This window comes from Paenibacillus radicis (ex Xue et al. 2023), from assembly GCF_024722015.1.
Classification (GTDB): Bacteria; Bacillota; Bacilli; order Paenibacillales; family NBRC-103111; genus Paenibacillus_S.
Map to the genome: position 1 here is coordinate 1 of NZ_JANQBD010000033.1, position 97,612 is coordinate 97,612.

Genomic DNA, 97,612 nt, shown 5'->3' on the forward strand with positions numbered 1-97,612 from the left:
ACTTGTAAAAGGTCAAGAGTGTGGGCAATTGGTCTTCCCATGATTTGATTTCCTTTGGATACTTCTTGCCCCATTTTGCCTTTACCGTATCGAAGGCAGCCATAGCAAGATCATGATCGAGTGCATGATAGATCGTCTTCAAATCATCAATAAAATCTGCCTTATCCTGTACGCGAATCTTAGGAAAGGTAGAACGAACTTTGTGAACAATACAGTGTTGTACGTCAGCCTTCGGATACGCTTCCCGGAAAGCATCATCAAGTCCTGGAAGGCCGTCAAACACACCCAGCAACACTTCTTGGACACCACGCTTATACAGGTCTTTGAGGACATCCCGCCAGCCGTTGGCACTCTCTTGGCCACCTACGTAAAAGCCAAGAATCTGACGGTGGCCGTCTTCATCGATACCCATGGCAAAGTAAATAGCTTCGCTGCTAACCGTACTGCGTTTGAGTTTGACGTACAGGCCATCGAGGTAGATGACAGAGTAACGCTTCTTTAGTGGTCTGGACTGCCATTGGTGTATATCCTCAAGCACCGTAGCCGTAATGTTACTAACGGTAGTGGGAGAGTAGTGGCTACCAAACATACTTTCAATGAAACGAGCAACGTCTCGGGTACCCATACCGCTTTTATACATCTGGATAACTGCCTCCTCAAGCCAGCCATCTCGACGCTGGTAGGGTTGAAACACCTGCGTCTGGAAATCTCCATTGCGATCCCGTGGGACTTGTAGATCCTCGATGTGGCCAAACTTGGTGTGAAGTGTTCGCTTGTAATAACCGTTGCGGTTATTATTCGCTTGTTCACTGTCCTCCATAAAGTTTTTAATTTCAGCTTTCATGATGTTCTCAAGATTTTCTTGAACAAATGAAGTGACAAGATTTTCAAATAGATCTGAGAGCTTTGCTTCGTGTATAGTTGACATGAGTAGGGTTCCTTTCTTGGTGACTTTGATCATCCCGAGAATACCCTACTTTTTTGTTGCCTGACTAGGCTCCAAATTGTGGTACACAAACTATTTTACACCGTCTGATTTCATCTATATCACCTATATTAGCGTGAGTTTTTCCAGTTATATTGGTTTCAAACGATATCCTGGCTAGATTAGCGGGAGGATTTCCATCTATTACCTTTCTTTCGGTGGATTAAGTATTGGCCTCGCCTGCACATGCCCCTAAACAGCCCGCCAGTACTAGAATCACGGAAGTGAACGGTAATGCGGAAGTCATTGTTCCTCTATCAGCTGGAAAACTCAAAAAACAGAGGTATAACGGAAGTGCTAGTTCCGTTATACCTCTATTTTCATGAACAAATGCCCAGTACTTCCAACATAACGGAATTCCCACTTCCGCTATCTCCTTAGATTAGAACCGGCTGATGGAATAACGGAACTTTTAGTTCCGAATGGCCTTAAATGGAATAACTCAGCTCGGGTCGAATCCGCGCGAGGAATTGCTTGGTACGCTCCTCCTTCGGATCATTGAACAGCTCGTACGGGTTGCCTTCCTCCACAATTACGCCCTCGTCCATAAAGACGACATGATTGGCGACATCCTGCGCGAAGCTCATCTCATGGGTAACTATAATCATCGTAATCCCTTCCTTGGCAATTTTGCGAATCACCGACAGCACCTCACCCACAAGCTCCGGGTCCAGTGCCGAGGTCGGCTCGTCGAATAAAATCACCTCGGGATTAAGCGCCAGCGCCCGAGCGATGCCAACGCGCTGCTGCTGACCGCCGGATAACTGAGACGGATAGGCGTCCAGCTTGCTGCCAAGCCCCACCTTTTCCAACAGCTCTACGCTCCTTTGCTTCGCCTCTTCCTTAGGGATCTTCTTAACCACCACAAGACCTTCCATCACATTTTCCAGTGCAGTCTTATGCTTGAACAGATTATACTGCTGAAACACCATCGCCGATCTTTGCCGGAGCTGATGAATTTCCTTCTTGCCCGCACGTTTGCAATCGACAGAGAACCCGCCGATCGCAATGCTTCCTTCATCCGGCTTTTCAAGGTAGTTCAGGCAGCGCAGCAGCGTGGTTTTGCCCGAACCGCTCGGCCCAAGAATAGCGACGACCTCTCCCTTGCGTACGGTCAGATCGATACCCTTCAGCACCTGATTGCGGCCAAATGATTTTTTAATCTTAGACATTTTTATCATACTGTCTCACCTCAAGTTTAAGAGTCGCTATATCGCTTCGCTTGCCCATTATTACGCGGCAATCCTTCTTTCATGACGGCTGTACCTCGTCTCAAGCCATGCGAAGAGCCTCTCGCAACTCCAGCAAATGACCCAATAAATAAGCGAAGCGTCAAGATACATCTCCAGATATTGATAACCGTCACCTGCCACAATTTTGGCTTGGGCCATGATCTCGATAACTTTGATGGCGAATGCGAGTGAGGTTCCTTTAATCAAATTAATAAAAATATTGCCCAAATTCGGGAGAGCGACGACTAGTGCCTGGGGAGCTATAATTCTTAGCAATCCCTGGGATGTGGACATCCCGATAGAAAGCGCAGCCTCCATTTGCCCCGAATCCGTTGTGCCGATCGCCCCCCGAATGACCTCCGACTGATAGGCAGCCGAATTGATCGTAAACGCCAGCAAAGCGAAACCTAGAGGAGATATTTCCGAAAAAGGCAGATGCCAGCCCCATTCCTTGTTCAAAATATCGATGAGCAGCGGCGTGCCGTAGAACACGACATAAATTTGCACCAGCAGAGGGGTCCCACGGACGAAGGAAACGTACAAGGCGCCCAGCTTATTGAGTACCGGCACCTTATAGATTCTACATAATGCGATGATAAGTCCAATAACCGTACCCAATACCATCGAGATGACTGCCACCAACAAGGTTAAAGGCACGCCTTTCAGAACCTCCGGGAATTTCTCGATGGCAAATGCCAAGCTGAAGTTAGCCAATGGGGTTCCCTTCCTTTCTTCCTTTATCTCGCAATGCTGACATGCCCCTTTTTATAAATCTTCTCCAACCGTCCAAGTCCCTTCTCAATAACTATACTCAGCCCCCAGTAAATCAACGATACCAGGAAATAAACTTGAAACGTATTGGCGCCGTAATTATTGCCGAGGATGATCTGCACTTGACCCATAATATCAGTGATCCCGATGGAAAAGGCTAACGAGGTTTCCTTTAATAAAATAATGACATTGTTGCCCAAGCTCGGGATCGCAATGCCGAAGGCTTGCGGCAAAATGATTCTTCTGAGCGATTGACTGTAGCTCATCCCGACACTGTATGCAGCTTCCTGCTGTCCGCTTCCTACCGCCAGATAGGAGGATCGGATGACCTCGGAAAAGAAGGCTGCGCTGTGCAGCGAGAAGGTGATCACGGCAAAAATAATTTTGTCCCAGTTGTTCACATCGATCCCAAACAGGATAAGCAGCTGCGGCAGCCCATAATAGATCAGGAAGAGCTGGACGATGGTCGGAGTGCACCGCATGAAGGACAGATAGAACGTTGCAATGGCATAAGGAATTGCTTTTTTTTGAATTCTGACAATGGCTATGACCAATCCCAGCAATAGACCAAACAAGAGAGATAAAAGCAAAATCGTCAACGTGACAGGCAGTCTCTCAGCTATTCGCAGAATCAGATTCAGAGTCGTGTCCATTCCGGCGAAGCTCCTCTTCGTTAATTTTCCTTCCGGAATTTATAGCCCTGCTGTACGTACTCCAGGCTTTTAAACACATCCACCTTGAACCATTTCTCCGAAAGCTTGGGCAGCGTTCCGTCTTTGATCAGTTCTACAGTGGCTGCATCAATCTTTTGAGCAAGCTCCGGCTGGTTCTTGTTGAATATAAAATAGACCGACTCTTTCGAGATAACGCCACCGATCTTCAAGTTCAGGTTTAATTTCTTTACCGCATCTTCAAAATGATTGATATTAAGCAAATGGGCATCGTACTTGCCGGATTCAACGAGCTTCAAATCATCTGCTGGTGTTGTCTTCTCCACGTCCTCGATTTTGATCTCCTTGCCCGGATGCAAAAGATTATAGTCTTTAAGAATGTAACGGAAGCCGGAAACCGGAGTCATCGGCACCAATTTCTTGCCTACCAAATCATCCAGAGTCTTGATATCATTACGGTCCGGCTTGATGGCCAAGCCTGTAATCGAATAGCCAAACTCTTGCTTGGGGTATAAATATTTTTTCTCCCGCTCCGGATTTTTGAACCAAAAGTTGGCTGCGAAGGCGTATTTGCCAGTATCGGTACCGATCAGCTGACCTTCGTTATCTACAGCTTCGTATTCAAATTTATATTCCGGCAGCTTTTTCTCAAGCTCCCTCAAGTAGTCAATCATATAACCAGCCGGCTGATTTTTCTCGTCCAGGTAACTGAATAACGGCACAGGCACCGTATTTAGTGCCGCCTTGATGACTTTAGGCGCCGCTTTGGCGGCTGGTGATGCCGTATTTGGTGCAGAAGCATTGGCCGAGCTGTCTCCCACAGCTGGTGCGGTTTTTCCGCAGCCTGCCAAGATCGCAAGCAGCATCACAGCAAAAATAAGATAAAGACCTTTAGTTTTCATAAAAGGGTTCCTCCTGATTTTTTTATTTAGTATGGATCGCCGACCAGCGATTCGCTGGATTCGCTAACCCCAGATGGTCACGAAGCGTGCTTCCTGTATATTCAGTCCTGTAGCGGCCTCTTTGCTGCAAAATTGGAACAACATGGTCAACAAACTCTTCAAGCCCGCGAAGATAGTGGGATGGCATGATATTAAAGCCGTCACACGCTCCATGATCCAGCCATTCCTCCATCAGGTCCGCCAGCTGTTCCGGCGTTCCCGCGAATGTGTGATGTCCGCCTGCAGATATGACATGCCTGCTCATCTGCCTAACGGTCAGCTTCTCGCGTTTCCCCAAATCCTTCAGCAGCTGCAGGCGGCTCTTCTTGCTATTGTTGGCCTCCGCATCGATTTCCCAGTATGGAAAAGGACCGTCCAGTGGATATGCAGATAAATCCACATCAATTGTACCGGACAAGGTTCTCACTGCGACCTCCGGAAGAACAAGCTCGTTAAAGTACTCCTCTCTTTCCTTCGCCTCTCGCTCTGTCGATCCGAGAATGGGAGCGAGACCCGGTAAAATATGCAGCTGATCCGGCCTTCGTCCATACTGCTCCAGCATCCCTTTCAGATTCGCATAGTAAGCCTGCGCATCCAGAAGATTATCTTGAGCAGTGAAGACGACCTCCGCTTTCTGGGCTGCAAACTTCAGACCGCTTCCCGAAGACCCTGCTTGAAACAGCACGGGATACCCCTGCAGCGGGTGAGGTACATAAGAGCTGCCACTTATTGCGAAATAATCGCCTGAATGATTGATATCGTGCACTTTGGCCGGATTGAAGTAATGACCCGAGCTTCGATCCGCGAGCAGTGCATCTTCCTCCAAGCTGTCCCAAAGCTTCATAGCTACATCGACGAATTCATTCGCGCGATCATACCGCAAGGCATGGTCCATGTGGGCCTCCTTGCTGAATTGGGAAGCGAGCCGCGGATCCTGGGAGGTCACCATATTCCAGCCAGCCCGGCCTCGGCTCAAGTGATCCAGCGTTGCAAACCTTGCTGCAACATAGAAGGGGTCGTTATACGTCGTAGACAGCGTAGCCGTCAAGCCGATCTTCTCCGTAGCCGATGCCATAATGGACAGCAAGGTCAGCGTATCCGGTGTCGGTATCGAACGTTCCTCCGCTACCTTGCCATTCTGCTCGCCGATGGCGATTTGCTCCAGTATCAGGATCGTATCGAATTTCCCTCTCTCCGACAGCCTCGCAAAATCTTGATAGAAAGCCAGATCGAGCAGGCGATCGGCCTGGGTTTCTGGATGCCGCCACCCTCCGGTATGCTGTCCGGTATTTAATAGAAAAACACCGAGATGCAGCTGTTTTTTTGCATGTCCCATCGTTATCCCTCCCTGCTTATTGGGCCGTAAGCCGCCGGAGCCTTGAGCCCTAGATGATCCCTCAGCGTATTTCCCGTATATGCAGTACGAAAAAGGCCTTTGCGCTGCAGCAGAGGAATGACCTGTTCGACAAATTCGTCGAGTCCGTTCGGCAGCAGTGATGGCTGAAGATGAAAGCCATCGCTTCCATAAGCGAGATACCATTCTTCCATCCAATCGGCAAGCTGCTCCGATGTCCCTACGAACACTTTAGTTCCTTTTAGCTCCAATGCCCGGAGGCTGAGTTGACGGAGGGTCAAACCCTCCAGTCCCGCTGTTATGACCGCTTCCTTTAAGAAAGGAATAACAGGCAGTGGACCGTCGAGAGGGTATTCTGTCAGATCTGTATCAAACAGATCGGATAACAAGGCGATACCTGCCTCCGGATCGATCAGCTTTTGAAGCTCCGCGGCTTTGTTCCGGGCATCCTCTTCAGTCGCCCCTATAATCGGCGTCAAGACCGTCAGCACTTTTACGCCATTAGGGAAACGTCCTCTCAGGGCGTTTCGCTGCTTAAGCTGCGCATAAAAATCAGCTGCTTCTCTTACTGAAGGCCGTGAGCTTAAAATGAGCTCTGCCGAATCACTATCCTCCACATTCCCATTCCGGTTTCCCAGAACTGAACTCGACCCGATGCGAACCGGATATCCCTGAGGAGGTCGGGGAATGCTCAAGGGACCCCGCACGGTAAAATGCTTCCCTGCATGATGGATCAAATGCACCTTGTCGGAATCGGTATAACGTCCCTGCTCCCTGTCGACAATGACCGCCCCTTCTTCCCAGCTGTCCCAGAGGCGTTGCGCTACTTCAACAAATTCCTGCTGGCGCTCGGTCCGCTCAGATCGGGACAGCTCAGGCAATCCGCCATGGCGCTTCGGCTCGCGATGATCTGACACACTCGCCAGCCATGCCGTTCTTCCTCCGCTGAGATGATCCAGCGCCGCCAACTGCCGCGCTACGGCGAACGGCTCAATGACGGATGTCGATACCGCTGCGCCTAGCCCAATATGCTTCGTGACAGAAGCCAAAGCTCCCAACAAAGTGAAAGGCTCAAGAAGCAGCCCCGGCTCTTTTCCTGTAGCTCCTAGGCGATCGCCGACAGAAGTATGATCCAGAAACAGCAGATCGAATTTGCCACGCTCAGCGGTTTGCGCCATTCTGTAGAAATAGGACGGATCATGCAAGTTCTCTGCGCGGGCATTGGGATGCCGCCAGCTCCCGGGGTGGTATCCTGTGCTCTGCAAGGATAACGTAATATGAAGCTGGCCTTTTCTTTTGCTCATATTCAGTCATCATTCCTCTCCTTTTTATTCCTTGTTCCTTGTATTTTGAACTCCAGCACTCCGACGAAAAAAGGCCAAGACCTCCATTGCGCTGTATGCAATGATAATCTTAGCCTCCGGTCATCCGGTCAGCTGCCTATTTAACTATTTACTTCCTGTGGCAATCGGATTGTCTGAATAAGTAATCCAATCACTCCAGCTTCCGCCATACAGCTTGACATTAGTGAACCCGGCTTCCGTTAAAGCGAGGATGTTAGGACACGCTGTAACCCCCGACCCACAGTACACGATGATCTCTTTTGACCCATCCACTTCATTAAACAATTCTTTCAATTCACCAGTCTCTTTCAACGATCCTTCAGCAGTGAAAGCATTTTTCCAAAAATAGTTTACAGCCCCAGGTATATGTCCAGCCATTTTATCTATCGGCTCTTCGAGACCGAGATATCTTTTCTCTTCACGCGAATCGATGAGGATCGTATCCGCTTGCTCCAGTCTTTGCCTGATTTGTTCGGCGTTCAGCAGCCATCCTTCCTGCAGACGAGGAATGAATTCACTCGAGCTGTAAGCGGGAAGCTCCGTCGTAACCTCATAACCAAGGCTCTTCCAATGCGTAAAGCCGCCATCCAGCACATAAACACGGTCGTGACCGTAATACTTCAAAATCCACCACAGCCGGGAAGCCATTGCGCCACCTTGATCGTCATAAGCGACTACGATTTTTGTTTCATCAATCCCTGCATTCCCAAGCTTTATAGCCAAATCATTCACCTTAGGAAGAGGATGTCTTCCGCCATGTGCTTCAATTGTACCTGACAGATCATGCTCCAGATCGAAATATACGGCTCCCGGCAAATGGCCGCTCTCATAGGCTTCTTTTCCTGCAAAAGGATTCCCGAGAATAAACCGACAATCTGCAACTACAAGCTCCTTATTGTTTAAGTTTTCACTGAGCCATCTCGCGCTAACTGTGTTCGACAAACGATTCTCCCCTTTACTTTACAAATAATGATTGAAATAACATAATTCATATCGTTATACTAGGATTAATTAAAATTAGCACGCCCCTATTCCTAAGTCAACAAAATGATAAATATAAACGACCAATGACCAAAATAGACGAAAATGTCCTTAATTTTACATTTCGGAGGTGCTTCCTAATGCTCAAGGATCAATTCAATTTAATACATATCCGGGAAGTCATGGATCAATTGGATGTGAGCCGCTCCACTATTGACCGCTGGCGCAAAAATAAACAGCTGCCAAGCGTTAAAATAGGCAAGGAAATCTACTTCGATAAGAACGAGGTAATGCGTTGGTATCGAGAGTTTGGCCAAGTACGGCGCACTCCCTCAGCCTCCTCCAGCGACGAGACCCTAATCATCGGATATACAACTGTGTCGACCCATATGTGGAGCCCGTTAATTATTAAAGAGTTCGGATTACTTGAAGAAGAGCTGAAACGCATCCGCTCCAAGGACAAGATCGAGGTCAAGTGGCATAAAGCCAAAGACGGCATGGAGCTGATTAATTGGATGATCGCCGGCAACATTCATATTGCCACTTTTGGAGACTACGCCCTGTCCGTCAGTCATTTGGTTGGCACGCTGTTGCCTGATTTCCGACCCATTCTGCTTGCCGCCGCAGGCAAATCGACTAATGGAGATGGATTTGGGATGGTAGTACCCACTGATTTGACACTGGGGAGCATATCCGAGCTCGCAACTTTGCCCATTGCCACTACTTTTCGTACTAACGCCGAGTACCGGTTAAGAAAGATGCTGGAATCGCATAACATGCCTGAGTTGAATATAATTCACCGCTCCATTGAGGAAAGTATGGAAAGCTTGCGTCAAGGCAGGCTAAGCGCATCGATCATGTGGGAACCATTCCTTAGTCTTGTCCATCACCAAAAAATCGGAAAATCGATTTTCAATCAGGAGTTAGGTTTAGGTTTCATGGCTGGGATAGTGGCGGATGAACGTTGGGTTTTGGCCCATGAGGATTTGGCCGTCGCCTACTTGAAGGCGAATCTGCTCGCCAACCGTCTAATCCGGGACCAGCCCAATCGGGTTGCAAAAATATTTTCTGCGGAAACCGGGTTTGCAGTAGAGGTAACCAGCCTATCCATTTCAAAAATCCGTTGGGATGCAGCCCTGTACTACAAGGATTTGAAGATGCTGAATTATTTTGAGCCCGTCCAGCATTTGGGACAAATCTCACCTTCCAAAGAACAAATGGAGATTCGTTTCAATACCCGCTATCTCCGCATTGCCGCGCAGGAATTGAAGCTCCCCGCTTTGCCGCTAACACCGCTTGATGGAGCATGGCAGAAGGAACTCTATTATTGAGGGTTATGGACATCAGCCTAATCCTTACCTCATCTATTTGAAATAGTGAAGCTCTGTTTAATCATACATATTTCCATGGTATTTAATGCAAACTATGGAAGAGGTGATTTTAATGTACGATTCCATTAAATTGGATTGGGAGCAGCAGCTTATTGATCAAATGAAAGACAATGCCGATTTTACAATAACAACCGTATCCTTCTCAGGCCAATTAATGACCTTGTACTATTTAAAGTCACTGGTCGATCTGTCAGAAACGCTTTCCATCATGGAACAAAATCCGGAAGAGTCTTTGCAGGCAGCTCCATTCTCCATTGAACTGGTCACTTCTATGCTCTCCGGAGAAATAATCATACGCCAAATGGATTCTGACAAGCCGATTTCCTTAACACCAGTGGGATCAAAGCTCAGCCGCCCGATCATGCCGCCTCAGAATGAGCATCCGCTTCAAGTAGCGTTCGATTCTTTCACTGAGGATCTTAATACCAATATTGGTTTACTCCGTAAAAAAGTAAAAAGAAAAGACATGGTTGTCGAATCCCATACAACAGGCACTAATTCGCCTAGGGACATTGCCTTTATTTACGTAAAGGGAGAGGCTAACATTAAAGTAGTTGAATTTATTAAACAAAAGCTTCAAAATAACAAATCCAACGATATAAAAAATGTAGCCGATTTACTGAAAATGCTCGAACAGCCTCAGCTTTCCCTTGTTCCGACCTATTTATCTACGGAGATTGCTGAAGAAACCGCCCAAAACCTGCTTGACGGCAAAGTGATTATCATTATGGACCAATTCCCCTTTGCATTGGCATTCCCGGCCATTATCAAGGACTTGTGGTCACTTAAATCCGACTTGAACTATCCGGCTTTGGTTACGTTTTTTTATCGCTTTTTTAGGATCGTAGGGATCCTGTTTGCTATCGTTACGCCCGGTTTATATGTCATCTTGAATTCCGTAAATCCTGAGCTTCTCCGGATTCAATTGGCTATTTCTGTTGCGCAGAGTAGAGAGGGTGTTCCTTACCCAGCCATTGTTGAGGTATGCCTCATGCTGGTCCTGCTGGAAATGGTCATTGAGGCTACTACACGTCTACCGAAAAGTATCGGTCCTACTATTACGATGATCGGTGGCATTATACTGGGTCAAGCCATTGTCCAAGCCCAACTGGTCAGCAACTTGCTGATCATTATTTTGGCTACCTCCACTATTGCTAATTTTGCGATTGCGGGGTACATGAATACGGTTGGAATCCGAATTTTCAAATATTTCACTTTATTGCTTAGTACGATGTTCGGCATATTCGGGTTGGAAGCATCTATTATTGGGTTATGCATTTATTTGTCAGGCCTCAATACGACCTCCGTTCCCTATATGAGCCTTAGTGTAAAAGGACAAACTTCCTATGAGTAAATGGATGATTTACATCTTACTTCTGCAAGTGCACCTTGCGGCTGCCCTTTCCTTCTACGCTGTCAAAATTTTTGATTCAACAACTAAAGCCCATTGGGAGCCCGTATTGGCCAGCTGTCTGTTGGAGGTTGTTCTTGTATGGATCTATCTGAAAGGATTATCCCTCTCCAAGGGAAAAAACCTGGTGGAAATCATCAGAGGAGCAGTGGGAAAATGGGGGGCTATTCTGATTCTCCTGCCCTTTGTTTTGTTTATTTTTTTTCATTTAATCCTGCTGGCACGTAATCAAATTACCGATATCAACATCACTTTGCTTCCCCAGACCCCTCTATGGGCCACTACTTTGGTCTATGTGATTTTGCTATTTTACGCGGCTAGCAAAGGAATTGCCGTGATCGCTCGTATGAGCGTAGCTTTATTTTTCCTTTTTATGCCATTTGTTCTTTTTTCGTTGCTGATCAGCTATAAAAACTTTGACCTGTTAAATGCATTCCCTTTATGGGACCCTACTATGTCCTTCGTGACAAAACCGTCCTACTACGTAAGCATGTATGCCCATACTGGCTTTTTGTTCCTGGGAATGCTGTCCTTAAAGAAATCGGTTACTATGCGAAAGATGTGGTCTGTATTCGCTTTAATTGCCTTTTTTTACATAGCCAGCGTCTATGTCCCCCTCTTCATATTTGGACAAGAAACATTGATCCTTTTGGAACATCCTACCCTAATTGCAACTGATACGATTGATCTGGAATGGGTTGTATTCGATTGGCTGCCCACCTTTTTCATCGTCTCGTCCAGTGCCCTAAGCATCCTAGAGGGTGCAGTTTCAACCTGGATGTTCATCCTTCTGATAAGGAAACTGATCTTGCCTGTTCAAGAATTATGGCTCTTGCTCATCTTCGGATTCGCCGTATATGTGCTAAGTTTAATGATTCCCAATGTGCATCGCCTGAATCACTTTGACTCCGTAAATACATTATTTGCCCTTTACAGCATCATCATTATACCTGTTGTGACGGTTCTGTCCAGTTTAAAGCAAAGGAGGCATCCTTCTTGATATCCCGTTCTATGATTCGTCTTCTAATCCTGAGTATGTTTGTTCCATTATTGAGCGGCTGTTGGGATGTCAAGGACATAAATAAGCGTTATTTGCCCGTCGTTATGGGGATTAATATGAACGATGATGGCCTTTATAAGATCATCCTTCAAGTTCCTAATATTAAGGGGGGAACGCTTTTTTTGGAAGGAGAGTCCCGCTCCATAAGCAAAGCTGTGGACACAATCCGTACGAAAGCGGAGAAAAGCGTGGATTTGGTACACTTGAGGTTATTTTTGGTAAGCCAGAAAATCGCCGAGAAAGGGATGAAGGATATCGTGGATTACGCCATGCGAGCCAGCGATATTTCCATTAAAGGTATGGTAGCTATCGTAGCTGGCGATTTTGAAAAAACACTTCATCATAATATCAAGCCAACCCCAGAGGTGTCCTCGTATGACTATTTCAGCGAAGAAGCCGGCTGGACCCCGAGTGTATCAATCAATCGGGTATGGGAAGCATACCGCGGCGCTTATTCGTATACGGAGGACTTCGCCATTCCATTGGTTGAAAGAGGTACGACTACCTTATTTGTATTCAAAGGCTCCGCCATCATGAGACGGGATCGGATGGTTGGAATACTCTCCCCCGATGAGACCCTACTAAATAATATTTTCCAGGAAAAGTATACAGGCGGAACGATCGAATTAGCCGAGGATGCAAGTATTCTCATAAAAAAAGCTTCCGTTCACAACCATACCAAATGGCCTTCCACAGGACCTGAATTAGTGAGCCGTATCCGTTTGGATGTTGAAATTACCGAGAATAAAAAAGATAAGAAAGATGGCGAAATCGCTAATGATCTCAAGAAATTACTTGAAAAGCAAGCCAAGAATATTTCCGAGAAACTTCGATCATTAAAAGCAGACGTGCTTGGAAACGGTCAGCTTTTTCGACATCTAATGTCTAACCAGCAGTTGAAGGACTGGAAGGACAAGCTGTACCCGCAGTTGAAACATGAAATTATCGTCGAGGTCAATATTCTCGATAGTATTGACTTTAAGGAGAAATAGCATCGGAGCAATTTGCTGATTCTAGTAGGTCGTGCTAATCTCTTCGACCGCCATGTAACGCCGCAACGCGCGCCCAGGATTCGCTCGCATTACAGGTATCGGTATCAGGGGGGGCGATTACAGTAATGTAAAGCAGCCTGGCAGACCTAAGGAAATATCAGGAAATTTTCAGGTTAATTGCTCCGAAAAATAGCATGTTAAGCCCAATATCTGGAGTTTCTCATTCTAAATCTACGTATTTTGGCTCATATCATCCATATATTAGAGTTAGTTTTTCCAGCTAAATTGATTTCAAATGATATCCAGGCTGGATTAACGTGAGGATTTCCATCTATTACCTTTCTTTCGACAACCGCTCGAAAATCATAGTCTCCTCTGGAATGAAAGTGCACCTTTGAACATCTATTTTCGCAACATCACTTAAGTAACACATCCAAAAAGGGGTGTCCCAAGAAGTCATAAAATGACAAGGGGCTGCCCCTAGGCTAAAGCTACTTTTGATATGCCCCCTCACAGCAGCAGGCTTTATTCTTTCACCTGTCTACCGTATGGGGAGCATATCAAGTAGCTAAAGCTTGGGGACAGCCCTCATCAAAATATCATTTAATACAATGGAAACGGAACGTACTTAAATCAGTCCTGATTTCTGTAATAATTTCTGGATAATAGATGCTACTTCCGCGCGAGTCATATTATCGGCAGGAGCCATAAGACTGCTGCTTCTTCCTGATACAAGTCCCGCTTTCAAGCTTGCTGCTATGCCTGACTTCGCATAGTCAGCTACAAGAACAGAGTCCTTAAAGCCTGCGAGCAATTGCTCCGTTTCTCCCGCGGCAAGTGCTGCATCCATACCTGCAATCTTCATAGCTCTTGCGATGATCGTCATAGACTGCTCACGGGTAATCTTGTCCATGGCTCCAAAGCTGCCATTGTCATACCCGGAAATAATTCCATATTCATGAGCTGCTTGAATGTAAGGGGCGTACCAGTCCGATGCTTTTATATCACCGAACTGATGGGTACCGACTACTTCAGCCTTAAGGCCCAATGCCTTGACCACGATAGCGGCAAACTCGCCGCGGGTAATGTCACGGTTAGGCTCATACAGCCCTTCGCCTACCCCGCCTACAACCATTCGTGATCCCATATCATTGATGGCATCCTTCGCCCAGTGATTCTCAGCATCCTTAAACTCCATTGGATGCGCGATCAACGAATACGTAATACCGTTCGTTAAACTATTGATTGCAGCATAGGCTTTGCCGTCCACAAATCTGATTTTCGTAGGCACATGGCTAACTGCACCATTCGCTTCTACTACAACTCCCGTTGTTACCTTATTGGCAGTTGCTTCATCCGTTATGGCCAGCATCCTTTCCACGTAGGTGTTGAACTTATCGAGTTCTCCCGTTATGTCACCATACATGTAGGAAGCCTTAAAGCTTATAGGCGGCATGAGGACGGTGAAATTACCATTGACTGCCGCGGTAGCCAGCTGTTTAACCTGTTCTTGCCCAGACGTACGTATTTCGATTCGTATCTTGATATCCTTTAAAGCCGCTTGCTTGCCCAGCTTCTCGGAGATCGCGTTCACATGGAGCTGCTGCGCCGGTATGGTGTAGGTCGCCGTGCCTGTATTCACTTTCAATACAGCGTTCTTGTTTTCCATAGATTTGACAAACTCGGCACTCATCTCTCCAATCGATATATCCGATGATTTATTGAACATGATGGTAATTTCCGCTTTGTCGCCTTGCTGCTCCAGGATTTTCCCCATTACAGGCTCATTCACTGCGATTGTGGTTGTGACGGTCGAGCCATTGACCAATGTCGTTTCCGAACCCGCCGTTTCCGGCTTGCCATTAACAAGAACATCAACGGTTGAACCAGTCGTAGGCATAAAACCGCCTCCGCCTCCCCCGCCACTACCGCCGGAAACGTTCTCCCTTTTCGTATACACAGCCTGAACAGCTTCACTGTCGTTTTTACCTCCAGCTACAACAATCGCCTTCACGGTTGTAGTCTGTGTTAAAGCTAAAGGCTTGTTATACCGTAATGACTCCTCAGTAGGTGAGCTGCCGTCCAAGGTGTAATAAATGATTCCCTTTGGCTCATCAGCAGATAAGGTGATATTAACCGTTCCATCAAAGGTGGTAGTCGACAATCCTGTCGGCTTCTGTGCCGTATCGGCATACATCAGAGCCTGCTTATTCACGGTAATGGTTTTGCTCTCCTGCTGCAAAGATGCGACAAGCTGCACCTCGCCCTCTTTGTTCACAGTCTTCCACACAATGGAAGGGTCGTTAGTTAAAGTATAACTGGATTTCACACGATAAGCTGTATCATATTCATTCAGCACAACTGCCGCTGCCGCCAGTTTGGCCGTATCTAAGCCGTCAAACTGGGCCAACCGAGGATACAACCCAGCGGAAGCCTTCCAGATCGTCGCGTCCAATCCTGCGTACAGCGTACCCTTTACAAGAGCGCCGGTTTTCAGATTCTCTGCCTTGCCTGGTACGGATTTGACGATTTGACCGCTGCTATCGCTGTAAACAATATCTTCCTTGAGCATCTGCCTGTCGCCGAACGCATTCGCAATGGACGCTTGATCCGCGACCTGTCCGGCTATTCCGCCGTAGAAGGTCTTGTTGTAGATCATCAATCCGTTTATTGCTCCTTCGACCTGTCCATAGCTCAGGACGTTATTGATGCTGCCCGCGAGCGCATATCCGGTTATTCCTCCTGCCCGGGTAATGCTTTGGCCCGAGACATGAATATTCCCGGCGTTCAAGACGCCGTTCAGAGATCCTTCGTTTTCGCCGACAATTCCTCCGGCGCTTACAACATCGGCTTCTGCATGAAGCTCTGCAGCCGAAAAGCTTTTTTCAATGACAGCAGCCGGGCTGCTTGTTCCGGCGAGCCCGCCAATCTTCACCAGAGCGGCATCCTTTTTAATGTCGATGCTCCCTACAGCATAAGAGGCTTCAATGCGAGCCATATTTTCGCCGGCCAATCCTCCTGCGATATGCCCTTTGCCGGATATCGCCCCCTTAAAGTGGGAACGGTCTATGCTGCCTTCATTCCTGCCGACAATCCCTCCGGCCACGCCATCCTTAATCGATAGCTCTCCTTGGACAGAAGCTTGGATGATCGCGGCTGTCGTCTTGCCGGCTATACCGCCGATATAGCCGGAGCCTTTAATGTTTATACCGCTTAGCTCCACATCCTTGATTTCGTTGTCCGTTTCCGATACAACGCCTGCCGCTGTCCCGCTTGCCGCTTCCACAGTCACGCTTGTCGCCCGAATGCCGCTGATAGGTCCCGTCACCGCTCCGGCCATACCGCCAAGCGCGCCTTCGCCCTTGACCGTCACATTCCCGGCAGCCACGTTTGAAATGCCTGCAGCCTCTCCTGCTATGCCTCCGGCATGATGCACGGCTGTTACTGAGATGTCTCCTGTCCGGATATTCGCTACCTGCTTTGCCGATCCAGCTATTGCTCCGGCAAAGTTTCCTGTCGCCACAATCTGCGTCTTCCCGGTCACGGTGATACCGCTGATCGCCGCCGTCGTCTTGCCGGCTATGCCTCCTATATAGTCAGAGCCTTTAATGTCTACACCGCTTAGCTCCACATCCTTGATTTCGTAGCCCGTCTCCGACACAACGCCTGCCGCCGTCCCATTAGACGCTTCCACAGTCACGCTTGTCGCCCGGATGCCGCTGATAGGTCCCGTCACCGCTCCGGCCATGCCGCCAAGCGCGCCTTCGCCCTTGACCGTCACATTCCCGGCAGCCACGTTCGAAATGCCTGCCGCCTCTCCTGCTATGCCTCCGGCATTATGCGCGGCTGTTACGGAGATGTCGCCTGTCCGGATATTCGCTACCTGCTTCGCCGATCCGGCTATCGCTCCGGCAAAGTTTCCTGTCGCCACAATCTGCGTCTTCCCGGTCACGGTGATGCCGCTGATCGCCGCCGTCGTCTTGCCGGCTATACCGCCGATATAGCCGGAGCCTTTAACGTTTACACCGCTTAGCTCCACATCCTTGATTTCGTTGTCCGTTTCCGGTACAACGCCTGCCGCTGTCCCGCTTGCCGCTTCCACAGTCACGCTTGTCGCCCGGATGCCGCTGACTGGCCCTGTCACCGCTCCCGCCACGCCGCCAATCATCCCTTCGCCCTTGACTGTCACGTTCCCGGCAGTCACATTCGAAATGCCTGCAGCCTCTCCTGCTATGCCTCCGGCATGATGCGCGGCTGTAACGGTGATGTCGCCTGTTTGGATATTGGACAGCTGCTTTGCCGATCCGGTAATCCCTGCCACATAATCCCGACCGCTTATTTCGAGATTCCCTGCCGAGACGCCACTGAGGACGCCGATGCTTTTACCTACTGCACCGCCTACATAATCCCCGCTTCCGGACACTTTGCCGCTTACGGTGATGCTCGAGATAACGCCGTTCTCCGCATTCGTTCCTGCGACAATCCCTACATTCGATCCGGCTGCAATACGTGCGTCAGCGAAGACCGTGTTCCGGATTGTCCCCTTATTAATTCTCACAAAGCCGAAGTTCTCAATGCCCTTTCCGCCATAGCTGATGCCGGCGATCTTTTTGCCTCCGCCGTCCCATTCTCCTGTGAACTCTTCGAAAGGAATCCATAGTGCGCCGGAAAGGTTCACATCCCGTCCCAGCGTCACTTTCGATAGCGTTGGCTTCTGTGCTGCGTTTTTATGATACAGACGATAGAAGCTGAGATCTGAATCATTTAGCAGCGCTACCACAGCTCCAAGCTGTTGCTCGCTGGTAATGACAAGACTGCCAGCGGACGACGGCTCCATCATAAACGACATATCCGGTGCAAATGTCCAGCTGGAAACGTTTCTAAGCACAGGCTTGCCGCCATTGCTTCCATCCAGATATGCCCAGAAAGCATGATCTGTGGCAGAATCCCAACCGGCAAGGCTTTCCTGCACAGAGAGATCAGCACGAGTAAGGCCCTGCACCGCCGTTCCATGGCCGATCCCCGTATCTCCCTCATAATAGGAATTGTTCACCTGGCCGTCTCTGAAGTTATAGCCGATGAAAGAGCCGACATAGGAGTTGGATCCATTGGCCAGAGAAGCCATGTGCCCCACAGCGGCGTACGTCTCCGTCAGAGTGCCGTTGTTATACCCGGCAAAGCCGCCCGCGTACGCCCGCGTTGCTCCGTGTGCACCAATAGCCTCCACGCTGCTTTGGGCAGCATAGGCTTTAGCAATAACTGCGCCCTGATCGATCATACCGGCAAAGCCGCCGCTTCTGGCATCAAAGGCCGTGTTGGAAACTGTTCCCGAGGCATAAGCTTCCTGAATCGTATAGTGATCGATATCCCCGGCAAAGCCGCCGGCGTATGAGCCCGCCTTCCCGGATACAGTAACGGAGCCTTTCGCGTAAGAACGCTCAATCGATCCGTTGCCAATACCGCCGGATTCCAGAAGTCCGGCAAAACTTCCCGTGTATAGCGTCGTGTATGGATTATCACTGGCAACCCGTACGATCGAATCGGAAACCGAGTTTCGGATGATCGTATCCGCCACCCTGCCGACAAAGCCTCCCGTATGAGCGGCAGTAGTGACACCCGAGTTCCCCACCGTGCCGCTAATATTCACGGTACTGCCGGCATTTGCCTGTGAATAGAAAATCCGGCCGCCTGTCGAAAGTCCGGCGATACCTCCCGCATTGTAAATGCTGGAGTTCGAAGCCGTAATAGCGGAGGTTGAAACCCCGTTTACGATGTCCCCTTGGTTCCTGCCGGCGATACCTCCGATACTGGCCGTTTTCACGCCTGAAGCCTCGATACCCGAAGCAGCGCTTGCGTAATAAAGGGAGGACGACTTGTTCAATCCGACAACACCCCCGACCGAAACGTCGGCCTGATTGCCTGTCCCCACGATTCGGACTGTTCCGCCTTCCGCCTTGGATAGCGTGATCCCCCTGTACAAAGGAAGTATCTTGCCAAAATCGAAAGCCGTATCCACCGTCGTCTCAGCGATCCCCGCAATGCTTCCCACGTTGCTTGCTCCCAATGACGTGGACAGGGTAATATCCGGGACTGTCGTTGCTTTATAAATAATCGAATCAAGGCTTCTGCCGGCGATGCCTCCCACGTTTGCGCCATCCGCGCTCAACTTGATGATCCCCTTGAAAACGCCGTTCAGAAGAGCCGATTTTTCCAGACTACCGGCAACGCCCCCTGCATTGCCGCCGGTTCCTGCGGAAATAACCGCTTGCTCAATGGTCACATCAGAGACGTCCCATACGGCTGATTCTTTACCCGTTTTGGTTCCGATAATGCCCCCTACATTGCCGCTGCCCGTAATATTCATCGGATTGGCAATGCCTTCATTATGAGCAAGGAGGCGGATTCCGCTCACGGTATGATCCCTACTTGAGATGCCCGCAGCGCCTCCCGTACTGCTGTCGGAGCCTGAGCCTTTGATCATTCCGCCATTCATCTTGATGGTCGTGTCGGCGAGGCTGCCAGTAGAACCATAACCGATTACACCTCCAACGGCTGCGCCGCTAGTGAAGGAGCGGATTTCCCCGGTAGCATCCACGGCAACAGCAGCTTGCCGTATCGTTCCCTGGCTCTCCCCGGCAACACCGCCTGTATACATTCCTCCGGTCACATAACCTCCGGCCGGTACGTTAATATTTACGTTGGAGATTTGTCCCTTGTTCCACGCAACCAGCGCGCCGACACGGCTTGCCCCTGTCACCGCAACTGGCTCCAGCTTGACTTGGCTGATAACTGCGCTGCTTCCTGCTACTCCGAATAAGCCGGAAAAATCAGGCTTATCCACTCTCAAACCGCTGATCAAGTAGTTTTTGCCGTTAAAGCTTCCCTCAAAAGCATGCTGCTCGCTATTGCCGATCGGTATCCACTGAGCGGACTGAATACGGATGGGAGCAGTGAGTTCCACCACTCTTCCGGCAAAATCGAACCGCGGAAGCCCTGTCACACGGCCGTTAACGATTGCCGCAAGTCCCGCCAGCTCTGCTTCCGTGCCGATGGAGAAACGAAGATCCTCTTTATGCTGCGTATACCAGCTGATATTGACGTTGATCTCAGGCTGGGTGGGGCCTCCCCCGCTGCCGGCTTCCAGCACCAGCTCGGGATAAATGTAAGCCGCATGGGTCGTACCGTACGTCCATAATTTATTCTGGCTGCTGAAATCCCAGCCGGACAAAACTTTGAAGGCCTCTCTATCCGCCAGACTGCTGGACAGAATAGGGGACAGGCGCCTATAGAGCTTCAGCTCGTAATAGTTTCCTGCTGCAAAGTCTAGCAGACCGCTGTTGATCCCTAAAGTTTCATCTTTCACATAATAGTTGTTTTCCAGCAGTTCCTTATTGGCCGTATCGTACCTGCCGGCGAAGGCGCCCGCATAAGCGCCATTTTCTCCGGAAATTTGCCCTGCCGAATAGCTGTCTTTGGCGGTACCGCCTGTTATTCTGCCGAAGAAGCCTCCTGCAAAGGAATTGGCACCTTGCGCCAGCACATTTTTCGCCGTGTAGCTGCTGTCTACACTACCGCTGTCCTGCCAGCCCACAAGACCGCCTACGTTGGCATAGGCCCCGTTGGAAGAAACAACGGAGGAGGTGTACGACCGATCAACCGTGCCGCTGTTTTTGCCGATCAATCCGCCCAGGTAACCGTATCCGTCCCCGGTTCCACTAATGTCGGCCGATATATCGTTATTAATGTAAGAGGAAGCGACAAGTCCGGTGTTCTCACCGACAAGGCCGCCTGCCGTCGTCCGGCTGCCTCCCAAGGTCAAGCCCGCACTTGAGAACGAGTAGTATACCGCCTTGGCATTCAGTCCGACAAGGCCGCCTACCGTGTTCTGACTGCCCTGGGAGACGACGCGGAAGCCGTCGGAAATGCTTGTATTGGCGATCACAGAGCGGTTCTCTCCTACAAGACCGCCCACTTTGGAATCAGAGGAGTTCACCGTCAAACTGCCGAGACTCCTGTTATTTTGAACGGAGCTTGCTATCGCCCTTGGGTCGCCGTCGTCCATACCTCCAGCTCTGGTATCGTTCAAGCCGACAAGGCCGCCCAAAACGGAATTGCCGGACGAGGCGTTTGCCGTTATGTTGATCGCCGACATGTAGTTATCCGCAATGAGAGCGCTGCTTGATCCTTTGTGGTAACCGACCAATCCGCCTACTGTAGAGTGCGGAGCGTTGTCTGTGATCTTCACATTAACGGCATACAAGCTGCGTATCGGGGTCGTTTCATTCCAGCCAACAGCCCCTCCAGCCGTTGTTCCATCTGCAGCTTCCAGGAGATGGATGAGCACGTTCTCCACATTGCGGCCTTGGGCATTCCCGCTGATGGAGGCGCCTGCCGCCTTGCCGGTTATACCGCCGACAAGGGAATTCGCCCCGCCGACCTTGAGAATGGCGTACTCCCCTTCCTCAGCAGATATGGAAGAGTTTATTATTTCATTTTCCGTATATCCTGCAATGCCTCCCACCTTGGAAGTAGCACCGGTTGCAGTAATTAGAGGCTTCTGGACAATGCTGCTTTGAATATGATAACCGGCTCCCTTAGATTCCCCGGCGATACCGCCTGCCGTAGAACCGGCGCCGCTGATCGTAATGACAGGGCTGCCACTGACGACAGAATCCAGATTGGAGAGGATGCTTTGACCGGCGATGCCTCCCGCGATACTGCCATCCCCGGTGGCGTTGATAAGAGCATTGGCAACTGCCGCGTCTACACCATTGCCGGTTATGGCCGCATTCTCCAGTATTCCCGCAATGCCTCCGGCCACGGATTGCGGTCCGTTTACCGTCAGCTTCGGATTCAGGTCATCCTCGCTAATGACTTTAGGCAGGACGATGCTGCCGCTGCTGCGGCCTGCAAGAAGGCCTGCGATACTGCTCTGCCCTTCGGCGGAAATATCCGGATTCAGAATCGCTATACTGTTAAGCGTTCCCGCGTTCTGACCGATGATGCCGCCCGCTTGTGCGCGCGCGCCGCTGGAAGTGAGCTTGATATTGCGAATGTTTGGCAGATTAGCAGCGGCAAGCGAAGCGCTGTTTTTGCCGAATACACCGCCGATGATGGAGTCAGCCCCGCTGGATTGCAGCGTTAGCTCGCTAGTCTCCGTCAAAGGCATCGAGATATAAACATTGCCCGAACGGTTTTCACCGACTGCTCCTCCGAGCATGGTCTTGTCTGCGGCGGAAGTCACACTCACATTCTTAACCGTGATGGGTGACGCCCCGCTTCCAATGAACGCCGTCGGGGCGGTCTCCCCGGCTATTGCTCCCACTCTCCCGGCAAGCCCGTTCTGGCCTTGGGCACGAATGGTTATATACTCAGGAGCAGAGGTCAAGATGCTTCCGGCTGAATAGCCGGCGATGCCTCCCGTATCCCCTGTAGAGTCAATAGCCGCCTGACTTGCAGCGGTGTTTCCCGCCTTGGCGCCTGAGATCGTTCCAGCCCCCAAATAGCCGACAATCCCCCCTGTATAGGTGTATTCTCCTCCTGCTACTGTGAGCGTCCCTGTAAAGGAGGCGCCATCTATGGTTCCGGCCTGCTCAACAAGCCCGACAATGCCGCCGGTAAAAATGCCTGCAGCCAAATCCGTATTTTGCGTGGCAGTTCCATTGACACGAATCGTTTTGGCGTACTGCTCGCCCGAGAGATTGGCCCCGGCTGCCGCGATTTTGCCGATGTAGCCGCCGGTGTACAAAGCTTTGTCTCCCGTTACTGTAATATTGCCTGTATTCGATACGTTGTTTGCCGCCTGCGTGTAAGCCTGACTGGAAATGATTCCTCCCGTATAAATGTCCGACTTGCCGGTTACCGTAATGTCTCCACTGTTGACATACGCTCCCTGCTGCGTGCTGCCGAAGGCGACCTGTCCGCCGGCTGCACCAAGGAAGCCCCCTGTATAAATTTGGGAAGCACTGCCGGACACAGTTACTTTCCCTTGATTTTTAATCTTACTGCCGGGCGCTGCGGTAAGATTGCCGTCCACATAACCTGCAACAGAGCCTGTGTATACTCCTCCCGTACCGGAAGCCGCAGCTTCGACATCCCCGCTATTATCGAGGCTGCTGCTCAGGGTCAGGTTTCCTTTTACCCGACCTACCAGGCCTCCCGTATACACCCGATCCTTCGCCTGATTGCGGACCAATCCCGAACTTGCATAATTGAAGCCAAGAGGCAAATCCTTTTCGAACAAGCCCGCCAGCGAGCCTGCATAGGCCTCCGTGGAATTGCTCGCGTCTACCTGCACATTACCCGAGTTGGCCGTCTGGTCGGAGAAGGTGACCGAATCCGCCGAGGCTACCAAACGGCCAATGATTCCGCCGCTATAAGCGGTTGTCCCGCCCGATTTGACGTTGCCGCTGTTTGTGATGGTCGAGTTGCCTTCTGCCATCGACAAACCGGTATTCACCTGACCGATGATCCCGCCTGCCGCTGCAGCCCCGGTGTTCACTACGGAAATTGCCCCCGTGTTTTTATTAGAGATCGTATTCAGCGTAAGCGCACCCTCGGTAACACCCGTGATGCCCCCGGCGCCTGCAAGGTAGGTAACACCGGTAACGGTAACGGGAGCGCTGTTTGCCACATTGTAGATTCTCCCGCTTGCCGACCCGGCGATGCCACCCGCATAGCCAGCATAGGTATTGCCGGTCACCGTGACGTCCAGGCTGACTTTCGTGGATACATCGTAGATATAGCTGCCGCCGCTACCGGTGCTCTTAACGCGTCCGGCAAGGCCTCCCGCATACATCTCTCCCGAAGAGTTGACCTCTACTGTTCCGGACAGTATTAAGCCTCCTCCCACCGTGGCATTTTCCATGTTGCCGATAAAGCCCGCATAACTGTAGTTGCCTTTTACTTTTATCCCGGAGATGGTAATAGGTCCGCCGATCTTGGCAATGAGAGTGCCTCTGAACGGATGATCCTTCGTACCGATCGGAGTCCAGGTGTATGTCGACAAATCCATTTCCCTTCCATTAAAGCTGTCCGCGTTCATTTCCAGAATCTTCCCTTGAAAATTCGTCGTTCCATTATTTACAAGCTTGGCAATTCCCGCCAGCTTGCTAGGACTGTCGATCGTAAACGTCGGATAATTGGGATTATTCAAATACCAGTCTACTTCGGCATGATTTCCATCCGTCCAACTCTCGCTGTCCGCTTGCACCAGCAGTGCTCCCCACGTGAGCAATAGTAGCATCAAAAGAATGCCGATCTTAAAGCTTTTTCTCGAAAAAGCTTTACTCATGAAATGTCCTCCCTAGTCTCTATGCATACCATATCCAGCCCAAAAGCCGTTCAAGACAGGCTTCGGGGCTGGACCATGATATTACAATTTGCACATTATCTTGGCGCCAAAAGCTTCTCCAGCCGGATCGCAATGGCTGCTGATTGCGCTCTTGTCAGCACGCCCGCCGCGTCCAGTCCCGCATCCGTTCCCAGAATAACGTCATTTTTGACGCTTATGGCCACGTCTCTTGCGGCCCATTCCGGCAATGCAGAACCATCGGCAAACGAACTTAAAATTTCTTTAACTTCTTCATCGCTAATGCGGTTTGCTACTCCCGCATAATCCATTAATCTTCCTGCCATGACCATAGCTTGAAGTCTGGATAACTCTTGGCCCGGCCTAAAGGTATTGTCCTCATAGCCATTAACAATTCCTTTTTCCGCAGCGATAGCCACACTCCGCGAGAACCAATCCCCGCTTACTACATCGTTGAATTGTGCGGATGCTTCCTTGTTCATGAGCCCTGCCGTGCGGAGCAATACTGTAGCGAACTCCGCTCTTGTCACCTGGTTGTCCGGAGCAAAAATTCCCTTATCTCTGCCAACCATAAGAAGCTTGGATGCCGCTTCATCAATACTGTTCTTGCCCCAGAAGTTATCGTCAACATCGTGGAAGGATGTCTCACTTCCAATAAACGCAATGCTTCCGTTGCCTGTCAGATTGGCCTCCACATAAGCTTTGTCACCTGACATATTCAGCTTCCACGGGATGGTCGTCCAGTTGCCGTTGCTTTCCTTGAGAACTACTGCCCTAATCTCCCCTGCCGCTACATCACTAGGAACCGGTATTTTGACAGTCACATAGCGGTCAAACTTGGAAGGAAGTTTGAAGGCCACTCCCTGTCCCAGCATCCGGGCACTCATTCCGGCTGCAAGGTCTTTGAGGCTTTGAACCTCAGACTCGCTGTTTTTGGCGATTTTCACCTGATAACCATCGGCGCCTGACAGAAGCGAATTCGCACTCAGCAGAACAGAGGCCAGAGATGTGTCAATTAGGATCGCCTGATCTTCTTTCAGATTTTTATCCAAATTAAAGATAAAGGTATGAGCGGATGTGTCGTTCGCCACGATCCGGTTCTCTCCAGCATTCAGCTCTTTGCCAGTGAGGGCTATCGTCAACACGCCATCCGATTGCTGTCCGGCAACCTGTTTTCCGTTCACTGTCGAAGTCGCCGGTGTGGAACCACCGCCGAAGCCGCCGCCGCCACCACCGGTATTGCCTCCAGTGCCGCCACTGTTAACTGGAGTCCAGACCTGAGCAGTGATTCTTGAACTTGTCCCCAGAGCTCGCTTATCTTCGACGCTTCTCTTCGCGACAACTACATAATCTCCGCTCAAAGCCGAGATGATCATATTCGAAGGCAGAACAGTCCAGCCCGACAAGTCGTCGTACATTTTAGGCGCATTGGCGCCTACTTTGTACACAAGCTCCGCTCCATTCATATTCCCCGTGTTCGTCACACTGAGTCTGGTTTTGCCGGTTGTATTGTCGATTGGATTCGATACCGCCGACAAGGCTTCCAGCAAGTCAGGCACCTTCACGACCGTCATGGAGCTTATCGCCGTATCTTCCGATACGTTATAGCTGGCGCTAACGATGCTGGAACCCGATTTCAACGCCTTCAGCGTTCCATCTTCCCCGACTTCAACCGCCTCTCCCAAATAGCTTGAGAAGCTCAGCTTGTTCAGATCCTCGCGAGGGACAAGCACCTCACGGTAGCTTACCTTGCCGGCTGCATCCTTCCCGTTCGGATATCTCAGTAAAGCCTCTACCTTTTTACTTTCTCCCACCGCCATGTTCGACGGCTTTCTTAAAACGAGGGCGACCGGCGCCTTGAAACCGTCATTGGTCACATCGACAACCGCCTCGTTTCGATTCCCCGCTCCATCCACAACGACAAAATTCAGCTTGACCCTGGGCTCCTTGCTCGCTACTGGCACGGTTCCCGCGAATGTGCCGTCAGGCTGCACCGTGATACGGGTGCCATTGACGGTAAGTTCAGCATCATTGCTGGTCGTTCCCGATACGGCAATGCTTCCGTTCGAAGTTCTGTCTCCTGTGCCAGGAGAAGAAATATAGATGACAGGAGCGATGGTATCCACCGTCAAATACAGCATCGTAACGGAAAAGTCGCCCGTATGCTTGTTTTTGGCCCACAGCTCGACGCCGTAGGTGCCGTCTGTAGTAAAGCCGCTCAAATTCAATACGCCCGAGCTGCCGCTTCCTTGGCCCGAAAGCTCCACGGATGCGATGCTTCCCTCCGAGTAAATGGCTTCCACCTCTACATCCTGCTGATCGGACACAAGCTCGATGCGTTGGGCGGTATTCGCGGTGAGCACCGTCATCGATTTACCCTCGGCTCCCATCTTGCCCGTAGGAGACGAAAGCTTCGGTTTACTCGGTACAGGCAACAATGTTTTAACGGAATCCACCCTGTCCGACCTATGCCAATTCTCGTGTTGATCCATGCTTTTCGGAGGCTTGACAGCCGCCGTGACGCCAATTACATATTCATTTCCGGTTTCAAGACCCGTATATTTCAGCGGCATCCCTGCGGAATTTTCCGAGAGAGAGTCATGATTCACTTGGCTGGAGCTGGAAACGGCATTCCATCCACCAACACGGATATGCTCATATTGCCCGGAAGCTTCATTCCAATACTTCTGAAGCTCTTCCCCTTCAAGCGTAATGCCGCCGAATTTAGGATAGGCTGAAAGCTTTCCTCCGGCTGATTCCTGAAGCGCGTCGATATAATAGCTCTGCGGGTATCCCTTTTGTTCTGGTTTTCCATTGCCAGGCTTAAAGGATAGATCAAAATATCCATTGCCAACCGGAACGATCTTCACCTGACTAACCTGTTCAGGCGCCAGCGGGTCGACGATGCGAAACTTCTCCGCGGAGGTTTTGGTCGAGAAGCCCGCTACGGAGTGCAGCTCCGCTCTCAAATAATAATCTCCCTGGCTGATCAATCCGCGTATATCTTCCATACCGCCCAGCAGCGGTACCTGGCTGACATCAATGACCTTGCTGCCGGTACCCGTTGAATCGACCGGCACATCTTTGGCTATCAGCACTCCCGGGTTTCCGACAGCCGGCACTTGTACCGTTTGGCCGTTGCTGTCTTTTGCCGTAGCCATCTCCCCGGTAATCGCATCCTTGGAGAGATAGAGGCTAACAGTATCCCCGTTTTTGGCGTTGCCAACATTCCAGGAAGCTTTAAACAACTTGGAATCGGAGGTATCCGCAGTCAGCTTGATTTCTTCCAAAGTAGACGGAAGAGGCACGTTCAGCAGCTTGGTCTCCACAGTCTGATTGGCATACAGAGTCCAGTTTCCTCCCTTGATCACCTCTTTGGGAATAGCGACATACGCTTTTCTCCGGCCCGTTGTGCCTTCTGACGGAGAACCTTGAATAAACTGGGTATACCCCGGCAAATGTCCTTTTTCAGCGACGGTCCCCGACGATGCGGACGCAGCACCGGCCTCATAAAAGACAACCGGATATTGGGTTCCGCGCGTATTGTCCCGCAAAGTCAGCTCAGGAGCTTTTTGGTCGAAATACTCCACCTCCAGCAAGCCGTTTCCGGTCACGCTTCCCATCGGAAGCACGTGATTTTTGCCGCCGTTCGAAACGGTAATTCCGCCGATGCCGACATCCATCGAACCGTTATCCAGGATACTGACGCCATCTCCCGCGCTGCGATATTGGATCTCATGCAGTTGATTTTCGGCCCACACCTTGGACGTAGCCACAGGCTGAATGCCTTCCCCGATCACGACTAGCTTCGGTCTGTCATCCTGACTCTGCAATTGGAGGTATGCAAGACCTTCCGGCAATCCTTCTCCCGAAGTGCCGAATTCCAGGTCACCGCTCCAGTAATAGGTGATGCCCACTTGGATCATGATGAAGCCGATGCCGATACCGACGCCGCCCCATATTTTATCGTTGTCCAATCCCATGAACACGCTGCCTACAGGAATGCCTCCAACAATAGGAACTTTCGACGGAATTTGCACCTTCGCACCGACAAATCCTTTGAAATCGATCCGGTTCTTCTCCAGATTCTGACCGATGAAGATTTGGGCGTTGCCGATTATGACATTCCAGCCGAATACATCGAGCTCGGCCTCGGCCATTACAAACCACGGTGTCGACCATTGCGCCTCGATCAGCGCCATAGTCAGCATCTCGACTCTTTTGGACGTAGGGCTCGGAGAATAGTCAAGCTTTCCTTCAAGCCTGATTCCCGTCATCTTCAGCAGCAGATCAATGGAGCCGTAGAATGTGGCGGGAGGCAATCCGAACTTGATATCCACCCCGGCTCCTATGGTCAGAGGCACACTACTGCTGCCTCCGGCGATCGTATCCGCCAGTTCCCGGATGGAACCTCTTACGCCCGTCAAATACGTCGCACCGGTGATGAGAATGCCCGGGTCCATATCCTCTGCGCCAAAAGCAATGACGTCGGGCAGCACTCTGCCGTCGGTGACTTGCTTGAACCCAAGTTCTGCGCTTATAGTGGCGATGTTTTTGAGCTCTGCCTGAAATTTCATTCCATACTTGTTGGAGATGCCTGGCATCTTCTGTGTATAGTGGGTGACATTAAACTCTCCCGACACGTCCCCCGTCGTTCCCGCACCCTTGATGACCTTCTCTTTCCCTTTGTCGTCTTTCTCCCCTGTTTTCTTGTTCTGGGACGACAACAAGCCCATATCCTTGTCCAGATTGAATTTCAAGGCAGCGTCCACGCCTACAAAACCCTTCTGGTTAAAGAGCACATCCTTAACCTCCGGCTCAAGCACCTTCAGGTTCAAGGTACCGGCAAACGAAACCCCATCCTCGCGAAGCAGAAAATCGCTCAAAGCCAAGGAAAGGCCGCTGATAGAAAATCCTGGAGTCGCATACATGCTGTATTTGTTGAAGTAAACTTTATCGATCGCAATTTGCCGCAGCGGATTCATTCTTTCCCTTGCCGCGCCAGCCGCCCATTTCAACGCGCCGTTCAAGGTGCTGTCTTCGGGATTATCCTTAGCTTTCTTGGCCTTCTCTTCGGCCAACTTCTGCCGGGCTCTTTCATCCTTCGCATCCTGTTCCTCTTGGCTCAGTCTGAAAGTCTTTTTGAAGCTGTTATAGAAGTCCAAAGTCCACTCACCACGGTAGAAGAGGAAGCCGCTGTTGTAGATGGTAAGTTCGCCGTCTCCTTTGACAAACAAAGTGCTTAAAAACGGAAGATCGCTGCTCATGCCTAGAGCCTCAAGCTTTCCTTTGGAAAAAACGATGTCCTTACCCTTGTATGCTACCGTTTTATTGATAATGGCCGGTTCCGTCTTCGTATCGACCACGTATTCCGCTTTGTCGCCAATGCCGATCTGCTTGATCATGCCGCGAATTTCGACCAGCATCTCGTCGCCGCCGCTCTTGCTTCGTTTCAGATCATCTTCGCTTTGGAAGGTCTCGATCCGATAAGCGGACACATTTTGAAAGTCGACCAGCCCAGCCTCGTCATAAGTAGGGTCTATCGCCTTGCTGGCGGCCACCAGCCCGGTTTTGAAAGCTGCAAATTTCGTTACATCCGCAGTCAGTTGGCCGATATTGGCCACGTTATAACCTGGGTATGCCCGGTTTACTTCGGCCAGCTTGGCGCTCGGATTCACCACGTCGCCAAGAGCGTTCACCCTCAGATCAAGGGTCGTTTTGGTGACCGTCAAAATTTTCGCCTCGCGGATTCTTGCTTTATCGTTATCTGTAACCCGGAATGATTTCGGGGTTTTGACGCTGTACATAGCAGACATTTCCTCGTCTGCTCCGCCCTTAAAATCAATTTCCACCCGGTACTCGCCAAGAGGAAGCTCCGGTCCGAGACCCGCAGTCAGCACCTTGCCATAGTCATCCACCAGATCGCCGGTACGATATGTAATCCGCATATCACCCGTAAGGCCTTCGTCCGTAGCTTGGATGATGACCGAATCCTTGACCGGGATCTTGTATCGTTTTCCCGTCAGCACCTCTCTAAAGAACAGGTCGAAGTTGGGAGCTACATTTTGATTCCCCGGGTTATACGCTTCGATATTGGACATATTGAGCGTGATATATTTTTCATCCTTGCTGTAAGCCTCCTCCGGAGACATGGCGTACACGTAAGTAGGCGCTGCCTTTCCTACCGGAGGCAAGAAGACGAACCCTCCTTTGGAGGACGTATATTCCGCTTTTATTCCCTCATCTTGAATCGTTTCCACCTTTTGGCTTGTCTCGGGACTTTTGGCCGTAAGCAAGTATTGCTTCACCGTTGGCCAGGCCCTGCCCTTGGCTTTCACCTTGAAGGATACGGAGACGGTTTCCCCGGGCTTGTATTTGGGCTGGATGCCTTGGCTCGCCTCCTCCGGCGTTGCTTCTTTCCGGAGGGTCAAGTTGGTCGACCTGTAGGGAGTCGTCATGGCGTTCCCCTTAGCGTCTCTGACTATACTGCCCCTTTCATCCAGCTGTACAAAATCAAGGCCGCCATCGAGCGTGAGCTCCAGATCGATGTAGGAATGCTGCATCTGAAATGCCTGAAGATTTTCCACCTCAGCTGTGATGTTGAAAATGCCCTCGTCCTGATAGGCGCTTCCGTCATCGAGAGTGGCAAGCTGCTCCACAGGGTCCATATACCGGATGGAGAACACCTTGTCCGGCTGGATAATTTCCCCTAGACCATACACGGTTTCAAAGCTTTTGGCGCCGCCTGAGGCGACTATTTTAGGATTCCAGTAGAGGGCCACCGCAGCATCAGCGGTTCCGTAATCATTGGTATCCCGGGTAAAGTCCAGGCTCGGGTTTACCGTGTAATCCCATTTCGTATTGGCGAGGCCGGCCCAATGTCCGACGATCATATCGTCTACGATGTTGACATTTTTTTCGGAGAAATTGTTGAACCCGTAAGCAATCACATTGGTGGCCAAAGGATTGGTTAAATCCAGGCTGTCCCTCATCACCCAGTAAGGGGGGAGCTTATACAGCGCCCGCTCCCTCTCCGATATGTTAGGGTCATCCTCGGGATTATGAACCAGTTTTCTTTCCACTGTGAGAGGCGATTTAAAGGAGGTGCCGATCTGGAAGGCCGGACCGTCATTCCCCCCCACCATCGTATCCAGCAGCATTCTGCTGCCGACCTGAACATCGGCGCCTGTGCTGTTCAGAACCTCGTATCTTACATTCACGTTGCCGGCATTTTGTTTGTCCGACGAATTTGTGTAGAGCATCAGAATCTGCTTGATTTTAACTCCCTTGATTGTCCACACCGTTTCAATCTGCTTGGTTCCATCGGTGTTGACCACAATCTGGGGCTGAGTCACCTCGGAAAAGAAATCGACCGCAAATTTATAAGGATTACCGAAAATATAGTCCGTTCCGTCGATCCGAAAGGTGGTGAAGGACGTCTGCGGATCATCCCCGCCGAACAGCATATTGACGCCCTTGTCTTTTTTCCTTACAGGCTGTCCTCCCTCCGTACGCATCCCAAAGCGCCCCGATTTATTGTCGACGGTAACTTTGATGAAGTCGTTGGAAATCGTCGTTACCCCGGACTTCTGTATTTCCTCAGCCAGTGCAGCCACAGGAGCCACGTTCATAAGCAATGATATAAGCATGATATAAACCATCCATGCAAAGAGCCTTTTTCTCAAGCTTTTCATAATTGTTGTTACTGCCTCCTTAGCCTATCCTAGGATTTATCGACCCATGTTTCCTATGAAGAATGTGGTATACTCCCTCTCTCTTTCCTGCGTTCTGACAATGAGGGTATACCAGCCCGTTTTAGGAAACTCGACGGTGAAGGATTTCTTTAGAAGCTCCTCCAGGGATAGACCCTGCGCGACATATTTCATCTGACCTTCCCGGTAAAGTCCGCTTTGGTAGTACACATCGTAGGTTCCCCGCTCGTTCACCAGCGTCTCTCCGGCTACATTCATCAGATTGTACCTGGATATTTTGAAGTTCACGACATTCGTGTCAAACAGCACCTTCTCCGATTGGCTTGCGGAAATCAGAAGATCATTCCCCATAATCATGAGGCCGTCGCCAGGCAACACGTATACTTTCTGCTCGGCCGTGGATACGTTGCCCGCTTCATCCCTGGCCGTATAAGTCACGGTTTGTCCGCCGATCTTGAGTAAATCCAAAGCGCTGACCTCCACGGCAATGTTGCCCGGCTTGGACCGGTCATCAGTCACAGTGAAGCCTCCAAGGTCGGTTAAAGCGTTGAAATTTGGTTTATTCCGCTCGACAAAAGCAATCGGCTTGTTCAGAGTAATGACGGGAGGCTTGTTGTCAAGTCCTTGTACAACGATTGGCAGCTTGTTGACGTTGCCTAGAGAATCGCTGATCGCCAGGGTAGTCTCACCATTCGCCGCGTAAATTTTGGAATAGCTGTAGTTTCCGTTTGCATCGCTAAGCAGGTTGGTGTAATCTCCGTTGCCGTCCTTTGCCGGAGCGCTTCCCAGGAACACCTGGTTAGGAGCTTGCACACGCCCGGATAAGGTGATCTTCATCTTGCCTTTGGCAACTTTAACGCCATCGATAACTACGATGCGATCGCTCTGCAGTAGATTTCCGTCATCATCCACAAACTCGTACTTGATGCTGTCGGGATCGGGCAAGTAAGGAATAATGGTAGAAACTTCATCACTTAAGACTGCCGAATTGCCTGCATCGTCGGCTATCGTAAATTTCGCTGCTCCGTTTTGATAAAGAACCGTGCCGTTTGTGCCTCTTACAATCTGGAAATTTTTAGCCGCAGGATCCGGCTTCTCGACAATCAGCACAACCCCCTGGGACAACAGAATTTGGCCGTTTCCGTCTTGAATCGTTTTGAACGTTTTGCCTCCGTTTTCTCCGTAGGCAAAAGTACGTACGATTCTCGCTTCCGGCGGGGTTTTATCTATGTTGTAAACCGATGCCGTGACGGATCCCGCGTTGCCTGCCTCATCCTCAAACATAAATGTAAAACTTCCGTTCTCGTTAAAGGTGTAAGCGAATCTTCCTTCATTGTTTAGCACTTTTACATGCTTGGATGTTTCCAGCCTTGCAATGACATGGCTATTGGTACTTGCTGTCATAGAATATTCAATGCTTCCTTCAGGAGGCAAAGAGTCCAGATTGTCCACTACCACCAAGAGCGTATCCGCTCTTTTGCTGTCTGTCAGGTCCGACAGATCGAAGGAGTAAACTCCGTTCTGGGCGATGCTGAATTTGTTGCCCTTGATCCGGGTAGGGTCAGCCGGGTTGAGTCCTGCTGACGGCACCGCTTTTATGCCTGCCGGAACCTTCAACTCCAGAACAAAATTTTCCGGCTTCACAGGACGTAATGTGCTGTGTGATGCAATTGCATATATCGGCTCATCGATGGAAACGGAACCCGCATTCAAGCTTACAGCCGGGCTTTCCGCGCCTCCCGGGCTTATGAACTTGGCTTTGAGGAGGAAATGGTCGGGATTTCGGTCCTTAAGCCCCCCTACTTCGATAAAATTGGAGTAAGGAAGCCATCTGCCCCAGGAGTTCCCTCCGTCTGTAGAGATGGAGTATCTGTAGCCTGCCTTCATGGGATTTTCCAGGTTCAGCCTTACGACCGCCGTATACCCATTGCCGACATCCTCGTACATATAAAGCAGATCCGAATTCGAAGCAACAGGAACATCCGCTGCCGGTTTTCGAGATACCTTGAATGCTCCCGTATGAGCTACGGCGCTGTTGCCTACTGCATCCTCGCCAAGCACGTAAAGCACAAAGTCGGCTGTTTCGCCCGGAGACAAGCGCGAAGAATCAATCGTCACCGCTCCATCCCCCGGAAGCTCCACCCAGCCGCCGGAGTCCTTCGTTGGCGCCTGAATATCCGATCTTAACCATTGGTATTTCTTTAACGCCACGCCGCTTAGCCGATCGCTTACGGTCACGACAACACTTTGCTGTTCCAAGGGATAAGAGACGCCGTTTTTGCTAAACGTGATTTGCGGAGCTTCGTTGTCCGCCAGGTATTGTTTGGAATACGTATAGTACCTTTCTACGCCCGCTTCCTTGACCTTAACATAAACGCCATAAGTCCCGTTGATTCTGGGATCGGCGGCTATTACATACATGCCGTTCCCGCCCCCGTAGACGGCATTGCTCACAGTGCCGTAAACGGAACCGCTCACCGTACCGTAAACGGACTGGGCGACGGAAGGATAATCGGCGGGAGGAGTCGAAGATCCCGTCACGGCGTACCTGACGCTCTCTACATTGATTCCGTTAATCGTGAAGCGGACCTCAGGGCTCTTCATGTATTTGCCGTTCGTTTCCGGATAGAAGGCAGTGGTAACCTTCACCGAGGAATCTACAGTTACAGAGACGCTCATCTTTTCAATGGTCTGATTGCCCGCCTTGTCCACTGCCTTCACAGCCAATTGATAGGTTCCATCCTCCGGTACATGATTGAAGGTCGTGATTTCACCGCTTGCCGGGAAATCCAGCCAGTCTATTTCTTGCGGTTCCGTCCCCTGCTTGACCCATTGGAATTGCTTGGTTCCGACGCCGCTGTGCTCATCGGTAACGGTCACCTGCACCTTAACCTCCGGCGTGTTATTCCCGCTGAGCGCTCCAAAGTCGACTTTCGGCTTTTTGTTGTCCAAAAGCAGCGTCGCTTTTTCATACGTCCAGTTGGAATCGTCTTTCTTGAAGTCGTCAATCGGCCATTCCGAATAATTTCCTACCTGTACCAGCGCCTTGTCCTCGGCATATTTTTCGGCATCCGCATCGGAAGCGCCAGAATTATTCGCTTTGTATTCGGCAATCCAGCCGTTGAAAACCGATACGTTAGCCGTCTTGAATGTTTTCATTTTGCTGTATTGCATCAGCTCTCTTGCCGCATCCCAGGTCATGTCCGCCGTCCAGGTATGAAGATACCAGGCTCCGCTGTTCTCTGCTGCTATTGCGGCTGCCGGAGGATCGATAATGTTCGTTTTATTGTTGGCCACTTTCAACGTTACGGAATTGCCGGGGTACAATTCTTCCCCGGGTTGATTGGCCGTCAAGGAATACCGCTTGATTGCCGCGTAGTGGTCCCCTTCCTTCCCTGTGAACGGATCGGCTGAGCTCTGATTCCACGTATAGTACACCAACCCCACCTCCGGTGATTGCCCAGGCTGTGCTCCTGTCATGTTGCCGGGACGGTAAATGCCTTTGCTGGGCCGTTTAGCGACACTTTGATCCGGATCAAGGGCAGGCACCTTAATGTCCGGGTCCGTGGCATCGATGGTTACTTTTCCGGATTTTCCATATACGGCATTGGTAGCTCCTCCCGAAGCATACTGGAAGCTAGTCACGGGCAGCGTATTGTCAATGGATAGTTTTGACAAGTCGATCTTGGTAAGAGGTATCGCCTTGGACGGGTCCGGGGAAGGAGCTTTGTCCATGTTGGCCTTATCCATCAGCAGGTTGCCCGCGTAATCCTGAATGACCCCTGTATCTGTCCCTTTTGCTTCATGGGTCAACGCGATCACTTTTAACAGCGGGGTTTCCACATTCAGACCGGGAGGAATGGTCATTTTAAATTTCCATAGTTTCGTGTTCGGTCCCGTATTTTCCTGAGCGGCGTATTTGGCCTTCATTCCATTATTGAATAAAAGATACAGTCCGTTCTCGTCTGACAAATCCTCATTAAGTATGGTCTCTTTGGTAAGCTCTACGGTAAATTCGATCTCTTTCCCTTCATTTAAAACAAGTCCCGTAGGAATTTCCGGTGTGATGCCGTTACCGGTCAAATTATATTGGGGAGGCACGGCGTCCGGGATAATAGCGTAGCCTTTGTTGCCAGCAGCGGCATAATCAAACGGATTGACCACTTTATTGCTTAGTAAATCCGCACTTTCAGCGCTCGCTTTCATGAAGCCCGATATATCGAGCGGATTTCCCGCCGCATCGTAATAACCTGCTCCCTGCAGCCTTTCCTTCATGCTGTATTGGTTCTGCGATTTGGTTTCCAGCTCTCCGCCGTTACCAATCGGAATATTGCCGGAATGATGATAATCCGCGACCTTGTATGTATAGGGAATCTTCTCGATAAATTTTAATTTGCTAATATTCCTCTCACTCGGGTCGTTCTTGATAGAATTATCATAGAAGCCCACGGGCAAGCTCATACCCTGCGGTGTGTTGTCGGTAGGCAGACCGATGCCGGGCGGTACCGTGTACAGCAAGTGCTTATCAAATAGATTTTCAATATTGAAGCCGGTTGCTCTTACGGGCTTGCTGAAGTTGTATTGAAGCTGAATGGACTTGTCCTTTTTCAAAAACAACTGCTTCTGCCCTGCCTTGTTAACTCTTTCCACACCGTCGGACGTAAACGTATAATTCGTAATTGTAGGCGGCTCGATATCGGCAAAATACAAGCGAAGACCGTCTACGGTTGTACTGTTGCCCCTCGTCTCCGTTTCAATCGAAATCTCATCGTTTGGCCCGAAGCTTATCCAATCGGAATCTAAATCATATTTGTCAGATTCGCTTGGCGTAGAGTGCTCATACCAAATATCTTTACCGTTAAGATAGAGATGAATATAAGCGCCATGATCGCTTGAGCTGTTCAATCTCTGGACTTTAAGCAGAAATTTTGCTTTGCGGCCTTCCGCCAGCCGTTTCAGTTCCGGATTTTGGGCAATTTTTATTGTCCCCTTGAAGGTGCTCGTATGATTAATATCTTTAGTCGTAAATCCGGAATCCTGACAGTCAGTGATTTTGTCGCCACCAACCTCAACGGTTACACCCGGATTATCTCTACATAGAAAAAACATATAAAAAAAATTCGGGTCGTTCTCACTTAAATCAAAACTCCTCTTCCATGTAGGCATATCACCGCGGTTAACAATTTTGAACATTTGGTTCACGCGAACGTCTACATATTGCGGTTGCGGGTCCGCTTTCGCCACATTAATGGATACATGCGAAAGCAGCGTCGTCATCAACATACACGCCACCAGCAAGATTGAAATTCGTTTTCCGATCCGTTGATTCACGCTTTAACCTCCTGATTGTATTGGGCTGACCCGGAATGAATGATCCGTTATCACCCGATGGATTGCGTATTGACAACAAGATGAACTGCTTGCGAAAGGAGACTGAAAAGGTCCCCGCAGCGCTCTCTTATGTTTCGGTGTCACCCGTCCGTTGCCATCAGCTTCGCCATTTTCCCCAAATCTTTACCGAGTTTCTTCATTCTCTAATCCACTCCTTGTCTGCTGTACAAATCCTGTCTACACGCTAATGTTCATCTTGCTCCAGCACCTGCATCACCGCTTGCGAGTCTACTGCCAGATGAATGCCGTTCATCGTGCGCAGAGAGCCGGAAAGAATCCCGGCCGCAAACCCAAACGAATCCATCAAAGGCCCGCCGGACATGCCGCTCACCAACTGTATAGATACTAGCTTGCGATCCCTTCCGTTAATCACGGCGCGGGGAGCGTTCACAATGCCTTCCGAACTGTACCGTCCGAACGGATCAAAAAAAACAGTACCCACATCTTTTACAGTGCCTTCGGAACGAAATACCCGGACATACGATATTGCTTGTTCCACAGAGGCATATAGGCTTCATACAGGCTTCTCCCGTCATGCTTGTCCGGAGGGTCTGCTTGCGTAATGGAAAACCCGCCAAGAAACAGGAACAAATGCCAAGAGCGCCAACATCATCGCTCTGCCAGTTTGTTTCATTTCGACATCTCCTTTGTGACTTTAGTCGCAGGACTTTTGATAATACCTAACCCATTATACATAACGGTTCTCTCAAAATTCTCACAAAAAGTCGAAAGCTGACAGAACGTAGATAGACATCGTTCGACAATGCGTTTCCAGTTTTATGGGCTCCATAACGAGTTTGAACGGAATGTTATTGTAGATCGCGTTATAATGGGAATGACAGAAAGGGCATGACAAGGAAAGGGTAACGGCCGCAGTTGCTTCAGTTAAGATAACATCAATAAGATGCTGATCGTATCGGAAGAGAAGGCAGCAATTGCCCGGGAGATATTTATATTAGGGAAGAAGGGCGCGGGTGGAGAAACGGATAACAGAAAGACGGTTTTCATAAAGCTATCATTTCAACTGAATTTTGGGAGACGGTGCAGAGTATACGTGTATGAGCTTGCATAGCGCTTTTTCCCAGATGTTGATAAAACGATCATCACATTTGCAAAACATACTATTCCCTAGCTGAATCTGAGCTCCTCATTATCGATCAATAACCGAATTCACCTGCATTACCGTGTTGCAGATTTTCTCTCGAATCTCCCCGTTCCTCCACTTGTTAAGCCCTTGTTATTTAACGTTGCTTCATAGTCTTCTGATCAGCATAGAAATCGACAATCCAGGTCTCAATCCAATGTTTATCTTGCAACTCATCAACTTGATATATATAAGCCTCGGCTTTTTGCGGTGCTGAGAATACTGCTGCTATCGTTTCATGCGTTTTATCCATTCGCCTTTTTACAATGTAGACATTCATCAAAGTTTATCCCTTTCCCCTCATTTATTAGTTTTTTATCTTTCACTCTCCATCATTTTGTTGATATTCTCTGTGTTAACGACCAAATGAATATTGTTCATTGTACGAAGGGAACCCGAAATGATCCCCATAACATTTCCGTATTTATCAAAAACAGGCCCACCTGACATCCCATTAACAATCTGTGCGGAAACAAGAATTCGATCTCTGCCGTTAATCTGAGCCCGCGGGCTGTTGACAATGCCTTCCGTAATAATCTTCGTTTCTTTCATCGGATAACCTATAGCAAAAGCTTTCTCTCCATGCCTTACTGTGCTTGTATGAAGATTTAAATAGGGGTAGCTCTCCTCTCGCCCCGAGCTGTCAATAAGGGGCTCTAGCTTCAGCACGGCCGCATCAGCCGTTTCGTCTTTGACTGCAATCCGGCAGGCTACTTCCAGCTTTCCTTCATACAGCACGCAAGAGATTCGATCCGCATCATTCACTACATGATAAGCAGTTAACGCTGTGCCGTCCCCTTCGATCAGAAAACCCGTCCCAACATCTTTCAATGTGCCGTCAGCTCGAAATACCCGTACATAGAAGACAGCAGGATTGGCATACTCATACAGCTCTTCTGCATCATACGTTTTGGGAGGGTCTGCCCCTGTAAGTGAAAAGTGATTTAAAAATAGGTACAATGACCCTATTATGATTACTAAAAGTTTACTCCACCTTTGCAAACAATTCGCCTCATCTCCTATAAAAATGGGTCTTAAGTAGTCATCTCCATCATTTGATTAGTTCAGAATACCTTTTCTACTCCATTCACATTATATAGACGCATTCTCTCAAAATTCTCACAAACTCGAAGTAATTGTCGAATGAAGCCGAATGTAAATATAAAGCAGCGAAGCATAGGAGAAGTAGGTGTTCCTCTATCCCTAAAAAATCCCCACAAAGTGGGGTCTTGCTTCGAAGTTGATTCAGATACTTTGCCGGGAGCCCCGAAACATAGTACGCTATATAGATAAGAAAAATGCCTTGCGGCTTCCTTGGTGTACGATCTACGTTTGTGCGATTTGGAGGGATGGATGTGGGATTTCGGACGCTGTTGAAATCGTGTTTTTTTGAATGGAAGGCTTGCAGCGGGAGGAACAAGAGCTTCAAAGGCAGGTCGCATACCCGAGCAGTTGCCAGAGGTGACAACCAGGGCGGACGCTTACGCACTCCCCTACACCCATTCCCTCTTTTGTTCTACTCTGTGCTTTGCGCCGCTTCCTTACTCCCCCTGGTCTTCGAGCCGTTATTGATAGCCATGAACTCCTCTGCCGTGTTCCCTGTTGTTCCATGTACGTACAGTAGTTTCACTATACTTTTAGCGAAGAATCACCTGCACATAACCTTAACCAACACGCCAGTACTGCTTCACTCACGGAAGTGAAGTTCGACCGACCGCCATGCAATGCGGCAACGCGCGCCCGGGATTCGCGCGCGTTGGAAGTGAGGGGTATAATGCGGAAGTAATTCTTCCTCTATCACCTGAAAAGTCCAAAAAACAGAGTAATACGGGAACAGCCAGTTCCGTTATTGCTCTGTTTTGGTGCATAAATGCTCCATTCGGCCAACATAACGGAATTCCCACTTCCGCTATCGCCCCAGATTGGAGATGACAGATGGAATAACGGAACTCTCCGTTCCGTTAAAAAATTCTTCAGGGCTCATCGCCGTTATCCTTATAAAGATCCCCCTTGATCATGGGGTGTGTTAAAGATATTAAGCTCTACCTTACTTTAGTGATGTAAAGCACTTACCATTTCTTCTATCGCCAAAAAAGCACAAAAAACAGAGAGATAACGAAATTTCCGTTATCTCTCTGTTTTTACGCTTATGGCTGGCCCCATTTACTCAGAATACAGGAAGTCCAGCTCCCGCTATCCACTTAAATTGGAGGTTGCAAATCGAATAAAGGAACATTTGTTCCTCCGACCCCCTCAGAGAGTCTTCTCCTTTATCCAAATCGTGGTAATTCGATGTATGTTATTACTATCTTATTGTATCTAATTCACTATTACTATACCCTATTCCCTTGTCATCCAAATAAGCCGCTACTCTGCTCCTCATTTCCGGTGACGGCTCCATCCCAAACTCCTTCCGGTATAGGGCTTCGAAATGATTATAATGCTTAGGAATTTGCTCAATCTTCCCACTAACAGCATAAAGCTGCATTAATAATTGATGCATCTCTTCATCCAATGTGTATATCGACAAATAAGCATCCAGCTTCTTTTCAGCCTTGCTCCATTGTTGCGCAGCCATATCTGCTTGGACCAGATTGCGAACAAGTGAAGAAAACTGCTTGCTGTATACAACCTCAAGCTGAGCTTTCCACAAATAATCCTTTCGTTCCAAAAGGTGGCCGCGATATAAGGCACATAATCGTTCTGCTAGCGCCTCACTCTGCAAGCTTCCGGTTGCCGTCTTATGAAATTCCAGCAAATCATAACTGGTATTCATAGTTTCCAGCATGTAGCCTTCATTGGTTTTGATAATATCCATCGCAATCTCATGCTCTTTCAATACCTTCTTCAAACGATATATGGTATTGTGCAGATTATGAGAAGCTCTATCTTCATTCATCTCAGGCCACAGCCAATCCGCCAGATGCCATTTGCTGATAACCTGATTCGGGTAACAAAGAAAAAAAGCGAACAGCTCCTCTGTCTTGCGTGTTGGCCAACGGACGAGCGCTCCTTGCGAATTTCTAACCTCAAATCCTCCGAAGCAACGTATAGAGGTAAGAGCCGGCTGCTCTACAGCTGCTGAATGGCTATCGAGTTTCATTAAACGAGCCGTTATCCGCTCAATGGCATCTGGTGTTACAGGCTTGAGAAGATAATCGAAAGCATATACCTTAAAGGCCTCCAGGGCGTATTCCTTATAAGCCGTAGTAAAAATAATCCGTGTGCGGTCAGAAATATCATTCATTCTTTGTGCCAGTTCGAGTCCATTTAGCTTAGGCATCTCCACATCCAGGAAAGCAATGTCCGGCTGCAGCTCGGAAAAGTTGGTCAACGCCTCCAGTGGATTGCTATAAGCGCCGATAATCGTAAAGTGCGGATTTCTCCCGATAATGACTTTCATTAATTCAAGAATTGGCTTTTCATCTTCCACAAGCAGCACCTTAAACAACTTTTTTACTCCTCTCCTCGATGGCCGGATGATCCCTGACAGTCAGAGGCAAATACATGGTTACCTTCGTTCCGCGTCCCAATTCTGAGGTAACGATCATAGTAGCACCTGGAATCGAATCCAGGCGGCTTTTTATATTGGAAATACCTATACCGCCGCTTGAGCTTTCACCACTGGCAATCTGATAAAGCGTATCATCCGGAATCCCTACCCCATCATCATCCACAATAATTTGCAAATACCGGTCCCCCTCTTGAATCGTCAACGTCACCATGCCATGTCCGTCCTTCTCAAACAACCCATGTCGAATGGCATTTTCCACAAACGGTTGAACGGAAAGGGAGGGAATAGCAAGATGTTTGAGGTTGTCCTCAACATAACATACAAAATCAAATCGCTCCCCGAAACGGGCCTTCTCGATCTCAACGTAAGCTTCAATCAATTCCAGCTCCTGGTTAAGTGTAACGAATAGCTTATCGCGATCCCTATCCAGAATATAACGTAAATATTGGCTCAGCTTCGATAACAAATACGCGGCCTTCTCTCCATCGGTATAACAAAACGAGATGACACTGCTCAGCGCATTATACAGGAAATGAGGCTTGATCTGAGCTTGATGAAAGGCAAGTTTATTGTGAATAGCCTCTTGTATAGAGGTTTTCATCGTAATCAGTGTTTGAATTCTTGCGATCAGCGTCTCCGCCTCAAAAGGCTTGGTCAAATAATCATTGGCACCGACGCTAAAGCCAAGCGCAATATCCTGTGATGTATCCTTGGCCGTCGCAAACAATATAGGCAAGTCGAGAATCGAATAATTTACTCTCAGCAAACGGCAAAGCTCGATCCCGGAGGTGCCTGGCATCATTACATCCAATATAACGAGGTCGATCTGAGGATGCTCCTTCATTTTGACCAATGCTTCTTTAGCTGAAAATGCTGCAATCACATTATACCGATGCCTTTTCAGAATGTTCAGCAGGGTATGAATGTTGGATGCCTCGTCATCGACAATAAGAACGGTATAGGCATGCTGCTCCAGGCTATCCATGGGTTCAAGCTCCTCAGAAGCTCTTTCAGAATATAGATCGATCGAATAAAGATTATGTGGAACAGGCAATTGCTTGGCTATGTTCAGCAGTGTGAACGTCATGCGTGTCCCATGTCCGACCTCCGTCCAATCGATCCCAATTTCGCCCCCCATACGTTCAACAAGTTTACGGCTTATATACAGACCGACACCCATTCCCGTATAGCCGTCTTCCGGCAGCACTTCATCCAGCTGTTCAAAGTAATGAAATACTCTCGATTGCTTGTCTTCAGAAATCCCTGTTCCCGTATCAGCTACTGAGATATGAGCCATTCCATTGGAAACCTTTGAAGTTACTGTTATTTTTCCTTTTTCCGTATGCTTAATAGCATTGTGCACCAGATTGTACAAGATTTGTCGCAATCGGCTCTCATCTGCTTGTACCCAAATATCCACGGGAACCTGGTTATCCAACTGTACCATCTTACCCGCAAGTTCGAATTGCAACACATCGAATACAATTTGAGTCACCGACCTCACCTCTACAACCGTCATCTGCAGTCTCAGCTCACCATGTTTTAAGCGAGTGACATCAATCAAGTCCTGCATGAGCATAGAAAGCTTAACCGATGTATCCTTAACCAACCAAAGATTTTGCTTCTGTTTAGAGGTTAGATTATGTTCATCATCATCCAGCAGATAAGAGGTTATATTCATAATTCCATGCAATGGGGTTTTAACCTCATGTGACGTATACATTAAAAACTGATCCTTAAGCTGATTGGTAACGGTAAGCTGATGCGTTAAAATTTCCGTTTTCTCATATGCATTTGTAAAGCGGTAAGCAAGCATAACGTTCATAATGGTAATGAAACAAATAACGGCAACCTTGCCCCTTAAATTGGTTTGAACCACGTTCTCTGAATACAATGACCCATCTACCAGATAGATTAGCAATGCTATAATAGCAACGATGAACAAGAAGAGCTCCTTACGTTCGGACGTTCCCCTTCCGCTAATGCTGAACAAGTATATCATTCTACCCAAAATATAAAGCGGAGCGATTGCCATATATAAAAAGAACAAATACCTCACTTCATTATAAAGCGAATACGGCAGGATTATAATTGCAGCCAGATAACCTACAATAGGGGATAGCAGCCAGATCCTATTTCTATATGATAGGAGACGGCTATCAATGGAGCAGAAAAATAAAATGATAAATAATGAGCTAAGAAACTGACTTACATCCAATGCCTTGTAAACTATCTCAAAAGGAAAGTCCGGCTGCAGTCTCTGAAAGATCTTTTCACCGAACAATAGATGAATAGCAGATAAAGATAATAAATACAGGCCGCTAAATAAATAAGTTTTCTCTCTGCTGCGTAGAAAGTAGAGATTAAGATGATAAGCGCCGAACATAACAAGAATCAGGATGATAGCCAGATCGCTGCCTAGCAGTAAACCGTTCAGCATTGTGATATCCCCATTCCTGCCAAACTGGATTGAGTTCACAATACCCCCGGTAGCATACATATAATTAGACACCTGTATAATTATATCAATTTCTTGGGCATTCGAATGAAAAAAAACACTGTACGGTGTATTCCCCGGCATATGCTCTTCCTTGACTGCTGCCGGAAATCCGCTGCTTCCCTCCAGCTTGCCATTGATATACAGCCGATGAGACATACGGATGCTGCTCAATTTCACTCCATATATGTCGTCAGCACCTTTAACAAGAACCTTGAGCCGATAAGTCCCGTAGCCTTTTCTGCTCATACCGACGTCTGCTTCATTTCCTCTCCAAGGGCCAGGAACAGATAGGTAAGAGACTTCGTTTCTTAAGCCTGCACGAAAATCTTTTGGCTCCAATAGCTCTCCCTTATAAAATTCCCATTGTCCATCCAGAGTCACCAGTCCTTGATTACTAAAATCCCAACCCCTTAAATCCAACACTCCTCGCTCCGCGGGTGGAATCTCCCGATTCGGGATCGTGAGCGAATAAATATGCTCAAACAATAGAGCAACTACAGTAAAGATCAGAACAATTCCAATGAGTTTGCCAAGGCTTTTCACCTGGACCCCCCTTCCCCACAAAATCACAAAAACTTTATAATCCATTCTATCATTTCAGACTCACAAAATACTCACAAACCTTTATTTATTTTATACGGCTGACATTATTACTAAATCTTCCAATAAAACCAATATTAACTACATAATTCCAATAGGCTCGCTTGCTTCATTTTGCTCCTTATACAATATAACTCAAACAGCCTGCCGCAAAGGGCAGGCTATAATTATTCATCTCCAATGAACGCTCACGATTAATCCTGTTGTAGTGCTTCCTTAAGTCTGGCAACAATGTCCGGATGATCTTCTGCCCCATTTCTATTTTCCCATGGGTCGTTCTTCAGATGGTACAGACGATCACATTCGTCTTTCTCAACGATAAGCTTCCATTCCCCGTCGGAAACCATTCTCCATTGGCTTGGATGCTGCGGACCTTCATCCAATCCCGAAATCTGTATATCGCGTAACGTGCAGGTTTCACCATGCAGAACCGTTTTGAGGGATAACGAATCCTTTGCTTCCTCCATCGTTAAATCAGCCAAATCCACGATAGTGTTGGCCAAATCCTGCAGCTCTACAAGTGCATCGCTATATTGGCTCTGCTGGATGCCGGGACCGCTAATGACTAACGGGATGTGCACAGATCCGCGTTCCGGTTTGCATTTACCGAATTTATCGAAATCTCCCAGCATATCTCCATGATCAGAAGAGTAAATGACCACCGTATTTTCCAATTCTCCGCGTCTCTTTACCTCTTCAAGTAGAAGTCCTATATTGCGATCGATGTTCTCCAGCATTGCGGCGTAATTTTGCCTGATGCTATTCCACGTTTCTTCCGGCAGCGTGCAACGATTCGGCTTCGAAAGCTGGGCATTCTCCCACTCGGCCTTCATACGATGTGTAATATCCCACGGCTCATGCGGTCCCACAAAATTAACCATCAGAAACCAAGGTTGATCTTGAGGAAATTCCTTCAGCATTTGAATGCCATTGCGGGTCAGCCAATTGTCGCAATACGCCTCATCCGGCAAATCCGTTGCATCCGTTCGTTGGCCCCGATCAGTCATATCCTGCAAATGAATGTCAGCCAATCCCTCATCGTATAAATATTTCATATAGGGATCACGCGGGGACTTTTTGCCGGAATGTATCGCATCAATCTTGCCAGCGTTATCGATTGCATCCGTGAATCCCAGCTGATTCAGATCGTCAATCCAGCCTTCCAGCCCCCACCAATGTGTGGGTTTATGAAGGTCAAATTTACCCACACCTCCGACACGGTAACCATTTTCCTTCAGTATGGAATAGAACGTTTTTCGAGACAATGAGTAATTCTCATGGTTGCCGGCAACTTCCGCTTTGTTATATCGTAATCCGGAAGCAAGACAGGCTCTGGCCGGAGCACATAAAGGGGAGGGAGTGACCGCCCTTGTAAAGGTAACACCTTGCTTCATCAATGCTTCTATATTAGGCATGCGCAGCGGTAAAGCTTCCATACCCAGAGCAGATAAAATATCCGAATGGTACGGCATCCAATCTCCGCGATGTGTGTCCGGAAACAGGAACAAGAAGTTGGGACGACGTTTCATTTTCAGCTCACCTCTCTAAGAATGATGAAGAAGGGGATCGCGAACGCTCTGCTGCCATCGCAATAACTCCCCCTCCAAGCGTTGAATATGAGTTTGCTGTAAGGGGTCATCGGCCAAATTAGACATTTCCCATGGATCCTTATACAAATCAAACAATTGAATCCGGTTAGAACCCTTATCCCCGGAACTATAGTAGCGAATGTATTTCCACCGTCCGTCGCTAATCATCCGTTGAACATTTTTATATGCTGAAAACACACTTTCTCTAAGCATTGTTTCCTGGCCGGATATTAGAGGCATCAGACTCCTACCTTCTACCGTATCGGAAAGCCGCGTCCCCGTCAGCTCGCATAAAGTCGGGAAAATATCGATTTGGCAGCCCAGCCCGCCGACTTCAACCCCTTGCGGTAAACCGGGTCCCTGCATAAGAAGCGGGATATGGATACTGTGCTCATACAAATTTTGTTTACCCAAAAGTCCATGCTGTCCCAAGGCAAGCCCATGGTCAGCTGTGTACACGATAATCGTATCCTCAGCATGCCCGCTTTGTTGCAGCGCTTGTACGATACGGCCAATTTGTACATCCAGATGAGTAATCATGCCGTAATAATCGGCCAAATGTTGACGAATTTCGCCTGGCTGCCGTGGAAGGGATGCCAATAATTCGTCCCGCACATACAATTCACCATTATCGAAAGGATGCTCTGTCATATAATTATCAGGCAGCGGAATATTTTCTGCATGATATAAATCAGCATACTCTTGCGGCGGAGTCCTTGGATCATGGGGTGCCGTAAATGCCACATATAATAAGAAAGGATCGTCCTCTTGATGGCTGTGAATGAAATTGATAGCCTCATCTGCAAACAGCTCCGAAGAAAAAGTATCGCTTAGGACTGCCATCTCCTGCGGATAAATACCATTCGGGTCAAAAGCATGCAGAGGCAGCCCCACATGATCCCCCATTCCCCCAAAGAAAATATTCGCTCCGCCGGCAAAACCTCTGGCAAAGCTCCCTTTTCCATTATGCCACTTGCCGATACCGAAGGTTCGATACCCGTCAGCCCGGAGCACCTCCGGCAAAGTGGCTAGTGCAGGATTCAGCGCCCATAGGTCCTGATTCTCCGTCTCTCCAAGCGTAACCTCTTTACAGGCAGCTGTTGTATTAAATACATTCGCCCCTGTTAAAAGACAAGCACGACTAGGCACACAGAGCGCAGCTGTTTGTCCCCCCATCGTATACATGGATTTAAAAAGCACGCCCTCAGCGGCCAGTTGATCCAATACGGGTGTCTGTACAACCGGATTCCCATACGCTCCCAGGCCATCGAATCTATGATCATCTGCTATCAGAAACAGTATATTCGGTTTTTTTCTCACGGCTTGTTGTTCTCTCATCTTAACCTCCTAGCCAAATTCAATGATTGAACGAATCTTCGACCCGCCACTTATTTGATAGCTCCGCTTGTGAGGCCGCGCTGCATATACTTTTGACCGAAAATATATAAAATCACTATGGGAATTGTAATTAACACTAGCGCCGCAAATACTTTATGATAGTCGGATGTATACTCTTTGATAAAAAATTTGGGTGCCATCGTCACCGTCAGCATCGTTTCCTTATTGATGAAAACAAGCGGGAATAAATACTGATTCCACGAATTTAAAAACGCCAAGATGCCAATCGTCGTAAGCACAGGCACTGCCAAAGGTAATATAACATGAACAAATCTTCCCCATGCATTGGAACCGTCGATCTCCGCAGCCTCCAAAAGCTCGTTGGGAATCTCATCAAACGAATTGCGGGCGATTAACAGTGAAAAGGGAATACTCATAGCTACTTCCGGACCGATCAACGACAAATAAGTGTTCATCCAATGAAAAGCCTTGATCGTTTGAAACAAAGGTACGAGCATAGCAACAGGCGGGATCATAAGGCCGATCAGGCAAATCGCAAATACCGAAGAATCCCCCGGGAACTTCAGCTTACTGAAGCCAAAAGCGGCCAATGAAACTGCCATAAGCAGTAGCAGCACAACCGAAGTTGATACAATAAAGCTGTTCAATAGAAAGCGCGGAAATAAATCAAGACTTAATACAGCTTCATAATTCGCCCAATTGCCCCCTTCAAGCGAATACATAACAAGATAGACCAGTGGAATTACCCAAATAGAAGCCATGATCAGGAGAAGGAGATTCATCGTTATCTTTTCAGCTAACTGCAGTCGAACGAACATACGCTTACCTCCTAATCTTGTTATAAACGCGCAGTTGAAACGCCGTATAAATAAATGCGATGAGCAGTAGAACGACGGAAACCGCTGCGCTGTACCCCGTTTTATATTTCAGCAAGGATTCCCTGAACAAATAAGTGGAAATGAGCTCCGTCGCTCCTCCAGGCCCCCCCTCAGTCATAATCCAAACCAAGTCGAATACTTTAAGAGCAAATATAATGCCAAGTATCATAAGCGTAATATGCGTACCCATAAGCATTGGAAAAATAATATGGCGAAATTGCTTAACTACTCCAGCCCCATCTATTTTTGCCGCTTCGAATATTTCCTGATCCATATTTAACAGACTCGTATAGTAAATCAACATATAGAATCCGGTATTAGCGAATATGTAGACGGCCGCAATTGAATTTAAAGAAGTGGCCGGTTCGGACAACCAGGAATGAGTCCAGCTATTCCATCCCAAAAACTGAAGCATATGGTTCAGCAGCCCGAAGTTCGGCTCATATATGCCTGCAAAAGTCGTTCCAACGGTAACAACCGCAATAACATGTGGCAAAAAGAAAATCGATTTAAACAAACCGTCTGCAATCCAAACTCCATTTAATAAGGTGGCAAGCAATAAGCCAAGGGCCATGGAGATAGGGATCGTAATGATCAGAAAATAGACCGTATTCCCCAGCGCCTGATAAAAGTTCGGATCATAAAAAAGATTCACATAATTATCGAAACCAATAAAAGCTTTGCTGCCAATTCCCGACCATTCGAAAAAACCGATATAAATATTGTAGAAGATGCCGAAGAATGTAAACACAGACACAAAAATCAATAAGGGCAGAGCAAAGAATAAGCCGGTGTAGCGGCTTCGCTTCTTTTTTGCAGGAGACTTGTTCCATTTCATCAAAGCTGTTTCCACTTAGACCCTCCTCCTTGCATCTAAAGTAAAGAGTTGGACCTCCGCCAAAGACGCCAAAGCTTATTCGATAGCCACAGCACCAGAAGACACTTTGAACAGAGGTCCATTCTGACAGAAAACTTCATCTTAATAATACGAGATGATTAGCGTTTCACTGCATCTGAAGCTTTTTGCACCTCAGCCATTGCTTGTTCAGGGGTAGCCGATCCTGCCGCAACCTTTTGCAAACCAGTAAACAGCGCTTGCTCGATAGTGGCATTGTCCAGGAAACGAATTCCGCCTACATCCTTCGTAAGAGCGTTTAATATGACATCAACCGATTGCTTCTCAATATCTGTTTTTAAACCCGATTTATCCATCGACAGCCCCTCCTTGACAGGAAGGAATTGCAATGCCTTGCTCAATATCGTCTGGTATTCCCCAGTAGCCATGAACTCCACGAATTTCCAGGCAGCATCCTTATGCTTCGAATCCTTACTGATCCCGAGCGGAACATCCCCGTTGATCAAAACACTTGCCTTGCCGCCACCAATCGTCGGCATCGGTGCAAGACCAAAAGTGCGGTCGCCTATTTTCAATCCATCCTTATTCGCTACATCGTTCATAATCCAAGCGCCTACGAGGATCATTGGAAGCTGTCTCTTTTGCTCATACATATCTCTAAGGTCCGGATCAAATTTAGTCGTCAGATTGCCATCCTGAAATAAATGATCTGTGTAAAACTGCTTGAAGGCATTAGTCGCTTGAATAAACGAAGGATCGGTAAATTTCACCTTCCCTGCATCTGCATCGTACAGCTTGCCTGGAGCGATTTGATTGACGAGGGTATAGAATACATCCGTAACGGTCGTGCTTTTACCTCCGGCAAAGCCCAGTCGCGGGATAATTCCGGGCAGCTTGGCATCTTCAAACTTTTTCACAACTTGCTTGAGTTCATCATAGGTCTTGGGCGGCTCCGCTCCAACCTTCTTGAATAAATCCACATCATAAGAAAGAAAGGGGGTGACTGCAACTCCCGTTGGGATGACCTTGTAGTCGTTCTTTTTGGCCGATTCCATTGGAGTAGCCTTGAACAGCTTTTCCCAATCCTTGCCTAATGATTTCTCTGCCAAAGGAGCCAGTGGCTCGAGGACGGGGATATAATTTTTGATCATCGGTCCATTCGAAAAGGCCATGACGTCCGGAGCTTCTCCGCCTTGGATGGCGACCTGGATTTTCTTATCATAGTCAGCCGATGGGGTGCGAACATAATTCACTTTAATTTTCGGGTATTTGGCGTTAAAGGCTTTGATCAATTCTTGCCACACGTTATCTTCCGGCGACCAGGACCAAAAAGAGATTTCTCCCGCTATCTCCTCCGGTTTTTGAGCAGTAGACGCCTTCGTATCCTTAGCTGAGGTCGCGCTACCGTCTTTTATTTGCGATGAACATGCGGAAAGAAGCAGCAAGCTCGCAAGCAAAACACTACCTATATTCCATTTTTTCATGAACAGAACACCCCTTAAAATAAAATGATAAAGCGTTTTCAGTCATTTATATTTAGTATATAACTTATACTAATAAAATGCACCATATTTATTAATCGATAAAAAATACATGTATTTACGCCAAAATAAACATTTATTTTGTATAATAAACATACTAAATAAACATACTTGCTCATACTCCCCCTTGTTTACCACCACCTTTTGTAAATTAAAAACCGGGAGGTGCATATGATACGATCCGAATCGAAATAATATGCAAAATTGCTTGACCTACTCCAGTCTCACTTGGAGTCTCCACGCATTAAGAAAAGCTTCTGATCGAACCCCATTCGAGGAAGATACATTCGTGTCTTAGCGGTGGCTTTTCTTGCAATATCAGACTTCTTCAGCTCCGCTGAAAACTTATAAAGTCTGATATTATCAAAAATCCGAAGTGAAGCTTCGCCACTTTTGTTAAGCTCAATTATGAGCCCTTATACAATTAACTGTTAGTTATTTAGTATATGCATTATACCAAGTAAGTTAATTGGATAACTAAATATTAATTTAATGATTTTTCTGTTATAAGTCAATAATTAGTTTTATAATCTAGGAAAATACTGAAAGTTAAAGGATTCAAACTTAGATAATGGTTGTGTGTAGAAAACTAAATGCATCTGAAATTCTCAATTAGTTATCATTAATTTTTGACACCTAACTTATTTTAATATATTATTTATACTTAATAACTGCGATAACCTAAGGTGGTGATAGCCATGCAACCTAAAGGTCTGATTGGTAATCATGATCTTGTCAAAAAAATAAATATGGAACACATAATCAATACGATTCTTCAATATCGTCCTGTATCCCGGGCCAAAATCGCCGCACTTACAGGCCTCAACAAGATGACCGTATCAAGCTGTATAGATTTATTCCTGCAAAAAGGAATTGTCGTGGAATTAGGTACAACGGGAACATCAAGAGGGCGGCCCCCAACACTGGTCGATATCAATGAATTAGCCGGAATTTGTGTGGGTATCGATATAGAAGTTAATCAATTTACCTTACTTATTACCGATTTATTGGGCAAAAAGCTGGAGAGTATGGTTTTCCCGATGAAAAACAAAGATCCTATGTATTTCGTGGACTCGGTCTCGAGCATCTTGGAGGATTTAAAGAAAACGCACTCCCATCGTCAGCTAGGGGTTGTAGGCGTTGGACTTGTCATTCAAGGCTATTACAATATAAGCACCGATGTTGTGGATTACAGCGCCAACCTTCAAGAATGGAATGATTTCCCTCTGCGAAATGAGCTTGTTAAGCGAATTCCTGATCTTCCTATTTATATTAATCCTGCACCTTATGCGGGGGCTATAGGAGAAGTGCATTTCGGACATTCCAGGACAGTTGATCATCTGGTCTACGTCACCAGTTCCTGGGGCTTATCAGTTGGCGTCTATAACAAGGGAGAGTTGTTCACTGGAACAACGGGTACTGCCGGAAGATTAGGACATTCCACAATCCATATGAACGGAAAAAAATGCTCATGCGGGAACAGAGGCTGCTGGGAGATGTATGCTTCGATCAAGGCGCTATACGAATTGTTGGACACGACCCCCCAGCAGCTCCCCTTCGCAGAGATTGTTCGAAGCATGGACCAGGGAGATTCCAAAATAACTAGCGCAGTGCACCAGCTCGGCCATTATCAAGGGATCGGTCTGGCTAATGTCATCAATGCGTATAATCCAAGGGTTATATGTATGGGGGGCCTTCTCGCCTTGCTTGGTCCTACGCTTATCAATTCCATATGGAATACACTCAATGAGATGATTCCCCGGCGTTTCTTGCAGGACGTCAAAATTTATTGTTCGGATTTAGGAGAGCTGGGAGTTGCACACGGTGGGGCTTCGATGGTGATAAACCACCTGGCGAATACAATTATCCGTCACTCCCTGGAAGAGTAGAGAAGCAGAACCTGACTTCCAACACGTGCTATAGACTTTACCTAACACACTAGTAACCTCTCAGCCTGATAGCCACAAGTAAACTACTATATTCTTCGTAATGCGTCAAACTCCATTTCAACTTTTTATTAGAAGTAAGGCAGTCACCCTTAAAAGTAATATCTTTATTCATAAAATCTTGTAAAATCATAATTTCGCATATATTTCCACTAACTTGTGAATTTCCTACAATCCAATTTTATGTATGTATTCGCGAATTTCATGTTAATTCCTTTTTATGGATAAAGCTTATACTCCGTAATAGGTATTGGATCACGGGGCTGTCCCAAAAGTCTTTTTGGAGGAACTTTTATGGCTTTGCATGGCAGCTTAGGGAGCCCTCTCAAATATCAGGAAAATGTCAGGTTAATTTCTCTGAAAAATAGGGTTCATATCCCAATAACTGGAATTCCTCATGCTAATTCTAAGGATTTTGGCTGATTTCACCCATATCACCTATATTAGCGTGAGTTTTTCCAGTTATATTGGTTTCAAACGATATCCTGGCTGGATTAACGGGAGGATTTCCATCTATTACCTTTCTTTCGGTAAGTAAGTATGGCCTCACCTGCACCTGCACCTAAACAGCCCGCCAGTACTAGAATCCACGGAAGTGAGCGGTAATGCGGAACTAATTGTTCCTCTATCAGCTGGAAAGCTCAAAAAACAGAGGTATAACGGAAGTGCTAGTTCCGTTATACCTCTATTTTCATGAACGAATGCCCAGTTCTTCCAACATAACGGAATTCCCACTTCCGCTATCTCCTTAGATTAGAACCGGCTGATGGAATAACGGAACTTTTAGTTCCGTACCAAATCCTCCAGGGCTCGTGCAGCGCAGCTCGCCCTATGCATATAATAATTCCCATTAAATCATGGTGTGCGTTAAACACCTTAAGCTCTAATGTAACTCTACTCATTCTAATTAATGTAGAAAGGTAGGTAGGCGGGTAGCAGGTAGACAGGTAGGAAGGTCCGCTCATTCTTCATTCCTTGGATAAGCTTCTGATCGAAGTCCTTTCACTGATGATACATTCGTATCATCAAGATAGTTTATATTAACAGATAACAAAGTTGAACCATAGGAAACATACAAAGCCAGCTTTAGAGCTCAAGTACATCAAGTTCAATTATCCGGTCCAGCTTTCTTTACTTCGTAACTCCTCCGGCAACATTAGGCACTTCGCCAAGCGCCCAGCTAATCATAAAATAAATAAACGGCAAGAACGTAAGCAAACCACCTAGAAGAATAATAAGCCCAAGTCCACTAAATTGCTTTTTCGATTCGGTATTTTTTACTAGTTCCATAAAGCATACCCCCACTTTATAAATTAATAACTTTAGTTGCTTATAGAAGTGATTATAAGTCGTTTAGTCAAAATAGTAAGTGATATAAATCACAAGTGTTAATGTTAAGAAAAGTAAAAAACTTGGATAGTCCCCCGCAGAGAGCCTTCCAAGTTTATTGAGACAATGATAAAACCTTCATCTAGCGCTCGCTGCCCAATCAGCCCCAGAATGACTTTTGATAAAACAGCGCTGGAACTCTCCATCTACTGCTCATTACCGTATATTTGCAGCTCATGAATAGACCAATAACTGCCGCTTTTGCCGGTCTGCACAATTTTCACATATTTGGCTTTTTGCGGGGCAAAATTAATATCGGTAACCTTGCTTCCAAGACCTGATGCGATGGGTCCCGTCCAAGTTAAGCTATTGTTCGACACATAAACCTCATACTGGCGCGGATAATCATTCGGCGAGCCTTCCGTCTGAAGCTCGATCCGATTGATCGCTAAGAGAGACTTCATATTAACTTCATAGTATTGCCCGTACGTTTGGGGAGCATTTGTATCCCATCGACTATTGGTATTATCATCAATTGCGTTCTGCGGTTTCCCGCCGGAGCTGCTGGAAGCTATCCAATCCTTACGGTCTAGAAGCACATAATCCGTAGCCACTGTCTCTACAGCTTCGGAAGGTTTGCTCGTCCCCGGCAGCCTTATTTGATACTTGTATGCCGATCCGGCTAACGTGCTGCTGTCAATATAATGAGTTTGCTGCACATTTGCAGCGATTAACTCATAATTTCCTCCCGAATTGGCACTGCGCCAAATATCATAACCCTTGGCCCCCTCCGATTCCAACCAGTTGAGCTCGATCGAATGATGGAGGAGAGGCTCTGCCTTAACCCAAGTCGGTGCTTTCGGCTTAACGTCTGCAGAGCGTGTCAGAATGTATTGAACCGCTTCGCCGGGACCGAGCGTTTCTATCAGCTCAAGATTAGGGGACGCCTGTAATCCCGATATATAAGTTCGTGCCTCCTCATAGCTCTTTCCCGATCCGAATCTTTCCCCCTCATAGACCGCCTGCTCAGGCATGATAACTTGAACAGCTATCTTTTGTACACTTTTCTCAAAATTGACGATGTTCAGCAATATTTTATCAGAGGTTCCCTGGGATCCAGGCAAAGGCTTCAAAGAAGAAGTGTCCACCCCGCGGAAATAAACCAGCTTGTCATATAAATCCTCCGCGTTCGTTATCCGGTATTCGAGCGGCTTGCCATGGGTTGCATAGGCCAGATTAAGCCGTCTCATTATCCCAGCCCGGGTATCCGTTTCCGACGGATTTCCATATATTCTAGTTGTGGCGGGATTATGATGATTCAAATTAAAGCCTGTTTCAAACAATGAATAGTCAGGATAGAAGGCGGCGTGATGTGTGAACATGTCCGCATAACCGATATGCGCACGCATGATCCGGTCAAAAACCGCCGATTTCCGGTCTACAGCTCCGAATTGTTTGGCATCTATGTGGCTATCCGAAGTTCCGTATTCGGTATTCAGCATGAGCTTCGGCAAGCCGTCTTCGGCTCCTCCAAATGTTTTCAAATTTTCTACAAAACTTCCACCCGGGCTATCTGCAAATGAGGACCCATACGAATGTCCATTGGTCAGGTCGGTCACATTCTCAAGCTCCTTGCGCTGGGCCGGATCGCTTTCCCACCCGTCAGGATCACCGCATTGGCGCTTTCCATTAGGCAGTTGGTTTTTGCAGGCTTTCACCTCATAGGAAGGAGCATAAGCCCACCCTGGAGCCACCGTCTTCAAATGAGGGGCCAAAATAGGGATATTGTCATTTAACCAATTGGCGATAGCCAGATTAACTGCTTTGGAACGGTTAAATAATCCGGGTTCGTTATCGATCTCATAGTATTGAAAGAGCGAGCCATAATTTTTCACATAATTATACAATTTATCTTTGGCATCATTGGGAAGAGTCCCATCCATTTGCAGCTTGATATTGCCTGTGTGCAGATGAAACGATACGGCTTGTGTGTTGTAATCCCTCAATGTTTCGTAATAAGGCCCAATAGCTGAACAGGCATTTTTCACATCCGTAGCGCAGCCGGTCCGCATAACATTGCCGCTATAGGCGATGCCCATCCATTTCAAGACATAAGGGAGATGTCGGACGGCCCCTTCGTCATAATAGAAGGACATATTGTTGAGACTGGTGCCCGATGCGATATAGCTGCCGTGAATCGGTTCCTCCGCCGGTGCAGACAAAGTACTTAACCCGATATAATCCCACTTCCACCACAAATACTGATTCTCCGAAGACGAACAATAAATACAGCCTATAGCCCGCAGCTCCACGATATTGTCTCCGAGCTGCAGCTGCTCCTTCGGAATATAAAGCTCGTATGTTTTCTTGAAGGGGTATCCGCTTGTCGTTCCACCGACACCGGCGATTTGAACAATTCCTGATAACATGCGGTTAGTGAAAACGGCCATCTGAGGAATTGATTTATACGCATCAAGCACCTTAACCTGTAAGTTAACTCCGTGTTCCGGAATAGCTTCCAACGTATAATGAATGCTGAACGACGGATTCACCGATCTATCAAGCCCACTGGGCAAGCTTTTCCAATCCATGCTTTTATAAGAATCAGAAGAGATGCTAAAGCTTTGGCTCTTGCTATCCGACCTGAATTCAAGATAGGAGTCATCCGGTTTCCCTATCAGCCATATCCATCCGCCTTGTACCAGCTGCGCCGAAGCTGGCTTTATTTCAGTAGGCGCCAATTGATCGGCTGCCGTGTATTGGCAGCAGGACAATACAGATAAAATGAGCAACAGCATACCGACCGGCAAAACAAGCAACAAAACCACTTTTCTATTCATGATGTCTCTCCATTCCTTTTTTTGATAGGCATTCTTCATTTAGGAATGAATAACGCACTCTCCGGAATGATTTCTTTGGTATGAGAAGGGCTTGCCCACATAACTTTGGCTGCCGCCCCTGCAGTATCATTATAATATTCCACCTTAAATTCGACAGGCTTTCCAGCGGTAAGTGAAATCGTCCCGGTTCGTTCAACCCAGCTTTGGTTGAACCAGCTGTCTATAACCAGCTGCCCATCCACCCAAATCCTTATTCCATCATCGCTCAAGCTGGATATTGTATACGTCTCCGTGTAGCTGGGCCAAAGCCTGCCCGTCCACCTCACAGAGAATGCGCCTGCCTGGACAGCGGCCGTTGGGGCCGATTGACGCCAATTAAAGTCAATATTAGAATCTTCGCGTACTTCCTTGAGGTCTGAGAAGTCCTTGTTACCATAATATTCAGCTACCAAGCCATTTTTACCGGCAGCCTTGCCCGGCATTCGGAGAGTAAGAGGAACCGTCCCCCTCTTAATGGATCTTGGACTTGTATAGAAAGAGTGGATCTTCTCCGCCGTGTTTTTTTCGTTCAGCATCTTGCCCCAGACCATCATATACGCCCATTTGGGCTGATTCTCAAGGACAGCCGCATCCGGGATTTCGCCGTTTTCTCCAATAGCCACCGGTTTGCCGTTGGCAAGCTCAACAATCTTGTCGTAATATTCCTGCCGGTAATCATTGCCATAAATGTCGACCGCCAGAACATCCACTTTGTCTGGGCTAGGGTAAGTTAACGTATAAGGATCGGCCCATTCCGTAGGCGCATTCGGACTCCATACCCACAGAAGATTATTCAGCTTATGAACCTCTACATACCGATCGTACATGATATTCCAGAGAGCGGGGAAATTATTCTTCTTGCCCCACCAGAACCATCCGCCGTTCATCTCATGATACGGGCGCCATAATACAGGAACTCCAGCATCCTTGAGCTTGGTCAGGTACACGGCCACCTCATCCAGATCCGCAATCAATTTGTTATATTCCGTCGTTCCCGGCGTCACATATTTATCGAACTCCGATTGGCTCATCTCCTTTTGCACATTCGACCAGCACCGGCATTCGCCGGGAATACTTTCATGATAAGTAATCGTTACAAGGCCGCCTGCCTTATGCCACGCGATCGCGCTGTTCACCACCTTCTGTCTTTGCGAGGCTACTTCCGAAGAGGATTGATTCATAATGGCGCCGAGCTCATAACCGTGAATTCCAGCGTGCTTCCCTGTCTGTTTCTTTAGCTTATTGTTCAGCTCATCCGGGCTTTCCAAATAATCATGCTGGCCGCTTATAATTTTTGTCCCCGATATCTCATACAGATTTTGCAAAACTGCTTTTGCTTCAGTTGATGCAACCGGGTTTACGGGAGCAGACGAAGCTAACGATATATTCGGAAATGCTGGAAAATGAGGGGCAACCAACGTAAATAACAGTAGAATAGAAATCACTTTTCTAATCACACCTACCCTTCTGCTCTGCTGCAGCAACATCCTATAACCCCACTAGATTCAGTTTTTTTCAACATTTACTTTCAAACTATGTTATAATTTCGACAAATCCTATGTTTTTTCGAGGAGGCACCAGAAAATGAATAGAAATTCCAAGCTGTCCATGCCAAAAGGCTGTTTATGGGCTATTGTTATTACCGTCCCGATCTGGTTCATTATCTTATACCTGCTAATCAAATAAACAATCGCCTTCCATCCCCATAAAGAGAATAAAAGGCGGTTGCTCATTTATGAATCCCGCTCGCTTTCATATGAACTGATGAAGCGGTATGTCCTTCCATTCCATGCAAATTCGAACGATATCCTCCTCCACCAGCTCTGAGCCGGTCTGCACCTCAATAAGCTCCATATCGGTTATGGCCAAGATGCTGTGCTTGGTCCCCTCTGGAATGCGGACTACATCCCCCGCCTTTACCTGGTACAAATTATCATTGATAACAATATCTGCAACTCCGCTAATGATGGTCCATATTTCACTTCGTTTATAGTGAAGCTGGTAACTTATATTTTTACCTGCACATACCAGAATCCGTTTGGTCAGAACTTCGTTACCTTCCTTATACTTGATATAATCCACGACACGGTAACGCCCCCATCTCCGCTCCTCATACATCGGCCTTTGTTGAATATGATTCATCACTTCCTTGATTCTCGGACTTTCCGCTTTGGAAGTGACCAGTATACCGTCCGGGCTCGCAGCCACTACCACATCGTTCATGCCGATTACGGTTACCGGAATGTCCAGCTCATTGATCAGATGTGTATTGACGGAATCCTCCGTAATAATTCCCGTCCCGATTCTTGTGCAGCTCATCTCCTCCGTCAACGTATTCCAGGTACCTAGATCCTTCCAGAATCCGTGATAGGGAAGTACTACCACATTATCTTCCTTCTCTACAACCTCGTAATCGAAGCTGATTTTGGGCAGATGTTTATACTGCTTGAGCATTTCCTCGTACTGGATCGGAAGCCCTTTCTCAACCAGCACATTAATCAAGTAGTCGAGACGGAATCCGAATACCCCGCAATTCCATAGAGCATTGCGCTTGATTAGAGCTTCGGCTTGTGCACGATCCGGTTTTTCCCTAAAGTGGCTGACTCGAAATAAATCAGAGTCCGCAGCATAAGGCTCAGAGGGAACGATATAGCCATATTTCTCGGAAGGGGCGCTCGGAACCACACCAATTAGCGCCAGGTTCGCATCCGTTTCTTGAAGAACCTGTTCCAATTGCTGGATGGCTTCGAAGAAGGCTTCATCCACATATGGATCAACTGGCAGGATCGTGATAACGGTATTAAGCGGAACGCTCGACATGGAGTACAAATAAGTAGCCGTGAGTGCAATAGCTGCGAAAGTATCTCTTCTTTCGGGCTCGACAATAATGGGAACCTCATTCCCAAGCTGGCTAGTTATCATTTCCATCTGAGAGCGGTTTGTGGCCACATAAGCGGAGCCTCCCAAACCAGCATTATTTAACTGCCTCCATACTCTTTGCACCATCGATTCCATTTCCTGGTTCGGATTCTGGAGTATTTTCAAAAATTGCTTGGATCTTGAATCGTTGGACAACGGCCACAGCCGCTTGCCTGAACCTCCAGATAGTAGGACCAGCTTCATGAATATCACTCTCCCAATGGTTATGAATAGTTCATCCTTGTCAGACACTAACCTGTGAACGGAATGCCGCGATCGGTTCGGGTCTTCCCACCGAATAATAATGCAGCCCCGCTCCTTCGATCTGCTCTTTGGCATATACATTTCTGCCATCTATAAGAATGGGCTGAGCCATCTGGTAAATTAACTGTGACAATGAAATCTCCTTGAATTCCTGCCAATCGGTCAGCAAGCACACGGCATCAGCATTTATGGATGCTTCCAGAGCATTACCACACCATTGAATAGATGGGTGATCGTAGCGCTCTCTGAACTTGCCCATAGCCACAGGATCGTAGAGCTTCAGCTTCGCTCCCATGTTGATCAAGGCTTCAACAATTTCGAGCGAAGGGGCCTCGCGGATATCATCTGTGTTCGGTTTGAACGATAACCCCCATATCCCGATCACCGTGTCATGCAGCTGCCCAAGCGACTCCTTCAGCTTCTCAATTACTTTGTATCTTTGCGCTTTATTAACCTCCACAACTGACTTTAGAAGCTGAAACTCATAATTAACATTACCCGCAATCTGGATTAATGCTTTGGTGTCTTTAGGAAAACATGATCCCCCGTAACCGATTCCGGCATTCAAGAATGAAGGGCCGATTCTGGGGTCTTTACCCATCCCTTGAGCGACCTCCGTCACATCGGCGCCTACTTTTTCGCAAATATTCGATATTTCATTAATAAATGATATTTTCGTTGCCAGGAATGCGTTGGAAGCATATTTAATCATTTCCGCACTGCGAATATCCGTAACGAAGATCTGGTCCGTGAAGCTGCTGTGCAGCTCGACCATGGCCGCTTCCAGCTCCCTGTTATCCAGTCCTATAACAATTCGGTCGGGATGAAGCGTGTCTTGAATGGCTGAGCCCTCCCGTAGAAACTCCGGAATGGAAACAATATCGAAAGGAACCTCCGTATGCTGCGCTATGATACGGCGTATTTTCTCGTTTGTTCCGACGGGAACGGTGCTTTTGGTGGCAACGATTTTTCGCCCGCTCATAGCTCTGCCTATTTCTGCTGCCGCTTGCTCAATATACTGCAAATCAGCTTCTCCACTTGGCAGAGAGGGCGTTCCGACCGCTATAATGATGAGCTCGGAATGCCGCACTGCCTGGATCAAATTGGATGAGAATTCCAATCGTCCGGCTTGTACATTGCGCTCCATGAATGTTTCGATTCCTGGCTCATAGATGGGGGAAACCAGATTCTGTAAGGCGGCAATTTTATTTATATCCTGATCGACACAAATAACATGATTGCCCATTTCCGCGAAGCATATGCCCGAAACTAGACCGACATACCCGGTTCCGATTACAGCGATATCCATTCTGTCACCGTCCCTCTCTGAATTTTTCATAAGCTTTGCCAATATAATTTTTGAAATTTTCCATAAATGCCTTCTCATCGAACTTTCGAGCATGGTTGACGATCTGCCGTACATCCCAATCGTGGTTTTCGACTTCGTTGATAGCTGCATTCAGATCATGGATTTCCTGCCGTTTGAAGAAAATACCGTTCAGCCTCGGCCTGATGGTATCGAGTGCGCCTCCGGACTGAAAAGCGATAACGGGTCTTCCAGCAGCGTTCGCTTCAAGCGGGGTAATGCCGAAATCCTCCTCGCCGGGAAAAATCAACGCTCTGCATTGCGCCATCAGTTCTGTAACCACTCCATCCTCCAGTCTCCCGAGAAAGCTTACATTTGGTTTAGCCAGCTGCCGCAGTCGTTCAAGATCGGGCCCTTCTCCTACGATATATAGGGGAAGTCCGTTGCGGCTGAATGTCTCCACAGCCAAATCAATCCGCTTATAGGATACGAGCCGGGAAACAATCAAATAGTAATTCCCAATCGTCGTGGAGCTATGAAACCGCGATGTATTGATTGGAGGAAAAATAACGTCGGAGTCTCGATGATAATAAGTTTGAATTCTGTTTTTCACAACGGATGAATTCGCCACGAATTGATTAACGTTCTTTGACGTCCTTTGATCCCAAGCTTTAAGCTGCCGCATATAAATCTTCAAAAGCTGCTTCAACACATTGGATTTGGACTGTCTTTGCATATAAGTGTCATAATCCCATGCAAATCGCATTGGCGTATGGCAATAGCAGAGATGGAATGTCTCCTTGGGCACTTGAATGCTCTTCATGAATGCGCTGCTGGAGCTAAGCACCATATCAAATTCACGGAAGTCAAAATCCCGGATCGCAAAGGGGTAAAGAGGAAGCATTCCCTTGAAGTTATTTATCCCTCCAGGCATTTTCTGAAGCCAGGATGCACGGATATCCGCATCCTTAAGTGCGTCAAGCAGCCGGTTGCTGCTAAAAACCGTGGTGAAAATAGGCGCCTGCGGAAACATATGATGAAAGACCTCAACGACTCTTTCGGCACCACCCATTTGAATCAAATAATCATGCGCTATTGCTATTTTCATTTGATCCATCCTTTTCTACCCATGGTTTAGTTAATGTTGGAAATCAATCCTTCATAATAGCTTGTAATTTGTATTACGGTTCGCTCAATGACAAAGTGCTCCTGCACCCGTTTCATGCCATGCTCACTCATCCTGCGTCTCTCCCCGGGATTGCCCAGCAGCGTACGGATTGATCGGGCAAGCAGCGCCGGATCTCCAGGTGTAATAAGCAGCCCCGTTTCGCCGTGTACGACTATTTCGGTTGGTCCGCCCTCATTCGAGGCAATTACCGGCAGTCCGGCTGCCATTCCTTCAACGATCACTTGCCCGAACGGCTCAGGTGTAATCGATGTATGGACGAGGAGATCCGCTTGCTGCATCAATTCCTGAATATTATCCACATGACCCAGCAAAGTGACATTCGTCAGCCCGTATACATCGATTTGCCGAAGCAGTTCCTCCTTATAAACGTCCTCGCCAAAGAGTGCATCGCCAGCCAACCAGAACTGGACATGCTGGTCCGGCAAGAACGACTTGGCCGCTTCCAGTAAAATATGCTGGCCCTTCCATTCCGCCAGACGTCCGACCAACAAAACAGTGAACTTTTGCTTCAGCACCGTCACGTTGGATGCAGGGTTAATGGCGTTGGCGAAGGAAGAATATACGACCAATGTTTTCTTCGATTTCGGCAGCTTCAAGGCATTCAAGGTGGAATTGGAATTAGCAATGATTCCGTTAGGCAGTATGCGGGACATTAGTCTGATGGCCTTCGCTACAACCGGCTTCAAATAGGGTTCACCGATATAGTCCCTTATGTGCCAAATTAACGGAATTCTCGCTATTTTCGCGGCAACCGCACCGTAAATTGCTGACTTCAAAGAATTTGTATGAACGCAAACCACCTGCTCCTCCTTCAAAATCCGGGCAAGCCTTCTCCCGTAAGAGAGCAATTGAAAAGCTGCGGAGACAATCTGCATATTGACGACATTGCGGTTGCGGTTCCTGACTTTCTCATTCAAGGTGATGACACGAACCTGGATTCCTTGTTCCCTCAGTCTGTCAGCCAGAACGCCTTCTTCCGCCAAAATGACCAGCGGGTCCACATTGCTGCCCAGATGAGTCAGAATATTATAAAGGGCAACCTCTCCACCGCTCCATCTTGCGGTATGATCAATGTACGCCACTCTTAACATCCGCATCATGCCTCCCTTTTCCTTGTGCTCGGTGACCATGGAATGTGATCCCGGCAGTGGATACTCCAATTTTTCGATACTTCTCAAGCACGGTTTCAAAAACAGCCTCCACCTGGCTTGTTGCAAGCTCCCAAGTGTAGTTTTCCAGAACGTGGCTCCTGCATTGTTCAGCGGTAGGCCACTGCTGCTTATGCTTCAGTAAATGGATGATCCCTGCTGCGATGTCACTGCTGCTCTTGCTCTTGAACAGCAGGTCCGGGCGAAACTTCTCTAATATTTCCCTGCTTCCCCCAACAGGTGTCGCTGACACGGGAAGTCCTGAGGCCATGGCTTCCACGGTGATCAATCCGAATCCCTCCAACGACTGGGTAGGAACTACGAACAAATCAGCAGCCTGATAATATCGGGGAAGATCGTCGTCAGAAACGTAGCCGAGCAATCTGACTTGGCCTTCGAGACCATACTCCGCAATCCGGCTTTCCAATTGTTCCTTTAGCGGTCCCCTCCCTCCTATCAAAAGTACAGCGTCAGGGGCTTGCAGAACGACCTCCTTCCACGCATCAAGCAGCTGCAGCAAACCCATTCGGTTGACCAGCCTCCTTACCGTCAACACGGCAGTGCAATCTTCCGCTAATGACAGGCTTCTTCTTACTTCCATACGGTCTGCGGATGGTTGAAACCGCCGTATATCAGCCGCACCTGCAATAATGTGTATCCTTTCCAGCGGAATTCCATATTGCTGGTGCAAAACGTCGCGGAACGTTTCGCTTAAGACGATGAAAGCATCCGCATGCCTATAAGCTCTCATCTCCATCGATTTAGCGATCCATGCTTTTATGCGATGTGTAATCCTCCCCCCCTCCGCTCGAATTTCCTCGCTCCAGGGACCATGAAATGCTATGACTACCGGAATATTCCGCTTCTTGGCTTCCTCTGCTGCTCCCAGTCCATAGGGAGCAAAATGCGAATAAACGATATCAACCTCTTGTTCCTCCATCAGCTTGGCCGCATAGTTGCGGAACATGCTTCGCCTCTTCCTCAACTTCATTCCGGGATCAGCGATGCTGGTAACGAGCATCCCCTCCTTAACCTCCGGTTGATCCACGCTGCATACGAGAGCTTCCAGCGTATTACGGTCAGAAAGGTTTTCACAGATGTTCTTAAAGTACGTATTCAGCCCACCAGCCTGGGAAGACGGCCAGCCCATCCCGGTAGACAGGATTCGCAGCTTATTGGATGGCATATTTCTTTCCCTCCTTTAACGGCTCTTCTTCATGACGATGTTTTACCTTGCTGTGAACAAGAACACTTTCATAGTGCTTCAAGCAAACCAGAAACTCGTACATCGCCCAGAAGACAGCAACGGCAAGACCAGGTATCCCTTTTCTGTACAAGCCCTGAATGATATATTTTTGCAAAAAACGTGCCGGGGGACGGTACAGCAATCGAATCCACCTGAACGGCTTACCCGCTATAACCGCCTCCTCCGCTTCCAAATCGGTATATTTATTAAATCTGGCAACATGGTCGTTAATGCTTCGGAAACCATAATGCCACAAGGTCCCTGTTAAGTTCATAACCTGATTGTTGGATACATCCGGTGTTTCATGAACCAGGCTATCTTTATATTGAACGTTATTTCGATTATATAAACGAACCAGCCGTTCTCCCTTACCCATCCAGCGGCCCAGGAAATCTCCGATTCGAAAGACAGCGTACGCTTTCTTCCCATCCGATAAATCCTTCTTTCTCTCCAGTATGGACTTGGCTAAAAGCTCGCTCACCACCTCATCGGTATCGATGACGAATATCCAATCATGCGATGCCCGTTCGCTCCCGTAAATTCGCTGCTTGGCATAGCCAGGCCAAAGATTCTGATATACCTTGCAGCCTAATTGCTCGGAAACTCGGACCGTACCGTCTTTGCTCCCTCCGTCAACCACGACGATCTCATCGGCGAAAGCTTTGCAGGAAGCAATAGCGCCGGCAATCCTTGATTCATCATCCTGCGCAATAATGACCGCAGATATGAGATACTTCCCTGCAGAAGCACAATGATCGATCATCGGCCTTAATCCTCCTTTATTCCCTTGATTCAGCTGATTTGTTGGCTTTATATGAAGATAACGCCGATAATAACCAACGCACATCTTCCCTGGTAATGAGCAGCCTTGGAATCTTCATCTTCAAGGTGTATCGTACATTGATAAGTATGAACAGAAATCGGATAAGTACGGACGATAACATCGCAATCCCTGCGCCGGTAAGACCAAGCTTGGGTACGAGCAGCAGCAGCATCGGAATGACAAGCAGCAATCCAAGACCCTGAAGAATCGTTACAACCTTCGGTTTACCAAGTGCCATGAAAGCCTGGGCCAGAACCATCGTTCCACCGGATATGGAAACCTCCAGCAGAAGAAGTCTGAACACGCCAAGCGCCTCCTTAAATTCGTTTCCGTACAGTAAGGTCAAGACAAAAGGCGCAATGACCATAATGGCTACCGATACCATGATGGCAATGCAAGTACTGATTCGAAATACACGAAACGTCAGCATGACCACTTCATCCTTCGGCAAGCCCGAAGCCTTGGGGAACAGCACCGCAATTATTGAAGTCGAGAAGACGTTGACCACCCGCGAGAGGCTGACAGCAACCGCGTAAAGTCCCAATTGTGCGGGGTTCAGTAACCCAACGATTACGATTTGGTCGATATAATAAGAGAGATTGCCCATCAAATCGTTACCGTATGAGCCGATTCCGTAAGTGATTAACCGCTTGAAGGTTTGAAGAGCATCCTTCAAGATGATTTGATAAGCTTGAACCAAACGCATGGTCGTCCATATATAGAAAGGAACCGCCGGAGCCAGATAGGCGACTGCTGATGTGTAAGCATGCATCGTTCCCGACAAGATCAGAATACCCAGGCATGCCAGTGTGCTTAATGGAATCAGAAACCGCAGCCGGTTGTACAGCTTGTACTCCCCCCTCACCTGCATCATCGCATTGTTGATTTGCGATAATACGATTAAGGGAACAAAGAGCATTGACCATTGTGAGAACAACACCACATTAGGAGAGTAAGACCTGAGCCAATAGGGCAGAAACAGGATGCCCGCAGCCATCGCGACTGTCCCCGCAGCCAGTCCCATCCACAATGCAGTCGTATAAAGCTTGGCAGAATCCTGCATGTTCTTTTTGACGTTGTAAATTAATGCGGAAGGAATACCAAAAGTAAAGCTGAAGGCGAGAAACTGTGACCATAACACCATCGCCGTCTGCTCGCCTCGTCCAGTAGGTCCCAGAAAGCGTGCGGTTAATATACCCGTAAGCATATTAACTCCCAATATTAAAATACTGAAAAGCATCGTTCTGATCGTATTAGCCATATTGCTCTTGCTGGATAATAAAGCTTTGACTAAACCAAATATCGGTCTAATCCGGACTAGCTTCAAGTTGATCGGCTGCTGCATCCGGGCTTCTCCTCCCTCCCTGTGTCATGGCTCTGTGCGCCACAATTCCGATACCCACCATTTTCCACAGCAGAAATCCCCTCAAGCCCGTATAGCCATTCTCGAACATCAAGCTCGCTATGCTGCCAATTATGGAGGCAACCGCCATACTTCTATAAGATAAGAATCCGGCAATTCCCTCTCTATGTGTGATTAGAAATTTGACCAGAAGCGTCAGCGCCCGGAAGAATAAAAAGCCTCCTATAATGCCAAATGTAAGAAAGACGGCGACGAAGCCATTATCGAATATGCCAAATTCACCTAGCGCGCCCCCATTGTTCAATTTTGTGCCTACTCCTATGCTTCCAAGCCCCAGTCCTTGCGGCTGGCTGAGCATCATAGGAAATACAGTATGAAAAAAGTCCAATCGCTCGTTGTAGGAATGGTCGTCCTGGATAGCTGTCATCGTTTCCAGTCTGGCGATTAGAACCTGGGCACCCGGCAGCTTCGGGATGATCCAATACATAGCTGTTGCAGCCACCCCAATTTGAGTCAGCAGCTTCCATTTATGCGTCCCCGATGAGAGCATCGTGTAGACGGCAATATCGATGAATAGCAGCAGCCATGCCGATCGAACAAGTGTAATGAGCAAACCTACCGCTACCAGCAGGATACCTGCCCATCCCAAGGGACCCCGCCATCTTTTCTCCAAAATCATCGGTGCAAGCGCAGTTCCGAGAAACATGCCGGCCGGCCCAGGTGAATTGAGCGTAGAAAACACACGTATTTCCAGCGGATAGGGCTTTCCTATCGAGCTCATTTCCACATGATTCATCCAAAAAGCATCCCAAGGCGGCACAATCATATATTGGACAATTCCATACACAGCAACCAAAATGGCTATATTGGAGAAAGTGATAAGCAGCCGATCCAGCTCTCTTCTCTCGAAGGGAGCAACGGCGAAATAAGGAATGAGCAGCATGGGAATTAGATAATTGACCAAATCATAAAAGGTACCCGTCCCATTTTTGGCCAGACCGATTATACATCCATACACTAAAGCCATGAACAGAAAAAGGAGCACCTTGCGAATCGTTGAATCGATCTTGTGCACATTGGCGAGCACAGGAATAATAAGAACTGCGCTTGTAAGAAGCGGAGCCAAACTGAGCATCGAGACGGAATGATAGGAACCTGCAAGCCAGTCCTCAATTCTTCTTATCTCAGGGCATATAGCCCAGACAAGCAATATATAAGGAACTATTTTGCGCGACTCCAGCAATGCCATGACGAAGGCAGGGAACAAAATCGCCGACAAGATAGCAATCTCTGTACTGATGTCATGGCTCATGTTCGCGCTGGAAAAGCCAATAATGATAGAAACAAGCAATGCAGCGCATACCCATAAGCCTGCGACTGCCGCATGATTCGTGAAGGGATATGAGTAAAGCCCTCTTATCGTTCTCATAAGCCCTCCGTCCTGTACGTATTGACAAGCCTTCGCTTCTTCCTTTTTGCAACCAAGCCATATGCCAGGATTCCTATCAGCACACCTAACGAATCGATAACAATATCCTGCGGCCTTGACCCGCGATCTATAGAGTACAGCTGGTGAATTTCATCTGTTATAGCAAAGCTGACCGATATCAAGACCGTAATCATAATCGCATTGGAAAGACGAAGCTTTGTCGTGCACCGGATCCCCCTCAGCAAAGTGATGCTAAGCAGGAAATATTCGATGACATGGGCAAGCTTGCGCAGTATAAACTCAAGCACTCCACCCGGCCCATCTTTATAGCCGTCAATCGTTAGCGAGCCATAATGAATCTGGATGGAGGATAAATAATCGTTCAAAATAGTTCGATGCACAGCAAGCGTTAACTGCGTCTTGATCGACTGCTGCTCGTAGGATTGAGAGGAAAGGACGAATATGACAGCCATCACGATAAGGGTCGGAACCCAATGGGTGAGGGTCATCCTCCGGGTATTCCAGCCGAAATATCCATAGTTCATTACACTCTCCTCCGTTTCAGCTTGAATTGCTTTCTGAACTCCTTCCATACCATAACGATAAACATGGAATCGTCGAGCAAATACCGTTTCCACAATCTTCTCGGCTCCTGTACAAGCCTCCAAAACCATTCAAAGCCAAACCTTTGCATAATATGCGGAGCTCTCTTGACAGATCCGGAAATGAAGTCGAAGGTAGCTCCAACGCCAATGGAAACCGGTACCCGGTAATTCAGGTAGTGCTGGTATATCCATTTCTCCTGCTTAGGTGCGCCGACGCCAACAAACACAATATCCGGTTTGGCATCAATCAGCATCTGCACAATATGCCGATTCTCCTCCTCTTTATTCTCGAAGCCATACGAAGGCGAATAACAGCCGACTATATTCATGCCCGGAAATAAGGATTTGAGGTTCCTCATCGCTTGTTCCGGAACTCCAGCTGCCGATCCCAGGAAAAACAAGCGGTATTGCCGGTCTTCAAATGCTTCTCCCAATTTATCGAACAGATCAGCGCCCGAAACTTTTTGTTTCAGCGGCTTCTTCAGCATCTTCGAGGCCCATATTATCGGCATTCCGTCTGCAACGATGGCCCCGGCGCTCGAATAAACCTTTTGAAATTCGGCATCCTTTCTAAGCTTGATCAAATGATCGACATTGCAGGTTAAAATGTAGGAATGTTTGTTTTGACGAATTACTTCATCAATGAATCCCAGCAGATCCATAAAATCATAATTGTCAAAATTGACATTGAACATATTCACTCTACTCATGGGATCACATCTTCTTTTTTTGGTATTGTCCTGGATAATCGATACAAGCAATTTAAGTACCAGCAGAACGGAATAATGAATTGAACTGTAGACAATGTATTATCCGAAAAGGAGTATAAGAAGAAACCAAATATGAATGCCGCATAATAAACCTTGATGTGTTGCTCCAGAACTCTATAAATCAAAGCAAATACGATCAAGAGAGAAATAAACAACAGGCCACATCCGATGTAACCCGCATCATAGTAAAAGCGGATATATTCATTATGCGGAACGACAAAGCCTTTATATAAGCTTCCGTCATTCGCAACTGTCACGGAGCCAAGCCCTCTGCCTGTCATCGGAGAAGCTTCCGCTCCTTTCAAGAAGAAGGCCCAAGCTTCGGTTCTGCCCGATAAATCAATCCCCGTGCCTGTTTGGCGTTCAAAGGAGCGTTTCGTCATATTGTCCCACTGTACATAAACCGCTGCCGCAAGCAAGGCTACGGAACAAACGAGGGGAATGATCAGCATAACCTTGCCTTTGACATATTGCCTGACGATATCAAAGAAGTAGTACGCTACCATAGCCAGCATAGCCAATATGGGGCCACGCGTTCCAGTTGCGATTAACACGGCAAAATTGGCGGCTAATGTTAAATAAAAGAACTTCGCCTTATCCGGATTGCGTTTGGTCTCGATCAAAGCAATCGTAATCCCGAGAAATGCCAGCATCGCCAAGTGCGGTGCGATATTCGCTCCCTGTACGCGGACAGCCCCTGTGAATTCGATATCCAGGAAGGAGTAGAGGTGAGCGAGCTGGAGAAGAAGCCCTGCTGCAACACTAACCAGAGGAAGCAGACAGATGATCTGAATATGCCGCTGCGCCATCTCTTCTTTCCACTTGATCAACAGAAAAACGAACGGTAGAGCAAGTCCGATAAAAGCTTTAAGCGATAAGGATGCATTCAGTCTCGGGTGCCAATCCGAATAGAAAAAGGTTAGAAACAGCATCGCCGCAAGCGCCAAAATCGGGTAGACAAGCGTCAGGCGTATACCATTTTTTAGCATGCAAGGGATAAGCAGCACCAAGATCCCGAGCTTATATAAGGAAATGATTTCAATGCCAAACACATCGGCATCAATGATGTAGTTAACCGAGATTGCCGTGGACAGCAGCACCGGATAGCTGATTCTTGCCGGATTATGAACCGTAACGGCCAGCAGGAGCAGAACAGCTACTCCGATTACACTCAAGACTGGCTGGTAAACCGCTGCGATCCCGGTAATCCAGGCGGTGAATACATAGGCGGTAGAGAAATATACCGGCTTTTTCAGATGTGCATGCAGGTCCGTCATAGGCGCCCCTCACCTGGCCAGCGGCATATTTCCGCGTCTCCTTAGCATATCGAGGGAGCCCAGAATGCTTTCCAGCCTACATTTGACCAGCAGCCTGCTGCCTTCACTGCGGGCAAACAGGGATGCTATGATAACGTAGAGCATTTTGCCTGCAAGCATTCCGAGAAGACTGACCTTGCCTCCAATGCCATTACCTATACATGCGTTTGAAACTCCCTGGTAATAGTACCGCTGTTGAATCCATTGCCGGGTCAATCGGCTAGCTGGGATAAAATGAACGACAGCCATTTCCGGATGATAAAGGATCGACTTGCCTTCCTTTCTCATCCTGTCGAATATCCATTGCTCCTCGCCTGAGAGCAGCGAGTTTCCTTTTCTGCCAAGATTCGTTGGGAATGAATGGTTTTCAAAAAAAGAGCGTCGGATCGCCATATTGGCTCCACAAGGATGGAGCCTCGCCGGGTACTCCATTACTCTGCTGCCCATATCCACAATCGTATACGGGAGCTCAAATGATTTAATTAACCAGTCAGGGCGGCTGCTTTCAAAATTAGGGCGGATAATGCCGCCCATCGCATATACATCCTGCCTGCTGTCGAAAGAAGCTGCAATCGTGCTGATCCATTCCGGGCAGGGGATGGCGTCATCATCCAGAAAGGCGATAATGGTTCCTTCAGCCGCCTGAATTCCCGTATTACGCGCGGTGGACAGTCCTTGACTTGGCTCGAAAAAATAGCGCGCCTTCACGCTCGTGTTGCGTCGGATATAAGCCTGCGCAACGCTGCGTGTATGGTCATTGGAATTATTGTCCACGATAATCACCTCGGCCTTGTCGATACCCGACAAGCCCTGCAGCGAGTCCAAGGTTGCCAGCAGCAAATCAGCCCGATTATATGTGCATATAACGATGGAGATATAAGGCTTTTGTATATTAGGCATCATTGAGTCGCTCCCCTGTCTTCTACAGATTAAAAGGCATTCTTAGAGCCAAATAATACAAATCCAGTTTTAACGATAATTTTCATATCGAAGCTAATGCTGCGGTTTTGGATATAGTTTAAATCGAGCTCGACCATTTGCTTGAAGCTTACGGTGCTCCTTCCGCTTATTTGCCAAAGTCCCGTGCAGCCCGGCGTTACAGCAAGCCTTTTTTTATCATAATTTGAATATTCCTTCACTTCGCTCGGAAGTGCGGGGCGCGGTCCTACCAAGCTCATGTCGCCCTTTAGCACATTCCATAATTGAGGAAGCTCATCGATGCTGGTTTTGCGCAAAAACTTGCCTGCCCGTGTGACTCTCGGGTCGTTCCTCATCTTAAACATAGCACCGCTGACTTCATTCTGAGCCTTCAATTGCTCCTTCAATTGTTCAGCATTGGATACCATGGACCTGAATTTATACATCGGAAACAGTACCTCGTCCTTACCTACCCGGTTTTGCCTGAAGAAAACCTTTCCCTTCGGATCCTCTAATTTGATCCATACTGCTACAAGGACAAATAAGGGGAGCAGAAACATAATTCCGAATAAGGACAAGCTTATATCAAGCACACGCTTCATAAACAGATAAGCATCGTCACTCTTCTCCTTGTGGGTTGCATTGCCATAGTATCTCTTATGCGGCACCGCATAATCATACTCATAGTCCTCCCGCAGTTCTCGCAAACTCATTATCCATACCTCCTTTAGGATCCAGGATAGACGAATACTTTTCCGAGATAAGCATAGAAGCCATAGCATCCAGCACCGGATGGCGCAGATCCTTGCTCTGAAGCGCAAAGCTTAATGTGGTGAGAATGTAACCAAGACGTTCACCTACATCATAGCGAATGCCGTCAAATTGGTAGGCGAGCACCTGCTCGATTTGATTCAGTTTCTGAATAGCGTCTGTCAATTGAATTTCTCCGCCCGCCCCTTTTTCTTGAAGCTCCAAAAACTCAAATATTTTGGGGGAGAACACATAACGTCCCATAATCGCCAAATTAGAAGGAGCTGTTCCAGGTTCAGGCTTTTCTACAAAATCATTGACATGATACAACCGATTCTGTTGTACACCGGGGTCAATAATACCGTATCGATGCGTCATATTGGACGGTACCTTCTGAACGCCGATAACCGAATTTCCAGAACATTCGTATTGTTCAATAAGCTGTTTCAAGCATGGAACCTTGCTTGCGACAATATCATCGCCCAACAATACACCAAACGGCTCATTGCCTATGAATCTCCTGGCGCACCAGACGGCATGTCCCAATCCCTTAGGCTCCTTCTGCCGGATATAATGGATTTCTACTTTGGCGGAACGCTGTATTTCCCTTAGCATTTCTAGCTTACCGGTTTCGAGCAGCTTGTTTTCCAATTCAAACGCGTTGTCGAAATGATCTTCAATTGCCCGCTTTCCTTTACCTGTTACGATAATAATATCTTCGATCCCGGCCTCAACTGCTTCTTCCACGATGTACTGGATAGTTGGCTTGTTGATGATCGGAAGCATTTCTTTGGGCATTGCCTTAGTTGCAGGCAAGAATCGAGTTCCTAAACCTGCGGCAGGAATAATCGCTTTCTTCACTTTTTTCATCTCTCTTATCCTCCTATCAATTTGTGGAAGCTCACTTCTATTTGTTTATAATCATACCTAGCAGCCTGGCTCCTGATTGTTCAAGCCGTTCCTTCGCTTGCTTAGCCCACTCGCGTTTAGTTCTGCCATACTTGGCAACAAGGATGATGCCGTCACTGTATTCGGCCAGCAGCCCTGCATCCGTGAAATCCAATATGGAAGGCGAGTCGAGAAGAACCACATCGTATTGCTGCTTTAACTGATCCAGCAGCTCCGCCATCCTTGGAGAACCCAGCAGCTCCGAAGGGTTAGGAGGTTGGCCGCCTGCTGTTATCAAATGCAGATTCGGAAGAACGGCCTTGGATGTAATGCCTTGGGTAGAATCCGATTTCAGATACTGGGTAAGTCCGTCATGGGCAAGTCCGTCCTCATTCGGCATACCGTATACGGCATGTAGAGTAGGCTGGCGCAAATTGCAGTCGATGACGATAACCTTCTGACCATCCTGGGAAAAGGTGACAGCCAGATTCGATACTGTAGTCGTCTTGCCTTCCTGAGCCTTAGGAGAGGCAATCATGAGGGTAATTCCTTTGCCCGGCTTCCCTAGCCGCTTATGTCTTATAGAGGTACGTAGGGATCGGTAGGATTCAGCAACAGCAGAGTTTGGATCGGTCTCGATGACAAGTACATTACTTAACAGTGACATAAGTTTGATCACTCACCTCTTCGTTCATATTTTTCGATCGTTTTCGTATGTTCGTTTTCTTAATCGTTCCAATCGTTGCAAGTACCGGCAAACCTACATAATGCTCGGCTTCTTTTTCAGAACGAAGGGTGTCATTTATATTTTCCAGGAAGAACACCACACCGAGAGCCGCCATCGCAGAAAGAATAAAACTGACAGCGAGATTCATCGCAATACTGGCATTTTCCGGAGCAGGCAGTTTACCCGGATTGGCGGGAGATAAAATTCTGACATTGTTCACATTCATTAAGCTTGGTATTTCGCTCATGAAGGTTTGCGCAATTTCATTGGCTATCAGAACAGCCTTGCCATAATTACTGTCTTCCACCTCAATTTTGATGAGGTTCGTTTTATCGACGGAGCTCACTTTCAATTTCTTGTCCAATTGCTCTCTTGTCAGCTTGAACTCGGGATGATTGGCAACCACCGTTTCAGTAATTGTGTTCGACTTGATGATCTCCTTGTAGCTTTCGATCAAGTTCAGGTTCATGTTTACATCGTTGAGGTTGATCGATTCAGATTCCTTCAGTATACTGCTGACCAACAGCTGGTTAGTTGCGAGATACACTGGCTGGACGAACGTCTTGCTGACGTAGTAAGTCATTACACAAGAGAGCAGAATAAACAGCGCAATCAGCCATAGTTTTTTTCGAACTATGATGAAGTAATCCAGTATCGTTTTCTCCATGTCGTCCTCCCAAGTCATAGCTAATAATTTTTTTCAAATTGCTCCACCTATGCCAATCATTCTGCTTGTACCTAAATCTTATAACGACTCTCTAATTTAGGATATTACCCAATGTTATGATTTTTGCAGTCTATTTCGAGCATGGTACTCCCCCTCCATTAACTAACTGAAGAGTATACTTTGGTACCAGAACACCTCTTTTGCATTCCAAAAAACACAATCGCATTCACTCACTAGGTTTTATCTTTTTGAGACAGTCCTTCTTGGGTAATCCTAGCGATTGGCAGAGATGAGGTCGCTTTCCAACGCTGCTAATCGCCGGGTTTGGGGTTCGTTTACAGCATGGCATCGTACCTTGCCGAACCCGAACCCCGCGCAATTATCAGGAAAAAGTCACGTTATTTTCTCCCAAACATAGCGTTCCGAGCCCTATAACTGGAATTCCTCATGCTAATTCTAAGGGTTTTGGCTGATCTCATCCCTACCACCTAGATTAGCAGGAGTTTTTCCAGTTAGCTTGCTTTCAAGCGATACCCAGGCTGGATTAACGGGAGAAATTCCATCTAACGTGTTTCTTTCGAAAGCCGTAAGAGTATCCCCATCTCCTTTACAATAAAAGCAACCCATTTGCTGCTTCTAACCTATCAGTCAGGCGGTATTCATAGACGTGATCGAAAGACCCTTTTTCTTTTCCGTTCAGCCAGATTGCATCACAGGATTGAAAAACGGGGGCTATTTCCTTTCAAGTTCGAGAAGTCCGGTTCCATCCATCGCTTCTCCGTCAGTCGCTATCTTTTAAAATTTTATTGAGTTAGGTGTGTTTGGGTTACCCAAAAGTCAGGAAAATTGATTTGACATGGTACGCTTATATGTTAAGAAAAACTTCGGATCGAAGCCCTTTCGATGAAGATACATTCGTGTCTTAAAGGTAACTTTTCTTGAAACAAAAAAACGAAAAAACCTCCCATCAGGCCTAAGCCCGCAGGAGGTAACTTATTGTTGCAGCTTTACTGTAGATTGGGATGCTTAAAGCCTTGGTTGTCCATTGTAAAGTTGACCAGTCCTTTGGAATGTGCGAACAAGGCCGCCTGGGTCCGGTCGTTCAGGTTCAACTTACTTAGAATCTGGCTTACATGTTTTTTAATCGTAAACTCAGTAACTATCAGCTTATCCGCTATGCCTTGATTGGACAACCCTTCTCCGAGGCCAATGAGAACTTCCCGTTCTTTGGGAGTGAGCTTACTCAAGTCATCGTCGTCATCCCTTTTGAACAAAATCTCCATCAAACCAGGATCATAGTATTTCTTTCCTTTAAAAATAAGCTTGATAGCCAATAACAATTCTTCAGGAAGCGCCTCTTTCAGCACATACCCCTCAGCACCTGCAGCTTCAGCTCTTCTAACGTCCATTTCTTTCATCGATGATGTCAGGATCATGCACCGGCAGGCTGAATTTTTCAGCTGCTCAACAACTTCAAAGCCTGATCGGTCGCCAAGCTTAATATCCACAATAGCCAGATCAGGCTTGGTTTCCTCAATGAGCTCTATCGCTTCCTCGACCATTTCCGATTCTCCCATAATTTCAATGTCGTGTTCAAGTGTCAGTACGGCCGACAATCCTCTTCTAACTAACGGATGATCATCTACAATAACAACCTTCATACTCAAGCACCTTCTTTCATTTATTGGGAAATCTATCCTTCAATTTCTTTTTTCTTTATAATCGATAGGCATAACGGCCAGAATTTGAGTGCCCTCTCCTTCGCTGCTGAAGATTTCAATAGTCCCGCCCAGCGACTCTACAAGAAACTTCATGTTACTGACACCAAGGCCGGTGTGATTAGGATCGGATAGTCGCGCATTCACATCAAAGCCAGCTCCGTTATCGAGCACAGCCAACTTAGCCTCGCCTGTCTCAAGATTCAACTCTATTTCAATGGAGCTGCTGCATCCGTGGCGAATTGCATTGCCGGCCGCTTCGGAAATAATTCGGAATAAGGCCTTCTGATGATTGACAGGCAGACGGTGGTCATCCCCTGTTATCTTCACATGGATGTCTACCGCATGCAGTTTGGACAAGCTATCCAGATGGGATGTGACCGTGCTGATCCAAAAGGAGCTGCCGTTTTTTCTTGAGCTGAGACTATAAATGGACGAGCGAAGTTCCTGTGAAGCGATATTGGATGATTCCAAAATGAGCTGAAGCTGATCCTTCAATTGCTTCTCCGGGATATTCGGCCATTGTCGAATTAAAGAATGCAGGGCATACACAATACCGAACATATGCTGTGATACGCTGTCATGCATTTCAGCAGCGATCCGATTCTGCTCCTCAATAATGATTAATTGATTCTCAATGCGCTCAAGCTGATGCCTTTCAAGAATAATGGCAAACAGCTCGGATAAAAAGTAAAGCTGCTGCACGAACCAGCGTCTTCCTTCATCCTGAGAAGAAGTCTCAATCTTGATGCCCAGCACTCCCCAGAATCTAATCGTTGATTTGACTGGCATGATTAGAAATTCACCGTAAATATACAGGTTTATTAATGAGGGGCTTTCCTGGCTTCGAAACTCCTTCAATCTCGATTCCATTTCCAAGCATAATGTGGCCTCGACTTCACTGTGCCTGATTCCATGGACAATTAATCTCTCACCCTCCTCATTGGCACTAACATCCCAGAAAAAAGCCGTTTTCTGCTCAGTAAGTCTTAGCGCAAACTCGGTAAATATTTTTCGCAGGTTACCTGATTCGCTATGGGCCGCTGCTTCCACGATTTGATACAGTGACTTGATATGCCATAATGTTTCCTTGGTACGTTTATTCGCCCTCTCCAGCTTGTTCTTTACATCGGCTAACACTTGGATGAAAAAGGCCATGTACAAGAGCATCAGGTAAAAGTCGCTGTTGTTCAATACGAAGATTCCAATTGATTCATTATGACTGTCAGCCATGGAGTAAGAGAAAGACGTTACCAGTAAAATGTACCCCAGCAGCATTAACCAGCAGGAAACAGCAGATAAAGAGCTCGCAGCGATTAATGCAGGATTCATGACACACCATAAGAACGGGCTGTCAATTCCCCCTGTAAAAATGGTTTGGACAACCATCCCCGCCATTTCCAGACCAATTATATACTTGAATTTCCTTGAGAATTTGCTGCTTCTTTGGTAAGCATAGGTAATCCCTTTTGCAAAAATAACCAATGCCATAACAATACCCAGCTTAAACATGAATGGCGGATCTTTGTCCCCTAATAAAAAAACCAGAGAGGTAAGTGCAAGCGAACAATACCGATATAAATAAATCATCCGGTCCTCTTTGGTTACAACTGCCTTCAATAGCGCCACCATCCCTTATTGTCCCGTTTGCTGAGGCATTTTCTTTGTATACAGTCCCACAACCAGAAAGAACAATAGGTGATCTGATTAATTCTTTACATTTCCTCCTCCTGAAAAATAGTTGCAACGCTTATGTAAAGACTTCTATGTTAGTTACCCAAAAAACCATTTTGAAACACGATAGAATGATACATACTGAACAAATGATTTTTAAGTATATACTCTTATATAATACGAATTTTTGATAAGTTTTGTGTCTTTTCACACAAAAATGAGTCTTTATTAGGTGAATCGATCTATATTTCCTTAAAAAGGTATACCTACTATTTACCATTAGTCGCAAACCTTTCACTCTTTTATTAGGATCATTGCAGTCTCTTTCCATGCCATACAGTACTATTTACTCCCATCCAAAGTCCGGTTATTATTTCCAGTTTCGAGGAAAACAGGAAGTCCGCGGCGCTTAACTTATCATGCTGTCGAATGCTTGATGGAGGAATTCCGATCCTAATTGGGCTATCTTCTCCTGATAAAAAACAAAAAGAGGCTGTCCCAAAAGGGTATCAGTGAATGAATCAGTCCCAAACTATGTACAAAGACGCCTCCAAAACCACCATGTAAGCGGAAATGGAAGCGTCTTTTTTGTAGGGAAATTCCCATCAGAGTGGGGGTTCGAAAATCCAAAAATGAGTCCGGCCGCTTTTTGGATGTTACTTAAGTGATGGGGCGAGAAGCGATGTTCAAAGGCTGCTTTCAATCTAGAGGAGACCATGATTTGTCGGGGCCGCTGCGGAAAGAAAAGAAATAGATGGAAATCCTCACGCTAATCCAGCGTGGATATCACCTTAAATCAATCTAACTGGAAAAACTAACTCTAATAGAGGGGATATGGTGGATATCAGCCAAAATACGTAGAATTAGCATGAGGAATTCCAGCTATAAGACTTGGAACGCTATTTTCGGAGTAACTAACTTGACGTTTTCCTGATAATTGCACGGAGTGCGCCAGACTGCCATGCAATGCCGTAACCGAACCACGAACCCGATACCCGCGATGAGTACGCGCTGGAAAGCGACCTCATCTTATTCATCACTAAGAATCCACAAGAATGTGCAAAAAAGCCTTCAACTATTAAAGTGGAATTGAGGGCTCTTTTGCAACCATCTATTCAGGATAAAATGGTGGAGGGGTTGTCTCAAAATGTCTTTTGGGACAGCCCCTTGGCAAATGAATACTGACCCTGAGCTTGCTCATCGTTCCCCTCCTCAGCTTTTACATTAGCGGATGGCGGATCGTCGCTTTGCATCCCCCGCTTGCTCTGCTGGTCAGTGACACGTTATAATTCGCGCCAAAGCGGATATGCAGCCTGCGGTTGACATTAAACAAGCCGACACCCCCAATCTGCTCAGGGGGCAGACTTTGACGGCTTATTTGGGCCTGCGCCTTGTCCGAGATACCAGGACCGTTATCCTCGACCGTGCATACCAGCTCCTCGCCTTCGATATACACACGAATGAGGATCTTGCCTTGTCCGGACGGAAGCTTGCTCAAGCCGTGCCTGACCGAATTCTCAACAAGCGGCTGAATAATTAATTTGAGAATCGGCATATTCAAAGCGCGCGGCTGCACATTCGTAATGACCTGAAATGTATCGTGATTGCGAAGCGATTCGATGCTCAGATAGCTTTTGACATGCTCAATCTCACGCTCGACAGTTGTAAATTCTTCCCCGTTATTGATGCTGTAACGTATTAAATTGCTTAACGAGGTGACCATTTCGGTTATGGTCGCTTCCTTTACATGATCGGCTCTCCATTTGATGGCATCAAGTGTGTTATAAAGAAAATGCGGATTGATCTGATGGATCAGCATTTGCATTTCTGTTTGCGACTTCTCGGATGCCATCTGATTCGTCGTGGCGAGCAGTTCCTGCATGCCAAAAATCAAAGAATTGTACCCTCTAGCCAACTGGCCGATCTCATCGCCCCGTTCCCCGTATTTCTCACTTGGTACAAGCTGCCCGAATTGAACCTTTTTCATATGGCCTACCATATATTTAATCGGAGAAATAAAGCTGTTCGTAATCAATACAAGCAGGATCGAAATCAAGCCAATGCTTGCCAGAATCAGCAGTACCGAGAAGCGCTTAATAATTTCCACCGGACCGATCAGATCTTTTTCAGGAATGCTGGCGACTATCTTCCATGGCAAATTATCGAGTGGAATATTGGACATGAAAACATCCTTTTTCTGGGATTGCATATTATCATGACTCGCGAACAATACGGCTTCGCTCTCATTCTCGACGATATAATGCCGGAAGTTTGGATATTCAGCCGGAGAAAGGAGCTGCTGATTGAATAGCGTCGCCGGAAAGCTCAGCTGAATAATCGCCAAAGGCCGCAGATCGGACATCGACCGGATCATTCTTGTATAAATGAATCGATTGCTCTCGAAATACCAAAGTCCCTTGCCCTTGAGCTGTATGGCCTTATGAAGCCAATTCGAGCTGTCCGAATTCATGCCTGATTGGATAAGCAGCGTATAAGCCGAATATCTCGACTCGTCCGCAGGATATATCGTCATTTCATAGCTTCCCCTTAACTCATTCATCAGCGTAATGGATCTGCTTAGAAATAACCGATCCTCAAGCCGATTATCAAGCACCTCAAGCTTCCCCGAAGCAATAATGGAATCCGAATGAAGCTCAGTCTGGATGAACAACTGCTCGATACGCAGACGATTTTGTTGCAAATTCTCCATAAGCAAGGTGGAGGTGACATGTTTAATTTGCTCGCTTGATTTGTTAAAATACCACATTCCGAGAATCGTAACCGTCACTGAGACGGACATGAACAAGAGGATGAACATTTTGACGAACAAAGTTAGGTTGCTGATTTTGAATGCTTTCATTTGCCGTATCTGAACTCCTTTGGAGTCATATTCGTTCTTTTCTTGAACAGCTTTCCGAAGTATTGAATTTCCTGATATCCGATTTTCTCGGCGATTTCATAAATTTTTAAATTCGTGCTGCGCAGCAGCTGCTTGGCCTGTTCAATACGAATTTCGGTCAAATAATCCAAAAAGTTCTGCCCCGTCTCTTTCTTGAAAAGCCGGCTTAACCAAACCGGATGAATACTAAGCTCATCAGCTACAGTCTGCAGGGTAACCTCTTCCCCATATTTCATCTCAATGATGCGTTTAACTTTATCGATCAGGTAATGGGGATGGGGAGGCTGCTGCGGATCGACGGCAAGCTTCATTAATTCGCAGAGATGCCCGAACAGCAAATCCGTCAGATCGTCCATAGTCGGGCAGCGTTCGGCCTTCTCCCAAAGCTCCATAGGAAAATGGCTGATTTCCATATCCACCTTTTCAGCAAGGATAGAGTGAACCTCCAGTATCCATTCGAAGCATTTGATCGACAAATCGCCTGTTTTACTCACATCCCTGTCCAGTATAAAGCGCTCAATTACTTTATCCAGCCCCTGCTTGACAGCAGACTCATCCCCATTCAATACCGCCTCAGCCACCCGTTGACCAATCCGTACGTCATCCTGCTCATCTATCCGATCGGCAATTTCCACATATCTTACAATTCGTTTGCTGTTGTTCAATAGAGCGATCTTGAGTGCCTTGCGAGCCTGCTCGTAAGCTTCGGATATGGCTTGAAAGGAATATTTCCGCTCACTGATGCCGATAGCAGGCCTTATTTTCTGATAGGCCAGCGCTCTTTCATAAATATCTTGAGCAATGCTCCATTCCTCTTCCCATGCCGTAAGGATGACCCAATCATGGTAAATACTGCGGATCATGACAGATGACTGATAGTTCTTCATAATATCCTCAGCAATATTTCCGATAGCAAACAGGTCCAGATTGATATCCTTATCTTCTTTGCCACGAAATTCATCTTTGTTAATACTTAACGAGATGACGACATAAGACTGCGTTTCAAGCCATTGCAGGTCCCATACCTGTAGACGGTGATGAATATGCTCCTGGAGTGCCGTTTTGTGCATACATAACCCTTGAACGAACTTTTCCCTCAGCGCCTCCGTCCCCAGACGGGCATAGGCCATTTGATTTCTGATTTGATCCTGGCTCGTTCGTTCGCGCTGAACCATGTCATAGACGGAGCGAATTTTATCGATCAATTCCTCTTTAAGGGTAGGCTTAAGAATATAATCGACCGCTCCTAATTGAATGCTTCGCTGGGCGTATGTAAAATTGCTGTAGCTGCTGATTACGATGACTTTAGGTTGGTAATCCATCGCTTTCACAGATTCCAACATATCCAAACCGCTCATCTCCGGCAGCAATATATCCGTTAAAATAATTTCAGGGCGGTATCGCTCAATAAGTGTAAGCGCTTCCTCTCCGGAGTGCTCTGCAAATACTTGCTCGAATGACAGCCCGCTTTGCTCTATGACCTCTTGAATACCCAATAAGATGTCTACTTCGTCTTCGATGACAATGATTTTCACGCAATCACCTCTCAACCATTATAACCCGACATGCGATAAACCCATATAGAGGTTGTTCAAAAAGTCCCTTTTGATTCTCCATAATAATGTGAAATGCAAGAAAACCCGTGCAATACGGGGTTCCCTGTGCCTATCCCTTTACCGATCCTAATGTAATTCCTTTAATAAAGCTTCGCTGCAGCAGCAGGAAAAAAACGATCATAGGCACAGCCGCCAGGGAGGCTCCAGCCATTGCATAGCCATAGTTGACGTTATTTTCAGAATAGGTGATGGTCGAGATACCTAATGGCAGCGTCAGCTTCTCCTTGGATTGCAAAATAATAAGCTGCCATAAATAGTCGTTCCACGTGTGCATAAAAGCGAAAATGGACAACGCTCCAAGCGCAGGCAACAAAAGCGGCAAAATGATCCTAACAAACAATAGAATTTCCCCGGCACCATCGATCCTCGCTGATTCCACTATTTCATCGGGTATCGATTTGGCGAACTGCCGTACAATGAACACCCCGAACGGGAAAGCGATCGCCGGGAGGATGACGCCCAGATAGCTGTCAATTAATCCTAGCTCTCTGCAAAGTATGTATAAAGGAACTAGGGTAACCTGAGTCGGCATCATCATAGTAGCAATAACAACAAAGAACAGCACGGTATTGCCGGGAAACTTTTTCTTCGCATAGGCATATCCCGCCATCGCCGAAAAAATAACGATAAAAATTACAGTGACCAAGCTTGTAAACACACTGTTGAACATCCAGAGCGGCGCTGGAGTTGTGGAAAAAATATGCTTATAGTTGAAAAGCCTGAACTTGGATGGAAACCATTCCGGAGGAATGGCCCAGATGGATACTTGCGATTTGAATGAGCCTGTCAGCATCCAATACAACGGAAATATAAAAGCGATCGCTGCTAGTAAAAGAAACACGTACCTAAAGACAACATGTGATTTCATCCGTTTCCATTCTCCTCTAACGAATCGAATCTGAGCTGTTCGTTTAATCTGTTTTGGATTTCATGAACCGGAACTGCAGCAGCGAGATGATTAAAATAATAACGAACAGGATGACGCTTTGGGCCGAAGCTTTACCAAATTCGAGTGAAACGAACGCAGTCTGGTAAATGGTATACACAAGGGATTCGGTTCCATGAAAAGGACCGCCTCCGGTTAATAAATGGATGACGACAAAAATTTGAAACACGCTAATGGTCGAGGTGATCACAATTAATATCGTTGTGTGGGAGATTAAGGGCAGAGTAATGCTAAAAAATGTTCGAATCGGACTTGCTCCATCGATCTCAGCAGCTTCGTATAATTCTTTGGACACACCGTCCATCCCCGACAAATACAAGATAATCGGTTGGCCGACCATCCAGGTAATGACAACGCCGGATAATGCCATGATCGCGCTCAGTTGACCAGAGAATACATCAACACTCCCAAAGCCGAGCAGCTCAGAGAAGTACTTGATGATTCCGAAGCTCGGATTATACATCCAGCCCCAAACCAAGGAAAGCACGACTGGCGTACTGACGACCGGCAAATAAAATACGAGCCGAAAAAAGCTTTTGGATATTTTATGGAATCCCTGCATGAATGCTGCGATAACCAGCGACATAATGACAACACAAGGGACAATGATTAAAACAAAATAAAACGTGTTGACGAATGATTTGCGAAACAGCTCTTCCCCGAACAAGCTTCGGTAATTATCAAATCCTGCGAAAACGGATGTATAAATATCAGCTTTAAATAGACTCAAATAAAATGTATACAGCAGCGGAAACACGAGAAACACGGTTAAAAACAACAAATTGGGTCCGATAAAAAAATAACTCCACATCGATTGGCGAAGCTTCATCTGCATGCACCTCAGCAATTTCTTATCATCTCGTTAGCAATCCATACACCTTCGTCCCAGTGCTGTGAAAGACCAGGACGAAGTTAATCCCACTGTTTTATCTCACTTCCTGGCAGCCAGCTCGTTCGCATTTTTCACGAAATCGTCAAGCGCTTGCTTCGGACTTTTTGCTTTCAGGAACGCCGCTTGCATTTCTGGATAAAACGCTTTTCTTAAGGAAGAGAAGTAAGCTTTATTTTTTCCCAAGTCGACGATTTCCAGCTTGTTTAACAGCTCGAACACCTCGGAGGCGTCTTTATTATTAATTTCATACGTCCCCGATTTACGTGCGGATATCCCATAAGTCGCCTTGTTGATCGCTTTAATATTGTCAGGCTGCGTCAAAAATTTCACGAATTCAACTGCCGCTTTTTTCTTCTCCGTATCGGTTTGTTTGAAAATCGCATATCCGTTCTCGCCAGTTACTGTGATTTGCGGCTTCACCCCTTCTTTCATGACAGGAATGATTCCATACGCCTCAACAGAAGGCTCCACCGCACCGTTCTTCTTACCTGCCTCCAAATCCCCATAAACCGGCGAGGTGTGATTTAAGACGGCCAGCTTGCCCTGTTTGAACAGCTCGAAGTTCGCAGTAACGTCCATTGTCACCGTTCCTGGAGCGACCAATCCTTCCTCCTGAAGGCTAAGCATAAAGTTGAGCGCTTCAACACCTTCAGGACCGTTCACTGTGTATTGAGTGAAATCTTGGTTCGCCCATTTAGCCCCGGCAGCAAGCAGGTTGTTAACCATCAGCTGATCCGCTTGCTCGTTTTTGGCAAAATAAGCGATACCATATGTATTTTTATCTGCGACTTTCTTTAAGGCATCTTTCATTTCATTCCAGGTCCAGGAGCGATTCTTCGGCATCGCAACCCCTTTTTTCTCGAATATGGTTTTGTTCAGGAAAACTACCTGAGGCACACTGCCTAACGGAAGCGCATACAGCTTTCCATTGATCGTTCCCATGTTGAGAAATGCTTCTTTCCAATCCGCTTTATCGTCCTTTACCACATCATCAAGTTCCTCCAGGACGCTATTGCGGGCATGCTTGCTAATTCGAATCGGGATGTTATCGTATAAAATGTCCGGAGGATTATTGCCTGCGACTGCTACGTTCACTTTCTGCTCGATATCCGAGAAAGGCACGGATTCTACTTTAACGGTTACATTCGGATGAAGCTTTTGAAATTCTGCTGCCTTCTGCTTCTCCCAATCCCCGTAATTTTTGCTGTCATAGCCCTCGATATCCTTAAATCCCGTACCCGCCCACATCGTTAATGTAATCGTCTTGGCGCTGCCAGCCCCTGCAGTTTGGCTGCTGTCTTGCGGCTTCTGCACCGAATTGAACGCACAGCCTGCTGCTACTCCTGTAATTAATATAGCTGCTGCTCCTGTTTTTAATAACTTCTTCATAGTCCCACCCCTTTGTCATGACTCAACAATCACGCTTAGTTGATTTGTTATCCTGATTATACTGAAAGCAGCGGGCCATTTTAACATGCATAAATTAGTATTTTACAATACAAAATTAACTTCCTTACTGGTTCACTAGCCTTACAAAAAAACAGAGAACCCAGTCTACCATAAACCGGGTTGCTCTGCTTCGTTAGAACTAATTCACTAGCCTTGGCTGTTGGCCGTATAACTGAATCGACCCAGCACTTCATTCTGTGCAAAGTAAGCTTCAATTCTCTCGCATTCTTCCTCAGTGAATTGCTTCAACGGCTGCCGAACTGTAGGAGTTGACAAAACGCCCTGAAGATAGAGAATATGTTTCTCATAAGCAATAACATCAAATTGAATCATATGCGCAATCACCTTATTAGCCTCTGCTTGCATCATCTGCAAAGATTCCTTGGACGGCTGTTCCTCTGAATGGATAAGCTCGTACATCTTGGTAAACAAACCAGGCATCATATTAAACGTACTGCCAATGGCGCCATCTGCCCCTACGAATGCCCCCGCCGTATATACTTCATCATGCCCGTTATAGATAAGGAAATCTTCCCTGCATCTCATGCGAATTTGCTGCATTTCAAAAAGATTAAGCGAAGTAAATTTTACCCCAATACACTGTGGATTGCGGCTCATCTGCTCATAAAACTCCAGAGACAGGCTCACTCCTGTCGCGCCAGGATAATGATAGACGATCATCGGAAGTGAAACCGCTGCCATAATGGCTTCATAATGCTCACGAATTTCTTTCATCGTTACCTTATAATAAAATGGCACAACCGCTGAGATCGCATCAACTCCCTGAAGCTCAGCATGCTTAGCCAGCTTAATGGACTCCCTCGTACTGATATTGCCTACATGTGCGATGATGATAACTCGCCCGGCGGCTGCCTTGACGACTGCTTCCAAAACCTGCTGGCGCTCCTCATTTGTCAATATAAACCCTTCACCTGTACTTCCGCCTACATAAAATCCATGAATACCTTGTTCAATCTGGTGATCAACCAGTCGTGCCAAAGAAATATAGTCAATATCACCATTCTCGTGCATTGGGGTCAGCAGAGCTGTAAAGATGCCGCCAAACGTTTTGCGGTTATCCATCCTCTTGTTCATATAGTTCGATCTCTCCCTTGCGCTATAAGCGTATAATATAGTTCGTAATGATTGTATTGTAGCTCGCGGAATGGATACTCACTTATCATTTTTTTATAATACCTATCATTTCTTTACAGAAAATAACCCCGTATAATAAAGAAACAAATAATTAGAATACGAAGGTGAGCGTCATGTATCCTCAATATCTTTTTGAGTACCCGAATATCGACACCGACTTTCCTTTTCATATGAAGAAAAAGAGATACACTTCCGTCCCCTCCCATCGCCACGATTTTATCGAGCTATCTTTTGTGCTGGAAGGGAAAGGAACTGAATGGATTAACGGTACCGCTCATGACATGCTCCCTGGAACCATCGTTCTCCTGCTGCCTTATCAAATTCACAAGTATCATGCAGCTGAGGACGAGCCGCTACTTATGTATATTTGCAATTTCGATATGAAGCTCGTCACAGCAGGACCCGAATCGGCCTGGGGCTTACACGAGCTATTGCTAGGACGGGATGAGACTCAGCCGGCTTATATTCAACTGCAAGGAAAAGCTTATGAGGATGGAGTGCAGCTGTGGGATAGACTCTATCAGGAGTACGAATCCTCACTCGCCTGGAGACCTATCATGCTAAGAGCGCTGCTGCTGGAAGCATTGTCGCAGTTTATCCGCAACATGGCGAGGCAAGATACGACACCGACAAGGACGCAGCATCCCGCTTCCACGAAAGGTATATGGCCTGTCGTACAGTATGTATACGATCACTACCTGGAGCCTCTATCCTTAAACACTTTATCCGAGCAGTTTCATATTCATCCCGCACAGCTGAGCACTCAATTCGGTGAGGCATTCGGTATTTATTTTGTTGATTTTCTTCATGAGCTTCGGATTCGGCATGCTTGCAGCCTGCTGATTTCTTCTGATCTGCCTATTTCTCAAGTGGCTTTTGAGTCGGGATTTTCCTCTTATCCCACGTTTTCACGTACATTTCATCGAATTAAAGGGATAACACCGAGCCAATACAGACAAAAGAAAGGGCTTCGGAGATAAATCAATTAACCATCAAAGAAGCCAATCACACAGACACAAGCCTGGACCATCCGATCTTGGATGTTTGAGCTCTACAAGCTATGACGATACTTTTGATACAAGTTCGTCATTATTTGGGTGAAAAGAAATGAACCTGACTGCAGATCAAGTGTTATGATGAAACCCACAGTAGTTATTTATTATAGAACCTAAGTCGGTAGAGGTGAAAATCATGTGGAAACCTGATCGTCTAAGCGATCAACCTCTGTATCAACAAATTGCTGATGATATCGAACGAAGAATTTCATACGGCGAATTTCCACCGGGCAGCTTGCTTCCTTCCGAACGAAAGCTGGCCGAACAATTGGAAGTGAACCGCAGCACGATCATTCTTGCCTTTGGAGAGCTGCGTGCGCTTGGAATCATTGAAAGTCGATCAGGCAGCGGAACACGGGTAAGCAAATTTAAATGGGGTGCTACGCCGAAGCATACTCCTAATTGGCATCGGTATGCAGAAGGCGGGAGCTTTCTGCCTAACTTGCCCTTTTTGCGACGTATCCGCGAAGCCCTTCAACAAGATAAAACATTGATTGATTTTGCCAGCGGCGAACTTGCGCCGGACCTAGCTCCAATTGAAGAGATCAATATTCTCATGAGCGAAAATAATTACACTTCTTATTTGGGCTACGACAACCCGCAAGGGTATTTAATGCTAAGACAGCAGCTAGTATCATATCTAAGTCAATATCGGGATATTCAAACGACCGAATCGTCGATTCTCATCACCTCCGGTTCCCAGCAATCTTTATATTTAATTACACAATGTTTACTCTCTCCCGGTGATGCAGTTGCTATTGAGGACCCATCTTATTGTTATTCTTTGCCCATGTTTCAATCGGCCGGACTTCGGTTGTTCCGTCTTCCCGTCGATCATAAGGGAGTTCGCCCCGAGGAAATTCGTTCGCTGTATAAAAAGCACCGTATCAAGATGGTGTTTCTAAATCCGAATTTTCAGAATCCGACAGGCGCTTTGCTCGATGCTAAACGTCGTATCGAACTGCTTGATGTTGCAAGCGAATTGGGGCTTCCCATTGTAGAGGACGATCCCTTTAGCCTCTCTGCCTATGATGGTTCAGCTCCGCAGCCACTCAAAGCTATTGATCCGATCGGCTCGGTGCTTTACATTGGCTCTTTCTCCAAAATCGCAGCGTCCGGGTTGCGGGTTGGATGGATGGTCGCTCCCCATTCCGTAGTCGATCGACTGGCTGATGCCAGACAGCAGATGGATTTCGGGCTAAGCGTCGTTCCGCAAAAAGTCGCAGCGCAGTTTTTAAGCTCCCCCTATTTCCAGCCTCATTTGGATCGACTGCGTATGCATCTGCTCTATAAACGCGATTTACTAATCGAGGCTCTTCAAAGCGAACTGCCTGAACTGGTCAGATTCACGGTTCCACAAGGAGGATTGCATCTGTGGTGCAAAATAATTCCTGATGTAAATGACAACAAGCTGTTGGAAGAAGCAATCCGAAGGGGAGTTATCTTCGTACCTGGAAGTGTTTATGGTTCGGATTCCGGTTATGTACGATTTACTTTTGCTAGAGCTAGGGCAGATGAGATCGGTCCAGGCATAGCGAAGTTCGCGGCGGCACTTAAAGCTATTCTTAGTTAACAACTTCATACAGGTGCATAAGAAGTGGATTAGACTTTAAACAAGCTTCTTATGTACTGAACCCTCCTTATTCACTAATCTGGGTAGATGACCATACAATATAAAAAATTCAGATTAAGGAGTGGATACGTTTGCATAAAATTACATCTGATGTTGCCAAAGCGTTACTCGTAGCTGCCGAACGGAAGTCAAGAGAACTGGGTCTTTCCGAAAATATCGCTATTGTCGATGACGGAGGTAACCTTGTCGCTTTTCTCCGCATGGATAATGCCCGTATAGCTGGGATCGACATTGCTCAGAACAAAGCATGGACAAGTGTCGCCATGAAAATGCCTACAGCAAATTTGGCTCAAGCAGCTCTCCCTGGTGGACCATCGTTTGGAATAAATATTACAAATAATGGAAAAATCGTTATTTTAGGTGGAGGAATCCCGCTCGTCAGAGAGGGCATGATCGTTGGAGGTATAGGTGTAAGCGGAGGTACAAGCGCTCAAGACGTCGATGTGGCGAATGCCGCCATTGGGGTATTCGAGAGCATAGGCGCTTCACATAGTGGAGTTAACCGATAGGGCAGTAATGGATCTGCAAGGACGGATAACACGTTTTATTCGTCCCTCGTGTTTTTTTATCCGCCGCTCGTACATGAACGTGATTTTTTAATTGATAATACACATTATTGCCAATCAAATCTTGAACGTTCCATTCTAATGTCTGTAATGAGTTTCCCATCTGTAACAATTAGACCACAAAATCAGTGCTTGATCCCCTCCGAACATCCATTTTCAAAAATTCCTCCAAAAATGCAGTTATTTTCTAACAAAATTACTGTTGAGAGAACATACCTGCAAAAATACATCAATTTTCATGAAAAACTCTTCGTTCCAGCTAAGAAAGAAAAAATAACTGCACATTTGCATGAATTCAAGAAGACTGCTGATATGCAAGTCAAAAGGATGTATAAAAGCAGGTTTTTAGGAAGAGACAATGGCTTCGAATCGAATAACTATTAATTTTATTAATTTCAGTTAGATCCTTCCCCTTCCAGCCTGGTTGCATTCAAACCATAAACCTGTACCCTGATCCCCAAACTGTACCGATATACTGAGGCTTGGACGGGTTTTCCTCGATCTTTTCCCTGATTCTGGCGATATGTACGGTTACTGTAGAAGCGTCGCTCAGCGCATCCATTCCCCAGATCCGCTCAAATAGCTCTTCCTTGCCGATTACCCGGTTAGCATGCTGCAAAAGAAAGACAAGCAGGTCGAATTCTTTTTGCGCCAGCATAACTTCATTTCCATTCACAAAAGCTCTTCTGGAATCCTTATGAATCTCAAGACCCCTAACCTGGATCTTGCTGCCCACTCCTTGTCCGAACCGTTCTTTCATTCGCTGAAATTTCTTCAAATGTGCATTGACCCGGGCTACCAGCTCCCCTGAGCTGAATGGCTTTGTGATGTAATCATCCGCACCGAGCCCCAAGCCATTAATTTTATATATTTCCTCTGCCCTGGCGGATACCAGAAGAACAGGAATGTCGTCCTTCTCGCGGATCACTTTCAGTACTTCAAATCCGTCCATATCCGGTAGCATAATGTCCAAGATAACAAGCTCAATCTCTTCTTGCTCAAGAGCTTTCAAGCCTTCTGATCCGCTATTCACAATTTTAACCGAATAATTGCTCAGCTCCAGGTAATCCTTCTGCAGATTTGCAATACTTTGGTCGTCCTCAACAATAAGTATCCTTTTCATCCTAACCTCCAAACGGCTAAAGCTTTTTCAGAGATATCATTATCCGGGTCCCTTCCCCTACAACGCTTCTAGCCCATATTTTCCCCTCATGCCCCTCCACAATTTGCTTGGCAATAGCGAGCCCAAGTCCGCTGCCGTCTGCATTTTTTCTTGAAGGGTCCACCCGATAGAAACGTTCAAAAATATGGGGGAGGTTCGCCTCTGGAATTCCTTTTCCATTGTCTTTGATTTCTATAATGGCAGATGTCCGGGTCTCTCTGAGTATAATAGCAACCCTTCCATCAGGCTTGTCTATATACATAACCGCATTGTCCAAAATGTTTTGAATGACTCTCCTTAACCTTTCGCGATCGATTAACACAAGGACAGGCTCATTTAATTCATTTATAAATTCTAAGGATAGCTTGGCCTTTTCATATTCATATTTATGATCCCCAACACAGTCCTGTAAATAATTGACCAGATCGCTTTTCTCAAAGTGATAAGGGAGCTGGTTCAAATCCAGCTTGGAATATAAAAGAAGATCATCAATCATGGCATTCACCAGAATTCCCTTAGAGCGAGCGGTTTCCAAATATTCTTCCATCTTCTCAGGAGTCTTCGCAACCCCGTCGATAATACCTTGGATATAACCAATAATGGAAGTCACAGGCGTCTTTAGATCATGCGAAATGCTGGATACCAAAAACTTCCTGTTTTCATCATATTTTTGCTGCAGATAAATAGATTCCTTCAGTTTGATCCTCATGAGCTCCAGCGTTCTGCCCAGCTCCCGGACCTCCCCTTCACCCTCCTCTGCAATTTCGCAGCTTAAATCACCTTCACTGATTTTGACCGCCGCGTCCTTTAACCTGGAAACCGGAGAAATGATACCTTTCGAGAAGGTATAAGAAACCCAAAAGTTCATCAATAAAAAAAACAGGATAAACACGCTGACCGTAAAAATGCCAAGCAGCGTATAAAAGCTCGTTTTCAGCTTTATTGGCGCAAGCAGCAGCAAAACTCCAAGATCGCCAGATGGAAGCTTGTAGTCAACACGGGCAAAGAAAAAGGTTTTTCCATCAATCTCCAGCGTATCCTGATTAGGCATATCACCGGATAACACCAGGCTTTTTTCTATATCAATCAGATCAAACTTTCTAGTAGAAAATAAAACCTCTCTATTGAATAACAGGATGGCATTCGCACCCAAAGCCTTAACGCGATCAGACAGCTCTTGCTGATTTTTTTTATCCAAAAGCTGCGCGAACTCCAAGGTCTGTGCATTCCTCTTGATCTCACTAATCCCCGTTCTAAGCTCGAAGACATTTTTCAATTCGTTGATATCCGCCTTATGACCAAATATTTTCGTATACGCGGCAACAAAAATAATGACAGCCAAAACTGTCAAACCAATGGAAAACAGCACAGCCAGTGCATTCATCGTGAAAAAGCGTTTGGTTAAATGCATGTAGGTTCCTTTCTAAATATCCTTGCTGTCAAACAGGTAGTAACCAGCGGTAAATAACATTATACCACAGCCCGACATGATTAAGACCTGACGGAATATTTTAAACACATTAATCGATTCCGAGATCCAAAGCGTATACCAGTCAAACATCGACGTAATAAAAAAGCTGGAATAAGAAGAAAACACAATGCCCAGAAAGTTAAAGCTGATAAATACAATAATCGAGAGGAAAAATACAGCCAGCCCTCCCTGAAATATATTGGACAGCAGCACAACTAAAAGCGCAAAAACAAATACAGGAAAAAATGTAGAGGTATAGGATAAAAACACCCTTATGATCCCCATCCAGCTAGCGGACGCAGGATTAAACAGGAACCCGGCCAGCAAGGAAAGAACCATGACGAACATCAGGTTTGCCAATATAAACAATGCTATATTCAAAACCTTGGCACTAAAAACACCTAATCGGGATACAGGTCTTAGGAGCGTTATTTTCATCGTATTCGACGAAAATTCACCGTTAAACATGTCAATGGCAACAAAGGTTGCAAATAGCGGTAAAATCGTATAAGTAAAAATCGAGAGAACCACTATGGGAAACTCCGTACTGCCTACCACTCTTAATCCAAGGCCATGCTTAATCGCTGTAACGGCAATTTGTCCGATTAATACAGCAAGGATGGACAATATAGCGGCCACTATGATTTTTTTCTTTTTCAACAGCTTCACGGCTTCATTAATAAATGCAGCATTAAACCCTACCATTCCTGTCCACCTCACTAACAAAATAATTTTCAAGCGAAGAATAATTGGAAAGAATGCTTTGAGTATAATCTACATTGACAAGCTTTCCTCCGTACACGACACCAATTCTTGTGCAGGTAAGCTCTACATCATGAATCAGATGGCTGGAAATCAAAAAAGTTGTGCCTTCTTCCTCGGCAAGCTGTTTAATCAGCTTTCGCATATCCAGCATTCCTTCTACATCCAGTCCGTTCAAAGGCTCGTCCAAAATCAGAACCTTCGGATTGGATAGAATCGCAGCCGCTACACCCAGCCTTTGCTTCATCCCAAGCGAAAATTTTTTTGATTTTTCATCTTTATATTTTAGCATACCGGTAATTTCAAGACATTCGTTGATTCTTTGCTGGTCAACCTGCGGATAAAATCGGGCAAACAGCTTCAGGTTTTCATTGGCCGTCAAATAAGGATACGACTCCGCCGTCTCGATAATACAGCCGACATGCTTCATCGCATTGACATAGTTGTCTAAAATGCTGGCGCCAAAAATCTTCACATCGCCGCTATCAGGTTTCATGAGTCCCGCCATCATTTTCATGGCTGTCGTCTTCCCTGCGCCATTGGGCCCCAAAAGGCCGAATATATCGCCTTGATCAACCTCTAAATTCAAATCATTGATTCCCCGGCCGTTTTTATACACCTTGGTTAAGCCGTTTATTTCAATCGCTTTATTCGTCAATGACAACATCTCCCTAAAATAACCCCACAAAGTGGGGCCGAAACTTTGATGCGTGTTACCCTTTTGAAATAGCCCTTCTTAGGTATTCTCAGCCAACAGCAGAGATGAGGTACTTTCCCACGCGTGCTAATGGCAGAATTCGGGGTTCGTTTACAGCATGACATGGCAGCCCAGCGAACCCCGCGCATTTATCAGGAAAATGTGACGTTATTTTCTCCCAAAATAGCACTCCAAGCCCTATAACTGGAATTCCTCCTGCTAAATCTATGGATTTTGGCTGATTTCAGCCCTATCACCTCTATTAGCAGGAGTTTTTCCAGTTAGATTGCTTTCAAACGATATCCAGGCTGGATTAACGGGAGGATTTCCATCTATCTCTTTCTTCCGGCAGCCGTAAGAGTATCCTAATATCAGGAAGCCGCACTAACGGCTTCCTTGGACCTGCTTATTACTCAAATATACGGTTAAACTCTCCATCGTAATAAGGTCCGGAGTTGCTTCTGTAAGAGTCCTTACCCATGATTTCCAGATGAAGGTCAAGATAAATTTTTGCGGAGCCGCTAGGATTAATTCGTCCGTTTTCCTGCTCTCCTTTGGCATTCGAATAAGTGAAGGTTGACATCGGTTTCGTATCGTTAGGATTGTATTCGAAATTAAAATTATACTTGTCTGGATAATCGGACTCGAAACCAGGATTAACCGTTTCGCTATACTTGCCTGTTACTTTATCGTTAGCCACATTTGTAATTTCCAGTGTTCTCTCGCCTATTTTCACGAATTTCCCGTTTTTCTCAATGATAATGTTATTTCTATATTTCCCTACATATTTGCTGCTTAAGCCTCCGGATTGACTTACCTTCTCGACGTTTGTGCCTGTCAGGTCTGGGATGGTAATTTTCGTAGCTCCGATGTCGGAAAGCTTGAAAACTGCATTCAGCGTCAAATCGTGCTGAACTCCGTTTTTGTCTTTCCCGGACAAAGTCACATCACCCGTGACATTTTCCACAATGCCGGCTTTGTTTTCAACGGCCGTCCCCAAAACCTTTTTAACGAAAATATCGCTCTCGATTTCCGGCAGACTCGCATCCTTTTCCATGCGGCCATGATCGCTAATCATCCGCTTAAAGCCGAAGGAGGATACAGCATTAACTACAGCAGGCACCTGTGCCTCGGACAAGCTTCCCGAGTATACTTTTGCGCCATCCGCTCTTTCCTCTATCTGCACATAATCCTTCAGATTGCCGACCAAAGCATCAAACAGCTTTTCAATCTCTGGCGCTCCCTTGTCATTAAACGGACTTGTGAATCGGTTTCGCTCTGCTCTATTCGCATCATTGGAAAATTCCGTTACGTAATATTTATTATCCGTTCCATTTTTCCAAACCGAAAGCTTTTTGTCCGTATAGGAGTAGTTGGATGTCGTTTTTCCATCTGGCCCCTGATTCACCGTCGAATTTTCAGATGCCTGCTTTTCCGTATCGATTTTGTTGATAGTGGTCGCTTGGAGTACGGTTTTACCGTTATCCTTAAATGTAAACAGCGCTTCGACTGTGTAGTTGTTCAATCCTTTCTCCATCTTTGCGGCGGTATTTTTTGCAGAGCCCTTCAGTCGGTCGTAACCTGAGCCAAGCAGCGTATCGGCAAAAGCGGTGGATACAAATAAACATGCGCCGAGCGTGAATGAAAGTATGGTTATTGATTTTTTAGTAAGTTTCATTTCCTATCTCCTTTATTTCTTTTTGGGGGACGTCTCCTTACCTTTTATTATAAACGAAGCTTATTGAATCCTTCTAAATGAACTATTAACAAAATATTAACTCTATATAAAACGCACTTAACATTATAACTGAATAAGTAACCGATCGATGGTATCCTGAGGATACTTGTTGATTCTATTCATAAACGCTGTGACATGGAGTCGAATGCGATAAAATTTGTTGAAAAACA

61 protein-coding genes are annotated in these 97,612 nt (G+C 46.9%); 8 read left to right on the forward strand and 53 right to left on the reverse strand.

Going from position 1 to position 97,612, the window contains the following annotated elements; genetic code table 11:
• The 8 genes from NV381_RS32250 to NV381_RS32285 form a co-directional block, all read right to left on the reverse strand.
• Window positions 1-928 (reverse strand): IS256 family transposase (locus NV381_RS32250; RefSeq protein ID WP_419182324.1); only part of this gene is annotated, 928 nt, incomplete at its 3' end.
• A 485-nt stretch (window positions 929-1,413) separates the two neighbouring features.
• The gene (locus tag NV381_RS32255) at window positions 1,414-2,166 is read right to left on the reverse strand and encodes an amino acid ABC transporter ATP-binding protein (protein WP_258217420.1); all 753 of its coding nucleotides are present in this window, start codon (window positions 2,164-2,166) and stop codon (window positions 1,414-1,416) included.
• Between the two features lie 51 nt (window positions 2,167-2,217).
• Complete coding sequence (locus NV381_RS32260; RefSeq protein WP_258217421.1) at window positions 2,218-2,931, reverse strand: amino acid ABC transporter permease; 714 nt, start codon at window positions 2,929-2,931, stop codon at window positions 2,218-2,220.
• Between the two features lie 23 nt (window positions 2,932-2,954).
• Window positions 2,955-3,641 carry an amino acid ABC transporter permease gene (locus NV381_RS32265; RefSeq protein ID WP_258217422.1) on the reverse strand — a complete coding sequence of 229 codons (687 nt, stop codon included), beginning with the start codon at window positions 3,639-3,641 and terminating at the stop codon, window positions 2,955-2,957.
• Window positions 3,642-3,661: 20 nt separating this feature from the next.
• Window positions 3,662-4,561, reverse strand: coding sequence for a transporter substrate-binding domain-containing protein (locus tag NV381_RS32270; RefSeq protein ID WP_258217423.1), 900 nt, complete (start codon window positions 4,559-4,561; stop codon window positions 3,662-3,664).
• 22 nt (window positions 4,562-4,583) lie between these two features.
• Window positions 4,584-5,936: an LLM class flavin-dependent oxidoreductase gene (locus NV381_RS32275; RefSeq protein ID WP_258217424.1), complete on the reverse strand. Its 1,353-nt coding sequence runs from the start codon at window positions 5,934-5,936 to the stop codon at window positions 4,584-4,586.
• A gap of 2 nt (window positions 5,937-5,938) precedes the next feature.
• The gene (locus NV381_RS32280) at window positions 5,939-7,258 is read right to left on the reverse strand and encodes an NtaA/DmoA family FMN-dependent monooxygenase (RefSeq protein ID WP_258217425.1); all 1,320 of its coding nucleotides are present in this window, start codon (window positions 7,256-7,258) and stop codon (window positions 5,939-5,941) included.
• Window positions 7,259-7,402: 144 nt separating this feature from the next.
• Window positions 7,403-8,239, reverse strand: coding sequence for a sulfurtransferase (locus tag NV381_RS32285; RefSeq protein ID WP_258217426.1), 837 nt, complete (start codon window positions 8,237-8,239; stop codon window positions 7,403-7,405).
• Window positions 8,240-8,418: 179 nt separating this feature from the next.
• Between NV381_RS32285 and NV381_RS32290 the strand changes: the two genes are divergently transcribed.
• From NV381_RS32290 to NV381_RS32305, 4 genes are all read left to right on the forward strand, one after another.
• Window positions 8,419-9,609 carry a helix-turn-helix domain-containing protein gene (locus tag NV381_RS32290; protein WP_258217427.1) on the forward strand — a complete coding sequence of 397 codons (1,191 nt, stop codon included), beginning with the start codon at window positions 8,419-8,421 and terminating at the stop codon, window positions 9,607-9,609.
• 112 nt (window positions 9,610-9,721) lie between these two features.
• Window positions 9,722-11,023: a spore germination protein gene (locus NV381_RS32295; RefSeq protein ID WP_258217428.1), complete on the forward strand. Its 1,302-nt coding sequence runs from the start codon at window positions 9,722-9,724 to the stop codon at window positions 11,021-11,023.
• Window positions 11,016-12,080 carry a spore germination protein gene (locus tag NV381_RS32300; RefSeq protein ID WP_258217429.1) on the forward strand — a complete coding sequence of 355 codons (1,065 nt, stop codon included), beginning with the start codon at window positions 11,016-11,018 and terminating at the stop codon, window positions 12,078-12,080. The genes NV381_RS32295 and NV381_RS32300 overlap by 8 nt, the downstream gene beginning before the upstream one ends.
• Window positions 12,077-13,132: a Ger(x)C family spore germination protein gene (locus NV381_RS32305; RefSeq protein WP_258217430.1), complete on the forward strand. Its 1,056-nt coding sequence runs from the start codon at window positions 12,077-12,079 to the stop codon at window positions 13,130-13,132. The genes NV381_RS32300 and NV381_RS32305 overlap by 4 nt, the downstream gene beginning before the upstream one ends.
• Before the next feature lie 628 nt (window positions 13,133-13,760).
• Here NV381_RS32305 and NV381_RS32310 read toward each other — a convergent pair.
• The 13 genes from NV381_RS32310 to NV381_RS32370 form a co-directional block, all read right to left on the reverse strand.
• Entirely contained in the window at window positions 13,761-24,425 is a 10,665-nt protein-coding gene (locus NV381_RS32310) for an S-layer homology domain-containing protein (protein ID WP_258217431.1), read from the reverse strand.
• A 95-nt stretch (window positions 24,426-24,520) separates the two neighbouring features.
• A complete protein-coding gene (locus tag NV381_RS32315) occupies window positions 24,521-32,137 on the reverse strand; it encodes an S-layer homology domain-containing protein (protein ID WP_258217432.1) in 7,617 nt (2,538 codons plus the stop codon).
• 36 nt (window positions 32,138-32,173) lie between these two features.
• Window positions 32,174-37,486: a hypothetical protein gene (locus NV381_RS32320; RefSeq protein ID WP_258217433.1), complete on the reverse strand. Its 5,313-nt coding sequence runs from the start codon at window positions 37,484-37,486 to the stop codon at window positions 32,174-32,176.
• A 244-nt stretch (window positions 37,487-37,730) separates the two neighbouring features.
• Entirely contained in the window at window positions 37,731-38,045 is a 315-nt protein-coding gene (locus tag NV381_RS32325; protein ID WP_258217434.1) for a hypothetical protein, read from the reverse strand.
• 742 nt (window positions 38,046-38,787) lie between these two features.
• Complete coding sequence (locus tag NV381_RS32330; protein ID WP_258217435.1) at window positions 38,788-38,970, reverse strand: hypothetical protein; 183 nt, start codon at window positions 38,968-38,970, stop codon at window positions 38,788-38,790.
• 35 nt (window positions 38,971-39,005) lie between these two features.
• Complete coding sequence (locus NV381_RS32335; RefSeq protein WP_258217436.1) at window positions 39,006-39,692, reverse strand: S1 family peptidase; 687 nt, start codon at window positions 39,690-39,692, stop codon at window positions 39,006-39,008.
• 1,303 nt (window positions 39,693-40,995) lie between these two features.
• Entirely contained in the window at window positions 40,996-42,132 is a 1,137-nt protein-coding gene (locus NV381_RS32340; protein WP_258217479.1) for a response regulator, read from the reverse strand.
• Between the two features lies 1 nt (window position 42,133).
• Entirely contained in the window at window positions 42,134-45,247 is a 3,114-nt protein-coding gene (locus NV381_RS32345; protein ID WP_258217437.1) for an ATP-binding protein, read from the reverse strand.
• Between the two features lie 251 nt (window positions 45,248-45,498).
• Window positions 45,499-46,833 (reverse strand): sulfatase, encoded by a 1,335-nt coding sequence (locus NV381_RS32350; protein WP_258217438.1) that lies wholly within the window; start codon window positions 46,831-46,833, stop codon window positions 45,499-45,501.
• A gap of 15 nt (window positions 46,834-46,848) precedes the next feature.
• Window positions 46,849-48,231 carry a sulfatase-like hydrolase/transferase gene (locus NV381_RS32355; RefSeq protein WP_258217439.1) on the reverse strand — a complete coding sequence of 461 codons (1,383 nt, stop codon included), beginning with the start codon at window positions 48,229-48,231 and terminating at the stop codon, window positions 46,849-46,851.
• Window positions 48,232-48,281: 50 nt separating this feature from the next.
• Complete coding sequence (locus tag NV381_RS32360) at window positions 48,282-49,070, reverse strand: carbohydrate ABC transporter permease (RefSeq protein ID WP_258217440.1); 789 nt, start codon at window positions 49,068-49,070, stop codon at window positions 48,282-48,284.
• 4 nt (window positions 49,071-49,074) lie between these two features.
• Window positions 49,075-49,983 (reverse strand): carbohydrate ABC transporter permease, encoded by a 909-nt coding sequence (locus NV381_RS32365; protein WP_258217441.1) that lies wholly within the window; start codon window positions 49,981-49,983, stop codon window positions 49,075-49,077.
• A gap of 143 nt (window positions 49,984-50,126) precedes the next feature.
• Complete coding sequence (locus NV381_RS32370; RefSeq protein ID WP_258217442.1) at window positions 50,127-51,470, reverse strand: ABC transporter substrate-binding protein; 1,344 nt, start codon at window positions 51,468-51,470, stop codon at window positions 50,127-50,129.
• Window positions 51,471-52,225: 755 nt separating this feature from the next.
• Between NV381_RS32370 and NV381_RS32375 the strand changes: the two genes are divergently transcribed.
• Window positions 52,226-53,416, forward strand: coding sequence for an ROK family protein (locus NV381_RS32375; protein WP_258217443.1), 1,191 nt, complete (start codon window positions 52,226-52,228; stop codon window positions 53,414-53,416).
• Window positions 53,417-54,604: 1,188 nt separating this feature from the next.
• On the opposite strand, the gene NV381_RS32380 is transcribed toward NV381_RS32375, so the two are convergent.
• From NV381_RS32380 to NV381_RS32510, 27 genes are all read right to left on the reverse strand, one after another.
• Window positions 54,605-54,763, reverse strand: coding sequence for a hypothetical protein (locus NV381_RS32380; protein ID WP_258217444.1), 159 nt, complete (start codon window positions 54,761-54,763; stop codon window positions 54,605-54,607).
• A 245-nt stretch (window positions 54,764-55,008) separates the two neighbouring features.
• Window positions 55,009-57,642, reverse strand: a complete 2,634-nt coding sequence (locus NV381_RS32385) for a discoidin domain-containing protein (RefSeq protein WP_258217445.1) — start codon at window positions 57,640-57,642, stop codon at window positions 55,009-55,011.
• Window positions 57,643-57,677: 35 nt separating this feature from the next.
• Window positions 57,678-59,138 carry a glycosyl hydrolase gene (locus NV381_RS32390; RefSeq protein WP_258217446.1) on the reverse strand — a complete coding sequence of 487 codons (1,461 nt, stop codon included), beginning with the start codon at window positions 59,136-59,138 and terminating at the stop codon, window positions 57,678-57,680.
• 295 nt (window positions 59,139-59,433) lie between these two features.
• Window positions 59,434-60,804, reverse strand: a complete 1,371-nt coding sequence (locus tag NV381_RS32395; protein WP_258217447.1) for a sugar phosphate nucleotidyltransferase — start codon at window positions 60,802-60,804, stop codon at window positions 59,434-59,436.
• 40 nt (window positions 60,805-60,844) lie between these two features.
• The gene (locus NV381_RS32400) at window positions 60,845-62,173 is read right to left on the reverse strand and encodes a UDP-glucose dehydrogenase family protein (RefSeq protein WP_258217448.1); all 1,329 of its coding nucleotides are present in this window, start codon (window positions 62,171-62,173) and stop codon (window positions 60,845-60,847) included.
• 4 nt (window positions 62,174-62,177) lie between these two features.
• Window positions 62,178-63,278, reverse strand: a complete 1,101-nt coding sequence (locus NV381_RS32405) for a glycosyltransferase (protein WP_258217449.1) — start codon at window positions 63,276-63,278, stop codon at window positions 62,178-62,180.
• Window positions 63,279-63,304: 26 nt separating this feature from the next.
• Window positions 63,305-64,450: a glycosyltransferase family 4 protein gene (locus NV381_RS32410; protein ID WP_258217450.1), complete on the reverse strand. Its 1,146-nt coding sequence runs from the start codon at window positions 64,448-64,450 to the stop codon at window positions 63,305-63,307.
• A complete protein-coding gene (locus NV381_RS32415; RefSeq protein WP_258217451.1) occupies window positions 64,428-65,693 on the reverse strand; it encodes a glycosyltransferase family 4 protein in 1,266 nt (421 codons plus the stop codon). The genes NV381_RS32410 and NV381_RS32415 overlap by 23 nt, the downstream gene beginning before the upstream one ends.
• Complete coding sequence (locus tag NV381_RS32420; RefSeq protein ID WP_258217452.1) at window positions 65,680-66,516, reverse strand: glycosyltransferase family 2 protein; 837 nt, start codon at window positions 66,514-66,516, stop codon at window positions 65,680-65,682. Before NV381_RS32420 ends, NV381_RS32415 begins: the two co-directional genes overlap by 14 nt.
• Window positions 66,517-66,532: 16 nt before the next feature.
• On the reverse strand, window positions 66,533-67,921 hold the full coding sequence (locus tag NV381_RS32425) for a lipopolysaccharide biosynthesis protein (RefSeq protein ID WP_258217453.1): 1,389 nt from the start codon (window positions 67,919-67,921) through the stop codon (window positions 66,533-66,535).
• Window positions 67,884-69,368, reverse strand: coding sequence for an O-antigen ligase family protein (locus tag NV381_RS32430; RefSeq protein WP_258217454.1), 1,485 nt, complete (start codon window positions 69,366-69,368; stop codon window positions 67,884-67,886). Before NV381_RS32430 ends, NV381_RS32425 begins: the two co-directional genes overlap by 38 nt.
• Complete coding sequence (locus tag NV381_RS32435) at window positions 69,365-69,913, reverse strand: VanZ family protein (RefSeq protein ID WP_258217455.1); 549 nt, start codon at window positions 69,911-69,913, stop codon at window positions 69,365-69,367. The genes NV381_RS32430 and NV381_RS32435 overlap by 4 nt, the downstream gene beginning before the upstream one ends.
• Window positions 69,913-70,683: a WecB/TagA/CpsF family glycosyltransferase gene (locus NV381_RS32440; RefSeq protein ID WP_258217456.1), complete on the reverse strand. Its 771-nt coding sequence runs from the start codon at window positions 70,681-70,683 to the stop codon at window positions 69,913-69,915. The genes NV381_RS32435 and NV381_RS32440 overlap by 1 nt, the downstream gene beginning before the upstream one ends.
• Complete coding sequence (locus NV381_RS32445; RefSeq protein ID WP_258217457.1) at window positions 70,680-72,020, reverse strand: O-antigen ligase family protein; 1,341 nt, start codon at window positions 72,018-72,020, stop codon at window positions 70,680-70,682. Before NV381_RS32445 ends, NV381_RS32440 begins: the two co-directional genes overlap by 4 nt.
• A 9-nt stretch (window positions 72,021-72,029) precedes the next feature.
• Window positions 72,030-72,962 (reverse strand): glycosyltransferase, encoded by a 933-nt coding sequence (locus tag NV381_RS32450; RefSeq protein ID WP_258217458.1) that lies wholly within the window; start codon window positions 72,960-72,962, stop codon window positions 72,030-72,032.
• A 26-nt stretch (window positions 72,963-72,988) separates the two neighbouring features.
• The gene (locus NV381_RS32455) at window positions 72,989-73,690 is read right to left on the reverse strand and encodes a sugar transferase (protein WP_258217459.1); all 702 of its coding nucleotides are present in this window, start codon (window positions 73,688-73,690) and stop codon (window positions 72,989-72,991) included.
• The gene (gene galU, locus NV381_RS32460; protein ID WP_258217460.1) at window positions 73,659-74,597 is read right to left on the reverse strand and encodes a UTP--glucose-1-phosphate uridylyltransferase GalU; all 939 of its coding nucleotides are present in this window, start codon (window positions 74,595-74,597) and stop codon (window positions 73,659-73,661) included. Before galU ends, NV381_RS32455 begins: the two co-directional genes overlap by 32 nt.
• Before the next feature lie 37 nt (window positions 74,598-74,634).
• A complete protein-coding gene (locus NV381_RS32465) occupies window positions 74,635-75,282 on the reverse strand; it encodes a CpsD/CapB family tyrosine-protein kinase (RefSeq protein WP_258217461.1) in 648 nt (215 codons plus the stop codon).
• A complete protein-coding gene (locus tag NV381_RS32470; protein ID WP_258217462.1) occupies window positions 75,266-76,009 on the reverse strand; it encodes a YveK family protein in 744 nt (247 codons plus the stop codon). Before NV381_RS32470 ends, NV381_RS32465 begins: the two co-directional genes overlap by 17 nt.
• 1,007 nt (window positions 76,010-77,016) lie before the next feature.
• Window positions 77,017-77,670 (reverse strand): response regulator, encoded by a 654-nt coding sequence (locus NV381_RS32475; protein WP_258217463.1) that lies wholly within the window; start codon window positions 77,668-77,670, stop codon window positions 77,017-77,019.
• A gap of 39 nt (window positions 77,671-77,709) precedes the next feature.
• Entirely contained in the window at window positions 77,710-79,347 is a 1,638-nt protein-coding gene (locus NV381_RS32480) for a sensor histidine kinase (RefSeq protein WP_258217464.1), read from the reverse strand.
• Window positions 79,348-80,620: 1,273 nt separating this feature from the next.
• Window positions 80,621-82,261, reverse strand: coding sequence for a sensor histidine kinase (locus tag NV381_RS32485; protein WP_258217465.1), 1,641 nt, complete (start codon window positions 82,259-82,261; stop codon window positions 80,621-80,623).
• Complete coding sequence (locus NV381_RS32490; RefSeq protein ID WP_258217466.1) at window positions 82,258-83,835, reverse strand: response regulator; 1,578 nt, start codon at window positions 83,833-83,835, stop codon at window positions 82,258-82,260. The genes NV381_RS32485 and NV381_RS32490 overlap by 4 nt, the downstream gene beginning before the upstream one ends.
• A gap of 130 nt (window positions 83,836-83,965) precedes the next feature.
• Window positions 83,966-84,784, reverse strand: coding sequence for a carbohydrate ABC transporter permease (locus tag NV381_RS32495; RefSeq protein ID WP_258217467.1), 819 nt, complete (start codon window positions 84,782-84,784; stop codon window positions 83,966-83,968).
• Between the two features lie 43 nt (window positions 84,785-84,827).
• A complete protein-coding gene (locus NV381_RS32500; protein WP_258217468.1) occupies window positions 84,828-85,691 on the reverse strand; it encodes a carbohydrate ABC transporter permease in 864 nt (287 codons plus the stop codon).
• 102 nt (window positions 85,692-85,793) lie between these two features.
• Window positions 85,794-87,143: an ABC transporter substrate-binding protein gene (locus tag NV381_RS32505; protein ID WP_258217469.1), complete on the reverse strand. Its 1,350-nt coding sequence runs from the start codon at window positions 87,141-87,143 to the stop codon at window positions 85,794-85,796.
• A 207-nt stretch (window positions 87,144-87,350) separates the two neighbouring features.
• Window positions 87,351-88,298: an N-acetylneuraminate lyase gene (locus NV381_RS32510; protein WP_258217470.1), complete on the reverse strand. Its 948-nt coding sequence runs from the start codon at window positions 88,296-88,298 to the stop codon at window positions 87,351-87,353.
• Between the two features lie 173 nt (window positions 88,299-88,471).
• Here NV381_RS32510 and NV381_RS32515 point away from each other — a divergent pair, with 173 nt between their 5' ends.
• From NV381_RS32515 to NV381_RS32525, 3 genes are all read left to right on the forward strand, one after another.
• Window positions 88,472-89,338, forward strand: a complete 867-nt coding sequence (locus NV381_RS32515) for a helix-turn-helix domain-containing protein (RefSeq protein WP_258217471.1) — start codon at window positions 88,472-88,474, stop codon at window positions 89,336-89,338.
• Window positions 89,339-89,549: 211 nt separating this feature from the next.
• The gene (locus NV381_RS32520) at window positions 89,550-90,986 is read left to right on the forward strand and encodes a PLP-dependent aminotransferase family protein (protein WP_258217472.1); all 1,437 of its coding nucleotides are present in this window, start codon (window positions 89,550-89,552) and stop codon (window positions 90,984-90,986) included.
• Window positions 90,987-91,117: 131 nt separating this feature from the next.
• Window positions 91,118-91,555, forward strand: a complete 438-nt coding sequence (locus NV381_RS32525; RefSeq protein WP_258217473.1) for a GlcG/HbpS family heme-binding protein — start codon at window positions 91,118-91,120, stop codon at window positions 91,553-91,555.
• A gap of 487 nt (window positions 91,556-92,042) precedes the next feature.
• On the opposite strand, the gene NV381_RS32530 is transcribed toward NV381_RS32525, so the two are convergent.
• The 5 genes from NV381_RS32530 to NV381_RS32550 form a co-directional block, all read right to left on the reverse strand.
• Window positions 92,043-92,735, reverse strand: a complete 693-nt coding sequence (locus tag NV381_RS32530) for a response regulator transcription factor (RefSeq protein WP_258217474.1) — start codon at window positions 92,733-92,735, stop codon at window positions 92,043-92,045.
• A 16-nt stretch (window positions 92,736-92,751) separates the two neighbouring features.
• Window positions 92,752-94,185 carry a sensor histidine kinase gene (locus tag NV381_RS32535; protein ID WP_258217475.1) on the reverse strand — a complete coding sequence of 478 codons (1,434 nt, stop codon included), beginning with the start codon at window positions 94,183-94,185 and terminating at the stop codon, window positions 92,752-92,754.
• Window positions 94,186-94,197: 12 nt separating this feature from the next.
• Entirely contained in the window at window positions 94,198-94,950 is a 753-nt protein-coding gene (locus NV381_RS32540) for an ABC transporter permease (protein ID WP_258217476.1), read from the reverse strand.
• The gene (locus tag NV381_RS32545) at window positions 94,937-95,665 is read right to left on the reverse strand and encodes an ABC transporter ATP-binding protein (RefSeq protein ID WP_258217477.1); all 729 of its coding nucleotides are present in this window, start codon (window positions 95,663-95,665) and stop codon (window positions 94,937-94,939) included. The genes NV381_RS32540 and NV381_RS32545 overlap by 14 nt, the downstream gene beginning before the upstream one ends.
• Before the next feature lie 448 nt (window positions 95,666-96,113).
• The gene (locus NV381_RS32550) at window positions 96,114-97,382 is read right to left on the reverse strand and encodes a hypothetical protein (RefSeq protein ID WP_258217478.1); all 1,269 of its coding nucleotides are present in this window, start codon (window positions 97,380-97,382) and stop codon (window positions 96,114-96,116) included.
• Window positions 97,383-97,612 lie beyond the last annotated feature (230 nt).

Coding starts and splice junctions, on each gene's coding strand:
- NV381_RS32475 (WP_258217463.1), bottom strand. CDS start 77,670: ATGAAGGTTGTTATTGTAGATGATCATCCGTTAGTTAGAAGAGGATTG.
- NV381_RS32370 (WP_258217442.1), bottom strand. CDS start 51,470: ATGAAAAAATGGAATATAGGTAGTGTTTTGCTTGCGAGCTTGCTGCTT.
- NV381_RS32400 (WP_258217448.1), bottom strand. CDS start 62,173: ATGGATATCGCTGTAATCGGAACCGGGTATGTCGGTCTAGTTTCGGGC.
- NV381_RS32300 (WP_258217429.1), top strand. CDS start 11,016: ATGAGTAAATGGATGATTTACATCTTACTTCTGCAAGTGCACCTTGCG.
- NV381_RS32495 (WP_258217467.1), bottom strand. CDS start 84,784: ATGAAATCACATGTTGTCTTTAGGTACGTGTTTCTTTTACTAGCAGCG.
- NV381_RS32375 (WP_258217443.1), top strand. CDS start 52,226: ATGCAACCTAAAGGTCTGATTGGTAATCATGATCTTGTCAAAAAAATA.
- NV381_RS32290 (WP_258217427.1), top strand. CDS start 8,419: ATGCTCAAGGATCAATTCAATTTAATACATATCCGGGAAGTCATGGAT.
- NV381_RS32470 (WP_258217462.1), bottom strand. CDS start 76,009: ATGGAGAAAACGATACTGGATTACTTCATCATAGTTCGAAAAAAACTA.
- NV381_RS32405 (WP_258217449.1), bottom strand. CDS start 63,278: ATGAAAATAGCAATAGCGCATGATTATTTGATTCAAATGGGTGGTGCC.
- NV381_RS32385 (WP_258217445.1), bottom strand. CDS start 57,642: ATGAATAGAAAAGTGGTTTTGTTGCTTGTTTTGCCGGTCGGTATGCTG.
- NV381_RS32550 (WP_258217478.1), bottom strand. CDS start 97,382: ATGAAACTTACTAAAAAATCAATAACCATACTTTCATTCACGCTCGGC.
- NV381_RS32520 (WP_258217472.1), top strand. CDS start 89,550: ATGTGGAAACCTGATCGTCTAAGCGATCAACCTCTGTATCAACAAATT.
- NV381_RS32510 (WP_258217470.1), bottom strand. CDS start 88,298: ATGAACAAGAGGATGGATAACCGCAAAACGTTTGGCGGCATCTTTACA.
- NV381_RS32515 (WP_258217471.1), top strand. CDS start 88,472: ATGTATCCTCAATATCTTTTTGAGTACCCGAATATCGACACCGACTTT.
- NV381_RS32485 (WP_258217465.1), bottom strand. CDS start 82,261: ATGAAAGCATTCAAAATCAGCAACCTAACTTTGTTCGTCAAAATGTTC.
- NV381_RS32415 (WP_258217451.1), bottom strand. CDS start 65,693: ATGCCATCCAATAAGCTGCGAATCCTGTCTACCGGGATGGGCTGGCCG.
- NV381_RS32420 (WP_258217452.1), bottom strand. CDS start 66,516: ATGATCGATCATTGTGCTTCTGCAGGGAAGTATCTCATATCTGCGGTC.
- NV381_RS32500 (WP_258217468.1), bottom strand. CDS start 85,691: ATGAAGCTTCGCCAATCGATGTGGAGTTATTTTTTTATCGGACCCAAT.
- NV381_RS32535 (WP_258217475.1), bottom strand. CDS start 94,185: ATGCATTTAACCAAACGCTTTTTCACGATGAATGCACTGGCTGTGCTG.
- NV381_RS32265 (WP_258217422.1), bottom strand. CDS start 3,641: ATGGACACGACTCTGAATCTGATTCTGCGAATAGCTGAGAGACTGCCT.
- NV381_RS32275 (WP_258217424.1), bottom strand. CDS start 5,936: ATGGGACATGCAAAAAAACAGCTGCATCTCGGTGTTTTTCTATTAAAT.
- NV381_RS32440 (WP_258217456.1), bottom strand. CDS start 70,683: ATGAGTAGAGTGAATATGTTCAATGTCAATTTTGACAATTATGATTTT.
- NV381_RS32315 (WP_258217432.1), bottom strand. CDS start 32,137: ATGAAAAGCTTGAGAAAAAGGCTCTTTGCATGGATGGTTTATATCATG.
- NV381_RS32350 (WP_258217438.1), bottom strand. CDS start 46,833: ATGAAACGTCGTCCCAACTTCTTGTTCCTGTTTCCGGACACACATCGC.
- NV381_RS32330 (WP_258217435.1), bottom strand. CDS start 38,970: ATGAATGTCTACATTGTAAAAAGGCGAATGGATAAAACGCATGAAACG.
- NV381_RS32455 (WP_258217459.1), bottom strand. CDS start 73,690: ATGAGTTTGCGAGAACTGCGGGAGGACTATGAGTATGATTATGCGGTG.
- NV381_RS32295 (WP_258217428.1), top strand. CDS start 9,722: ATGTACGATTCCATTAAATTGGATTGGGAGCAGCAGCTTATTGATCAA.
- galU (WP_258217460.1), bottom strand. CDS start 74,597: ATGAAAAAAGTGAAGAAAGCGATTATTCCTGCCGCAGGTTTAGGAACT.
- NV381_RS32270 (WP_258217423.1), bottom strand. CDS start 4,561: ATGAAAACTAAAGGTCTTTATCTTATTTTTGCTGTGATGCTGCTTGCG.
- NV381_RS32280 (WP_258217425.1), bottom strand. CDS start 7,258: ATGAGCAAAAGAAAAGGCCAGCTTCATATTACGTTATCCTTGCAGAGC.
- NV381_RS32450 (WP_258217458.1), bottom strand. CDS start 72,962: ATGATGCCTAATATACAAAAGCCTTATATCTCCATCGTTATATGCACA.
- NV381_RS32360 (WP_258217440.1), bottom strand. CDS start 49,070: ATGTTCGTTCGACTGCAGTTAGCTGAAAAGATAACGATGAATCTCCTT.
- NV381_RS32355 (WP_258217439.1), bottom strand. CDS start 48,231: ATGAGAGAACAACAAGCCGTGAGAAAAAAACCGAATATACTGTTTCTG.
- NV381_RS32435 (WP_258217455.1), bottom strand. CDS start 69,913: ATGAACTATGGATATTTCGGCTGGAATACCCGGAGGATGACCCTCACC.
- NV381_RS32310 (WP_258217431.1), bottom strand. CDS start 24,425: ATGAGTAAAGCTTTTTCGAGAAAAAGCTTTAAGATCGGCATTCTTTTG.
- NV381_RS32430 (WP_258217454.1), bottom strand. CDS start 69,368: ATGAGAACGATAAGAGGGCTTTACTCATATCCCTTCACGAATCATGCG.
- NV381_RS32380 (WP_258217444.1), bottom strand. CDS start 54,763: ATGGAACTAGTAAAAAATACCGAATCGAAAAAGCAATTTAGTGGACTT.
- NV381_RS32410 (WP_258217450.1), bottom strand. CDS start 64,450: ATGTTAAGAGTGGCGTACATTGATCATACCGCAAGATGGAGCGGTGGA.
- NV381_RS32445 (WP_258217457.1), bottom strand. CDS start 72,020: ATGACGGACCTGCATGCACATCTGAAAAAGCCGGTATATTTCTCTACC.
- NV381_RS32465 (WP_258217461.1), bottom strand. CDS start 75,282: ATGTCACTGTTAAGTAATGTACTTGTCATCGAGACCGATCCAAACTCT.
- NV381_RS32540 (WP_258217476.1), bottom strand. CDS start 94,950: ATGGTAGGGTTTAATGCTGCATTTATTAATGAAGCCGTGAAGCTGTTG.
- NV381_RS32425 (WP_258217453.1), bottom strand. CDS start 67,921: ATGCAGCAGCCGATCAACTTGAAGCTAGTCCGGATTAGACCGATATTT.
- NV381_RS32530 (WP_258217474.1), bottom strand. CDS start 92,735: ATGAAAAGGATACTTATTGTTGAGGACGACCAAAGTATTGCAAATCTG.
- NV381_RS32395 (WP_258217447.1), bottom strand. CDS start 60,804: ATGAAGCTGGTCCTACTATCTGGAGGTTCAGGCAAGCGGCTGTGGCCG.
- NV381_RS32255 (WP_258217420.1), bottom strand. CDS start 2,166: ATGATAAAAATGTCTAAGATTAAAAAATCATTTGGCCGCAATCAGGTG.
- NV381_RS32505 (WP_258217469.1), bottom strand. CDS start 87,143: ATGAAGAAGTTATTAAAAACAGGAGCAGCAGCTATATTAATTACAGGA.